The sequence below is a fragment of the Candidatus Methylomirabilota bacterium genome (assembly GCA_003104975.1).
Taxonomy (GTDB): Bacteria; Methylomirabilota; Methylomirabilia; order Methylomirabilales; family Methylomirabilaceae; genus Methylomirabilis.
The window spans coordinates 1-113,354 of sequence record PQAM01000018.1; the positions used below are offsets into that span (position 1 = coordinate 1).

The following is a 113,354-nucleotide window of genomic DNA, read 5'->3' on the forward strand; positions in this document are numbered from 1 at the left end:
CCGGACAACCCCTTCGTCGGCGCCGTGCCCGGCCGGGACGAGATCTATGCGCTGGGTCTGCGGAACCCGTGGCGGTTTGCCTTCGACCGGGCGACGGGCGAGCTGTATGTGGGGGATGTCGGGCAAGGCGCGTTCGAAGAGGTCGATCTGGTGACGCTCGGTGGCAACTACGGCTGGCGGGTGTTTGAGGGCGCGCACTGCACGAACCTCGATCCGGCCCGCTGCAGTGAGGGCGGCTTCGTGCCGCCGATCGCGGAGTATGCGCACGTCGGCGACCGCTGCTCGATCACCGGCGGCTACGTCTACCGGGGGCATGCCTCGACGCTGCCGGTGGGGAGCTATCTGTTCGGCGACTTTTGCAGCGGGGAGCTGCTGCTGCTCAGCGGGGGGGTGCAGACCGTCCTGCTCGATACCCCCCTGCTGATCTCATCCTTCGGCGAGGACGAAGCCGGGGAGTTGTATGTGGTGGATCTGACGGGGACCGTGTACCGCATGGTCAATCCGGAGGGTCCGCCGACTACCGGCCCGGATCTGGTCGGTACCTGGAGTCCGGTGAGCCAGATCTGTCGCAGGGGCAGGTGCCGGCTCATGGGTGCCGTCAGGGTCTCGAACCAGGGGAACATGATGTCTCCCGCCTCCCGCCTGCGGGTGATCCTCTCGAACGATGCGGGCTTGGATGCGGGTGACACCGTACTGCGGGAGATGATCATCAGACGGCTTCGGGTCGGACTGGGCCAGACCAGACCGGTGAATGTACTGCTTCCCATCGGGGTGAACATTTCGGGGAAATTTCTTTTTGCCGTGATCGATGCGCTAAACAATGCGCCGGAGACAGATGAGACGAACAATACACCGATGATTGGGCCGATCCCGTAGGGGTCACGACGTCATCCCCTTTCTCACAGTATCCTGCGATGACACCACGTCATCACTCCTCATTTCGAGCCGGCGCCACTTCTCCGTTGATTCGTACAGATTCTCCACCCAACGAACACCTTCTGTTTGCAGTCGGGGGGTAGGTCTACACTACATCGGGGTTCGATGAGGGCGCGGCTGTCCTCATCCATATTTACAGAGATCATGGGGCCGAAAATCGCCGCAGGGTAGATGTTCGTGCGTAAGTTGGGCTAAAGGCCGAGACGACCACTACTACATAAAAAATGAGGTGGGGATGTTCATCCCCTCCTCATGATGGCCGAGCCTGAAGAGACCGCCTACGGCGTCCACGGTGCCGAAGCCGACATCGTACATGGAGGTTGAGTTGTTGAAGGTATCGGCGACGATAAAGTGATACTCGTCATCACAGAACCAGAGACCATGCGGTTCAGGCGCCCCCCGCAAGAGCCCGATATTCGGATCGTGCCCCGCCTCAAGCAGTTCGGCGCTGACAGCCGCCGTGGCAGCCCCCCCCATATGGCTGACAAACCGGTCATCGCGGTTGTCGGCGCCCGGAGCCACCATCACATGGGCATTGGTGGCGCCTGAGCGGAACTGGCTGATCAGCGTCTTGGCGTTCGCATCCATCAACGACAGGCGATTGTCGTGCCAGTTCGTCGAGATGGCAATATCTCGCGTCGGCGTGTGACCGGGCCAGGCATTACGCGGGTTATTGCCCACATCGGGGATGCGGGTGATACCCCAGGTCGCGGTATGAATGACCTGATATGCGCCGTCGAAGTCTTTGACCGACTTGTTTTTGATCTTCGTGGTCTTCTCGCCCACCTCCTCCTGACTCTGGGTGCTGACCCATATTTCATCACCGATCCCTGGAACGGGCGGGGGCCCAAGCGGATGCTTGTGCGCCCGCGTCAGACCGGCCACGTCGTTCGGACCTTTCGGTGTACTGTCGGCAGCACAGACCTCGACCGTCATATACGGGTGGATCTTACAGATATACTTGTTACATCCCGGCGCCAGACCGGTGGTCTGACAGGAGGCGGATCACAGCAGATACAATCGTCTAAGCCGACAGCCTTTTGACCGATGCTGATATCCGGATAGAAAAACCCCGATGGGCTCTGAAGGTAGGATGGTGGGAGCGATTGGTCCGTCTGATCGAGTTCAGCGATGGAAACGACGCTTCAGTCTTTCGTAGCCTTCTCGTCCGCTGAGATAGAAGCCGACTCCGAACATTCCCCAGCTCAGCAGCAGCACGAGCAAAGCCGCGTTCAGTTTCATCGTACCGGAGAGTGGAAGAAATGGAATAACGAGATAGGCCGGATAGACGAGGAAACTTGCAGCGATCAAGATAACGCCCGCAATGAACCGAACGCGCCGATCAGCTCCGCCGGGTGTCACAAATGAGCCGTGAATAACGTTGGCGGAAGTCGCCCCTCGCCGTTATCGAGCCATGCGTCACGCGACCCGCGGTCGCACGGCCCCTCTACACCAGTAGCACGCGGAACCGCCTCGTTAGCTCTCGCTGACGCGAATCCTCAGCTCTTGACCGATTAACAGTGTCGCCTTATGTCCCAGATCGTTCCAGCGGCGAAGTTCATCAGGCGTGACATCATGAACCCTGGCGATTTCCCACAGGGTATCGCCTCTTCTTACCCGGTAACGAACATGGGCGGCGGACGCTCGGGTTGACCGACCTTTCTCGCGCTGACCGTTGGAAGCCTGCGCAACGACCCGTAACGCCAGACCCGGCTTGAGCATGGCCCGGCGGTCTAGATCATTCCACCGGCGCAGCGCGTCGAGATCAACGCCATACGTCCTGGCGATCTTGTACAGCGTATCACCACGCTTGACGACATGGACGCCGGAAGGGGAAGAGGAGGGCGTGGTCTTCTTGTTGACCGCTACGGAACGACCCCTGGACCCGCCGCGCCCTGCAGCCGCCATGGCCGCTCCGGTCGCCTTCCTTCTCTTGGCGCCTTGTCGCTTCTCTGCTGTCCTGGACGGCTTGCGATCCGTGTAACGGGGGAGCCGATCAAGGTTAGCCATCAGGATCTCCCCGGTGCCCGGCGGCAGCAGAATCTGGTGCTCAGCGGCATGCACCGGGGTGACCCCGCGCATGAGGGCCGGATTCAGATCGCGCAGCAGATCGGACGACACGCCTACCGCCTGAGCAACGGAACTCAGTTTAATGGCTCCAGGCACGGTCACCCGCTCGACCTCCCAGGGTTCCTCAACCGGTGCGACAAAACCGTACTGATCAGGATCCTTGGCAATAATCGTCGCCGCCATGAAGGCCGGAACAAACAGCTCGGTTTCTTTGGGAAGCCTCAACGACCAGAAGTCGGTCGTTCCCTGGGTTTCGATGGCTCGCTGAACCCGGTGCTCGCCGGCGTTATACGCCGCCAGCGCCAAGGGCCAGGATTGAAACATCTCGTACAGATCTTTCAGGTACGCGGCTGCCGCTCTCGTGGCCTTTTCCGGGTCCCGTCGCTCATCAAGCCAGTAGTTGACCCGCATGCCGTACCGATTCCCGGTGGCCTTGATAAACTGCCAGATCCCGGAGGCCTTGGCCCTGGAGTATGCACGGGAGTTGAAACCGCTTTCGACGTATGCCAGATTGACAAGATCTTCCGGAAGCCCCTGCTCTCGAAAGATTTCGCGCATCATCGGCAGGTACCGGCCGGAACGCTCGAGAGCTCGACTCATCACCCCCCATTTGCGGGTTTGATAGTACTCGATATACTCCTGGACCCGTTCGTTGAGTACGATCGGTACGTCAAAGTCGCTCAGATCCAGGTCGGGAAGCGACACCACTGCCCCGCTGGGAGATACCGCCGTCGGTTCGTCATCGGACACGACCAGATCAGGGGTCGCTTCCGTGTCCGCTTCGTTCTCCTCCTCCTGCTCATCGACCCGGCTATCGGCAACCGGACCCGCCGAGGCGCCGGTCAATGCCGCCTTGAGGCGCGCCGTCTCTTCGATCAGTTGCAGGCGAAGATCCTCGGGGGTCGCCGCCTGAGGGAGCATAGCCAGGATGCGTATTGATGCCTCCAGCTCCTGCCGGGCCGCCGCTCGGTCTCTCGCCGCCAGGGCCTGCATCCCCTTAGATGAATGGACCAAGCCGTTGCGGATCGCGTCGTCGTTGTTGTCGACCATTTGGAGCGTCCCGTCAAGCGTATCGCCCCGAGGTTGGATCGGCGGCGTACTCGATGGTAAGACAACCGCGGCGGTCGGTTGATGACCGATGGGGATCGGTACCGGCGGGAGTTGAGCGGCGCTATGGTTATCAATCGGATGGGTGGAGGGGCGGGCTGGAGTCGGGGCGAGAAACGATGTCCCGACTGCAATAGCGATCGCGATCCCCAGGAGCCTTCGGGAGAATCGATGGTCCATCGTGACCTCCGGTCGGGGTTGCTGGGCCAACGTCGGCTGGAAGCAGGTAACCGTGACAATCCGCTCGGTCTCAGAAGCTCCTGCCGTAACGAGCGATGTACGGTCTTATACCTTGCCTTCGACCGTTTGTCAAGCATTTCCAAGCGGGTCAGTATACATCAGGGCGCTGTTCGCAACGACTCGTCTACCCAGGCGAGGTAGTCGGGGGATCCGTCCAGAATAGGGATGGCGATCACCTCCGGCACCGTGTATGAGTGCACCCCTTTTACGACCTTAATAATAGAGGGGAGGAGTTCACTGCGGCTCTTCACCACCAGCAGCGCCTCCTTCTGGCGTTCAATCACCCCCTGCCATTGAAAAAGCGAGGAAACCCCAGTGACGATGTTGACGCAGGCCGCTAACCGAGACTCAACCAACGTCTTCCCGATCGTCTCCGCCTCCTGTGTGGAGCCCGCCGTAATAAGGACGACGATGTGTGTTGTTGCTGATCCCATCTCCCTCTCCTTTCTTGAAGAAACTATAGCGAATCGTCTATTTGTCCTTAATATTCAATATATTATGGACACATTAGCCGATTGTCGAAGATGGGTCAAGGGGTTTTCTGTAGAGCCCGTTGATACCAGGGTCGCATAATCTAACAAATTTTTGTTAAATATTCTTGACACTGATGGACTAATGTTATATCTTACTGGGTGAAAAGAGCGAGACAAACCCGGTCGCCATTCAATTAGTAACGACAATTTCTTGTAAGGAGGGTACAAGGTGGCAAAGGTTCTCGGTATCGATCTCGGAACAACGAACTCGGTGATGGCCATTATGGAGGCGGGAGACCCGGTGGTGGTCCCCAATGCCGAAGGCGGTCGACTGACCCCGTCGGTCGTGGCCTTCTCCAAGGAGGGCGAGCGGCTGGTCGGTCAGGTTGCCAAGCGGCAGGCCACTACGAACCCTGAAAATACGATCTTTTCGATCAAGCGCTTCATGGGTCGACGTTCTGAGGAGGTCGGCCAGGAGATCAAGTTGGTGCCGTACAAGGTGGTTCGGGCCGGCAATGGTGATGCGTCAGTTGAGGTAAGAGGGAAAGGCTATTCACCGCCGGAGATCTCCGCCATGATCCTCCAGAAGATGAAGACGGATGCCGAGGCCTATCTTGGGGAGAAGATTACACAGGCGGTGATCACCGTTCCGGCCTATTTTAACGACTCCCAGCGGCAGGCCACCAAGGATGCCGGTAAGATCGCCGGTCTCGAGGTGCTTCGAATTGTGAACGAGCCGACGGCGGCGGCGCTGGCCTACGGCCTGGATAAGAAGAAGGACGAAAAGATCGCCGTCTACGACCTGGGGGGCGGGACATTCGATATCTCGATCCTGGAGTTGGGCGAAGGGGTCTTTGAGGTCAAATCGACCAACGGCGATACCCACCTCGGAGGCGACGACTTCGACGAACGGATCATCTCGTGGCTGGTGGAGGAATTCAAGAAAGATCAGGGAATCGACCTGCGGAAGGACCGGATGGCGCTTCAGCGCCTGAAGGAGGCGGCGGAAAAGGCCAAGTGCGAGCTGAGTACGGTGTTGGAGACCGAGATCAATCTGCCGTTTATTACGGCCGATGCCTCCGGCCCCAAGCACCTGAGCATCAAGCTGACACGGGCGAAGCTCGAGCAGTTGGTCGAGGATCTGATCCAGCGCTCCGTAGGACCCTGTCGGCAGGCACTGAAGGATGCCGGGCTCGATCCTCGTGATATCGACGAGGTCGTCCTGGTGGGCGGCCAGACCAGGATGCCGAAGGTCCAGCAGCTTGTGCGTGAGCTCTTTGGGAAGGAGCCGCATAAGGGGGTCAATCCCGATGAGGTGGTCGCGGTGGGCGCCGCGATCCAGGCCGGCGTACTCGTGGGCGATGTCAAAGACGTGGTCCTCCTGGATGTGACGCCGCTTTCGCTGGGGATCGAGACCTTGGGCGGGGTGATGACGCGGCTGATCGAACGCAATACCACCATCCCCACCCGCAAGGGCGAAACCTTTACGACGGCGGCCGACAATCAGACCAGCGTGGAGATTCATGTCCTCCAGGGAGAGCGGCAACTGGCCCGAGACAGCCGGACGTTAGGCCGGTTCCACCTGGTGGGCATCCCGCCGGCCCCGCGCGGCATTCCGCAGGTCGAGGTGACCTTCGATATCGACGCCAACGGTATCCTCAATGTCGCCGCCAAGGACCTGGCCACCGGCAAGGAACAGAAGATTACAATTACGGCCAGCTCCGGCTTGACCAAAGATGAGATCGAGCGGATGGTCAAGGACTCCGAGCGGTGCGCCGAGGAAGACAAGAAGCGTCGTGAGGAAATCGAGGTCCGAAACCAACTCGACAGCCTCTGCTACCAGACGGAGAAGATGCTGAACGAGAATCGCGAAAAGCTCCCGATCGCCGAGCTTGGCACCCTGGAGACCGCCATCAACGCCGGCAAAGAGGCGCTGAAGGGCGAAGAGATCGGGAAGCAACGCGAGGCGCTTGATCAACTCACCAAGGCGTCTCACCGGCTGGCCGAACTGCTCTACCAGCAGGCCCAGAGCAAACAGCAGGCCGACGCCGGCGGGCAGGCTCAGGGTGAGCCGTCGCAGGGGGCGCCGGAGGGCGGCGTGGTTGATGCCGAGTTTGAGGATCTCGGCGATAAAGGCGACAAGAAATGACAGAAAGAAAGGAGGTAAAACAGATGGCGATCGTACGATGGGATCCATTCCGCGACGTCATGACGCTCCAAGAACGGATGAACCGCCTGTTCGACCAGGCGCTGTCCCGGACCCGGACGGATGACGAGGAGGGGTTGACGACCTCCATGTGGTCGCCGGCCGTGGATATCTTCGAGACCCCGGACAGCATCGTCATGAAGGCGGAGCTGCCTGGGGTGAGCCGGGATAACATCGACATCCAGGTGCAGGACAATAGCCTGATGCTGAAAGGCGAGCGGAAGTTCGAGCGCGAGGTGAAGGAGGAAAATTATCTTCGAATCGAGCGCGCATACGGGGCGTTTCACCGCGCCTTCAATCTGCCGACCGACATCCAGCAGGACAAGATCAAGGCGGTGTTCAAGGACGGCGTGCTGGAAGTGACCATGCCGAAAGCGGAAGAGGCGAAGCCCAAACAAGTCAAGATTGACGTCAAGTGACAGGCGATGACAAGGTAGCTACAAGGTTAATAGACTGAAGGCTGAAGGCGTGTGGGGGTAACGCAGCGATCACACACCGGGTCGAGCATGTATAGCTTTCAGCCTTCAGTCTACACGCCTAAGCAGTTGCCGGTACACGCATGAATAAACGGGATTACTATGAGGTCCTTGACGTCCGCAGGGGGGCCTCGGAGAAGGAGATCAAGCAGGCGTACCGGCGCCTGGCCAGGAAGTACCATCCCGACGTCAACCCCAACAACAAGGCGGCTGAGGCGAAGTTCAAGGAGATCACCGAGGCGTATGAGGTCCTGAGCGATTCGGCCAAACGGGCCCAATATGACCAATTCGGGCATCAGGTCTTCGGCGCGGGGGCCGAGGCCGGGCGGCAGCCTGGAGGGGGACCGGGCGGGTTTGACTTTAGCCGATTCGACCTCGGGGGTCCAGGCGGGATAGAGGACCTCTTTTCCGATCTGCTCGGCCGACATGGACAGGGGGTTCAGGCCGGACCGGCAAAGGGCGAGGATCTCCACTATACCGTTGATCTTCGGTTCGAGGATGCGATTCGGGGGCTGTCCACCGAAATCAGCCTTCAGCGACACGCCCCCTGTTCGTCCTGCTCAGGCACGGGCGGCAGAACAGGGGGGCAGTTTTATCCGTGCCCTGCCTGCGAAGGGAGCGGGCGCGCACGAGGGAGATTCGGGCTCTTTGGCGGACATCAGACCTGCTCAAGGTGCCGCGGGACCGGGAAGCTCCCGTCCTCCCTGTGCGACGCCTGTGGCGGCGCGGGGACGGTGCTCACAACCGAACGGATCGCCGTCAAGATCCCACCCGGTGTGGAAAACGGCTCGAATGTCAGGGCCCAGGGCAAAGGACACGCGGGACGTCTGGGGGGACCGCCCGGAGATCTGTATATCGTGACACGTGTCCGTCCTCACCCCTTTTTCGAACGAAAGGGGGACAATATCTACTGCGAGGTCCCGATCTCGGTGACAGAGGCCGCGCTGGGGGCCAAGATCGAGGTTCCAACCGTCGACGGCAAGGCCTCGATGCGCATCCCCCCCGAGACGAGCAGCGGTCAGATCTTTCGCCTCCGCGAGATGGGGGTCCCGCATCTGAAGGGGACAGGGCGGGGCGACCAGTTCGTCACCGTAAAGATCATACTACCGCGCAACCTCGATACACGGTCGCAAGAGCTGTTCCGAGAGCTGGGGCGCCTGCATCCGGAGAACCCGAGACGCGCTATTTGGAAATAACGGTGTGCACGCAGGCACGCTGAAGGGGGGATCATGGTAACGCGACGACGGCGTCGATACTCGATCAGCGTCGTGGCCGAGATGTTCGATATCCATCCGCAGACGCTGCGGGTCTATGAACGGGAAGGGCTGCTTCGACCGGCCCGCACCGAGGGGAATACGCGGGTCTATTCGCAGGACGATGTGGAACGGATCGAGCTCATCCTGCGACTGACCAAGGAACTGGGCGTCAATCTGGCTGGGGTGGAGGTGATCCTGAACATGCGCGACCGGATGGAACGGATGCAGCGGCAGATGAACGAGCTGTTGCAGGCGATGGCCCAGGAATTCGATGCCGGGATGAAACATTGGGAGGACCGCGAGGAGGAGGGTCTGGTACCGGTCAAGAGACACGGGTTACTCCGCCGGATAAATCTGTAACGGGTCACCGTTGTTCAGCCGGCTCATCCGTCGGGAAAATCGGTTGTGCGGTGTCCGGTTATCCTTGACAGGGTACCGGTGCTGTACTAGCGTATACACAGAAGGAAGAGCACTAGATCGGCGCGGACGGGCACCTGGTGCCTTGTCGCACCCGGAGAGGAGAGAAGAGCAACATGAACAATACCCTGAAGACCACGGCCCTGCTCGGGTTACTGACCGGCCTGTTGATTCTGATCGGCGGTTATTTCGGCGGAACTCGGGGGATGAGTCTGGCCTTTGTGCTGGCCTTTGTCATGAACTTCGGGGCCTACTGGTTCTCGGACCGGATCGTCCTGGCGATGTACCGCGCCCAGCCCGTCACCGAGGCGGAAGCGCCGGACCTGTACAGGATCGTCCAGGGGCTGGCGATGAGGGCCCATATGCCGATGCCCCGCGTCTATATTATTCCCAGCGAGGCCCCAAACGCGTTTGCGACCGGGCGCGACCCTGAGCACGCGGCCGTCGCCGCCACACACGGCATCATGCGCATTCTGACCGAGGAAGAACTCGAGGGGGTGATGGCGCACGAATTGGCCCATGTGCGCAATCGCGATACGCTGATCAGCACCGTCGCGGCGACACTCGCCGGTGTGATTGTGATGCTGGCCCGAATGGCGATGTGGATGCCGTTCTATGGCGGGGGCGGTCGGGATGACGACAATCGCGGAGGCGGCATGGGATTTCTGTTCCTGGCTATTCTGGCCCCCATCGCGGCAACCGTGATTCAACTGGCGATCTCGCGGTCGCGGGAGTTTCATGCCGACGAATCGGGCGCCAGGTTGACTCACAAGCCGTACGCCCTGGCCTCAGCCCTTCAGAAGCTTGAGATGGGCGCCGGCCGTATACCGATGGAGGCCAACCCGGCGACGTCGCACCTGTTTATCGTCAACCCGATTCGCGGGAACGCGCTCTTCAAGCTCTTCTCCACCCATCCGCCCATGGAGGAGCGCATTGCGCGCCTGCGGGCGCTGGTGGTCTGAGGCGGTACGAGCAGACGGTCGCACGTGAAGACCTTATCCCGAAGCGGGCCTCTGGCCCGCTTTTTTTCTCTCCTGGTAGTCGTCGTCTCGCTGGCCGCGTGCGCGTCAATCCCCGGCGGCGAGCGGACGTTGACGTTGCGTCCCGGACCTCAGCGACTACCCACATTGCGGGCCCAGGGCGACCTGGTGATCGCGACCCTTCCGGGTGCGACCGTCACCGTAGAGCCGCTCACGGCCAAGGGTCTGGACGTCTACTACGCCAGACGAGCCACCCTGCTGAACCCGTTTAACCTGTTTTCCACAAGGGCCAAGGGCCTGCTCGCCTTCGTTGTCCGCATTCACAATGTCGGACGGGAACGGATCCATTTTGATCCGGGCCAGACCGCCCTGGTGGATCAGAAGGATCGCCGCTCGACAGCGCTTGGGTATGATGAACTGTATAGCCTCTTTTCAGAACTGCATGCGTCGACCACTGCCCTGCGAGCACTGCAGGACACGGTGCTGACCAACCTGCTGGTCGTCCCCCCAAAGCTCGATCGGGAAGGTCTCCTTTTCTTCCCGGCACCCGATCCGGACGTGAAAACGGCCATCCTTGAGGTCGGCTCGTTCTACATCGGCTCGGCCGAGCAACTGCTGCTGTTCGAGTTTGAGGTCAAGCACCCGTCCTGACCTCACACCACCACTCCGCTCACGGCTCGACACCCGTGAGATGACGCGCGAAATGGTTTGACAGGTAAAGGTCGGAATGGTATTGAAAGCCGTGACAATTGCGATCCTAATTCTACCCTGAGAGGAGGAAGGTCATGCAACGGGCAATTGGGGTGCTGGGAGTCGGGTTATTGCTGATGGGAGTGTATGACGGGGCCGAGGCCGCACCGGCAAAAAGTTCCAGGGCGGTTATTGAGATGGCGACCGGGAAGATTGTGGTGGAGTTGTACGAGACTGATGCGCCGGGAACCGTCGCGAACTTCATCAAGTTGATCAAGTCGGGCTTTTACAACGGTCTCAGCTTCCACCGCGTCGAGCCCGGCTTCGTCGTGCAGGGCGGTGATCCCAACGGAAACGGAACCGGCGGCCCAGGGTACACGATCAAGGACGAGGTAAATGCCCGTAAACATGTGACTGGGGCGGTGGCCATGGCCAAGACCATGGCGCCCAACAGCGCCGGAAGCCAGTTCTATATCACCCTGGCGCCCCAGCCCATGCTCGACGGTCGATACACGGTATTCGGCCAGGTCGTGGAAGGGATGGATATCGTCGCGAAGATCAAGCGGGGCGACATCATGAAGAAGGTGACCGTTGTTGGGGCCGCCCAGTGAGCCGTCGTCGGCAAAGCTATTGACATCTACACACAAAAGATGCGATTATACGTTGTTGGAAACCTGATATGATGGCTTCCAGGATCTACAACGAAGGTTCCTAAACCGCAGATCATCTCATCGCTATTGACAAGGGGGTGTAAGGGGAATGGCGAGTGTGACGGTGAAGGAGGACGAGTCGTTTGAGGTCGCCCTCCGCCGTTTCAAAAAGCAGTGCGAAAAGGCCGGGGTACTGTCCGAACTGCGCAAGCGCGAACACTACGAGAAGCCCAGCGTCAAGCGCAAGAAAAAATCGATAGCCGCCAGGAAGAAAGCAGCGAAGCGTGTCCGCTTTGGCGTCGAGTAAGACGTGGGTGTGTTAAAGGCGCAATTGGCGGAGGATCTCAGGGCGGCCCTCAAGGGCAGCGATCGATTGAGGACGTCGGTACTGCGGCTGCTTCATGCGCTGATCAAGAACCGAGAAATAGAGAAGCGGGGAGAGTTGGACGACGCCGAGATCGTTCAGGCCGTAATCGCGTCGTGCAAAACCCGGAAAGAGGCCATCGAGCAGTACACGAAGGCGGGACGCCCTGAGCTGGCTGCCAAGGAGCAGGCCGAGCTGGCCATGTTAGAAGCCTACCTGCCCGCACCGCTCTCTCCGGAAGAACTCCGGAAAAAGGTGCAGGAAGCACTGGCCGCGGCGCAGGCCGGTTCTTTAAAGGATATGGGAAAGGTGATGGCGATTCTGATGCCCCAGATCGCAGGCCGGGCCGATGGGAAGCTTGCCAGCCAACTGGTCAAGGAGGCCCTATCACAACACTGATCGTCGCGCAATGGTTTCATCATCACGGCACGCCCGCACCGGAATGGATCGTTCAGGGGACTCGACATCGAGTCCCCTGTATGTTTCTGGCGATCCGCACATAAGGTCTCTGTGTTCGATGAATCGGATTGATCAACATACCCTTGACGTCCTGGAGTGGCCGGCCATCCAGACGCGATTGGCTGCCAGGACCGGATCGCCCCTAGGCCGGGAGTTGGCCCAGACCCTTCGCCCCCTTCCCACGCTGGAAGAGGCCGAAAACGTCCGGAACGAGGTGGCGGAGTTCCGGGTATTGTTGTCCAGGGAATCCGCGCTGCCCTTTGACCAACTGTGGGATATCAGGGAATCGGTTCGGCGATCTCGCCCCGAAGGGGCCGTCCTTGCGGCGATCGACCTCGTCCGAATCGCCACATCGTTAGAGGCGTCGACGACGATTCGTCATACCATCGCCCGCTCCAGGGCGTTGTGCCCTCAGCTTGATGCCATCGCCTCGCAACTCGACGATCATGCCGATCTGGTCGAGGCGATTCACGCGGCGATCGACGCGGCCGGAGAGGTCAAGGATACGGCCAGCCGGAAGCTCCGCCAGCTCCGTCTCCGACTCCACGAGATCCGCAACCTGATCTATGCCCGATTACAGTCGTTACTGACGACCCCTACCCTGCAGCCGTATATCGCCGAATCGCTTGTCACGCTTCGAAACGATCGCTATGTGATCCCCGTCAAACCAAACTACCGGACCGCCTTCAAGGGCGTAGTCCAGGATCGATCGGTCAGCGGCGTGACCGTCTTTCTGGAACCGCAGGAGGTGGTCGATCTCAACAACCATTTGCGACTGCTGCAGCGATCCGAAGCGGAAGAGATCCGACGGGTGCTGGCCGCGCTGACCGCGTCGCTTCGATCGCAAGCCGACACCGTACTCCTCACCATGCGGCTTACGGCCGATCTGGATGTCCGATGTGCGGGAGCCCGATTGGCCGACACGCTCGGCTGCGCCCCCGTCGCCCTGAAACCGACAGGCCCGCTGCGGTTGCGGGGGGCCAGACATCCGCTCTTGCTCGAGCAGATCGACGCGACCGGGGTCCATCACCCCATCCCGATCGACCTGCGTCTGGGCGACGGTTTTGATGCCCTGCTGATTACCGGACCGAATACCGGCGGCAAAACGGTGGCGCTGAAGACCGCCGGTCTGCTCTCGCTGATGGCGCAGGCCGGTTTGCATCTGCCGGCCTCGGCCGATTCCGAGGTCCCCTTTTTCAGCGGCGTCCTGGCGGATATCGGCGACGAGCAGAGTATCGAGCAAAGCCTCAGCACCTTCTCCTCCCATATCGGTCAGATTCGGCGCGTCCTCGACGCGGCCCAGCCCGGGACCCTGGTGTTACTCGACGAACTCGGCGCGGGTACCGACCCGGTAGAGGGGGCGTGCCTGGGCATTGCGATTCTCGAGGCGCTGCTGGAGCGAGGCGCGCTGGTTGTGGCGACGACACACCTGGACGCCATCAAGGCCTATGCCTATTCGCACCCGCGAATCGAAAACGGCTGTGTGGAGTTCGACCTTGACACGCTCAGACCGCTGTATAAATTATTAATTGGACTTTCCGGACGCAGCCACGGTCTGGCGATTGCGGCTCGGGTCGGCTTGCCGGCCGGTGTCATTCGACAGGCCGAGCGGTTGCTTGGCGAGGGGCGCGATCCCTTACGGCTGCTGTTGGATCGGCTGGAGGGCGAGCAGCAACGTCTGACCCTGGAGCGCGAGGCGCTGACCCGTCAGGCGGCCGAGACAGCCAGGGCGCACGGTGAGGCCGAGGCACAACGGGATGCGGCACGGAGCCGGGCGGAGCACCTGTACCATCTCGCATGCCAACAGACCGAGAGCGCGGTCGCCGATGCCCGGGCCGAGATCGACCGACTGCTCCGGGAGTTCAGGTCGGCGCAGTTGCGTGGGCGGTCGGTGCAGCAGGTGCGCCGGCAACTGGGCGCGCTGGAACGCGAAACCAAGGTCAGGCTCAGTGATGCCGTCGGCGCGGAGCCTGTCCTGCGCAGCGTTGATGCGGCGACGGTCCGCGACGGGCAGCAGGTGGCGATCAAGGGTCTTGGGCAACACGGGGTCGTCGTCGGCACGCCCTCGCCCGCCGGTATCGTGGAGATCCGGCTTCCGCTTGGGAAGGTTCGGGTCCCGCTGGAAGCGATCGTCGCCTGCGGCGGCGCCGATCAGGGCGAGACGAGCCGGCCGATCCGGCTGGCCAGGGCAACGGATGATGTCAAGGGCGAACTGAACCTGATCGGGTGCGATGCGGCCGAGGCGGCCCGTCGCGTCGATCAGTATGTCGGCGACGCGTTCATCGTCGGACTGCCGACTGTTCGGATCATCCACGGAAAGGGATCGGGCGTCTTGAGAAAGACCGTCACCGAGTTATTGGCGGGCCACCCCCTGGTCGAGCGCTTTCGAGTAGCCGACTATCGGGAAGGGGGAATCGGCGTCACGATTGTCGAGTTGTATCCCCATGGCGTGCCCATGGGTGGAGCGGCATGAAAAGGACACACCCACAGTGATCTCTGAGGAGGCGGTCGCCCGGGTGCTGGCGGGTACGGATATCGTGCAGCTCGTCGGCAGATACCTTCCTCTGAAGCCTTCCGGACGTTACTATAAGGCCCTCTGCCCCTTTCACAATGAAAAGACCCCATCATTTATCGTCAACCCGGAGCGTCAGATCTTCCACTGTTTCGGCTGCGGGGAGGGCGGGGATGCCATCGGGTTCCTGATGAAGCAGGAACGCTGGAGCTTCCCCGAGGCCATCCGGTCGCTGGCCGACCGGGCCGGAATCAGTCTGCCGGCACGGCTCCAGCCCCACACAGGCGGCGGGACAGGACAGAGCGAACGCGCGCGTCCCGGGCTGCTGGAGATCCACAAGAGCACAGCGGAGTTCTTTCTCGCCCAGCTTCGGCATCCGACCATCGGGGCGCCCGCTCGGGCGTATCTGAAGGGCCGGGCCATTCCGGATTCGGTGGTCGAGCAGTTCGGGCTCGGGTATGCGGCCACATCCTGGGACGGGCTCCTGCGCCACCTGGTACGGAGGGGATTCTCCAAAAAGCAGGTCGAGGAGGCTGGGCTGGCGCTGCCGCGCAAGGAGAGCGGCGGGGCGTATGATCGTTTCCGGAACCGGCTGATGATCCCGATCTGCGATCCGACCGGACAGATCATCGCCTTTGGCGGCCGCGTCCTGGACGATGCCCTGCCGAAATACCTGAACTCGCCGGAAACCCCGCTCTACAGAAAGGGGGCGCACCTGTTCGGCCTGCACCTGGCGGCGCCGGCTATTCGCGAGCGAGGGTCGGTGCTTGTGGTGGAAGGGTATTTCGACCTGATCGCGCTGCACGCCCACGGGATGCCGCATACCGTGGCCGTTTTGGGTACGGCGCTGACGGCACAACAGATCGCCCTGCTCCGCCGGCATGCGACCCGGGCCTTCCTGCTGTTCGATCCGGACCCGGCCGGGATTGCCGCCGCCAGACGGTGCGTCGAGAGCCTGCTCAACAGCGGGCTGGAGTGGCGGGTCATCCTGCTTCCGGACGGCGAAGACCCCGACAGTTGCCTGCGGAAGCGCGGTCCGTCGGCCTTTGCCGATGCGGTCGCGCAATCGAAGGATCTGATGGAGTTTCTGCTTGATCGAAAGGTCTCGGGATTCGATCTGACCAGCCCAGACGGCCAGGCCAATGCGGTCAACACCGTCCTCCCCCTCCTGGGTGCCGTCGAGAATGAGATTACACGGCAGCGGTATGCGGAAAAATTGGCACGCCGCGTGTCGCTTTCGAATGAGGCCATTGTCCGAGAGCTGAACCTCCAGGTAAGAGGTCGCAAGCGGGACGCCATGCCGCCGTCGCTGCAACCCCGGGGGCTGCCGTCCATCGAGTGGAAGCTGATCCACCTGGCGCTTCACCATCCCGGCGCGGCCCATCGTGTGCGGGAAGGCGTACGGCCGGAGGAGTTGCTGGATCGGACGCTTCGCCGGATCTTTCAATATGCGATTCTGGGGCCGGAGGCGGGTCGCGCCGCGATCCCCCTCGCCGCGATGGAACCGGAGGCCCAGCGGATGCTGACAGAGTTGCTCGCCACCGATCTCGAGGAGTATGAGGGGGAGGAGGCGATTGAGCGGGCCCTCACCGATTATCTTACGCGCCTGACGCTTAGGCGTACGCGCGAGCAAGGCGAGGAGCTCCGACGACAGATAGACGCGGCCGAACGGGCGGGTGATCATGCGGCGGTTGCGCAACTGCAGGCGCAGTTTCTGGCGCTCGGCAGAGATCGCACTCGACCTCACGCCAGGGCGGTCACGTAACAATCGGACATTACGGACAGCACATCGCTGAGAACTGATAGCTGGAGGTTAAGGGAGACAGAATGGCAAACGCGCACAAGCCAAGACGACCGTCGCAGGCGACCCGATGGAAAACGCCTCACCAGGCCTCGCGTCCTCTTCAAGCGGCCCGCAAGCGGGGGGTCCAGAGCAAACAGCCCAAGACCGAGGCGGCCCCGACGACCTCCCCGGTCAGGAATACCCGAAACGCTGCGGGCGCCAAAGACGCCAAGAAGCCGATGACGGCGGCCACCGAGGCGATGAGAGAGGGAATCAAGCCGCTGGTGTCGCTCGGGCGGAAAAAGGGCTACCTGACCTACGAAGAGGTGAATAGCTTTCTGCCGGAAGAGGTGACCTCCGGCGACCAGATCGATAAGATCCTGAATCTGTTCGATGAGATGGATATCGAGGTCGTCGATGAGGCCCAGCGCGCAAAGGCCGCCAGATCGCCTGCGCCCCAACGGGAAGAGGAAAGCGCCGAGGCGGAACCCGAGCTGATGCCGTCGACCGTCGGTCGAACCGACGACCCGGTTCGGATGTATCTGCGGGAGATGGGGAAAACCCCGCTGCTGACGCGTGAGGGAGAGATTCAGATTGCACGGCGGATCGAGGAAGGCCACAAAGAGGTTGCTGAGGCGGTCTGCCAGGCGGGGGTCGCAGTTCGGGAGATTGTCGAGATCGGAGAGCGGCTCTTGCACGGCAAGGCACGGATTTATGAGTTACTCTCGCTCAATGAGTTTGACGAGATCTCGGAGCAGAAAGAGCGCGAACTGCTGACCGAGCACACTCCGACTATCGAGGCCCTTCGGGATGAGCAGTTAACGATTGATAAGCTCCGGCGTCGATATCAGCGCGGCGTCGGGCGCCTCAGCGAACGGTGGCAGCAGAAAGCCCTGGACGAGTTGGCGCGCCGGAAGGCGGCGCAGGCCACGCTGATTCGACAGCTTCATGTGAACCAGCGCGTCATCGAACGGGTGGTGGCCCGGATTCGCAACCTCCTGGAACGGATCGAGTACGGCGAGCAGGAACTGCGGGAGGTGGCGCGGGTCCGCCGCCTGTCGATGGAGGATATCAAGGTCATTTCAGGCAACGGCCGGGGCAGAACAACCGCCATACGAGAGATTCTGCGTCGAACCGGCCTCGACCGCAAGGGGCTGGATGAATGTGAACGCGACGTGACGGCCATCCAGCGCAAGATCCGGCGGGTTGAAGAAGAGGCCGATGCCACCGGCAAGGAGCTGCGATCGCTGCTGCATGCCATCACGAACGGCGAGCGAAAGGCGCATCTGGCCAAAAAGGAGATGGTAGAGGCCAATCTCCGCCTGGTGATCAGCATCGCCAAGAAATACACCAATCGCGGCCTCCAATTCCTCGACCTGATTCAGGAAGGGAACATCGGCCTGATGCGGGCCGTCGATAAGTTTGAATACCAGCGAGGCTATAAGTTCAGCACCTACGCGACGTGGTGGGTCCGCCAGGCGATCACACGGGCCATTGCCGATCAGGCCCGGACCATCCGGATCCCCGTTCACATGATCGAGACCATCAACAAACTGACGCGCGCCTCGCGGTACCTGGTCCAGGAGTTCGGCAGGGAGCCGACACCCGAGGAGATCGCCCAGAAGATCGATCTGCCGGTCGATAAGGTCAGGAAGGTTCTGAAGATTGCACAGGAGCCGATCTCGCTGGAAACGCCCATCGGAGAGGAGGAGGGATCCCACCTGGGCGACTTCATCGAGGATAAGGCGGTCATCTCCCCCATCGACGCCGTCATCGGCATGAACCTGAGCGGTCAGACCGAGCAGGTCCTCGAAACCCTGACGGAACGGGAGCAAAAGATCCTGAAGCTCCGGTTCGGACTGGGGGATGGACGCGATCACACCCTTGAGGAGGTCGGTCAGCAGTTCGACGTCACCCGCGAGCGAATCAGGCAGATCGAGGCCAAGGCGCTCCGGAAACTCCGCCATCCCACGCGGAGCAGAAAACTGAAGAGCTTTGTAGAATCCTAGGACGGCAATCGGCGTGTCACAGTCGTCGGAATCATTGCCGATCGGGTGCCGTCCGTCGCGCGTCGTCTGCTGGGGCCCATAGCTCAGTTGGTTAGAGCCCCCGGCTCATAACCGGGTCGTCCCTGGTTCGAGTCCAGGTGGGCCCACCACATTATGTACTGGCTACTACCACTGGCCACTCATCACTGGGGTGCACCGTGCTTCAGGACTTAGAGCAGCTCATCGCACTGCAGGGGCTGGACGCGGAAATCGCCCTGCTGGAAGGGACCATTGCCACCATCCCGGGCCAGATCCGGAACATGGAGCAACAACTGATTCAGGCCAAGGCGGCCCTGGAGAAGGCGACCGCCGAGGTCGAGCAGCTTCAGAGGCTTCGCCGACAGAAAGAGCGCGATCTCGACGAGGCCGGCCGAGAGCTGAAAAGGCGCCAGGGTCGACTGTTCGAGATCAAGACCAACCAGGAATACACCGCTACTCTGAAAGAGGTCGAGGGGCTGAAACAGAAGATCTCGACGCTGGAAGAGGAGATTCTCATCGGGTTTGATGCCATCGACGGCGCGGTCGCGATCCGCAAGCAGGAGGAGGCAAAGGTCCGGGTGACCGAGGCGGAGTTCCTGAGGTACAAGCAGGCGCGGGAAGACGAACTGCGGTCACTCCAGGACCGCTTGTCGACCGTACGGAAGACCAGGCAGGGGCGGTCGAGAGGCGTCGAGGCGTCCCTACTGCAGGTGTACCTTCGGCTGCTTAAGAGCCGGGACGGCCTGGCGGTGGCGAATACCACCGGGCGCTCCTGCGAAGGATGCCACGTGAGCCTCACGCCCCAGTTGTACAACGAGGTGCGCCGCAACGAGGCGATCCGCACCTGCGAAGGATGCGGACGGATCCTCTATTGGAAGGGCTGACGCCGGGGCGGGGCGCCGAGGCGCCGGATGCCGGCCCCGAGGCACGCCGGGGGGGGTCGCGACTGGTGATTCACATCGACGGCGCGGCGCGCGGCAATCCCGGACCGGCCGGGATCGGCGTCATGCTGGACGGCGGGGCGGGACCGGTACGGACCCTCTACCGCTACATCGGCGAGACCACCAATAACGTGGCCGAATACGAAGCGCTTCTCCTGGCGTTACGGGAGGCACAAGGACTGCACCCCGCCGGCGTCAGGATTCGATCCGACTCGGAACTGCTGGTTCGACAGATTCAGGGCCGATATCGGGTCAAGAGCCCGCGCCTCGCGACGTTATACGCGCAGGCGCGTACCCTCATTCAGCAGCTCTCGACGGCCGACTGCCGGTTTTCGATCGAGCACATCGGTCGCGAGCTGAATCGTCAGGCGGACGCGCTGGCCAATCGCGCCATCGACGAAGCCCTGTCCGCGCTCCCCAACACGAGATCGCGATCATGACCGAACAGCATCGAACCGTCGCCGGATTCTTCCACGTTCAGCAGGCCGGCTGTTGCCGGGCGGCGAAGACGGCCCCGACCGTGGAGTGTATCGGATGAAGCGCGGCGCACCGGGACAGCGAAGCGCGCACACCCCCCCAGCCAGATGCGCGGAGATCCTCGAGAACAGCCTGCACGGGTTGGGTTTCGATCGGGTCATCCGTCACCTGGCGCTCCGTCGGGCCTGGGACCGGGCCGTCGCCCAGCGGATCAGGGAGCGGGCGACCGTCGAGGACTTCAGGGGCGGGTGCCTGTACCTGTGCGTTGAGGATCCCATCTGGATGCATGAACTGCACATGTTGCGCCACCAGCTCAAGACCATCCTGAATGCGGAGGTCGGCGAGCCGGTCGTCACCGAGATTGTGCTGCGGATCGGCCGCATCCGTCGGCATGCGGACCGGACATACGCCCCCCGCGGTGGGCGGACGGAGGCCCGTACGGTTCCGCCTGAGATGGAGGCAGGCATCGCGACACTGCTGAACCCCCTTCAGGATTTGCCATGGTGTGATGCCGTCCAACGACTCTTCCGACGCTGGGCCGGGAGGTCGCCGTAATATCCATGCGACACGGCTTGCGAAAATCACGCACTTCAAGTACAATCGCGGCTGATCCGCGTAACATAGCGTACATATCGTCTCAGACACAGCAGGTCTGAGGAGGGAATAATTGTGAGCCATCAGCGAACGCTTCAGAGGATCATCATCTGCGATGGGATCGGGCTGCATACCGGCCAGCCGGTCAAGATGACGCTTCGTCCCGCGCCATCGAATTCCGGTGTTGTGTTCAAGCGCACCGACCTTTCCCTTGCGCCGACCATCGAGGCCGTCCCCGCGCACATCGTCGACGTCCATCATGCAACGACGATCGGCAAGGACGGCGTCACGGTCAGGACGATCGAGCACCTGATGGCGGCGCTCGCAGGAACCGGACTGGACAACGTCCTGGTCGAGCTCGACGGTCCGGAGGTACCGGCCATGGACGGCAGCGCCGCACCGTTTGTCGAGTTGATCGGGAGGGTCGGCCTGAAGCGACAGATGACGGCCAGGACCTACCTCAAGATCAAAGAGCGGTTGGTGGTCGAGACCGATCGTTCGAGTATTCAGATTGTGCCGTCGGAACGTCTGCAGGTCATCTATACCATGCGCTTTGATCACCCGACCTTGGGGGAGCAGTCGGCCGCCTTCGACATTACCCGGGAACGATTCGCCAAAGAGATTGCGCCGTGCCGGACCTACGGCTTCCTCAAAGACATCGAAGAGCTGCATCGCCGCAACCTGGGGCTGGGCGGATCGTTCGACAACGCCATCGTCATCGGCGACAGCGGGGTCCTGAACGGCGATCTCCGCTTCAGGGACGAATTGGTCCGCCATAAGGTCCTCGACCTGTTGGGGGATCTGTATCTGCTGGGCCAGCCGGTCGTCGGAACCATTATCGCACACGGGGCGGGCCACTACCTGCACACCAGGCTTGTACGGGAGATCCAGCGTCACCTGGATCTGGAACATCTGGCCACGGCCCGCAGCGGCGTGATTGAGCGATGGGCCAGGCCGCTTCTACAGCCGGAACGGTCCCTCGAGGTCGCCCCCTCGTAATCGCGCTCCCGTACGCGATTCTTCACGTTCCGTCCCGTACCCCTCCCCTGCCGGGGGTCCGTCTCCGCCATGAGAAACCTCGAAGTCGCCAGGCTGTTTCACGAGATCGCCGACCTGCTGGAGATCAAGGACGACAACGTCTTCAAGATCCGGGCCTACCGCCGCGCGGCCATGAACCTGGAGGCCTTGACCGAGGCGATCGAGGCGGTGGCGGCCCGCGGCGGCCTGGCCGAGATCGCGGGAATCGGCAAGGACCTCGCGGCCAAGATCCGGCAGGCGCTCGAGACCGGACGTATCGATTATCTCGAGGAGTTGCGCGCGGAGATCCCCCGCGGCGTGGTCGAGCTGATGGCGATCCCGGGTGTCGGCCCCAAGACCGCCGCGCTCCTCTTTCACCGGCTTCAGGTCGATTCGGTCGAGCGGCTCGAGGCGCTCGCGCGGCAGGGCGCGCTCCTGGGTCTGCCCGGGATCAAACAGAAGACGGTCGACAATATCCTGAAGGGCATCCACGTCGTCAAGGCGGGGCGCGAGCGGATGCCGCTGGGACGGGCGCTGCCGCTGGCCCGTGAGCTGGTCCAGATCCTGGAAACGCTCCCCGATGTCAGGCAGATCAGCCTGGCCGGCAGCCTTCGGCGGATGCGCGAGACCGTCAAAGACTGTGATCTCCTGGCCACATCAACACATCCGGCCAAGGTCATGGCGGTCTTTACGTCGCTCCCACAGGTGGCCGAGGTCCTGCTTCAGGGCGACACCAAGGCGACCATCCGGCACCGCGAGGGGATCCAGGTCGATCTGCGGGTCGTCGAGCCGGACTGCTTCGGCGCGGCACTGCAGTACTTCACCGGTTCCAAGGCCCATAACATCCGGGTGCGCGAGCTGGCTGTCCGTAAGGGGCTGAAGGTCAGCGAGTACGGCGTCTTCAAAGAGGCGACCGGCCGGCGGATCGCCGGCGCCAGTGAAGAGGAGGTCTATCTGGCGGTGGGCCTGCCGTACATCCCGCCAGAGCTTCGGGAAGACGGGGGCGAAATCGAGGCGGCGCTCGACGGGCGGCTCCCCAACCTGCTGGAACTCCGCCACATTCGCGGCGATCTGCACGCCCACACCGACTGGACCGACGGCCATCACCCCTTGGAGGCGCTCATCGAAGCGGCCCAGCGGAAGGGGTACGAGTATATCATCGTCTCGGATCACTCCCACGCGGCTACCGTCGCCGGCGGCATCTCTGAGGCGCGACTGCTCGAACAGATCGGGCAGATTCGCACCCTCAGAAAGAAATACACCACGATCCGGATCCTGGCAGGGAGTGAGTGCGATATCCTGGCCGACGGCAGTCTCGATTTCCCGGACCGGGTGCTGGCCCAACTGGACATCGTGGTCTGCGCCATTCATTCCCGGTTCAAGCAGGATCGGGCCGGGATGACCGCCCGGATCGTCAAGGCGCTCAGCAATCCCTATGCCCACATCTTCGCCCATCCGACCGGCCGTCTGATCGGTGAGCGCGATCCCTACGACGTCGACCTGGAAGCGGTCATGGCGGCGGCCAGGCAGCACGGTAAGGCCCTGGAGATCAACGCCCAGCCGTCGCGCCTCGACCTGAACGACCACCATGCACGGCGCGCGAAGGAACTGGGCGTGAAACTCGCCATCAGCACCGATACCCACCTCCTGGATCAGCTCGACAACATGGCCCTCGGCGTCGCCGTCGCCCGCCGCGGGTGGATTGAGAGATCGGACGTCATCAATGCCTGGCCCGCAGACACACTCCTCGCCTGGGCCCGCAAGGATCGTCCACGCGTCGCCTAGCCGCTCCGGGCACCCCGCAATCGCCCAACCCTTCTTCTTCCACTCCCTACTGCCCCTTTACCGTCCGAATCGCCTGCACGAGTTTTACGCGGCAATGATTCCAGCCGAAACGTCGCAGTTGACGTCATGCAGGGATACAGTTACAGTAATACCCTTCACCACCCGGTCTAAGATGACAACAGAGCAGAAGAGCACCGGTGTATATTCAACACGATACGATAGCATCAGCCACGCGGCAGCCTCCGTCTCCGCCTCCCCTTCGCCCCGGGTACCCGCCGGGTGCGGAGAGGGCGCGGGTGAGGGGGCAGACAACCGCGCGGGCTGACCCAGGTCGTCCCGTATAGTAGGGGCGCTGCTTGCTGCGCCCTGTCGGGTTCACGAAGCGCGCATCAGTTAACCATGGTGGAGGCATCATGCCGCGAAACGATCAGGTCACGCGCCAGTGGCAGCTTCTCCGACAGTTAGAAGGCGCCAGAGGCGCAACAATCGAGGAACTCGCCGAATCTCTGCCTGACGATGTGCCCAAACATCCCCGCACGATACGACGGGACCTCGCCGCCCTCGAGAGCGCCGGCTTTCCCCTCCTCACCGAGCGGGTCGAGGGGCAGGTCCGCTGGAAGCTGATGGACGGCTTCCGACGTATCCCGACCCTGGCGTTTTCGCCAACTGAACTCATGGCGCTGATCTTCAGTCGCGACCTGCTCACACCCCTGGAAGGGACCGACATCAAGGCCGCTCTTGACTCCGCCCTGAATAAGGCCACCGCAGCGCTCCCGCCGCACGGTCACGCGTACGTGCGGCAGTTGCAGGGCTTCTTCTCGGTCGGACTGGGTCCGCACAAGGTCTATCGACACCACCAAGACACCATTAATCGGATCACACAGGCCATTACCCAGTTCCGCAGCCTCCAGATGCGATATTACTCCGCGTCCCGCAACGCCACAACCCGCAGAGAGGTCGATCCCTACCGCCTCTGGTATGCGGCCGGCGCCCTGTACCTGATCGCCTACTGTCGCTGGCGCCGGGAGGTACGCCTGTTCGCCGTGGACCGTATCCGGTCCCTGGCCATCACGGATCATCCATACCAAATGCCCCTGGGCTTTCATGTCGAGGCGTATGTGCAGGATGCCCTGGTGGTCATGAGCGGGAAGCCGATCACGGTCGAGCTGCTGTTCAGTAGGTCCGCGGCCCCCTGGGTGAAGGATCGGCTGTGGCACCCGAGTCAGACCCTGACGCCGCTCAAGGGAGGACGGCTGAACATGACCCTCTCGGTCGCCGACTCACCCGAACTGATCGGATGGATTCTCAGCTTCGGCGGTCAGGTGCAGGTGCTCACGCCCACAGCCCTGGCCGAACGGGTCCGCGACGAGGCCCGGCGGATTCTCAATCACAAGTGACCCCGGATGTCACAAGGGGGCGGTACACTGTGCCGGATCGTTCCGGTCGTCCAGAGGAGGATCGCTCAGGCGATCACGGTGATCGGGACCGACCGGGCACGTCCTGGTGGGGCGAGGAGAGATCAGCGTAGTGTCCCCCATACGTCCCTTTTCAGTGATCGTCATTCCGGCCAAGCCCGCATCGCGGGCGCGAGCCGGAATCCAGAACATAGCAGGATTCCTGGATTCCCGCTTTGCGGAGTGACAATACGTGGAACGTCAACTTCTTCGCCGAACTTATGACTCGGGACACCAGACGCAAAGACAATATTCCAGCTTGACGTCACAAACTGTGACCTCAAGTTCAAGTAGGAACCGGTCACAGTTTGTGACCGGTTCCGAGAAACACTGGAATCCGCGATGCCTTCCCTACGCCTTTAGTGAACACCGCGCGCTCATGGCAGTGAACGTACTGAACAGTCTCCGCACGCGGAGGATTTTATTGGGTAAGATCCCGGGGCCTGTGATCCAAGGTCAAAGAGGTAGTACGTGATGAGCGAATCGCTGGCGTCGATGGAGCGAATTCACCGGGCGATTCTTGTCTTCCGTGGACAAAAGGTCATATTGGATCGCGACTTGGCGGTCCTCTACGGGGTGCCCAAAAGCGCTCAAACAGGCGGTAAAGAGAAACCTCGGCCGATTCCCCATGGACTTTATGTTTGTCCTGACTCCGGAGGAGTTTGCCGAATGGAGGTCACAGTTTGTGACCTCCAAGGCGGACCGATGATGCCGTTCGCCCTTCTCCTTCGCCCCCGGGTACCCCTTGGGTGTGGAGACGGCGGAGTTGAAGGTGAGGACGCGAACGCGTAAGATAGCGCAGGTCATCAGGGATCGTAGGGGCGCTGCGTGCCGCGCCGTAACTGACGGCGCTTTCCCGCCGGACCCCATGTTCCAGCGCTCTGCGGAAGAGGCAAGTGTTTTGTGGTCGCAATTTGCGGCCTCAAAACCAGGACGTACTGAGCATCGAGGAGGCCGAAGCGAACCGGACGTTCACAATCACAAACTGTGATCTTGAAGCGGGTGGTGGCAGATGAGCGAGGAACTGGAAGTCCTGAAGGCAGTCACGCGGCGGCTTACCGGGACCGGCATTCCCTACATGATCACAGGATCGATGGCCGCGAACTTCTATGCCGTCCCGCGCATGACGCGCGATATCGATATCGTCGTGGACGTAGCCGAGTCCGACGTCGATCGGCTGATCGGACTCTTTCAGGACGACTTCTACGTCGACCGGGACACGGTGCAGGAGGCCGTCAGGGCGAAGGGGATGTTCAACATCATCCATAACGCCTTCGTCATCAAGGTGGATTTTGTGGTCCGGAAAGACAGCGACTACCGACGCACGGAGTTCTCGCGGCGGAAGGGTGTGTCCGTGGAGGGTTGCGATCTGTTCCTTGTCGCGCCGGAGGACCTGATCATCTCCAAACTTGATTGGGCACGGGACAGCCACTCGGAGGTCCAACTCTCAGATGTCCGGAACCTTCTGGCTCGCGTAGAAGGCCTTGACCACGCCTACCTGGTGCACTGGATCACTCGTTTAGGTCTCGAGTCACTCTATCGGGAGGTCAGCAGATGAACGATACCGCTCCGGAGATTGAGCGGAGATTTCTGACAATGCTGCTGCGGCGTTCAGGGGAAGAACGCCTGAAGATGGGCTGCTCGATGCACGCGACAGCCCAGGCGCTGGTGAAAGCCTCGGCGCTGGAAAAGGACCCACAGGCCTCGCCGGCCACGCTTCGACGAGCGCTCTTCCTTCGCTTCTACGGGCATGAATTTACTGCCGAGACGCGCGAGCGGATCCTGCGTGCCGTGGAACGGGCAGATCGCAAGGGAAGCTAGTCGACCCGTAACAATCCGCGCCGCTCAACCGTCTTCTCCGTTTTCCCTTCGTCCCCCGGGTACCCGCTGGGTGCGGAGAAGGCGAGGTTGAGGGGGGAAGCCAGCCAGATGGTGAGATGGCTCAGGTCCTCGCGTATTGTAGGGGCGCTGCTTGCTGCGCCCTGCCAGATCCACGAAGCGCCCATCGCGCGGTGACCGGGACCGGCCAGGCGAAGCCCTGATGAGGTGAGGAGAGGCCAGCGTAGTGTCTCAGACGTCCCTTTTCAGTGATCGTCATTCCGGGCTTGACCCGGAATCCAGTCGTTCAGTATTGGATTCCGGTTTTCGCGGGAATACCGCATGCGCCGCTGGGGCGCCCGTAGGGATGAAAGGTGGCGCCCTACACCCCTCACCTCAATCCTCTCCCCAGAGGGGAGAGGAGCCCTTTGTTATGAATCCCTCGCCCCCATGTGGGGGAGAGGGTGAGGGTGAGGGGGAACGGCGACTGCGCCGCCTACCATCGCAGTGATCGGAGGCGGGAGCAAAGCCTTGGCAGGGCGAGGAGGGGCGAAAAGGATGTTCGAGGCTGTGGCGCGCAGATCTCATATCTATATCCATCCAACTCGCGTTGAAATTATCGACCAATCCGATACGAACCATACGTGACTAACTATGGGAGCGTGGGCTTCAGGCTCCGGAAAGCCAGGTGACCATTGAGAACATCAATACTGAAGTGCGTCCCGGCTGAGCGCATCGCGCAGGCGATCGTACTGGTCCGGGGACAACGAGTGATGTTGGACAGGGACTTGGCGGCACTCTACGGAGTGGAAACCCGTGTGCTCAATCAGGCGGTGCGTCGGAACATAACGCGGTTCCCAGCGGATTTCATGGTCGTCCTGACCCGCGAGGAGATCCGGAACATATCACAAATTGTGACATGTTCAACTATTAAGCACGCTCGCAACGTGAGCGCGTTCACCGAGCAGGGAGTGGCGATGCTCTCAAGCGTCCTCAAGAGCGAGCACGCGATTGCGGTCAACATCGCCATCATACGGGCGTTCGTCTGACTGCGCGAGACGCTGTCCGTCCACAAAGAATTGGCCGCGAAACTGGGAGATCTGGAGCGCAAGATCGCCGGGCACGATGAGGGCATTCGCACGCTGTTTGAGGCCATCCGCGCCCTGATGACCACGCCGGACAAGCCGCGTCGCTCGATCGGCTTCCGGGTCGAGGAGGCGGCAGCGTATGAGAAACGGCGGTTACGCCGCATCGCGGTGACGAGAGATCGGGCCGACAAAGGCTTACTCAGGCAGCGGGGATGATGTGAGCGACTATTCGAAGGGATCGGCAACATCGAGGAAGTCGAATTTCCTGAAGTCCCGATCGGATGTGTACAGCGTGCGTACCCCGTGCTGCCGGAGGAGGGCCGCCAGGTGAGCGTCGGGGACGAGGTTACCGCGTACAGGGAAGTGGGCGGTCACCCCACGGTAGGTATCGAGGAACCCCTCAGCCTCAGAGAGTACACGTACGCGCGGCAGGCTGAGAAGCGACTCGACATTGCCGAGCGCTTCACTGGGCGAAAGCGGGCTGGCGAAAATACGCGGATGGGTAGTAATGCGGAGATAGGCTATGATCGTGGACCACGCGATGCAGAACAGGTCCGGATCTGCAACGCGCTGCTCCAAAAAGCGAGTGGCTTCTGCATGCTTTGGGGCGGACGTATCCGACGCGTAAAGGAAGATGTTGACGTCCACCGAATAACTCATCTCTTGTCGCGGTCCAGGACGCCGTACACCGCTTCTTTGTCGGAGAGATCAACCAGCGCACGCATGGGGTGGGAGGTCCAGTGAAGCTTGGACGGTTCGGGCGTAGGCTTCCGACGAGCCAAGGCTTCGGCCAGAAGCTGCGACACGATCTTGCCCAGGGAGCGCCCCTCCCGCGCCTGCAGCTTCTTGAGCTCTCTCAACAGTGGGGTATCGATGTCTAAGGTCGTTCGCGCCATGATGTGATGATGCTACCATCGACGACATCCAATGTCAAACAGGATACCGACCCAATGCCCTCTCCTCCGCCTTCCCTTCGCCCCCTTTGGGGAGAGAAGGCGGGGTTGAGGGGGAGACACCGGCTGCGCCGCGCATCATCGCGGGGATCGGGACCGACCGGGCACGTCCTGGTGGGGCGAGGAGAGGTCAGCGTAGTGTCGCATACGTCCTCTTTCAGTGATCGTCATTCCGGCCAAGCCCGCATCGCGGGCGCGAGCCGGAATCCAGTCGTTCGGCGCTGGATTGCCGTTTTCGCGGGAATACCGCATGCACCTTCGGCGCGCCCATGGGCATGAAAGTCCGAGGTGAGGCCTCCCGTGCCGCGATCGTCATTGCGAGCGACCAACGGGAGCGCGGCAATCGCATCGTTTTTGGGGCCGCGCAGAACGGTGAGATTGCTTCGGTCGCTGCGCTCCCTCGCAATGACCGACACGGGAGACTTTCTGGACAATGACGTTACGGGTATTATTGCACGTCAGTACCAGGCCAAACCTTGGTGGGGCGAGGAGAAGTGAAGGTGGACAATGACCTCACGGCAGCGGAGAAGGCAGAGGTGATCACAAACTGTGATCACCTCCGATCACTCAAGTTCTCCCCCGCTCTCCCCTACGCTGCCGGACAAGCCACGTCGCTACTGGCTGCGCCGACTTCGAAAGAGACCCTTCGCCCCCTTGGGGGAGAAGGTGAGGTTGAGGGGGCAGGACGCGAGAGCGTGAGATAGCCCAGGTCATCCCGTATCGTAGGGGCGCTGCTTGCCGCGCCCGGCCGAGTTTACGAAACGCGCCTCATCGCGGTGATCGGGACCGATCGGGCAGTGGTCGGATGACAAAAGGAGGTAAGTCGATGCCGAGAAAGCAGGTGTCTACTTCACAAGCTGTCTGCCTCCCCGCCGAACGCATCGAGCGATCTATTCTCATGATCCGAGGCGAAAGGGTCATGCTTGATGCGGATCTTGCCGAGCTGTACGGGGTCGAGACGCGCGTGCTCGTCCAGGCCGTCAAGCGGAATGCCGAGCGTTTCCCGCCGGACTTCGCCTTCGAATTGACCGCAGAGGAGTTCAACATCTTGAGATCACAAATTGTGATCTCAAGATGGGGCGGCCGCCGGTATCTCCCCTATGCGTTTACAGAACATGGAATCGCCATGTTATCGAGTGTACTGCACAGCCCGCGAGCCGTGCGTGCGAACATTGAGATCATGCGCGCTTTTATCCGGCTTCGTCGGATGCTTGCCTCCCATCAAGACCTTGCCAAGCGACTGGACGAGTTAGAGCAGCGATACGACGCGCAATTCAAGACCGTATTTGATGCCATCCGCGCTCTGATGACCAACTCGGATAAGCCCCGCCGCTCGATCGGCTTCCGGGTCGAGGAGATGGCGGCGATGTACGGGAGGCGACGACGTCGCGCATCATCGCGGTGATCGGGACCGACCGGGCACGTCCTGGTGGGGCGAGGAGAGGCCAGCGTAGTGTCTCAGGCGGCCCTTTTCAGTGATCGTCATTCCGGCCAAGCCCGCATCGCGGGCGCGAGCCGGAATCCAGGAGGTTGACCGATGAGTGCACGGGGTGCTCTGAGTCCGGCGCCCAGCGTTGAGCGGCGCATTCTTTCCATCCGCGGTCAACGCGTGATGCTCGATGCTGATCTGGCAGCCCTTTACGGGGTATCAACGCGGGTCCTCAACCAGGCGGTGAAACGGAACCCGGAACGCCTCCCCGAGGATTTCATGTTCCGTCTGACGGGAGCGGAGAAGGCAGAGGTGATCACAAACTGTGATCACCTCCGACCACTTAAGTTCTCCCCCGCTCTCCCCTATGCCTTTACCGAGCACGGGGCCATCATGCTGGCGAGCGTCCTCAATACACCAATCGCGGTTCAGGCCAGCGTGCAGGTCGTCCGGGCCTTCGTTCGGCTTCGGGAAATGCTGGGTAAACGATCGGCTTACCGGTGTCTTGATGTAACAGCAGCCGACACTCAACGTAGGCTGATAGTGCAGATGGGATATGGATAAAGTATTGACAAGGCTTTGGGCGAAAACTTCCACGGATGGTGATGGTCGGTGGCATCCCCTTATCCTCCACATGTTGGATGTGGCCGCCAGCGCAGATGCCATCTTAGCGCGTGAACCCCAAGCCACTCGTGAAAGAATGGCGGCAATCCTTGGGCTGGGCTGGGAGGATGCCCGCCCGTGGTTGTTGCTCGTAGTGGCTTGCCATGACTTGGGAAAGGCTTGCCCTGGGTTTCAGGCTAAGTGGCCTGAACTGCTCGCTTCAACGGGACTGCGTCTGCCACGAAGTCCGAATACCAATATCCACCATGCGTTTGTGAGCCAGATTGCCCTGGCAGCATGGTTGCAAGAACGGGGATGGCCAGATGAATTGGCGGAGTTGGTAGCCGATGCAGTGGGGTGTCATCACGGAAGTCGGGCATCAGAAAAGGAAAAAGAAAAAGCTGATGCGGAAATATATGTCGGAGGGGGGGATCGACTCGAAGCAGTGCGGACAGGCTGGACTCAGGCCCGCCGTGACCTGTTAGAGGCTTTGCTGGAGGTTTTCAAGCCCAACACAATTCTCAGCAAGCAGACACTTTCTGGCCCTGACTTCATGTTGCTGTCTGGACTGACAAGCTTTGCCGACTGGATCGGCTCGGACGAAGACTGGTTCCCCTTCGGAAGCCCCGAAGACTGCAGAGATTTGGAAGCGTGGTTTCAAAAACGCAGAACCTGTGCTGACCAGGCTATGAGTGCAATCGGGTGGGAACCGAGAACCCCGCTGACCAAAGAATCAAAGTCTTTCACGGATGTCTTTGGCTTTGCGCCGCGCCCATTGCAACAGGCTGTTGACGATGCACTCACCGAGTTGAAAAACCCCGCCATTCTCCTGCTAGAAGCGCCCATGGGTGAGGGCAAGACCGAGGCAGCATTCTTCGCTCATCTGGAATTACAGCGGAGTTTTGGGCATCGCGGTCTGTATGTAGCCCTGCCAACTAAGGCCACGGGCAATGCCATGTTCAAGCGAACCCTAAAATTCTTGAGCGATCAAGGGATGAATCGAAGGCTTGATCTACAGCTTGTGCATAGTGGTGTGCTACTGAACGACACATTTCAGGAGCTGAAAGTATCAGGCATATACGATTCCGAGAAGGGAGGCGAAGTCCGTGCCGGAGAATGGTTCACGAACAAGAAACGGGCGCTACTCTCTGAATACGGAGTGGGAACGGTGGATCAGGCCCTTCTGCCCATTCTGCCGGTGCGACACAACTTCGTTCGCCTGTGGGGCCTTGCGAATCGCGTGGTCGTCTTCGACGAGATCCACGCCTATGATGCCTATACGGGCACGCTTCTGGTTCACCTGCTGCGATGGCTCCTGACGTTGGGGTCATCGGTGGTGCTTCTCTCCGCAACCCTGCCTCCATCGATTCGCCGCAAGTTGGCGGAGATAGTTGGTTCCGCGCTACCGGAACCTGAGAAGCCCTACCCCCGCTTATCTATCTTCTGTCCTGGTGAGAAACCACGCCAGGAACATTTTCAAGCTGACCCTCAACGCCGTTTGACGGTACGGCTACAGGGACTTCAGACAGATTTGCCAGCCATGCTTGCGGCGTTGGAGGAGGGTCTTGCCGATGGTGGCATGGGGCTGGCACTCGTCAATACAGTCCAGCGCGCTCAAGACCTATACCAACTCTTCCCCGAAGGCGAGCGGCTGGAGCGTGAAGGCCAGTGTATCGGCAAACGCCTGTCCGATGGCACGGAAGTGCTTCTCTTTCATGCTCGCTTCCCAGCAGACCGACGGCAGAGACACGAGGATCAGGCCTTGGAGACTTTTGGGGAATCCACGAATCGAACCGGTCGCAAAATCCTCATCGCCACCCAAGTGGCGGAACAGAGCCTGGACTTGGATTTCGATTTGATCGCAACCGACCTCGCACCTATCGACCTCGTGCTGCAACGTGCGGGGCGCTTGTGGCGGCATGCGAGATCATCCAGACCCGTTTCCGAACCGAAGCTACTGGTTGCGGGATTGGCTGGCGAAGAACCACCCTCGTTCGGAAAACCTCTCTGGTGGGGATCGGTGTACCGTGAGGACATTGTGTTACGAACCTGGATTCTGCTTCGAGAAGGAGAGAGACAGACTTTGATACTTCCAGATGAGATCGACACCTTGGTACAAGAGGTCTATGAAGAGCAGGTGGTCGTGCCAGAGTTTCTAGAAGAGCGGATGAACAAGGCAGTGCTTGCCGAGGGAGAAGCCATATCTCATCGTCAGCGAGCAAACCAGGCAATCATCGGGTTGCCCGACGACGCATCCTGGAACGACCCAGCGAGGTTCGTGCTTTATGACGAAGACGAACCCGGCGTCCATCGAACCCTCATGGCCCAAACCAGGATTGGCGAAGACTCGGCTGTGGCGATCCCGTTATGGTTGGAAGACGGATTCGATTCTCAGAAGACGCCAAACTTCGCAATGTCCAAAGCGTGGTTTCTTCGGGGCGTCAGTCTTTCGCAGAAGTCGGTAGTCAAGAAACTGAAGGCGTCGGGGGTACCAGAGGGCTGGAAGGCATCGCCGCTCTTGCGCAATTGCTTTCCCCTAGTACTAGAAACCGATGGTCGTTGGACAGTAGACGCGTCGGTGCGACTTGATGATGACTTGGGATTGGTGTACGAGACGAAGGAGCCCAAATGAGCCAATTTAACTTGATCGATGAGAAATGGATACCCGTGCGATTCTCCGATGGAAGCCGCGACGAACTGGGTATTCGTGACACCCTCCTGCGATCAAAAGAGATCGCGGCCATCGAGGACCCATCACCCTTGGTGGTGGTGGCCCTGCACCGCTTTCTGCTCGCACTTCTGTACCGTGCTCTGGAAGGGCCGACCGACATCGAGCAGGCCAAGGCTCTGTTTAGGGACGGGCTGCCAAGCGAAAAAATCACGGCCTACTTGGAAAAGTGGCAGGATCGGTTCTGGTTGTTTGATGAGGGGTATCCCTTTTATCAAGTTTCTGCTTACGAGCCGCAAGAAAAGAAAGAATGGAAGTCATGGCCAGCAATTGCGGCTGAACATAACGCCAACAACGCAAAAGTACTTTTTGATCACATCGAGATTGCCGCCGCTGGACCGACTCCGTCGCGGATGGCAGCTCGGTGGCTTGTCGCTTGCCAGACATTCGCTCTTGGCGGAGGGAACAGCGATTTCGTCTACACGAAGACTGCGCCGTCGGCGACTGCTGCCATGGTTCTACCCTTGGGGATACACCTCCACGATACGCTGCTGGTCTCTCTTGTGCCCGAGAACAAGGAAGTGCTTGCAGATGATCGGCCCATCTGGGAGCAAGAACCGGTCCCACTTGCGTCGCTAAAAAATGGCATCGCAAGACCGGCAATGGGTGTAGTGGATTTATATACATGGTTGGCGCGGTCGATCACATTTCATCTTGATGGAAATGGTGAGACGCTGAGTGAACTGGCATTTGCCTCGGGAGTCGAATGTTCTTCAGAAGGCTACATTGACCCTATGCTTGGCTACAGGATTGACGACAAGTGGGGGAGGCTACCCATTCAATTTCGTCATCGGGGGCTTTGGCGAGACTTCGACTCCTTACTGCCCGACGATTCACATCTGGCACCCAAGGTAATCGAGCATGCGTCGGTATTGAGCCGGTCGAACCGGGACCGAATCCCACGATCGGTGTTAGTCCTCGGTCAGGCGAATAACAAGGCAAAGATCGAGTATTGGCGCATGGAGCGGTTTGCACTGCCAGAGGCGCTGACTGGGGACCGATTCATCCGAACGGAAATCCGGCAACTTCTTAAAGAAGCAGAGGACGCACAAAAATCTCTCTGGTTGGCCTGTCGCTCATACGCACGAGATATTCTAAGTCGAGGGGAACGAGAGCCTGACAAAAAAGATATTAAGGCATTTGTGGAACAGATGCCGGTGAATTCCTGGTACTGGTCCACCCTTGAATCTCGCTTTCACGACATCTTGCGCGAGTACACCCTCGAACGCGATTTCGAGGACATCCGCTGTCAGTGGTTAGAGTCCGTCAGGGGTACCCTCAAGAAAGCATGGGGCCAGCACCGCGCCTCGGTTTCGATGGGCGATGCTTGGGCGATCCGTGCCCTCGTGAAAGCCGAAGGACCGGTGTTACGCAAGCTGAAGGAACTGAACGACGAGATTGCCAAACTTGAACCGCGGAAGGAGGTCCTGTGAGTACATTCATCGAATGGCTGGAAAACCTAAACGAAAAAGACACCAAGGTGCGAGCGGTATTGAGGCGTAGTCTTGCTTTTGATCCGGGAGCATTTGTGCCCGCTTATCCCTATGTTGAACCCTTCCTGAAAGGCGAGGACAACTCCTGGCGGAGGGGAATGCTCTACCTTGTGGCCGGCCTTTGGGCTGCACACTGGTTGCAGGGCCGTCAGGGCGCACCGATGCCCATCGGGAGGGCCTGTGCGGCATACCAGGCGGCAAGCAACTCCGCCAGCACCGAACGCCGCTTCATCACGCTGCTTGATTCGGACGGTGATCAGTTGCCCCATAGGCTGCGTCAGATAATTGGGCTGCTCAAGGAATACGCCATCGACTTTGAAGCCCTGCTGCAAGGGCTGTTGTATTGGAACGACGACCGCAAACGCACTCAAAACTCCTGGGCGCGCGATTTCTACCGGCATTTGAATACCGAAACAGAAGAACAACTCACGACCCAAGAGGAGGTATCGCTGTGAAGACGCTCATCGAGATTCACGCCCTGCAGAACTTTGCCCCGTCGAACCTGAACCGTGATGACACCGGTGCGCCGAAGGACGCCCTTTTTGGTGGGACCCGCCGCGCGCGTGTGTCCAGCCAGTGTCTCAAGCGGGCGGTGCGCCAGTACTTCAAGGGATTAGTCGAGAACGGGTCGCTGGCGTCGGACGATGTCGCCCTCCGCACCAAACGCGTCCTGGATGCCATAACAAAATCCTTAGTCGAAAAGGGGCGCGCTAAAGTGGAAGCGACCGAGAAGGTACGCCAAGCACTGGCGGCCATAGAGCTTTCCGTCAAGGAGGATGGAAAGAGCGAATACCTCTTATTTTTGGGACAGCACGAAATCGCCAGCATAGCCGACATCATTGATGAGAAGTGGAATTCCATTACTGCAGCCGATACTCACCCTACAGAGGGAAAGAAGGCAGGCAAGGCGAAGAAGCAAGCCGCTCAGATCGCTGATCCAGAACTGAAGAAGGCGCTCGACAAAGTGTTCAACGGCGGCAAGGCTGTGGATGTCGCGCTCTTCGGACGCATGCTGGCCGATATGCCCGAGAAAAACCAGAACGCAGCATGTCAGGTGGCCCATGCCATCTCGACTCACTCCGTCGAGCGTGAGTTTGATTTCTATACTGCGGTGGACGACCTGAAGCCAGAAGACACCGCTGGCGCCGACATGATGGGTACGGTCGAGTTCAATGCCGCCTGTTTCTATCGCTACGCCGTGGTGGATTGGGAAACGCTGGTGGCAAATCTCCAAGGGGACAGGGAGCTGGCAGCCAGGGGACTACGGGCCTTTCTGGAAGGATTTATTGTCGCCGAACCTACCGGCAAGCAAAACACTTTTGCGGCTCATAATCCGCCCGAGTTCGTGGCTGTGTCAGTGCGTCGCAACACCGCACCCCACAATCTTGCCAACGCCTATGAAACAGCTATTCGCGCAAAGAAGGATGAGTCGCTCACCAGAAGGTCGGCAGAGGAGCTTGCCAAGAAAGCAAAGGCTCTGCGTGCTGTATACGGTGGTGAGGAGAAAACCTTTGTCATTAATCTGGCCGAGGCCACACTTGATGGATACGGTAGTCCTATGACTTCCCTGAAGGATCTCCTCGACAATAGCTTAAAAGCCGTAGCCGTAAAGGAGTAAGGTATGCCTACCTTACTGCTATGTCTGGTGGGTCCCATGCAGTCGTGGGGTACCACTAGCCGCTTTGATCAACGCGATACCGGGAAGGAGCCCAGCAAGTCCGGTGTACTCGGATTGCTGGCTGCTGCGCTGGGAATTGACCGCGAGAATTGGACCGAACTGGAACCGCTCACGCGCTTAGTAATGGGGGTCCGTCATGATCGTCCGGGTGTCCCCAGGCGCGACTATCAAACAGCGGGCTGTGCAGCATCCGATACCATCATTAAGGCGGATGGAACTCAGTCCAAAGATGGGGTCGTTTCCCAGCGTTTCTATCTTGCCGATGCAGCTTTTCTAGTGGGACTGGAATGCGAGGACCGATCTCTTCTGGAAAGGATTCACGCCGCTCTGCGCGATCCCGTCTGGCCCTTGGCGCTGGGCCGCAAATCCTACGTACCCTCCGAACCGATCTGGATTGAGAACGGTGTGCAGGATGTTCCATTGCGAGACGCCTTGACACGATGGCCGTGGATCTCCACACGGCGAAAATGGGAAGAGTCCCCCGAGAAGCTATTAGCCTCCTTCGAGTCCAAAGACGGCTCAGGCGTACTCAAAATGGACCAGCCGTTGTCGTCGTTTGCCGAACGCCGATTCGGGGCGCGTTACATGCGCTCGGAGTGGATTCCCTCCCTCATGAGGTAACCCATGTTTCTGCATAGAATCCATCTTGATCCGCGTTGTAGGGAGGCCAGACGAGACCTGTCCGATCCCTACCAGCTTCATGCCACATTGTGTCGGGCCTTCTGCCCGCCGGACCGTGAATGCCCGGAAGGTGAAATCTTGTGGAGGCTCGAGCCGGAGACCGATCCCGATGGTTGTCCCCGGATTCTTGTTCAGAGCCGAACGATCTCGGACTGGACAGGAATCGGCGTGAAGGGATGGCTGGCGAAGGCGGATCCGCCCATCGATCTGAAGAGCCGCCTCAAACTTGATTCACTCAAGATCGGTCAGCGCTTTCGTTTCAGGCTGCGGGCCAATCCTTGCGTCACCCGTAATAGCAAGCGACTAGGATTGCTACGACTAGAGGAACAAGAACAATGGATTGCGCGAAAAGGACACCTGCACGGATTTTCGCTTCCACAACTGCCTTTCTTTGATCTCACGGAAGCACAACGGGAGCGGATTGATGTACGGGTTTCCCAAGAACAGATGCTCCGGGGTACACAGCATGCTGGAAATAGTATTCGGATTTTTTCGGTACTCTACGACGGGGTTCTCTTGGTAAACGAACCAGCCAAATTCAGGAATACCCTGCAAACAGGCATCGGGCACGGCAAGGTTTTGGGATTGGGGCTCCTATCGGTGGGACCAATAGTATGAGGACACTCTGGTATCGGGTCGGCCAAGGCCTTCGGGTGCGGGCTGATGTTGGTGCGACGATTGTGATGCATACGTATGAATAATCCGCTGCTTCCGCCGCTCAAACCTATCGCGATGAAAGAACGGCTTTCGGTTCTCTACATCGAGAAGGGGCAACTCGATGTCCTGGACGGGGCATTCGTGGTGGTGGATGTTAATGGCGTACGCACTCATATCCCGGTGGGTGGTGTGGCCTGTTTGATGCTGGAGCCGGGTACGCGTGTCTCGCATGCGGCTGTGGCGCTCGCGGCGCGTGTCGGGACGCTGCTCGTCTGGATCGGTGAGGCAGGTGTGCGCCTGTACGCCTCTGGCCAGCCTGGGGGCGCGCGGTCGGATCGGCTCCTGTACCAGGCGCAGCTCGCGCTCGACCCGGACCTGCGACTCAAGGTCGTACGCAAGATGTACCACCTCCGCTTTGGAGAGGAGCCGCCCGCGCGCCGCAGCGTCGATCAACTGCGCGGTATTGAGGGGGCACGCGTGCGCGAGATGTACAAGCTCATCGCACGGAAGTACGGTGTCACGTGGAAGACGCGCAACTACGACACAGAGGAATGGGATAAGGCCGATCTACCGAACCGCTGCCTGTCCGCCGCTACCTCATGTCTGTATGGTGTGACCGAGGCGGCAGTGCTGGCTGCTGGGTACGCCCCGGCTGTCGGCTTTATCCATACCGGCAAGCCGCTGTCTTTTGTCTATGACATTGCCGATTTGTTCAAATTCGAAACCGTTGTACCCGTTGCATTTTGCACTGCTGCCGGGCGGGTGACAAACGCTGAGCAGCAAGTGCGACTCGCGTGTCGAGACTGCTTCCGCGAGACGAAGCTGCTTGGGAGGATTATCCCGACAATTGAAGAAGTTCTGGCGGCTGGTGAAATTAAGCCGCCGGAGCCGCCTGAAGACGCGGTATTGCCGGCGATTCCTAACCCGGAGACCATTGGCGATGCTGGTCATCGTGCTTGAGAATGCCCCGCCTCGCTTGAGGGGACGACTTGCTATATGGCTTCTGGAAATCCGTGCCGGGGTTTACGTAGGTGATTATTCCGCAAAAGTACGCGAATACCTCTGGCAACAGGTGCAAGTAGGAATTGAAGATGGTAACGCAGTGATGGTCTGGCGAACCAACAACGAGGCCGGGTTCGATTTCACCACTCTCGGGAAGAATCGGCGAGTCCCCGTTGAGCTCGATGGAGCAAAGCTGGTTTCGTTTTTGCCTGTTGAAGAGACTGGCGATTCCAGTGCTGTCTAGCATAATGATGTCGGGCTTCCCGATCAGGAGATCAGTCCGTAAAATTGTAGGCTGATAAATATCGGCGTGAAATCAGCGAGTTAGAGGAAGTGTGTTCCCCACGCGCGTGGGGATGAACCGTTGCGGAATCGGATCACGGACTGGGTGAACGCGTGTTCCCCACGCGCGTGGGGATGAACCGCCTATGACGTGATCGTGGCCCGCGTCAATGCGGTGTTCCCCACGCGCGTGGGGATGAACCGTGGTATGGATGTGAAAGAGACTTGCAGGTACGGTGTTCCCCACGCGCGTGGGGATGAACCGGCTGTCAAGGGATTGTGCCGGGGCGTCAAACAGTGTTCCCCACGCGCGTGGGGATGAACCGACCCCGAGCTTCGTCCACAGGACCGTCTCCTCGTGTTCCCCACGCGCGTGGGGATGAACCAGCCGCTTTCCTGCCGTGGCTCGGTGATCCGACGTGTTCCCCACGCGCGTGGGGATGAACCGGCGAAAGCCAGAGCAAAAACCTCAGCGTAAGGGTGTTCCCCACGCGCGTGGGGATGAACCGGCCACGCTCGTGCCCAATGTGATTGCCTATTCGTGTTCCCCACGCGCGTGGGGATGAACCGGGCACGATAAGCGCACTCCCACCAATGTTAAATCTGTTAGATGGCGTGACGTGAGGACGGATACACAGGTCCGTCCCTGCAAGATGTCATGACCGTCCCGCCAGGAGCACACCACTAAAAGGTTTCCACTGCGGGGTGACCGACGATCTGACATCGGACCCGGGTGGACGCACCCGAGGGCGCAATGAATTGCGCCCCTACAGATCACCCGGGCGCGGGGAGCAACACCTATATTTGGAGGAGCAGACCTTATAATTCGTCTCGCTCCTCGGGTTTCACATCCCTTACCTTGGCCATGGCGCGCTCAAATTTCCTGCGACTGCCCCGCGTGGCGCGTTCATTCAGATACTCAGCGGTCGTCAGCGCTGATAATTTCTCCGCCAGTGCCGTGGTGATCAGTTGGTTGATCGACACGTCTTCTTTCTTGGCCAATTCCCGGACACTCTTATGAAGCGAGGCCGGGAGACGCAAGCTGATCGTGCTCATGGCACACCTCCTATCGCTCGTAGAAACTCTTTGGGCGTTACCACACGAATACCAAATTGCTCTGCTCCTGCGAAATCGCGAACGTTATAAGTCACGATGACATCGCATCCAGCCGTCACGGCAAGTTCCAACACATGATCGTCTTGCGGATCCTTCAGGAATGGCCGCCAGAGGAAGTGAATAGCACGCTTACGAGCCACACGACAGATATAATCGAGGATATCATCAATGTCTGCGTGAGTCAGTCCAACTTCCCGCGCGATCCGTTTCGCCGCATCCTCCCATTCCACGATCAGCGGAACCGAGATGGTGATGTCAAACATCCCACGGTCTAGTAACATGAACAGTCGGTGGGACGCGCCCCGGCGTGAACGCAGAGCGGAGATAAACACGTTGGTATCGATAACGATCTGCCGCTTCATTTCGGTATCATATACGATACCGTTCCATCGGTCAAGATGATCGTCACCGAAGTCGGCAACGATGGCACTGCGAAGGCCACCCCTTACAGCCGCCAGCAAGTTAGCGGCACATCATCCCACACCCTTGTGCGAAAGGGAGGAAGGCTGGTGGACGGGCACAAGGGTGGATACGCAGGGCCGCCCCTATAGGAGGTAATGGCCTCCCCGGTAGGGGTAAACTGTCAAAAGGGTGTCTACCGGTGGGGTGATTGACGACCTGACATCGAACGGGGAGGGACACACCCCAGGGCGCAATGCATTGCGCCCCTACAGGTCACCCGGGCGCGGGTGAGGGGATTGACGGAGGCCTGAGCGGCCGGAATGAGAAATGGGGTAGCGGAGCGTGCGATGGTTACGAGGTTAACCAGCGGACCTTAATGACTTCCTCGACGGCTCGGAACTCCTGATCGTACGGCGGAGTTCCTCGCGATGCTCTTGCCGGAGATCACCCGTCAACGAGAAGGATCCCGTGAGAAAGCCGGTGGCAGCGGCGATCGGGTCGGTGGGGACTGGCGACAGGATCAATCGTCCCTCCTCTTCGGTCAACTGGACTTTTGCGCCCGGTTTCAAGCCGAGCTTGCGGCGAATGGCCTTCGGGACCAGCACTTGACCCTTTTGGGACAGTTGGGTAATAGGCATGGTTTTTCCTCCAATTCTAAAAAACGGTAACATAACAATATGTCGTATGCAATTATCTTTTTCGGTTCCTCTATGGCACGGGATGTCGGACGAGCATGAACCCACCCCAAGGCGCAATGAATTGCGCCCCTACAAAGCAACCGGACGCGGGCGCGTGGATTGACCCTTCGAGTGCCGCTCGTGTCCGGCGTCGGAAGTACGGTAAGGGAGGCATGGGAATCCAGCACCCCTATGATGGCCTGGATTCCGGCTCGCGCCCGCGTTGCGGGCTGGGCCGGAATGACGGCAGGAAAGAGGAGTCTCTCGGCCGGCGTCACGCCAGCGCGCTGCTAATGGCGGGAGTGCGTCCTCAGGAACTCGACGATCGCGGTCTTCCCGATCTTCCCTTGCGCTAGATCCAGAACGGTCTCGACCAGCAGCTCATTAGAGACCTTTACTTCAACCTCGTTTAGCTCAAGAAAGACCATTGCCGCAGCGGTACCGACGCGCCTGTTGCCGTCAACAAACGGGTGGTTTTGCACAATATGGAACAGGTAGGCAGCCGCCATCTCGAAAAGATCGGTATGCAGGAACTCGCCACCAAAGCTTGCCTGAGGCATGGCGACGGCTGGCTGCAACAGACCCATGTCCCGGATGCCGGCGCTGCCGCCATACCGCTCGATCATATCCCGATGGATTCCGATAACCTCATCAAGGCTCAGAAAGACGACCGACATGCGCTAATCTGCCAGGCGTTTCAGGGCCTTGCCGTAGCGTGTGTTGACCTTCTCCAGTGCGGTTCGAAATCGTATGTCTCGCTCCGGATCACGCACCGGGGTCACGATCAGACACTTGCCGTCGGTCGTCACCGATAGGGGGGTGTCGGCATTGATCTCAAGAAGGTCTAACACCCCGCGATCGATCACAAGGGCCAGGCTGTTACCATGCTTGGCCAGGTGCTTCACCATAGCGATCCCTCCTCTCATGGTGACTTGTCGTACTAACAGTGTAGTATCCCCTCTGTTCGGTGTCAACTCGGCTGGTCAACGCGCATACGCCGGGCTCCACGTCCGTCGCGCCCCGCGCGGGCGCGTGGATTGAAACGGGAGCGTAGCGGCCCTCGTGATGGAGGTCAGAGGTTGCTACTCGCCTTGGGGTTAGGATGCGGCAGACCTCAATCCTCGACGATGTCAAGGATCTCCCTGATTGATTCGGCTACCCTGGCCATCAGAGGGTTGGAGAGCCGGACTATCGGGCCTTGAATGAGGCGCCGATTGTCGATCGCCCGGAGTTGGTCGATCAACAGGTCGGAGTCACGGCGTAGCCTGCCGGAGGCGGGGACACGAATCCTGAGCGGCTCGGCGTCGGCAACCACGTTGGTGGTCAGCGGAATAATGATCGTTGATGGATGGGTGGCATCGAGGAGGGCCTGAGACTGGACGATAAGGACAGGGCGCGTTTTGCCTGGCTCAGTACCGCGTTGAGGGTCTAAATCGGCCAACCAGACCTCGCCCCTATTCGGCATCAGGATCTCGCTCGATGGCGGCGAACTCGGCGTTGATGCGCATGCTCTCCTCCCGGATCTTCCGCGAGACGTCAACGAGGCGCTTGGCGCGCAGACGCGCGCGGGTCTCGCGGTTCATCTGTTCAATGGCGTGTCGGATGTACTTGGCCCGGGATACCTTGAGGGCTTCGGCGCACCGGCTACTGGCCTCGAGGAGATCATCGGGAAGTTTGAGAGAAATCGCTCCCATGGGTCACCTATAAGATATATGGTTTCAATATCATATGAAAATATCCCATGTGGATCTACGATGCAAGTCTTTTCTCCTCGCTTCGTGAAAGGAGGCGCACCAACACCCTTGCAGTTTCCCGGGTTCGGGTCCCGACACTCGCGCCGCGGCCCGCGCGGGCGCGTGGATGGAAACGACGAGCACAGCTCGTGTCCGGCGCCAGAAGTGCGGTCAGCGGGGGGTGGGAATCCCGCACCCCGATGATGGAGGGAGGGATGCGCACCCTGGGGCGCAATGAATTGCGCCCCTGCAGATCACCCGGGCGCGGGCGCGTGGATTCCAGCAGGTCAGTGTCACGGAAATCTCTTCAACGGTTCACAGGCAGGTCTTCGACCCAACAGAGGACTCGTTCCAAGGGGGTACCGGTTAAGGCCTCTACGAGCTTACGGTCGCTGGTGACGAGTTGGGCGTCGAGAGTGATCGCCAGCGCGAGATAGATGCAGTCGTACAAGCTGTGTTGGAGTTCCAGCGCCATGTCGAATGCGGTAAGGAGTACGGGCTCATCGGCATGCAACCTTACCGGCAATCTCGACACCTCGCGCTGTAACGCGTGGGCTTCCCGGGGCGTAATCTCCCCTCGTCGGACAAGCTTACATAGAACGCTATTGAGCTCTAACTGGAAGAGTGCGGGCGCGTGCAGCACGGTCCCCGCTGCTCGCAGCCGTCGTGCGGCCTCACTGTGGACCTCAGGAATGAACCATTTCACGCCGATACTCGCATCGACCACATAGGCGCTCACCGATTGCGATCCTCTCGAATGAGCAGTGCGCTGTCACTGAATCTGCGACCGGAACGCTTGAAGCGGTTAAACATGCGATCAATGCGCTTCCACGCCGCGCCGGCATCAGGCACGGCCTCCTCCAGGATCGTCTTGGCTTCGGCTTGCAGTGAGCGTTTGTGCTGAGCCGCCCGGCTCTTGAGCCGCTCGACGACCCGATCATTCAAATTCCGGACCAAGAGTTGCGCCATACACCACCTCCCTATTGTTATGAATGAACCTCTGCTAGCACAATGATAGCGCGCAACTCGCACATGGTCAACGGGCTCTTAGTCTGTACGATGCTGTGACGTGAGGATGGACGCACAGGTCCGTTCCTGCTGGATGTCATGACCTTCCCGCCAGGAGCACACCACTAAAAGGTTTCCACTGCGGGGTGACTGACGACCTGACATCGCAGCGGGAAGGGCACGCACCTGGAGCGCAATGAATTGCGCCCCTACAGGTCACCCGGGCGCGGGCGCGTGGATTGAAAACCGGCTGCAGGCCCCTTGACGTTTGACGGCACGGCCCGCGTCCCCCTATACTGAGAGTACCCATGATTTCCATTCAACAGGTATCTAAGCGCTTCGGCGGCCGCGTCCTGTTCAAGGACGCCTCCCTGCGGATCGGCCTTGAGGACCGGGTCGCGCTGGTCGGACCCAACGGAGCGGGGAAAACCACCCTCCTGGAGATGATCGCGGGACGCATCGCCCCCGACAGCGGCGTCATTGCGATCAACAACAAGGCCGTGATCGGTTACCTGACCCAGGAGTTGGAGGCCCATCAGGGTCGGTCGGTGTTGGAGGAGGTGCTGACCGGCGGCTCGGAGGCATCCTCGATTGAGCGGCATCTCCGCCTGCTGGAGGAGGAGATCGCGACGGCCCCGCCGGAGGCGGTCGACGAACTGCTCTCCCATTACGGCGACCTCCAGACCAAGTACGAGCAGCTCGGCGGGTATGCCCTGGAGGCCCGGGCCAAAGAGATCCTTACCGGTCTCGGGTTCAAGGAAAAACATTTCTCCCGCACCCTGGATCATTTCTCCGGCGGCCAGCGGATGCGCGCATCGCTGGCCCGATTGCTGCTTTCCTCTCCTGATGCCCTGCTGCTGGACGAGCCGACGAACCATCTGGATCTGGAGTCGGTCATCTGGCTGGAGAAGTTCCTGGCCGGATACGCCGGCGCGATCCTGCTGATCTCCCACGATCGGAACTTCATGAACCGACTGGTCAACCGGGTGGTGGAGGTGGAACACCGGCAACTGATCGCCTATACCGGCAACTACGATCAGTATGTCTCCGCCAAGGCCGAGGCCAAGCAGATCCTGGAGGCGACCGCCAAGAACCAGCAGAAAAGGATCGAGGAGACCCAGGCCTTCATCGACCGGTTCCGGTATAAGGCGACCAAGGCCCGCCAGGTCCAGAGTCGGATCAAGCTGCTGGAGAAGATGGACAAGGTGGAGCTGACCCCTCAGCAAAAACGGGTCCGGTTCTCGTTTCCGGAGCCGCCACGGAGCGGGGAGACGGTGATCCGGCTGATCAACGTCGATAAGTCCTATGACGGTAACCCGGTCTACCGCGACCTGAATGTCGAACTACGCCGGGGAGAGCGCGTGGCCCTCATCGGTCCCAATGGGGCGGGGAAATCGACGCTGCTCAAGCTGCTGGCGGGCGTCCTGCCCTTCGAGCGGGGGGAGCGGGTGTTGGGCCATCACGTGACGACCGCCTATTATGCCCAGCACCAGTTGGAGCTGTTGACCCCTGCCAATACGGTCCTGGACGAGATCACCGCGGCCGCGCCCACGGAAGAGTCGTCCTTCCTGCGGGCCATTCTGGGTCGATTTCTCTTCTCCGGCGACGACGTCAAAAAGAAGGTGGCCATCCTGTCCGGCGGAGAGAAGAGCCGACTGGCCCTGGCCAAGATGTTGATCCGACCGGCTAATCTTCTCCTGTTGGACGAGCCGACCAACCACCTGGATATTCCCTCTCGCGATGTCCTGGAGGAGGCGCTGCGCGATTTTCCGGCCACAATCTGTTTCATCACGCATGACCGGCACTTTATCCGGGCCGTGGCCAACCGGATCATCGATGTGCGGGACGGCGCAGCCACGCCCTATGCCGGGGATTACGATTACTACCTCTACAAGCAGCACCTGATGGCGGAAGAGACGGCCGACCGCTCTCAACCTCAACCCGCACCGACTAAGGGGCCGGTCCAGCCGGCACAGCGGCCCGAAGTGAAGGAGGGGCCGGCGAGGGAACGAAAGACCAAGGGGCAAAAACGGGCCGAGGCCGAGACGCGAAACCGAATGCACCGGCAGTCGAGCCTGCTGCGGTCGTCGCTGTCCACAATCGAGGCGGAGGTGGCCGAGGCCGAAAAGATCCTGGAGGAGCTGTCCCATACGCTCGCCGACCCGGAGACCTACCGAAATAAGGAGCGGTTCCGCGATGCGCTGGACCGACACGCGCAGACCAAGCGGAGGGTGGCCGAATTGACGGCCGAATGGGATCGCCTCTCCGGCCAGATTGCGTGACAACGCGGGCCGTGAGCCTGAAGATCCCGGGCCGTAGAGACGTTGAGTGGCATATTTTATGCTACACTTTTTGTGTAAGACGTTGAACTCTGATTCACCGACTGCGGCTCGATCAGCGCTTTTCATCCCTACTGGAACGAAAGACCTTGACAGCGGCGCTTCGACGTCTGCAGTATAATGATATAGGGGAGCAGACCCTGTGGTTCGGGGTCCTGGAGCACATCGATGAGTACTTATCCAATCGGTACCTGTCAGTCCTGCGGGGCGCGCAAGGTGCCCGGCGCCAGCGCCTGCTGGCAATGCGGTGTCGTATTCGCAATCCTGCCGACGACGCCGGCGACGCCGGGACGTTGGGTCAAGCTGCCGTGGGCGGGGGTCCTCCCTCTGGGGCTCTTTTTCCTGCCATGGGTGATTGTGGGCCGATACGCCGGCCATCGGGTCATCTCGGTTGCCGGCCTGGAGCTGGCGCTTGGCCAGTCGCTGAGAGGCCGTCCCGTCCCGCATGAGCCGATCCTGTGGCTGATTCCCTGCGTCTCGCTTCTCTTGGCGGTCCTGCTGTTTCGAGCCTATCGACGGGCACCAGAGCCTGGGCGCTGGCTGCTGATCGCGGCCACTGCCGGGGTCGGGTTTCTGCTGCTTGCGATCAAGACGGTGCAGTGGTTATTGATCGAGCCTCCCTCCGAGGCGGTCTGGGTCATTCATTGGTTGACCAGCGAATATCTGGTCAGCATCTCGGCCTTTTTGATATCGGCGTTCACCGCCCTGCGAGCCTGGATCGACGCGAAGGGTCCGCAGCCGCTATCGTCCCCCTCTTCCCCCGAAGATACTCCACTCGACGAAGAGCAGTTTCCATAGCGCCGGTCACGGTCGAGTCTCCTGCGTCCATCCATTTCCCGACGGGTTTGCACGAGTAGGATTCTTCGCACCCAACCCGTCCGGTATGCCGGCCTGCCGTGCATGACTCGGCGCAAGCAGGCGCATAGGCGTGGATGCACCGGCCGGCATCGTGTGAGACCGATCGAACGGCTCCAGCCTGCCCTCCTTGCCGGCCTGATCCCGATATACGAGCGCATTCCTCTCGAAATCGTATTCCGGGATGTCCGGATCGTTCCATCTCGTCAGGAAGTATTGGTAGAGGGGCGTATACAGGCTCTCCGGATGGGGGACGTGCTGGAACAGGTATTCCGGCATCATCTCCACATCCATAGCGGAGGGGTAATAGCGCATCCAGATATAGTCGCCGAGAATCGCCAGCTTCAGAAACGGCGGATCCTGGTACAGCTTCAGTGTGATGGTCTTCCGGACCTCTTTCAACGTCCTGAGAAACTCAATGCTCTTGGAGATCTGCTCTCGAAGGTGCGCCTCCGTCACATCGGGGTGGAGGATGGCCCTGGCGCGCGCCCGCGCACCCTCGCTCTCGGGGTCGAGGAGCATGATCTTTGCCTCACGGCAATGGTGGAGCACGCTATGTAAGTCGCCATTCGGCTCGACGAAGGTTCTGAATCCTGTGGAGCCGATCAGCATGAGGTCGCGGCCAAGGCCCTGCCGCTCCTTCATCCGCCTGATCCGCCGTGCGGCAAAGCGCCGGCCGCTACGCGTGGCGCCTAGTAGGCCGGCACGCCTCGCGACCTGGGCGAACCGGCGATCGCGCCAGCGCCTCCCCATCACCTCCATCAGCATCATCAGCAGCACCGCCACGGTGATCTCGACCGACAGGATGAGGGTCTTCTCATCCTCAATCAAGGACCAGTAGTAGACAACGTGCGGGACCCAGGAGCGGGCGATGGTGGGGAGCGAGAGGGCGATCGCGGCGCTCGCGACGACGACGACGATGTGATAGGCCAGATGCGCCGACCGTTCGGCGACGCCGGCCACGAGCGTCGCCACACCGCCGGCGAGGTGCGCGGTAGTCCGCCTGACGACATGTGCCACTCCCGCAGTGCGTTCATCGGGGTGGTGAAGCATAAAGACCTCCTTTTTGCGTTGCTTAGCCGATAGCTGATAGGCAATAGCTGGTAGCCGGAACGGATGGAATGCCGATGGTGAGGCTACATAGCAGCAAGGCCTATGCCAGTTGCCGTCAGACCGGTTGTAAGTATCAGACGGATGGGCGTCGGAAGGAGGTCGAGCAGGTTTCGGTGGGCGCTGGAGACCGGATAGATCGCAACTGGGTATGTAACAATTACTCCGCACTCCACCTTTTCCGGCTAGGCAGGAGGAATGCGGAGGGTGTACAATCCGGGTATGAGGCGACGACAACGCACCGAGACAGGTGGGCCCTGCCATGGCGCGGGTTAGAGTCGGGACCTGCGGTTTTGCCATGGGGCAGCCGGAGTACTACAGAACCTTCCCGGTTGTCGAGATTCAACAGACCTTCTATAAACTGCCGCGCATCGCGACGGGTGCGCGATGGCGGGCCGGGGCGCCGACCGGATTCGAATTGACGATGAAGGCGTGGCAGCTTATCACACACGAGCCTTCGAGCCCCACCTATCGCCGCTTGGCCCGACCGATCCCCCACGAATCGAAAGATCACTACGGCGCCTTCCGACCGACCGAGGAGGTCGCCGCCGCCTGGACCCAGACGCGGGCATTGGCGACCGCCCTGGGCGCCTCGATCATTGTCTTTCAGTGCCCGCCGCGCTTTACCCCGACGCCCGAGCATATCGAGAACCTGCGCCGTTTCTTTACGACTATCGACCGCACCGGCTGGCACGCTGCCTGGGAGCCGCGAGGAGACTGGACGGCCGATACCATTCAGGGCCTGTGCCGCGAGTTGGATCTGGTGCACGTGGTCGATCCGCTCAAGGAGACGCCGCGTCACGGCGCGATCCGCTATTTCAGGCTGCATGGCCTGACCGGGTACCGATATGTCCATACCGATCAGGACCTCGATCGGCTGGAGGACGCATGCCGCGGCGATCTACCCACCTACTGCCTGTTCAACAATCTCTTCATGGCCGAGGATGCACTGCGATTTCAGGCGCGGCTGGGGCGGAAGGCGGAGCGGTCGCGGCTGCGCGTCGTCAGGGCGGCGCGCTAACCCCGGATGAGCACGACACCACAGGCACTGGAAGGGGTCGCGCCGACGCCTGAGCGGTTGGCGGAGGCGATCAAGGAGGAGGCGCGCCGGCTGGGATTCGAACTGGTCGGCATCGCGCCGATCGAGGACCCGCTGCACGAGCAGGCATTTGCCGACTGGCTGCAAGCGGGCTACCACGGCGAGATGGCCTACATGGCGCGCACCGAACAGGCCAGACGCCATCCGAGCAGTTGGCTGCCGTGGGCGCGTTCGGTCGTCTCTGTCGCCATGCACTATCACACCCCCTTCCCGCGCGAGACCCACGACACAGGCGCACCCAGGGGATGGATCTCGCGCTATGCGTGGGGGGACGACTATCATACGATGATGGAGAGCCGACTTGAGGCCCTGTTGGGCTTCATTCGCAGCGTCGTCGGCGGGACGGTCCAGGGCAAGGTCTACGTCGATACCGGACCGGTGCTGGAGCGGGAGGTTGCGGTCCGGGCCGGGATCGGGTGGATCGGCAAGAATACGCATCTGATCTCGCCGAAGCATGGCTCCTATTTTTTTCTAGGCGAGCTGTTTCTGGATCTCGCGCTGCCGACGGATCAGCCGATCCGGGATCGATGCGGCTCGTGCGATCTCTGTCTGAAGGCCTGTCCCACCGATGCCTTTGTCGGTCCCTATCGACTGGATGCGCGGCGCTGCATCTCGTACCTGACCATCGAGTTGAAAGGGCGCATCCCGGCCGAGATGCGGCCGCTGATCGGCGATCACATCTTTGGCTGCGACATCTGTCAGGAGGTCTGCCCCTACAATATCAACATCGGGGCCTCGAAGGAGGCCGCATTTCACCCTCGTGAGGGGCTGCATGCGCCGGAGTTGATCCCGCTGCTCGCACTCGGCGACGATCAGTTCCGATCGCAATTCAAGGGAAGTCCCATCAAGCGTTCAAAGCGACGGGGTCTGCTGCGCAACGTGGCCGTGGCGCTCGGCAATATCACGCCTCAGAAGTCTGTCCCGGCCCTGGCGACGCTCCTGTCCGATTCGGAGCCGCTGGTCCGGGGCCATGCCGCCTGGACCCTGGGACAGATCGGCACGCCCGAGGCACGGACGGCGCTGGATGGGGCACGTACCCGCGAAACCGATCCGGACGTACAGGCCGAGATCACGCAGGCGCTGATCGCCTGCGCGCTTTCACCGTAACCCTGGCCCGGATGGTCAATGCTCGCCCGCCGCGCTCCAGATAGGCCAGGAATCCCCGCCAGCGGCTTTCGGCTTTCCACTTGCCGATCAGACCCGACTCCTCCACATAGGCCATGGCGTCGATCGGGGCGCTGAAGGTCAACCGCTCGCACTCGACCTCACGATAGACCGGATCGAATCCCGCCGCCGCAAGCGCCGTGTCGACGTCCGCCTCCCCGTAGGCAAATCGGGAACTCCGGCCGGTCTCGTGCCACTGGTCTTTGTGCAGGGTTGAAAAGGCGATGCACGCGTCCGGCCGCAGCACCGCGGCCGCCCGGCGCAGGATCTCGTTCGACATACACAGATGGGCGACCACCAGGTCGATCGGTCCGAACTCGCTGTAGTCGGTCCGTTCGGCATCGCAACACACAAACGTGACGTGATTCAGGCCACGGGCGCGCGCGCGCTGCGTCGCCTGCTCGATCGCCCCGTCCGACCAGTCGACACCGATCAACCGGCCCGCCTCCTCTGCCAGGGCGAAGGTCAGTCGCCCAGTGCCGCATCCGACATCCAGCACGGTCCGTCCGCGCAGCAACTCTTCCCGTATCAGGCGCACAAACGCCTCACTGAGAAGGCCGTGTCTCGCCTCGCGCCCCTCGCCTGGCCGATAGACGCGCTCGATGCGCTGCTCGTTCCATTCGCTCATACGCACCCCTTCCTGGATTCTGTGGTATGTCAGTATCCCAAAACTGTAAGGCTTTGGGAAGGGGCGACACGGCGGCCGGCGGCGCACCCTTGACAGGCCCACAACAAGGGTATATATATATAGTAATATTTGCAGATGCAATAATATGCAATTACGTGACGATCGGACAACCATGAGACAGCAACTGAGCAACTTCAAGGCGGATTTCTTTAAGGCGTTGGCGCATCCGCTGAGGATCTCGATCCTGGACGCGTTGCGGACCGGAGAGTTCACGGTGAACGAGATCAGCCGGCAATTCTCGATCGAGCCGGCCAACGCCTCGCAGCAGCTTGCGGTTCTCCGCAATAAGGGGATTGTGGTGGCCCGTAAGGAGGGGTCGAGCGTCTACTATTCCGTCGGCGACCCGTCGCTCTTCAAGCTGCTTGATGCCGCACGAGAAATCTTCAACAACCATCTGATCGGCGTCCGCGGGATGCTTGAGGAGATCCGACTCGAGCAGACGCAGACACCCAAGCGCCGCTGAGCCGGACACGGACATCGGCGCAGTGAGGTCATCGGAGAACGCGGGTTGAGATGCTGGCACTCGTGAGAAAGATCTGGACAACCCCGGTGGTGACGGAGCCGCTGGGACGGACCGATGACGACGGACAGATCGAGACCGTAGCGCGGCAGATTAACGAGCGCGCGCGGCGCCTCTTCGGACGCTCGCTTCACATCCGCCAGGTGGATGCGGGCTCGTGCAACGGATGCGAACTGGAAATCGGCGCATTGAATAATCCCTACTATGACCTGGAGCGCTTTGGGATGCATTTCGTCGCCTCGCCGCGCCACGCGGATTGTCTGCTGGTCACGGGGCCGGTGACGCGTAATATGGCCGATCCCCTCAAGCGCACCTATGACGCTACCCCGGATCCGAAGATCGTCGTCGCCGTCGGCGACTGCGCCAGGGACTGCGGGATCTTTGCGGGCGGCTATGGGGTCGTCGGACCGGTATCGGCTGTGGTGCCGGTCGATGTCGTGGTCGGCGGCTGCCCGCCGCCCCCGTCGCACATCCTGGCCGGGATCCTGACGGCGCTCGAAAGCCGAGGATAGGCGCGTCGGTATGGTCGATCTACAGATGGCTCGATAGTGTGACGATGGCGCCTGGTGAGACGGTGACCGTGAACCTGCTGCTCCTCGCCCTCGGCGGCTTCGGCGCCGGCGCAGCGGGGGCGCTCCTGGCAGCGCGCGAGCCGGCTATCTCGCGATGGGTGGGGCATGCGGGCGCGCTGATCGGCGCCATGGCTGCCTGTGCATTGGGCGTGGCGGGCCTGGCCGGCGGGACGCTGAACGTCGTGATCCCGGCGCTGCTGCCCATTGGAGGGTTCTCGCTCGGGATGGATCGCCTCAGCGCATTCTTTGTCCTGGTCATTGCGACGGCGGCGATCCCGTCCGCCGTCTACGCCGTCGCCTATACCCACAGCTACGAGGGTCGATCGTCGCTGGCGGGGATGGGGCTCGGCTTGAACACCTTTCTCGCAGCAATGGTGCTCGTCGTGCTGGCCCGCAACGCACTGACCTTCCTGGTCATGTGGGAGGCGATGTCGCTGGCATCCTATTTCCTCGTCATGACCGAGGCGGAGAACCGAGAGACGGAGCAGGCGGGCTGGCTCTATCTGGTCACGACGCATGCGGGCTTTGCCTGTCTGCTGATCGGGTTCCTCCTGATGGCGCACGGAACCGGGACGATGGTCCTTGGCGAATGGCGCGCCGCATCGACGGCAGTGGACGGTCCGACGCGTGACGCGATCTTCATCCTGCTCGCGCTCGGCTTTGGGACCAAGGCGGGCGTGGTCCCGCTGCATATCTGGCTCCCAAAGGCCCACCCGGCAGCCCCCAGTCACGTCTCTGCCCTGATGTCGGGGGTGATGATTAAACTCGGCGTCTACGGACTGATTCGGATAGGGTTCGACTGGCTCGGGGTCGGCGCGTCCTGGTGGGGCGGGACGGTTTTGGTCGTTGCGGCCCTGAGCGCGGTACTCGGTGTGCTGTATGCGTTGGTCGAACAGGATCTCAAGGGCCTGCTCGCCTATTCCAGTGTCGAAAATATCGGCATTATCCTGATCGGGGTGGGGGCCGGGATGCTGTTTCGAAGCTATCGCCTCGATGCCCTGGCCTCGCTGGCGCTGATCGCGGGCCTGTATCACGCGCTCAATCACGCTATATTCAAGCCCCTCCTCTTCATGGGCGCCGGCGCCGTGATCCATGCGACCGGCACCAGAAACATGGAGGAGATGGGCGGGCTCATCAAGCGGATGCCGCAGACCGCCGCCTGTTTTCTCGCCGGATCGATCGCCATTGCGGCGCTGCCGCCGTTCAACGGCTTTGTCAGCGAGTGGCTGATGTTTCAGTCGCTCCTGCTCAGTTTCGAGATTCCGATCACCGGGGTCAATCTGCTCTTTGCGTTGTCGATCGCCGCACTTGCGCTGACCGGCGGGCTGGCGGCCGCCTGTTTCGTCAAGGCCTTCGGCATCTCGTTTCTGGCGCTCCCGCGCAGCCCGGCGGCCGAACAGGCGCATGAGGCGCCGCGGATGATGCGCGCGCCGATGGCGCTCGCAGCCATGGCCTGTCTTGCGCTGGGGGTGGCGCCGGTCGGTCTGTTGGGGCTGCTCAATGCGACGGTGGCCGACCTGATCGGAACCCCTGCGGATATGCGCTTCAACTGGAACGGCATTGTCGCCAATGATGCGTTCGCGATCGTATCGCCGCTGTGGATTGCCGTCGCGCTGGTCTCGTTGCCGGCGCTGGTCCTGATGACGATGCGCATCATCGGGTCAGGCGGGGGGTCGCGCACATACGAGACCTGGGGGTGCGGGCGCGCGCTGCAGACCGCACGCTTTGAATATACCGGGGCGGCGTTCGCCAATCCCTTCAAGCGGGTCTTCGCGCCCCTGTACCGTCCGGTGCGGGAGCTGGACATTCGGTTTCACCCGGAATCCCGAATGTTCGTTGAGACGATCACCTACCGCGATCAGATACGCTCGATCTTCGAAGAGGCGCTGTATGGCCCGATCGTCAGGCTGGTGCAGCGCGGCGCGCAGCGGGCGCGCATCGTGCAGTCGGGCAACGTCCATCTCTACCTGGTGTATATCTTCGCGGCGCTGGTGGCGCTGCTGGCATTGGCGGGGTAGGCGACCGATGCCGACACAGATCCTGATCGAGGCGATGCAGTTGCTGATCGTGGGCCTCGGCGCGCCGCTGCTGACGGGATTGGTTCGGCGGGTGAAGGCGCGGCTGCAAGGGCGGCGCGGGGCCGGTGTGCTGCAGCCGTATGCCGATCTGCGGAAGCTGTTGGCGAAAGAGCCGGTCGTATCCGAGACGACCTCGTGGCTCTTCCGGTTTACGCCGTACCTGCTGGCAGCGACGATGCTGCTCTCGGCGCTGCTCGTTCCGCTGCTCACCACCCAGACGCCGCTCCGTTTTCTCGGCAATATCATCGTACTGATGTACCTCTTCCTGCTCGGCACCTTCTTTCTGGCGCTGGCGGGGCTGGACGCCGGCAGTGCGTTCGGCGGGATGGGGTCCAGTCGTGAGACGGCCGTTGCCGCCCTGGCCGAGCCGACCGTGATGATCGCGATCTTCGCAATGGCCTTTCGTACCGGGAGTACGAGTCTTGATGAGATTGTCCGACGCGGCGCGTCCGATTCGCTGCTGCTGCTGACCCCCGGGCACCTGCTCGCGTTTCTGGCCTTCTTTATCGTCGCGCTCGCAGAGACCGGCCGATTGCCGGTGGACAATCCCGCGACGCACCTGGAGCTGACGATGATTCATGAGGCGATGGTGCTGGAGTATTCGGGGCGGTATCTGATGCTGATCGAATGGGCCGCCGGCATGAAACTGCTCATCTTCCTGGCGCTGTTGTCGAATCTGTTCTTTCCGTGGGGGATTGCCTCGACCGTGACGCCGCCCGCGCTCGCTGTCGCCTGTATCGCGCTGATCGTCAAGATCGGCGCGCTGGCGATCGGGATCGCGGCGCTCGAAACCTCAGTGGCCAAGTTGCGGCTGTTCCGGTTGCCGGCGTTGTTGAGCAGCTCGTTTGCGCTGGCCCTGCTGGCCGTCATCTCGTTTTTGTTCGTGAAATAGGTGGGGTCGGTGGCGTCCGAACTCTTTCCGAAGCTGATTACGTTGCTCGCCTTCACGACCCTGGGGACGGCCTTTCTGCTGATTGTGGGCCGGGACCTGGCGGGTCAGGTCCGGCTCCTCGCGGCGCAATCGCTGACCCTGGCGATTGCCGCGGCGGTTGTGGCCGCATTCACGAGCAGTGCGGAGTTGGCCGGCGTGGCCGCGGTGCTCGGATTCTTGAAGGTATTCGTCATCCCGCGTGTCCTGAATCGCGCGGTCACAAAGATCGGCTTGCAGCCGGCCGCGCTGCCGTATCTGGGGACCCCGGCGACACTGGTCGTGTGCGGCGGCCTGGTCACGATCGCATTCTATGTGATGGCCCCCGTCGCCGCGGCCAACCCGCTTCCCACGGCAGAGGCGATTCCGATCGCCTTCGCCGGCGTATTTATCGGCTTTTTTGTGATGGTGAACCGCCGGCGCGCCCTCACGCAGATCCTCGGCTTTCTGATGCTCGAGAACAGCATCTTTCTGCTCGTACTGCTGACCACGTATGGGGTCCCGTTCATTGTGGAGATGGGGGTCTTTCTGGACGTGTTGGTAGCGGTCTTGATTATGGAGGTCTTCGTCTATCGCATCAAAGAGAACTTTGATTCGATTGAAGTCGACCGGCTGGGGAGACTGCGGGGATGAGCCTGATCGCGCTGCTGCTGATACCGCTGATCGGATCGGCCCTGATCATGCTGGTGCGTTCGCGGGTGTGGTTCGAGTCCGTCCACACCGTCGCCGCCCTTGTCGGACTGGCCGCCGGTCTTATGACGGCGGCGCGGGTGTGGCAGGGCGAGGTACCGACGGCGATCGGCGGGCTGCTTCGCGCCGACGGGCTCTCAGCGTTGATGGTCGTGGTGATCACCCTGCTGGGGGCGATCGCCGCCCTGTACGGGCTCGGATACATCCGGACCGAATATGACGATACCCGCCTGTCCAGCGTACGCAGTTTCTTCGGGCTCTTTCACCTGTTTATCTTTACCATGCTGCTGGCGGTGACGACGGATAACCTCGGTATCATGTGGGTGGCTATTGAAGGGACGACCCTGGCGACCGCCTTTCTGGTCAACCTGCACGATACGCCCCGGTCGTTGGAGGCGGCCTATAAGTACCTCATCCTCTCCTCGGTGGGGATCGCCCTCGCCTTCATCGGCACGGCGCTGTTGTATTACGCCGGCGCATCCCGCGCAGGCGAGATTGCGGTGAACTGGACCTCGCTGAAGGACGCAGCGTCATCGCTGAATCCCCAGGTGGTCCGACTGGCGTTCGCCTTTATCGTCGTCGGTTACGGGACCAAGGCGGGCCTGGCGCCGATGCATACGTGGCTACCGGACGCCCACAGTGAGGCGCCAGCCCCGATCAGCGCGCTGATGTCGGGCGTCCTGCTTAATGTGGGGCTGTACGCCCTGATGCGTTTCAAGGTGGTGGTGGATATCGCGGTCGGCGCGCACTTTGCCGGCCGCTGGCTGTTGGGCATCGGGTTGCTGTCGCTGGCGGTCGCGGCGGTTTTTCTGATCGTCCCGCGCAACTACAAACGGATGCTGGCCTATTCGAGCGTCGAACATATCGGCGTCATCTGCATGGGATTGGGATTCGGCGGTTACTGGGGCGTCCTGGGCGCACTTCTGCACGTCATCAATCATGCGCTGTCGAAGTCATTGCTGTTTCTCTTGTCGGGCAACATCCTGCTGAAATATCAGACGACCGATATCCGACGGGTACGTGGGCTGTTACGGGCCTCGCCCCTGACGGCCTGCGCGTTTGCCGCCGGCACGTTTGCGCTGCTGGGCCTCCCTCCATTCGGGCCGTTTATGAGCGAGTTTCTGATCTTTCGCGCAGGCGTCGAGAACGGCTCCGTATGGGTGGTAATCCTGGGGGTGGCGCTGCTCGCGGTCATATTTGCCGGCATGCTCGGCAGCGTTAATCGGATGCTGTACGGTGAGCCCCCGGAGAAGATGGAGCCCGGCGATGTACTGACGTGGTCGTTGGCGCCGCTGGTCGTCAACTTTGCCTTATTGCTTGTGCTCGGACTGACCTTTCCGGATACGATCGCTGCGGCCCTGGAACAGGCGCTCCGGGTGCTCGGGGTGTCTCATGCGTGATCTGTACGGCGTCGCCCGGCAGCTTCGCGCGACGGGCCTGACGCAGGTCGATCCGTACGCGCACCCGCCGCGGGAGGTGCGTGTCGGCATCGAGCGGGAAAGGCTGCCTGCGTTTGCCGAGTATGTGCGCGATCGGTTCGAGGCGACACCCGAACTGATCGTCGCCGAAGACACCCGAACGGAGCGTGGTGCCTTTACGCTACGCTACCTGTTTGAATTCGGGCGAGCTGATCTGTTCGTCGTGGTATCGATGGCGGTCCCGGAGGAGGATCGTCGATTCCCGTCGCTTGCCACCCGCTGGTATCTGGCCGGCCGATTTGAGCGCGAGATCCACGATCTGTTCGGTCTTATCCCGACCGGTCATCCCGATCTTCGGCGACTGCCGCTGCACCAGTTCTGGCCCGCCGCGTATCATCCCCTGCTGCAGGATGCGCCGTCGCCGCCCGTCTTCGCGGACGACGGCACGCCCTTTCCATTTCACCGCGTGGAGGGTGAGGGGATCCATGAGGTCACCGTCGGTCCGGTACACGCGGGGATTATTGAACCGGGCCACTTCCGATTCAGCGTCGAAGGGGAGACCATCGTCAATCTCGAGACCCGACTCTATTTCGTCCACAAGGGGATCGAGCGTCTGTTTGAGTCGGTCCCGCTGAGACGCGCGGTAGAGCTGGCCGAACGGATTTCCGGCGACAGCAGCGTGGCGCACGCGCTGGCGTTCTGCCAGGCGCTTGAATCGGCGGCGGACCTGCAGATCCCGCCGCGCGCGGCCTGGCTGCGCGTCATCCTGCTGGAACTGGAACGACTTTATAATCACGTCGCGGATGTCGGCGCGATCTGCACGGATACGGGCTTTGCGGTCGCCAATGCCCACGCGATGCGGCTGCGCGAAGATCTGCTCCGCCTGAACGTCCGACTGGTCGGCCATCGCTTGCTGCGCGGGGCGCTGATGGCGGGCGGCGTCGCGTGCGACGTGACGGCCGAACAGATCGCAGACGCACGCGAGACGGTCCGACACACGGTCAGCGACTTCGACGAGGTCGTCGAGATCGCATTGCACAATAACCTGGTACTGGACCGGCTGCATGGGACGGGACGTCTGTCGACACAGACCGCGCGCGAACTACAGGTCGTCGGGCCGGCGGCGCGCGCCAGCGGTATTGATCGGGATGCCCGACGGGATCATCCCTTTGCGGCCTATGCGGACCTGCCGCCGCGCGTGCCGGTATACAGTGAGGGCGATGTCTGGGCACGACTGATGGTGCGGGTCGACGAGGCGCGAGAGGCTGCCCGTCTGATCATGCGGGCCCTGGACGGGCTCCCTGAGGGGACGATCGCGGTACCGCTGTCGGCGCTGCCGGGCGGCGCGAGCGGGTTCGGTCTGGTTGAGGGGTGGCGCGGACCCATATGGCACTGGCTGGTCGCCGGCGAGGGCAATCGGCTGGCGCGCGTGAAGGTCAAAGACCCGTCCTTCGCCAACTGGCCGGCGCTGCATTACGCAATTCTCAAGAACATCGTGCCCGATTTCCCGCTTGTCAATAAGAGCTTCAATCTGTCGTACGCAGGAAACGATCTGTAGGATCGTCTCCCTCGTCCCCCTGTCGTAGCGCCTTCAGCTTTACAAGCCCCCGTATTTCCGATAAGCTAGGCTGTTATTGTCGTGCCCTGTAATGTAATGCAGAGCGCAAGGAGGAGCCGACGGTGAAGGGGTTGCTCGACAATCTCGACCTGAGGGCGAAACTGCTCGTGATGATGTTCTCGCTCCTGCTGCTGACGCTTGCCTCGCTCTTCGTCCTGTACTGGTATGCGGAGCTGGCGCTGATCGAGCAGGTCGAGAAGCACACAACCGATCTGTCCACCGCCATTCAGATCAGTGTGGAGCGTCTGACCTCGCAGGAACGGACCGACGAGGCGCGGCTGCAGGATTACGTGAGCCGCCTGCAACGAAAAGGGGTCAACGAGATCTCGATCGTCAGCAATGAGCAGGAGGTCATCGCCAGCAGCAATCCGAAACGGGTGGGCGCCACGATCGACCCCAGTCGTCGGGATCTGTTTATCACCGCCCGGCTGGGAGAGGTGCTCGCCAACGAAAAGGGCCAAAAGACCTACAACCTGCTCGTCCCGATTGTGGTGGGGAATCAGCGGATGGGCTATGCGCTGATCAGCATGGTGCTGGATGATTTTGCCCAGCTCTCGCAACTGAACTTCATCAAGCGGCTCGTCGCCACCGTGCTGGTCTTCGGCTTCGGCATCGGCGCCTCGCTCATTCTGTCCTGGAAGTATACCAGGCCGATCGATCGGGTGGTTCAGGCGGCGCGCCGGGTCGCCCAAGGCGATCTTGAGGAGACGTTGCCGGTCGAGCGCCACGATGAAATCGGCGAGCTGACGGTCAGCTTCAACGACATGGTGCGCAAGCTCCGAGCCAACAAGGAGCTGGAGCAGCGCCTGCACCAGGCCGAGCGCCTTTCCAGCATCGGCCAGTTGGCCTCCGGCATTGCACACGAGATCCGGAATCCCTTGAACTTCATCAATCTGAGCATCGATCACCTGCAGAGTCGGTTTTCGCCGACCGATCTCGGCTCACGAGAGGAATTTACCCATCTGGTGTCGAGGGTGAAAAGCGAGATTCACCGCTTGAATACGATGATTACCAACTTTCTCACCTACGGCAAACCGCTCAAGCTTCAGCCGCGCCCGTGCGACCTGACCTCGTTGCTTCATGATGTCGTGAAGATGGCCGGCGGCCGGGCTGTCGAGCAGGGGATTGAGATCGATTGTGGCGCGCTGGACACGCTGTTGATGGCATCGGTAGACGGGGAACAGATCCGGACCTGCCTTGTCAATGTGCTGGTCAATGCCTTCCAGGCCATGCCTCGGGGCGGGAAGCTGACAATTACCGCGAGGCGGGTGACGGAGGCCGGAAGCCGAGGCTACCTCGAGATCTGCTTCCGGGATACCGGACACGGGATCGCCGCAGAAGACCTGCCGAGGGTGTTCGAGCCGTACTTCACGACGAAGGAGGTCGGGATCGGATTGGGATTGGCCCTGACGAAGAAGATCGTCGAGGAGCACGGCGGAACGATCGTGCTGGACAGTATTCGTGACCAGGGCACCACGGTGAGTATTCGGTTGCCGGCGGAGGAAAAGAGCTGATGGGGGACGGGCGGATCCTGGTGGTCGATGACGAGGGACCTCAGCGGGAGATCCTTCGGACCATTCTATCGACTGAAGGCTACGCGGTCGAGACGGCGCCCGGGGGAACGGAGGCCCTGCGGCGCTGTCAGGAGAGTCCGTTTGACCTGGTGTTGACCGATCTTCGAATGCCGGGAACCGACGGCCTGGCGCTTGTAGAGCGGCTGATCCGCGACGACCCCCCCACCCTGGTCATCCTGATGACCGCCTACGGCTCTCTGGACTCGGTCGAGCAGGCGCTCAAGAAGGGCGCGTTCGACTATCTGACCAAGCCGCTGGAACGGGAGGAGTTGCTGCTGACGGTGAAACGGGCCTTTGAGCGCATCCAGTTGGGTCGGGAGAATCGGTTGTTGCGACAGCAGGTGGAGGAGCGCTTTCGGATCGAGGGGATCGTGGGCAGCCACTTTCGCATGCAGGAGATTTTCGAGAAGATTCGAAGGGTCTCGAACAGCAATTCGACCGTCCTCCTCGTCGGCGAGAGCGGAACCGGCAAGGAGCTGATCGCCAGGACCATCCATCGACAGAGCCCGCGCAGAGATCACCCCTTTATCGCCGTCAACTGCGCAGCCATCCCGGAGAGTCTGCTGGAAAGTGAGATCTTCGGCCACGAGCGGGGCGCGTTCACCGGGGCGGTGGACCGTCGGGCCGGCTGCTTTGAACTGGCACACGGCGGGACCATCTTCCTGGACGAGGTTGCTGAAATGCAACTGCCGATCCAGGCGAAATTCCTGCGCGTCCTGCAGGGAGAGACATTCAGAAGGCTGGGGGGGAAACAGGAGATCGATGTCGACGTGCGCGTCATCGCTGCTACTAATCGAGACCCGGTCGAGGCGGTGAAGGACGGGCTGCTTCGGGAGGATCTGTTCTATCGACTGAACGTGGTCTCCATCGTGATCCCGCCCCTGCGCGAGCGAAGCACCGACATCCCCCAACTGGTCGAGTATTTCATCAAGAAGCACAGCGACATTGCGGGAAAGCCGATCCGGGGGATCAGTACCGGGGCGATGCGCCTCCTCATGAACTACCACTGGCCCGGCAATGTCCGGCAACTGGAGGCGGTGATCGAGCGGGCGATCCTGCTCTCTGAAGGACCTGAGATCACGCATTACGATCTCCCCATCGAGGTTCGATTCTTCGACCTCCCGGTTCTACCGGCCCCAACGAGCGCGCCCGGCGGCAAGTTTACGATCGAGATCCCGGAACAGGGAATCTCCTTTGAGGCGCTGGAGCGCGACCTGATTCTGCAGGCGATGGAGAGGTCCGACTGGGTGATCACCAAGGCGGCGCGTCTCTTGGGGCTCAGTTACCGGACACTGCAGTATCGTTTGGAAAAATTTCAGATCAAGCGGGACCCGAAAACCGCTCCTCTCGCGTCCGAGAGCGGATCAACCAGGCAGTTCTAACGACAGAAAGGGGGAATGTGAGTGGGAAGCGTGGTCAAGAAGCGCCGACAAAAGATGAGTAAACATAAGCACAAGAAGCTGCTGAAGCGGACCAGGCACCAGCGTCGGAAGAAGTAGAACCGGACATTAAACGTTCGAGCGGTTCGGTCGTTCTAAGGAATAGATTCGGGATGACGTGCTCTGCAAGAGTGCCGTTGCTGGGCCGGACCGGTCGGACGGGGGATGATTCCTGGTGAGAGACAAAGGCCTTGCGCGAGGCAGATTTCGAACTGATCGATCGATTCTTGCAGGGCGATGGGACGGCATTCGACGAACTGGTCCGGAGGCGCCAGCGGGAAGTATATAATTTGGCCTACCGAATGACCAGACATGCGGAAGATGCACGGGACATTTCGCAGGAGGCCTTCTTGCAGGTGTACCGAAACTTGAATCGATTTGATCGCCGCTCCAGTCTCTCGACGTGGCTGTATCGGATCGTCGTGAATCTCTGCCTCAATCATTTGAGTCGGGGCTCTCGGAAGCTCTATACGACGGGCGACCAGCATCCCGATCCGACCGATGCGTCGGAGGGGTCGCTCGCGCTCCTGGAGGACAGAGAGCGGAACGATGCACTGGCCCGTGCCATCGAGACGTTGCCGCCGCAACAGCGGGCGAGCCTGACGTTACGGGTGCATCATCACCTTGCGCACCGGGAGATCGCCGAAATTCTGGGGGTCTCTGAGGCAACGGCCAAGGTGCACTATTTTCACGCTGTGCAGGCGCTGCGGCGCAAGCTGGCGGACTGGCGCGAAGTCCCGTAAGGGAAAAAGGACGGCTATCGTCATGCGATGCGAGGATGTCGAGTGTACGCTGCTCGGGTTGATCGAGGGTGAGTTGCCGGCGGTGCAGCGCACTGAGGTGCTCGGCCATCTTGACGGCTGTACGGCGTGTACCGCCGACCTCTCCGCCTATCGCGCTCTCCTGGCGCGCGTCGAGGTCGACTCGGTCCCCGAGCCGTCGCCACGCTACTGGGAAGAGTTTCTACCTTCTCTGAAGCGGCGTATCCGGCAAGAGGCATACGAACGCACGCCGACACCCGGTAGCCGGTGGACCCATGCGGGATCATGGTTGACCTTCAGGCCGCGCCTGATAGCCGGTCTGGCGGTCGCGGCGGTGTCACTTTTTGTGGTGGTCAGACTCCCGGGCCTTCTACCTGGAGGGGTGTCCTTTCAGAGGACACCGGTTGCGACCGAAAAGGTCGCAGGGGAGCACGGTAAACGATACACAGGGGCGATGGCGCCTCATCCAAATGGCGGGAATCAACAGTCCGGCGAACCGCTTATGGTAGCGGGAGAGGTCGTCGACGAGCCGTCGGTCCTGGTGGCGGCGCTGCAGCGGCTTGGCTGGGCGGATGAGGTTGGGGATCAACTTGAGACGGCCTGGATCCTACGGCCGGAATCCGACCCGGCAGACTCGTTCGCCTCGCTGGATGAAAAGGAGCGGCAGCTTCTGCTGGAACACCTGAACCAGCTTCAATGGTCGGAATCATGACACAGTCACAGGGATACCGTTCGGTCCGATCGTGGTCGGTCCCGCTGGTCGTTGTTGGGCTGCTCCGGCTGGCGGGTCCGTCCCCCGACGCCACGGCGCAGCCGTTTGCGCCCGGTCCGCCACGGTCGCCCGATGCCCCAGAGGGACGGCGCCTAATTGAGACCATCAAGATTTGGAAGATGACCGAGGCGCTCAATCTGGATGAAGGCCAGGCTGCCAAGCTGTTCCCGAAATTGGCCCAATTGGAGGCATCGCGCCGCGAATTCTTCAGGCGTCAGCGCATACTTCGAAATGAGTTGGCAGAGCTGTTAAAGCAGCACCCCCCGCAGGATGAAGAGATCAAGGCAAGACTTGACCAGTTGGATCGCGCTGAGGCCGATTTCAGGGGACGCGAACAGGCCATCAAGGGAGGGCTGCGGTCTATCTTGAGTCCGGAGCAACAGGCTCGTTTCGCGCTGTTCGAAGATCGATTCGACACCGAGATGCGCCGTACCATCCAGGACCTTCGACAGCGGCGTCGGCGCTTGCCGCCTGCCGCCGGCCAAGGCGTCGAGTCGCCGGTCAAGGGGCAATCCCCGGTCCCCCTGGAAGGCGATCAGCCGAGCCGGTAACGATGACATCCGATCGTTGCAGCGAAGGCCTCATGTAGATCTGTCGACCGCTGCCCCGTTCGGGTTTCGTCGTCCTGGTCCCAGATTTTCTGGTGTTGAAGTCGCTTCGACTGCGGCCCTTCAATCTGCGTTCACTATCATCGTGCACTCCGATCCTGATCCCTTCATTCCCCATACGGAAAGTCTCGCCCTGGCGGAGGCCCTGCGTCATAAGGGGGAGGTCCGCCTGGCGATTCTTCGTCTCTTTCGGCATGTGGAGCCCGAGATTCCCGGCCTGACGTCCGACACTACGCTGAAGCTCCATCTCCCCGAGGGCTGGAAGATCTATCGGCTGATATTTGAGCCGCTGCGTCAGCGGCGGTGAGGCGAACGCCTCGGGCCTGTAGGACATACCCCGTCAACGACCTCCTCACAGTCTGACATAAGAATCAGACGCCTGCCGATACCGCTTTCCTCCGTGAGGCGCCATTGTGTTTGCGAGGAACGATGGTGATCCCAATAGCCCAGGTTGTTCACGGGGGGTCGTAAGATGCGCTTGCTTCGGGATGTTCCAATTCGGACAAAGCTGGCGCGCATTACCCAGCTCGCCCTGGCCGCGGCGTTAGGAACGGGTACCGTGATCCTGCTGGCGGTGGAATTCCAGATGTACCGGTCGGCCATGACGACAGAGATGCGCAGCATGGCCGACGTCATCGGAACGAACAGCCGGGCGGCGCTGGCCTTCCGGGATCGCGCCGCCGGCGAGCGGACCCTGGCGGCCTTGGGCGCCGACCCGCGGATTATGGCCGCGCGCCTCTACACGCAGGAGGGGCGGGTTTTCGCCACCTACCGTCGCAGTGACGTCAATCCGGATCTGATTCCCGCTGCCGCTCCCGCCGATGGCCTATCCCTTCGGGCGAGGAGCCTGACCCTTGTCCAGCCGATTCGCCTGGATGCCGAGCGGATCGGCACGATCTGGCTCCAGTTCGGTATGGCCACCTTATACAATTTCCTCCTGAAGCATGCGCTCATTGTGATTGCGGTGCTGGGATTCGCCTCGCTGGCGGCCTTGGCCCTTTCATCTCGACTCCAGGGGATGATCGCGGGACCGGTCGCCCATCTCGCACAGATGGTCAAGGTCGTGACGGAGAGATACGACTACTCGGCTCGGGCGATCAAATCCGGTCAGGACGAACTGGGCCTGCTCACCGACGGATTCAACGAGATGCTGGCCCGGATCCAGGAGCGGGACGCCGCGCTCCAGCAAGCGCGTGAGGAGCTCGAAGAGCGGGTCGCCCTCCGCACACACGAGCTCCAACTCGAGATCGTCGAGCGGAGGCGGGCGGAAGAGACGCTCAGAAAACTCTCCAGCGCCGTCGAGCAGACAGCCGACAGCGTGCTGATCACCGATCGAGAAGGCGTCATCGAGTACGTCAACCCCGCCTTTGAGCGACTTACCGGCTACTCGCGGGATGAGGCGGTCGGCCGGACGCCACGGCTCCTGAAGTCGGGCCTGCACGATCAGCAGTTTTATGAGCGGCTCTGGACGACGATTCTTTCCGGCAAGCCCTTCCGCGCCGTGTTCATCAACCGGAAGAAGGATGGAACTCTCTATTATGACGACAAGACCCTCACCCCGCTCACCAACAGTCAAGGCCAGATTACTCATTTCCTTTCTGCCGGGCGTGACATCACCGAGCGCATGCAGGCAGAGGAGGCGTTGCGACGCTCGCGGGAACAGCTTCGCGCGCTGGCCGCCCATCTGGAATCGGTGCGTGAGGATGAGCGGACCAGAATCGCCCGCGAGATCCACGACGAACTGGGGCAGATGTTGACGGGCCTGAAGTTCGACCTCTCTTCGGTGGCGGCCAGACTTCCTCACAACCAGGCAGCCTTGTTGGAAAGGATGCAGGCGATGGAGCAGCTCATCGGGGCCACGATCCAATCCGTGCAGCGGATCTCCACGGAGTTGCGGCCAGGTATCCTTGATCGCCTGGGACTGGTGGCAGCCATGAAATGGCAGACCCGGGAGTTCCAGACCCGGACCGGGATACGGTGTCAACTGGACGTCGGTCTGGACGGGTATGAGCCGGACCGCGAGACGTCGACGACGCTCTTCCGGATTCTCCAGGAAGCCCTGACCAATGTCGTCCGGCATGCGGGCGCGACGGCCGTCAATATCAGCCTCATACTGGACCAGGACCGCCTCATCCTGGCTGTCGTCGATAACGGCCGCGGCATTACGGAACAAGAGATGACCGACAGCAACGCACTCGGGCTGCTGGGCATGCGAGAACGCGCCCTGCTCTTCGGAGGCGAGGTAACCATTACGGGGAGTCCCAAAGGCGGTACCACCGTCATGGTGACGATTCCGCTCCAACAGCCGACGTCTCTGAAATCACTCGACACTGAACCCGTTCGGGCTGAGCCCTTGGACACCGTTCGTCCTGAGCCTGTCGAAGGAACGAACGGTGCTCAGGCCAGGCCTGTCGAAGCCCGACACACACACCCTTCGACAAGCTCAGGGTGAACGGAATGTGTAAACGAATTTACGAATCGTTGTACTGTTACATGAGGGTGCGGTACAGATGGTTAAGACCATAGCGGAAGCACGGCTATGATACGGGTCGTCATCGCAGATGATCACGCCGTGGTACGTAAGGGATTGGTCTACATCCTGAGCGACGAACACGATATGACGGTGGTGGGCGAGGCGAGCAATGCCCAGGAGCTGCTCGCGACGGTCCGGAACCGGCGTTGTGATGTCGTGATCCTGGATATCTCCATGCCGGGGAGGAGTGGACTCGATGCCTTACAGGAATTAAAACAGGAACACCCCCACCTGCCTGTTCTGGTGTTGACCATGTATCCCGAGGACCAGTTTGCGGTGCAGGCCGTGAAAAAGGGCGCTGCGGCCTATATGACCAAGGAGAGCGCCACCCGAGAGGAGCTGATCAGGGCCATTCGGAAGGTTGTGAGCGGGGGGCGATATATAAGCCCGAGCCTGGCCGAGCAACTCGCCTCTCACGTTGCAAACGAGACCGAGAAGCCGCCCCATGAGGCGCTGTCCAACCGTGAGTATCAGGTGCTGTGCAGGATGGCTGCCGGGAAAACAATTACGGAGATCGCCGCCGACCTGTCGCTCAGCGTCAATACCATCAGTACATATCGGGCCAGAATCCTTGAGAAGATGTCGATGAAGACCACCGCCGACCTCATCGCCTACGCCATCCACCACCGGCTGCTGGACTAAAAAGCAGGGTATAGGGTTTAGGGGGTAGGGTTTAGGGTTTCAAAAACCTATACCTTGCAGCCCCATACCTTCTACCTGACACCTTCCACCCTGTTTTCACCTCTTCCATGTCTTTCAGACCCTATACCCTACACCCTATACCCTCGACCCTGTCTTTTATGCCTCGCACGCATCCCCTTTGTAGGACGAACTCCGACAATGCGGGGGATAAAAGTTTGACACAACAATCACAGTTTCGTCGATTTCCCCTCAGCCAGCGAAGGACCATGCTGTGGGTGAAGGCTGAAGCAGACCCATAGGATCGAATGCCACAATGCATGACAGCACCATGCGACCAGAAAAATGGGGGGGAACAGCCATGTATTTACCATGGAACGCATCGAAGGCTCGGCTGCGAGAAGCAGAGCATGCCCGAAAGAACCGGATAGAGATCGTTAAGGCCTACTCCATCGGCCAGATCACCAGACGGGACCTCATCAAGTGGGGCCTCATCACGGCGGGGGGCCTGCTGATCCCGACGCACGGGCTGAGCCCCTTTGCCACGAGCGCCTACGCCGAGGTCCCGACGGGCTTGCCGCCAAGCCCGCTGGGGGCGGCCACCCCCTTCTCGCAACCCATGCCACGGTTCGATGTCCTGCCGCGCAACCCTGTCTCCGTCCTGGACCCCGTCCCCACGCGGTTGGCGAACACCACCCTGCAGCGCCTGGACCCCGCGCTGGTGGCGTCGTATCCCACGACTGGGGTCCCGAGCATCGACAACTTCGGCCCGATCGAGGGACGCCCTCCGGGGGAGCTCTGGGCGCACCAGCGGTGGGAGGAGTTCCTCCCTGCGGTGAGCATCGAGGTCACGCAGGAGGGGGCCAAGGTCAACACCGTGTACAATCCTGGGGTGCCGGCACACCTCAACTCCGGCATCGATCCCACAGCCGGCTTTCGGCCGGCCTTCCACCCGACTCTGCCCGACCAGAACGCCCTGGCGCTGTGGACCTTCAACGGGACGCTGCCGCCCAAGCTGGCGCTCGCCCGCTACTATGAGCCGATCCTCCTCCGCCACCACAACAAGCTCCCGGCCGACGTGACCCAGAACGGGGGCTTCGGGCGGCACACCATCAGCACCCACAAGCACAACGCGCACCACGGTGCGGAGAATGACGGCTTCACCGGGGCCTTCTTCTACCCCGGCCAGTTCTACGACTACCACTGGCCACTCCTCTGTGCCGGGTACGACACCATCAATACGGACGCCACCGATCCCCGCTGCGGCACCCCTGATGACAACGGCGGCATCGTGACGCACGCGGGCGACTGGCACGAGACCATGAGCACCCACTGGTTCCACGACCACATGTTCAGCTTCACGGCCCAGAACGTCTACAAGGGCAACGCCGGCATGGCGAATCTGTACAGCGCCCTGGATCGAGGCAACGAGGCGATCAACGACGGGGTCAACCTCCGACTCCCCAGCGGCACCGACAAGCCCTGGGGGAACCTCGACTATGATGTCAACCTCCTGCTCGCGGATAAGGCCTGGGACGCCGACGGGCAGCTCCAGTTCGATATTTTTGAGTTCGACGGGTTCATCGGGGATGTGATGACGGTCAACCTCGTCTACAGGCCGTTCTTTGAGGTGGAGCGGCGCAAGTACCGCTTCCGCATCCTGAACGGCGCCGTCTCCCGCTTCTTCAAGGTGGCCCTCGCCGACGCCGCGGGGCAGGCGGCGCCCATGATCCAGATCGCCAACGACGGGAATCTCTTGCCCCACCCGGTGACCCTCACGGAGCTCGACGAGCTGGGGATCGCCGAGCGCTACGACATCGTCGTCGACTTCTCCAGATTCAAGGTAGGGGAGAAGGTCTGGATGGTAAACCTCACCGAGCACAGCAACGGGTTGAAGCCGGCGAAGGACCTCCGGCTGGCCGACGCCCTGTCGGGGAAATCTAAGGATCCCTGTGTCGGCAAGTTCCTGGAGTTCCGGATCGTGCGGAATCCGGCGAGGCCCGATCAGAGCCAGGTACCGGCCACCCTGATCCCGAACCCCGACCTGTCCAACGAGCCCGTCGTGCGGGAGCGGACCTTCGAGTTCGGGAAGGGGGCGAAAATCAGCTTCAGCCCCTCGGGCTCGGCCGACGACGACGACTTCTGGGGGGTCAAGACGGATGGCGGGCCGGTGCTCGGGGCGGACTGGGGCCGGATTTCGGCCGCGCCCAAGAACGGCCAGGTCGAGGTGTGGCACCTGGTCAACGGCGGGGGTGGCTGGGACCACCCGGTCCATATCCACTTCGAAGAGGGGCAGATCCTTGCCCGGAACGGGAAGGCCGGCAATGTCCCGGCTTGGGAGCGGGGCCGCAAGGATGTCTATCGGCTCCGCCCTAGCGGCAGCGTCACCGTCAAGCTCCGGTTCCGGGAGTTCTTTGGGACGTTCATGGAGCACTGCCACAACACCCAGCACGAGGACCACGCCATGCTGCTGCGATGGGATTCGCAGACCGGACAGCTCCAGCCGCTGCCGACGCCGATCCCGTCACCGCAGGGCGTGAACTTCATCGACTCGAACACGACCGATGTCCCGACCGCCTTCTGAGACAGGAGAAATGACCATGTGGCAGCCCATCGGAGGGAGGCTCGTGGCCCTTGCTGCCCTGTTCCTGGCCACGGCGATCGTCGGCCTCAGTCCTGCCGTGGCCGACCCACAGGGCTCCCGTTGGGGAGCGGACTACTTCCCCAATGTCCCCCTGGTCACCCAGGACGGGCAGACGGTCCACTTCTACGAAGACCTGCTCAAGGGCAAGGCCGTGGCGATCAACCTCATCTACACCCACTGCAAGGATGCCTGCCCACTGGAGACCGCCCGGTTGGTCCAGGTGCAGCGGCTTTTGGGCGACCGGGTGGGCAGGGAGATCTTCTTTTACTCGATCAGCATCGACCCCGCACGGGATACGCCCGCGGTGCTCAAGGCCTACACGAAGAAGTTTCATGTCGGTCCCGGCTGGCTCTTCCTTACCGGCAAGAAGGCGGACATCGACCTGCTGAGCAAGAAGCTGGGACTCTCGTCCCGTACCGATGCCGACAGTCCGGACGGCCACCAGACGAGCCTCATGCTCGGCCACGAGCCGACCGGCCAATGGATGCGGCACTCAGCGGAGGACAACTCGCGGTTCCTCGCCGTGGCAATCGAGAATCTCCTGGGCAAATCCCGGCAGCCGAGGAAGAGTTACGCGGAGGCGCGCCCGCTCACGGTCGATGAGGGGCAGCACCTTTTCCAGATGCGGTGCGCCGCCTGCCACAGCATCGGCAAGGGGGACGGCGTCGGTCCGGACCTCTTGGGCGTGACCCGCCGTCGCGACCGGACCTGGCTCACTCGGATGATCGCCACACCGGACACGCTGCTGGCCGAAGGCGATCCCCTCGCCACGACCCTCTTCAACACGTACAAGCAGGTGCGGATGCCCAACCTCGGGCTGACCGAGGCCCAAGTGGGGCTGCTGATCGAGTATCTGGAGGCTCAGGGTGCCACACGCCAACGACCAGAGTCACGGGATTCCGTCATTGCCCAATGACGCTCCGCCGCACAGCACGCGGCAACGTCCGACCAAACGTCGCATCGACACCCACTACCAGATCCGCTGGAATACCTTAGAATGCTGTGATACACTGTGCGTGCATCCGGCACAGGCGGCACCTCTATTGTATTCGGTCCTCAGTGCAGCACCCGAGCGCCAGGAGCCTACCTCAGCAGATGCGCGTTTTGGAGCTGCCCATAGCATTCCGTCAAAAGCCGATCGTTGATAATGTGCGTCAAGCTCTAATGCTCACTCGTCGGGTTTCTGCGACAGGAGGAGGTAGATGGCACAAAAGTACGGACCGCCCTTAGGACTGATTGTTCTTACAATAGTCTTCGCGCTGCTGGCCATAGAACCGGAGGCGTGGGCCCGAGCAGGTGGTGGTCGTAGCTTCGGCAGCCGTGGTTTCCGCAGCTACTCTAGCCCAAGCCGTAACTACTACAGCCCAAGACCGCCGGCTCAATCGCAGACCGAGCCGAGGAATCCCTATGCGGCCCCGATGTCGCCATCACTATCCGGAGGCGGATTCATGCGGGGCCTGGCGGGAGGCATGCTGGGCGGGTTGCTCGGCGGGATGCTGTTCCGAAGTCTGGGCTTTGCGGGTTACGGCGGTATGGGCGGAGGGTTCGGCTTGATGGACATGGTGATCCTGGGCACCATCGGCTTGGTCATTTACTGGGTGGTCAGACGGCGGCCGCAACCGGCGCCGACCGAGGGACCATATCAGCGTCGGTCGGTCGGCCAGCCGGGCGTTGCGTGGGATGAACGTGAGCCGGAACGCTACCAGGGCGCGGCGTCACAGGCAACGATGACGCAAGAGGCGGATCTGGACCAGGGATTGGCCCACATCCGACAGATGGACCACGGTTTTGAGGAAGAACGCTTCCGGGAGGCCTGCACCGATCTTTTTTTCAAGGTCCAGGCGGCCTGGGCCAATCGTGATCTTGAGCCGGTCCGCGCGATCCTCACGTCCGAGATGTATGCGCAACTCGGCGCCGATGTGATGCGACTGAAGCATGAACGACGGATCAACCGCCTGGAAAACATTGCGGTCCGCTCCGTCGAATTGACGGAGGCCTGGCAGGAGCAGGGACAGGATTACGTCACCGTGCGGTTCCTGGCCAATCTGCTTGATTACACCGTCGACGAAACGACGGGGCAGGTTGTGGAAGGCAGCCGTACGGACCCGGTGAAGTTCGAAGAGTACTGGACGGTCACGCGTCCGGTCGGCCCGAATGCGTGGCGCCTTACAGCCATCAATCAGGCTGTGCAGGGGGGCAAGTAAGCAATCGCCTCACATTTTACAGAACAGCCCCTGCGAGTAACCTCGCAGGGGCTTTTGCTATACGTACAACAAGCGAACATTACAGTCTGGTGACGTTCGCAGCCTGCTTTCCCTTTGGGCCATCGACAACTTCAAACTCAACCGCCTGCCCCTCGGCCAGCGTCCGAAAGCCTGAGCCCTGGATAGCGGAATAATGGACAAAGACGTCGTCTCCATCCGTTCGCTCGATAAAGCCATACCCCTTGCTGTCATTGAACCACTTGACCTTACCGGTTAACCGCACTTCCCTCATCCCTCCTTTGTCATTCTCATGGCTCTGCGGGGTCGCCAATCGTCATATGCGACAACGCCCCCCATGTCCGAACCGATGATGGTTTCTCCCAACGCGCACAACCCACCGGCTGCACCAGCGCACCGCGCGACAGCGGGTCCACCGAACCATCTGCGGCCTGCCATGGGAACCGTACCCGAAAACGCCGACATGTAACCATACTCAACGGGGCGTGTCAATACGCCAAATGACGTATGCCGAAACTAAGGCGACGACATCGAGAGGATCAACGCGTGTCGGTCACGGTTGCGGCATCCTCGCGCTCTTTCGACGAATGGATGCAAAGAGGCTTCGCGCGAACGCCGTAGTCAGGAGCAGCTCTTTGAAGCAGGTCACCGCAAGCCCGGAAAATTGGATTTGCCAGAATCGGAGCCCGCTCAGGTGTTCTCGTGTTCTCCCCCAAAACCTCCTGAGATCCTGGCGAGAACAGACAATACGATTGCTCAAGGCATCATACCGGGCATAGAGCCGATCCAGTCGTGATGGGGGCTGCCCCTGGATTTCGGAGTAGACCTCTTGCCATTCTCGGACCTTTATCCCCTGCCAGGTGTCGCGATGGAGCGCATACAGGTGCTCAAGCCATTTCTTGGCCGGCCCCTCCCCCCACATCCATGAGCGATGGAGCGCCTGGATCTTGCTCTGGAGATCCCCCCACCTCTCGAGGAAGGTATTCAGATCGTGGCGGCTGAGCAACATCTTGGAGGGAAGTTCCTCAAATGGATCGAGCAGGGCCCGAACCTTCGCCGGCAACGCCGTCTTGGCGTCACTGTAGGCCTTTTGCCACTCGGGAATCCTCAGGGTCTGCCAGATCTCGCCTTGAATCCGTTGCGCCTCATCAAAAAACCGGATTTCCCGCTCGCTCCGCGGACGGGTCTGGAGCCAGATCTCTTCCATCTCTTTGATGAAGCGGGCCCACGCCACAAACAGGCGACATACCTCTTTCGTGCGTTTCCAGAGATGGACCGGTATCGGATCGATCGCATATCCCGGTCGCCTTGCCAATCGATCCTTCAGGCGGAAAAAACCCGCCACCATCGGATGCTGCTTCTCAATCAAGGCAGCGTTCTTGTACCACAGATATACATTGATGAGGTTCCAGTACATCCACGGATTGTGGCGCCACCGCGCCAGGATATTGACCATATTCTCTTTGCTGTAAAATGCCCGCCAGGCCCCTTGATACGCGGCGGTCCACTCCTCGGCAGTCATGTGGGGGTGTGTGGTCGTGGCGTGGAACGAATCCCGCTTGTTCAGATCGGGATCCATCCACTCTCCGCGCGCCCTCATCTCCCGATGATCCTCTGAACCCGGCAGCGGCGTCAGCATAAAGAAGGAGGCCTGATCCGGCTGAATGACCTCCGTCAGGTATTGAATATCCCGACCGACCTGCTCCTTGGTATCGAAGGGGAGGCCGATGATATAGGCGGCGTGGACGACGACGCCGGCTTCGTGCCACTCGTGAATGGCGTTAACATACTCCTCGACCTTATTCTGCCCCTTCCCCTGCGACTTGAGGTTCTCCGGATTGACGCTCTCCAGGCCGACAAACACCTGGCTGCAGCCGGCCTCGGCAGCGAGACGCACGAAGTCCTTCGGTTTGCGGGCCAAGTCCACCTGCATCATGAAGGTGATGTTGATCCCTTCGCCGCGCAGCGTAATGATCGCCTCAAAGGTCTCGCGCCACAGCTTCTTGCGTGCAAAATTGTCGTCCGTCAGGAAGTAGAAATTGATGCCGCGTTCCCGGTAATTTCGCCGAATGAGTTCGGCGATCGCCTCCGGAGAGCGCTCCCGCATCATCCGACCCTGTACATTGATAATGGTGCAGAAGGAGCAGGAAAACGGACAGCCGCGCGAGGTCTCCACGGTCCCAAAGTTGGGCCTGGCAAAATGCTTCATCGTTTTGGGGCTCGTGACGGGGAGCGGGGCGTCTGCAATGTCAACCAGGTTCTTGAGATCGTCGGCAAAGGAGTAGAGCGGCTTCAATTGCCCGTTCAGGACATCGGTCAGTATCTCGCCCCAGTGTCCTTCAACCTCGCCGGCAACGACCACGATCGACTGCCGATACAGTTCCTGAATATCCGGATCCTGGTCGCCGAGCATATTGACGGTGCCGCTGGTATGGAATCCCCCGACAATGACGTCAATCCCGTGCGCGCGAAACTGCTTGCCGAAATCGAGCGCTCGCGGAAACTGAGGGGTTTGGACCCCGACCAGACAGACCACCAGCTTGGTGTCGGATTGACGGCTCCATCTCATGATTTGCCTGACCGGAACCTTTTGCGCCACCTCATCGAAGGTGTCGAGTCGAATGGCAATATCACCCAGGACGCCGCGCCTTTCGACGTCTTCGGTCAGGCCGCGCAGTACGCTGAGGGTATTGCTGGGCAGGACGCCCTTCCAGAAACGGATGACGTAACCGTCATCATCGTACTGTGAGGGTTTGATAAAGACGATTCGAAGGGTCCTGTACTGACGAGCTTGGGGTGGGAGCAGCGCCTGCAGCGATTCCGAATATTCGCGCATAGATTCCTTCGTGGCTGGCGATGCGCGTGAATCAAGCGTTGCTCTCTCCGCGCCTCACGTTCGTCGCCACCATGCTTCCGAGTACGTACAGATCACGCCAACACCGACGCGGCGTGTCAGCCTACCTCAGACTGCTCATTCCTGTCAACGAAAAAAGCGAGCGCGATCAGATCGCCAGAACCCCGGCGCCGCTGAACCGGCTGTCTTTCAGGAGGTGAAGCGCGTTGTTGGCCTCTTCGAGCGGGAAGGTACGAACCTCGGTCCGGATCGGAATCTCGGCTGCAAGGCGCAAGAGATCCACAACATCCCGCCGGGTGCTGTTGGCGATGCTCCGAATGGTCCGCTCCTGGTACAGCAGGGTGTAGTCAAGTTCCGGGATTCGGCTCATTGTGATGCCGGCCGTGGCGATCGTCCCGCCCTTTCTGAGGACCCGAAGCGCATCCGGTACCAGCCGCCCGACCGGCGCAAAGATCACCGCAGCATCAAGCCGCCCGGGCGGATGATCCTCGGCCCGGCCCACCCAGTGGGCGCCCAGTTCGCGGGCCAGCGTACGGTGCGCCTCGCTTCGCGTAAAGACCCACACCTCACACCCCCAATGGACGGCCACCTGGATGGCAATGTGCGCCGAGCCGCCGAACCCATACAGCCCGAGTCGCCCGCCCGGCTTGATCCCGCTCAATCGAAGGGCGCGGAAGCCGATCACCCCTGCGCAGAGTAAGGGCGCGGCGTGGACCGTCGGGATGTCGGGCGGGAGCGGATACGCAAATGCCTCGTGCACGACCATGAACTCCGCATACCCGCCGTTCACATGGTAGCCGGTAAAGCGGGCGGCGTCGCAGAGGTTTTCCTGATCATTCCGGCAGAAGGCGCACCGGCCACAGGTGGAGTACAGCCAGGGCACCCCCAGCCGATCACCCACCCGGAAGCGCGACGCGCCCTCGCCGACCCGATCGACCACGCCGACAACCTGGTGGCCGGGCACGATAGGAAGCGTGGGGAGCGACAGGTCGCCTTCGATGATATGCAGGTCGGTTCGGCACAGACCGCAGGCCTCAACCTTAAGACGGAGTTCACCCGGACCGGGGACCGGCATCGGCAACTCGACCGGCTGGAGCGGATGTTCTTCGACAGGCCGCGCATGGGTCAGGTACAGCGCGCGCATCTACGCCTCCACCACTACCCGGTTACTCAACAAGCGACAGGAAGGCGAGAGACCGGAGTCGTTTGCCGAAAAAGTGGGCGATGCACGCTCTTAAGACCTCTTGGAGATTCGTCGCGTGAGGAGGGGCGAGCGGCAGCGCCAACGATCGCTTCAGGTTGTCGTGCAAACTCTCTCGAAGAAATCCCAATGATCCTAACCAGATCGAGATGCCGTCCGGCGCCCGGGGCAGGCACCCGGGGCAGACCAGGCCGCCGCGGGTCGGGCTGATGGCGGGTTCGGCGCCGGTCCCCAGCGCAGACCGGCATACCAGGCAACGATACAACTCCAGCAGGTAGCCGACGATCCTGAGGAGGCGAATCTCGAACGCCCTGAGCAGGCGCGGGTCGTCATGTAACACAAGGAGCGTCAGGGCATCGCGCAGCAGGAGAAAGATCTCCTCATTCACCTCCCCATCCTCGACTGATGCGCCCGCCAACTCCACAAGGTAGGCCCCACGGCTCAGCCTCCCCAGATCGGCCTTGAGTGCGGCGAACGAGTCGACGACGGAGAACTCATTGATCTTATGAAGGGTCCGGTTGGGCGACTCAAAGAAGACAAGCTGGCCGAGCGTGAACAGCTCGAGGGTCCCGCCGTATCGGCTGCGAAGCCGCCTGGCCCCCTTCGCTACCGCCCGGACCTTGCCCAGCCTTCGCGTGAAGAACGGGATGATGCGATCGGCCTCGCCAAGATTGTATCCACCGATCACAATCGCTTCGGTTGTGTGCAGGGGCATGTGTCGAGTCCCGGGTGTCGGGCAACGGGTTGGGGGTTTCGACGCTCGCAACTCGAAACCCACAACGTTATTGTTGCAGGTAGCCGAGCCGCCTCAGCGCCTCGTCGTCTTTCTGCCAATCGCTGCGAACCTTGACCCACAGCTTCAAAAAGACCTGGGTGCCGAGCAGCCTCTCGATCTCCGGTCTGGCCGACTCCCCGATCCGCTTCAACATCGTTCCCCCATGCCCGATAATGATCGCCTTCTGCGAGTCCTTCTCGACGTAAATGGTGGCCTCGACGTCGGTCAGCGCCCGCCCCTCCCGCGCCCGGACCTTTTCGACCAATACGGCTACTGCGTACGGAACCTCCTGATAGACGGAGCGGAATATCCGCTCGCGGATCAGTTCGGCAATGACAAACCGCTCCGGCTGGTCGGTCACCTGCTCGGGGGGATAGAGCGGGGGTCCCTCCCGAAGATAATGGACCAGCAGCGACTCCAGGAGCGGCACGTTGTCGCCTGCCGTGGCGGAGATCGGCACAATCTCGGCAAATGGCAGCAGAGATCTGAAGCGGTCGATCGTAGGGAGCAGGCTTTCTTTCCCGACGAGATCGACCTTATTGATGGCGAGCAGAATCGGCGACCCGACCCGCTTCAGCATCTCGAGAATCAGTTTGTCGCCCTGAGAAAGCGGATCGGGGGCCTCTACGATCCAGAGGATCAGATCCGCCCCCTCCAGGCTGTTGGTAGCGGTTTTAACCATCAATCGGTGAAAGTAACCGCCGGACTTGTCGATCCCCGGCGTATCCAGGAAGATCAGTTGCGCGCCGGGCAGATTCTTGATCCCCAGGACCTTGGTTCTGGTCGTCTGCGGCCTGGGAGAGACAATCGACACCCTCTGCCCCAACAGCCGGTTCATCAGGGTCGATTTGCCCACATTGGGGCGGCCGATAATGGCGATGAAACCGGACTTGAAACTGGTCATACCTGTGTCACCGTTGAGAAGCGTTTTTGGAGTCTTGGGTGAAGGGTGCGGGGTGTAGGGTGTGGCGCGACTCGACGCCCGACGCCCGACGCCGCGTGGGGCGCGGCAAAAGCGCAGTGACAATACTCCCTGCCAGTCCAATGGCGGTGGCTGCCAGCATGGCCGACCGCGCCGAAAGCGGGCTCGCGACGAGGGCCTGAAACAGCGGGGGCGCAAGGATGACGGTGCCGACGACAGCCGCAACCGATGCGGCGACCAGGACCGCGCCGGCGGCAATATCCTTTGCCCGTCCGGCGATCGTGTGCATACCGGGCGATACCAGGTCCACACTCAACTCTATCGCCGTATTCAGCAGCTCCGCGATGATCACCAACGCGATGATTATCAGCAGGAGCACGAGGTCGATATACGACAACTGCAGCAGCAGCCCAAACAGCGCAATGAAGGCGGCGATCACGAGATGCGTGCGCAGGTGCCGTTGCGTGGCGATCGCATCCTCCAGCCCTTTCAACGCACAGCGAAACGGATGTATTGAACCCACAATGCCTACCTGCCCTCAGCCTCAATGAATGGGAGGCCGTATCGCCGTTCAAGGCGCTTCATGCGCCTCGCCTCCGACGGCGTCTGATGATCATAACCAAGAAGATGGAGGATCCCGTGGATCAGCAGCGCAACCAGCTCGTCTCGAAGGGAGCGACCCGAGGCCCTGGCCTGTCGCTCGGCCGTCTCGGTCGAGATCACGACATCCCCAAGCAGATCCGGCGACAACGATGCAAACGATCCCTCGCGCATGGGGAACGAGAGGACGTCCGTCGGGCCGGTCTTCCCTCGATAGTACCGATTCAGGCGGGCCATGGTTCGGTCGCCTACCAGCACCAGCCCGCACTCGGCCTCGTCACACCCTGCCTGGACGAGAGTGCGCTGTCCGACCCTTTTTAGAAAGCTCGTGTCGAGCCTGATCTTCCTTTGTCGGTTTGTGACCTGTATCAACGTTGGCGCCCCGCCTGCCCGCGGACTCCTCAAAGTCAAACCCCGGATACTCCACCCGTCGATGGTAGATCCCGCACAGGATCCGGACAAAGCTCTCCTCAATCAGACGAAGCTCGCTGAAGGTCAGCTCGCATTCACGGAGCTGCCCATCGACAACAATGGCATTGACGATCTTCGCGACCAGCGCCTGAAACCGGCCGGGTGTCGGTTCGGTCAGGGTTCGCGATGCCGCCTCTACGGCGTCGGCCAGCATCAGGATGGCCGCCTCCTTGGTCTGGGGTTTGGGTCCCGGATATCGAAATCGCTCCTCATGAACCTCGCCCTGGTCGCTGTCCTCCAGATCCTTGGCCCTCTGGTAAAAGAAGAACGTCAGCCTGGTGCCGTGGTGCTGCGGGATCATCTCCAGCACTGCCGGCGGCAGGCCGTAGGTCCGGCCCAACTCTATGCCCGCCTTGACGTGCGAGACGATGATCAGGTTGCTGAGATTCGGCCCAAGCTTGTCATGCCGACTCTTCACATTCGGCTGATTTTCAACAAAGTATGACGGTTTGGTAATCTTGCCGATGTCATGATAGTACGCGCCTACCCGGCACAGCATCGCATTCGCGCCGATCGCCTCTGCGGCCGCCTCGGTCAGCGTCCCCACCATCACGCTATGATGATACGTACCCGGCGCCTTCAGGATCATCTCTTTCAGGAGCGGATGGTTCAGGTTGCACAGTTCCACCAATCGAAAATCGGTGGCGACCTCGAACAGATATTCAAAGAGGGGGAGCAGGCCCAGCGAGAGCATCGCGACCAGCAGGCCGCCGATCAGGCCGCACAGCAGGTGAAAGCCGAGCCGCTCCGTCGACCCGGACAGTAGCGACCATGCCAGAACCGAGTACAGGTTGGCCAACCCGACCGCCACCCCCGCCTTCAGGAAGATGGTTCGATCCTTTCGACCGACGAGGGCAAAGATCGCTACCAGGTTGCTGACAAGGCTGTACAGAAAGAAGCGAAACCCGTCGGCCGTGAGCAGCGAGGCAAGAATGTTGATGGCGAGGGCGCCCGCAAAGGCCAGGCGACTGTTGAAGAGAATCGCCAGAAGCAGACCCCCAATGGCGACAGGAATCGTGTATTCGAGGGCGCTCGCCGGCACAGTGGGGAGCGTCTGATGAACGGAGGGAAGAAAGAGGACAAATAAGCGGGTGACGGCGACCGTCAAGAGGATGACTGAGGTCAGCAGGAGCAGAGATTTCGGTTGTCGCAGCGGCTTAGGTTGGAGCGTCCAGATGTACAGGTAGAGGCTGCCTAACAGGAAGCCGACCAGCAGGCAGATCCCGAGGAGCGTGAGGATCCCCGGCGGAAGCACCGGCGAAGACGCAACGACCAACACGATCGCGACGACCGCCAGACCGCAGAGCGCATAGAGTGCGCCCGGATGGGCCTCAAGACGTCCCGTCGCCCAATGAAACCACGCGGACACCACGCGCGGCACGCTCAACAGTCGGCCCGCAGCCGGCGACGGCGCGCTGATCACGGTACTGCTGCCGTTCCTATAGGGCGCCATCGGGCGCCTTCCTATCGCCCCTCGGCCGGTACTGTCGAGGCCTGATATGCATCGTACGCCCTGACGATCTGCTGTACCAACTCATGTCGCACAACGTCCTCCTCGCCAAAATAGGCGAATCTGATCCCCTCGATTCCCTTCAGGATGCGCTGCACCTCGATCAGACCGGACAGTCGGCCGCTCGGCAGATCGACCTGGGTGATGTCGCCGGTGATGACGGTCTTTGAACCGAAGCCGAGGCGCGTCAGAAACATCTTCATCTGCTCCGAGGTCGTGTTCTGCGCCTCGTCCAGGATGATAAAGGAATCGTTCAGCGTCCGGCCTCGCATGAAGGCCAGCGGTGCGATCTCGATGGTGCCCATCTCGATCAGACGGGTGACGCGCTCCAGTTCGATCATATCGTACAGCGCATCGTACAGGGGTCGAAGGTAGGGATTAATCTTTTCGTAGAGGGTGCCCGGTAGAAACCCCAACTTTTCCCCCGCCTCTACGGCGGGTCTCGTCAGGATAATCCGGTTGACCTCGTGCTTCAACAGGGCCGATACGGCCATCGCCATAGCGAGATAGGTCTTGCCGGTCCCGGCCGGCCCGATGGCAAAGACAATGTCGTGATGGCGGATCGCCTCGATATACCGTCGCTGACCGGGACCCTTCGGCCGGACCGACCGCTTCTTTGACGAAACCTCGATGACCTCACCCTGGATCCGCCTGAACTCCTCCTCTTCTTTCTTCACAAACAGTCGCAGCGCCAGCTTGACGTCCTGTGGCGTCACCCGCTCACCGCGTGTCAATTGCGAGATCAACTCCGAGACAACCTGCTCTGCCACCGCCACATTCGACGCCTCGCCGTGGATACTCACGAGGCCGTCACGCGCGACCAGCTTGACCTGCAATGCCTCTTCGATAAGCCTCCTGACCTCGTCCTTGCGGCCGAATAGTTGCCGGATCTCTTCCCCGACGGGCAGAGAGACCTTCGTGTCCGGTCGAACCTGCTCCCCCGTCATCTCCCCGCTTCGCTGCTCATTATTCAGCAATCAGTCGTCAGCCATCAGCAGCCGGCTATGAGCTGGAGGCTGCTCCCGTGTCCTGCATTCAGCATATTCCCGTCTCGGCCGGCTGTCAACGCTGCCCTCTTTGCCCCTGTCATTGCGAGCGACCGAAGGGAGCACGGCAATCTCACCGTCGTTACCCCGAAAGACCGTGAGATTGCTTCGGCTTCGCCTCGCAACGACACCAGTGGCTTCACTGATAGCTGAAAGCTGTCTTGTCAGTCCAGATCCAGCTTGATCCGCAGCTCCCTGAGTTGCCGTGCGTCGACAGGCGCGGGGGCCTGCGTCATCAGGTCCTGCGCCTTTTGGGTCTTGGGGAAGGCGATCACGTCCCGGATTGAGGTGGTCCCTGCCAGGAGCGCAATGATCCGGTCCAGGCCGAACGCGAGCCCGCCGTGGGGCGGGGCGCCGTATTCAAGCGCGTCCATGAGGAACCCGAACTTGGCCCTCGCCTCATCCGCTCCGAGCCCCAGCGCGGCAAACATCCGGCTCTGGACGTCCCGGCGGTGGATCCTGATGCTGCCGCCCCCCAGTTCCTGTCCGTTGACCACCAGGTCATAGGCCTTGGCGCGGATGCGTCCGGGGTCGGTGTCGAAGAGCGGGAGGTCCTCGTCCAGCGGCGCCGTAAAGGGGTGGTGCATCGCCTGCCATCGCCCCTGTTCCGGATCGTAGTCAAGGAGCGGGAAGTCGACCACCCAGGTTACCGCCAGCGCGCCCTCGTCGATCAGCTTCAGCTCGCGACCCAGCTTGACCCGCAGGCGCCCCAGCGATTCGGCCGCCGTCTTCGCCTGATCGGCAACCAGCAACAGCAGATCCCCCTCCTCCCCTTTCAGCCGCTCAGCCAGACGTTCGAGGACGATCGATCCGAGGAATTTAGCCAGGGGCGACTGGAGTCCATCTGCGGCCACCTTGAACCAGGCCAGGCCCTTGGCGCCAAACCCCTTGGCGTAATCAACGAGCCCGTCGATCTGCGTTCGAGAGAATGCGCCGCACCCTTTGGCGTTGATCCCCTTGACGACGCCGCCCCGGGCAATCGACTCGGCGAATGCCTTTACCTCAACCCCGCGCAAGATATCGGTCAGATCGGCCAGCTCCATCCCGAACCGGGTGTCGGGCGCATCGAGACCGAATCGGTCCATCGCCTCAGCATACGTCAGTCTGGGAAAGGGTCTGGGCGGGACGGGTTTACCGGCCGCCTCAAAGAGCGCCGCCACCAGCCCTTCCGTCACCTCGAGCACCTCGTCCCGATTCATAAACGACATCTCGAGGTCGATCTGGGTAAACTCTGCCTGCCGGTCGGCCCGCTGATCCTCATCTCGAAAACACCGGACGATCTGATAGTATCGATCGAGTCCTGCGACCATAAGGAGCTGCTTGAAGAGCTGGGGCGACTGCGGCAGGGCGTAAAACTCACCGGGGTTCAGCCGACTGGGGACCAGATAGTCCCTGGCCCCTTCCGGTGTGCTTCGGGTCAGCATAGGGGTCTCCACCTCCACAAACCCGTGTCGGTCCAGATAACCGCGGACGGCCTGACACGCCTTGTGGCGCAGACGCAGATTGCGCAGCATCGAGGGGCGACGGAGGTCCAGATATCGATAGGTCAGCCGGATCTCTTCAGCAACATCGGTCTGCTCCTCAATCGGAAAGACCGGCGGCTTGGCCTCATTCAGAATCTGCGCCTGTTCCACCACCACCTCAATGGTTCCGGTGGGCAACAGGGTATTCTCAGTTCCCGACGGGCGAGGCTGGACCCGGCCGCTGATCGCCACGACGAACTCGGTGCGCATCCGTCGGGCAATCTCATGGGCCTCCGGATGGAACTCGGGATTGAAGACCGTCTGAATGATCCCTTCGCGGTCTCGAAGATCGATGAAGATAAGGCCGCCGTGGTCGCGCCGCCGATGCACCCACCCCATCAGGACGACAACCCTCCCCACATCGTGCGGTCGCAACAGACCACAGTACTCGGTTCGTTTGAGGCCACCCATGCCCCTGATCACACCCCCTCCAGCCCTATCAGGCGTTCAACAATCTGATCCAGCGCGACGGCGGTCTGGTCCGCCTTCACCATATCCCGCAGCGTCGCCTGGCCTCGCTTCAACTCCTCATCGCCCACAATCACACAGTACCGGACCCGCTCCTTATTGGCCTGGCGCATCTGCCCCTTGAGACTGCGCATCTCAAGATCCATCAGGCCGCGCGCGCCGCGGCGACGCAGCTCTTGCAGAAGCCCCATCCCGGTCCGCCGCGCTTCCGGTCCCAGGGTCGCGACATAGACCCCCCGCAGGGCACTCGCCTCCCCGATCAGCGGAAGCGACGCGATGACCCGCTCCAACCCCACCGCAAAGCCCATCGCCGGGGTCGTGGGCCCGCCCATCGATTCGATCAGACCGTCATAGCGCCCGCCGCCGGCCAGTGCGTTTTGCGCGCCAAGCCGAGGATTGATCAGTTCGAAGGCCGTCTTTGTGTAATATTCAAGGCCGCGAACCAATCGCTCATCGATGATATAGGGGATCTTCAGCAGATCCAGCAAATGCCGAACCTCGGCGAAATGCGCCGCACAGGCGTCGCACAGGCTCTCGAGCGGTTTCGGCGCGTCCGCAACCAGACGCTGGCAGCCCGCCTGCTTACAGTCCATGATCCGGAGCGGATTGCGCTTCAATCGTCCCTGGCAATCCGTACAAAGCTCCGACGATCGATCCGCCATATAGTGCGCGAGGCGATCGCGAATCGCGGGCCGGCAGACGGCGTCACCGATGGAGTTCAGGCGAAGCTGCAGATCGGGGATCCCAAACGCCTCCACGATCAGCGCCCACAACAGGTCGATCACCTCCGCATCCACCGCCGGCTGGTCGGAGCCGATCGCCTCGACGCCGATCTGGTGAAACTGCCGGTAGCGTCCCGATTGCGGCCGTTCCCGACGAAACATCGGACCGAGGTAATAGACCTTTACGAGGGGGGACTGGGCGGCCATTTGATGTTCAAGGTAGGCTCGGACGACCGGCGCGGTCCCCTCAGGTCGAAGCGTAAGACTGACGTCACCCTGGTCGGTGAAGGTGTACATCTCCTTTTCGACGATGTCGGTTCCCTCACCGATGCCACGGATGAACAGTTCCGTCCGTTCGAAGGCCGGGGTCCGGATTTCCGCGTAGCCGTACCGCTGCAGGAGCGAACGCGTGGCCGCCTCTATGCGCTGCCATGTTGCGGACTCATTCGGCAAGAGGTCCGGCGCCCCCCGCACACCCTTGAACTTCATCATCGCAGCTATCAGCTTTCAGCCATCAGCAATCAGCTTCCGGCAATTGCTGTAGGGGCGGGGCTTGCCCTGCCCAAAGGGGCGCAGCAAGCAGCGCCCCTACATCGCTGACGGCTGATGGCTGGCCGACCAAAGACATGCTCAATGCGGGCCTACGAGACCGCCTTCCGGTCAAAACGGTGAGTTGATTCAATGAAGCGGACGGTCGCCGATCTCGAGCGCATGACGAGGGAATGGGTCTGCGCGCCCCCGCCGAAGAAGCGGACCCCCTTCAAGAGATCCCCATCGGTGACCCCGGTCGCGGCGCACATAATGTCGATCTCTCCGCCTCCCGTCAGATCGGCGATCGTAAATACCCGGTCCAGATCGCGGATCCCCATTCTCAGCGCCTGCTCTGCCTCTTCCTCCGTCAGCGGTTTCAGTCGACCCTGCATGTCGCCACCGATACACTGCAGCGCCGTCGCCGCCAACGCGCCCTCTCGCGCCCCCCCGACCCCCATCAGAACGTCGACGCCCGTTCCCTCAAACGCCACCGCCATCGTCGCGGAGAGATCGCCGTCCTGAATCAGCTTGATGCGCGCGCCGATCCCGCGGACCTGTCGCACCAGATCGGCATGGCGCGGTCGGTCAAGGATGACCACCGTCACATCCTCAACCGAACGGTTCATCGCTTCGGCGATGGCGCGAAGATTCTTCTCCGGGGGGGCGGTGATATCAATCACCCCGGCCGCCTTGGGTCCGACGGCGATCTTTTCCATATGGGCGTCGGGCACCTGATGCAACGACCCCTTCTCGGCGGCAGCAATGACAGAAATAGCATTCGGGCGGCCATGTGCCACAATCGCGCCGCTTTCCACGGCATCAAGTGCGATATCGACTTCTGGGCTGTTGCCCTGGCCGAGCACCTCGCCGACGTAGAGGGTCGGGGCCTTCCCGTGCTCGCCCTTGCCGATGACAATCGAGCCCTTGAAGCTCACATGGTCGAAGGCGTGGCGCATCGCGTCGATCGCCGCCTGCTCCGCCGCGCTCGGGTTGCCCAATCCCATCCAGCGAGCCGACGAGATGGCGGCCATCTCGGTGGCTCGCACCAACTCCAGCGCCAGATTCCGGTCCATCGTTCCTTTTTTCTCAGTCGGTCTGAAACTGCAGGCGGCTCGGGCCCGCCCATCCCCACTCACCCCCGAAAACCGACAGAAGTATAGGAAATACGGGGATTCCAGTCAAGCCCAACTTCTGTGATCCGACAGAGGCAGGAGGCTAACGCGGGCGTCCCAGCAGGTCGCTGAGCGCGGTACGCAGGAGGTCTGCCGAGGCGCCGGCGACCCGGATCGTTTTTACGCGGGCATGCTCGCCGACGGCGATTTGCAGGCGAGAGACCGGCAGGTCGAGCGCCTTTGACAACAGGCGGAGACAGGCCTCGTTAGCTCGTCCTTCTACCGGAGGCGCGGTGACCCGGAGCCGCAAGATACCGTCGACCTCGCCGACAATCGCTTCGCGAGAGGCCTTCGGCTGAAGCTGAATACGAAAGGAGGCGGTCGTGCCCGCCTGCCGAACCAGAACCATTAACGAAGGTTCCACGCAATCTCTTGAAGCGAAGGCACAAGCCACCGCTGGATAAACTGGAGCGCCAGGATGGCGATAATGGGGGAAATATCTATGCCTAATCGCCACATCGGAATCATCTGCTGAATCGGCCGCAGTACCGGGTCGGTGACGCGAGCGAGGAACTGGACGATCGGATTCCAAGGATCCGGATTGACCCATGAGAGCAGCGCCCGGATGATAAACAGCCACGTGTACACCCATAATACGGTATTCAGAATGGACGCGAACGCGTCGATGAAGTACGCAAGAAACGGCATGACAATTATCTCCTGCCCAGTTCCCGGGATCGGATCGTGGCCGCCTCAACCGCCTCCATCAGGATCCCACGCAATCCGCCGCGCTCCAGGGCATACAGCCCGGCAATAGTCGTTCCGCCCGGAGAGGTCACCATATCCTTTAACGCTGCCGGATGACGCCCACTCTCAAGCACCATCTTGGCGGCGCCCAGGACGGTCTGGGCAGCCAGCAGCCCGGCGACATCCCGCGCAAGCCCCACTTTCACACCGGCGTCGGTCAGCGCTTCAATACACAGAAATACGTAGGCGGGACCGCTGGCGCTGAGTCCCGTCACGGCATCCAGATGCTTTTCCTCTACGACGACCGCTTTTCCGACCGCCGCAAAAATTGCTTCTGCAATCTGCACGTCCTCGGCTGTGGCGTGCTCGCCCTTCGTGATGCCGGCGGCGCCGGCCAGCACCATAACCGGGGCATTGGGCATGGCGCGAACGATCCGCGCCCCGGCAGGCAGCCGCTCGCCGATAAAGGCGATGGTGATGCCTGCGGCGATCGAGATGACCGTCTTCGTCTGATCCACTGAAGCGGCGATCCCATGTAGCGCCGCCTCCATGTCCTGGGGTTTGACGGCCAGGATCAGGATCGACGCCTTCAGGCCGACATCGCGGCCTCCAGCCACGGTCTGAATGCCGTAGCGGAGATGGATCTGCTCTCGTTTCGCCTCGGCGATATCCGACGCAATGATCTGGTCGGCGGTCACCAGCCTGGCTTCGAGCAGGCCGCGGATCATCGCCTCGGCCATATTGCCGGCCCCAATGAACCCGATCGTCCGCCCGTGCAGCATGCTGTGCTCCTGACGTCTCATAGAATAGACCTGTCGTCTTATAGCGTCAAACCTGAGGCGAGTCAAGGGGATTCGGACACCCAAAACCTATTGACTTTTCATAGGATTCCGGTTAGGTTGAGCCCGGCAGTCGGACTTACGCGCCGGGGCAGCGAGAGACACATCATGACGTACGCCTATTTCAAGGGACAGATCGTTCCGTTAGATCAGGCCAAGGTCAGCATCCAGAACAATACGTTCCAGTATGGGACTGGGATCTTCGAGGGGATCCGGGCCTACTGGAATCTGGATGAACGGCAGCTCTACGTCTTTCGCTTGGCGGAACACTACCTCCGGCTGCTCAGGAACTGCCGGGTCCTGAAGCTGAATATCGGCAAGGATGTCAAAGAGCTGTCGGAGATCACCCTCGAACTGCTCAGGCGCAACCGTCCGGAAACCGACACTTACATCCGGCCGATTGCCTATGTCGATTCGGATGGGATCGGTCCCAAGTTCATCGGGTATCCGAGCAGCATTGCCATGTACACGCTGCCGCTTGGCGACTACATCAACGTCTCCAGCGGGATCAAGGTGGGCTTTTCTTCCTGGCGACGGATTCACGACAATACGATCCCGGCACGGTGTAAGGTCACCGGCGGGTATGTCAACTCCGCCCTGGCCAAAACGGAGGCCCTCGAACATGGCTACGATGAGGCGATCTTCCTCACTGAAGAGGGCTGTATCTCTGAAGGCTCGGCGGAGAATATCTTCCTCATCAGGGACGGCAAGTTAATTACGCCCGCCCTATCGGAGGATATCCTGGAAGGGATTACGCGAGAAACGGTCATCCAACTGGCTCGAGAGGAATTGGGGATCGAGACAATTGAGCGGCCTATCGGCAGGACAGAGCTGTATGTCGCCGACGAGGCGTTCCTCTGCGGGACCGGCGCCCAGGTGTCGCCCATCATTGAAGTAGACAAACGGCTGCTGGGTAGCGGCCGGATAGGGCCCATCACGGAGAAGATTCAAGCCCTCTATTTCGACGTGGTGAAGGGTAAAGAGAAGCGGTACGCGCACTGGTTGACGCCGGTCTACTAAATACAGGGGATAGGGGTTAGGGTCTAGGGTTCAGCAAGATTTCCCCGACCGCTGACGGAAGTAGTCGATGGTCAGCGCCAGTCCTTCAGCAATCTGCAACGTCGGCTCCCAGCCTAGTTTCATTCTTGCCAGATCAATATCCGGTTGACGAACACGAGGGTCGTCCATCGGCAACGGACGGAACTCAATAACGGATGGGCCGCCAACCGCCCCCAGAACCATATGGGCAAGGTCGAGCACCGTAAACTCTTTGGGGTTGCCGATGTTCACCGGGTTCACCTCGTCCGACATCAGCAGACGATACAGTCCCTCAACCAAATCGGTGACGTAGCAGAAGCTTCGCGTCTGAGAACCGTCCCCGTACACCGTCAAGGGCTCGCCGCGAAGTGCCTGATTGATGAAGTTCGAGACCACCCGGCCGTCGTTCGGTCGCATCCGCGGTCCATACGTGTTGAAGATCCTGGCAATCCGCGTATCAAGTCCGTGATATCGGTGATAGGCCATGGTCATCGCCTCGGCAAATCGCTTTGCCTCGTCGTACACCCCACGGGGGCCGACCGGATTGACGTTACCCCAGTATTCCTCCCGCTGGGGATGGATCACCGGATCACCATAGACCTCTGAGGTCGAGGCAAGGAGAAGTCGCGCGCCCTTGGCCTTCGCCAATCCCAGCGCCTTATGGGTACCGAGAGATCCCACCTTCAACGTCTGGATCGGCAGGCGCTGATAATCCACAGGGCTGGCCGGAGAGGCGAAATGGAGGACGTAGTCCAGCGGGCCTTCGACATACAGGTACTCGGTGACATCCAGTCTGACAAAACGGAAGGCGTCGTGTCCGATCAGATGGGCGACGTTGTCCATTGAACCGGTGATCAGGTTGTCAAGGCAGATGACCTGATGCCCCTCCTCGATCAATCGATCGCAGAGGTGGGAACCAAGGAATCCGGCGCCTCCGGTAATCAGTGTGCGAGGCATGATGAGAGTCCCGAGCGTAGAGTGCTGAGTGTCGAGTTCATGGCCTGCCAGATTCCTCTCCTTCGAACGTCTCTCCAACTCGACACCTGGCACTTGAGACTTGACACTGTTTTCATCGTCCCATCCCGAGGTATTCGAATCCCATCGCCGTCATCTGTTGTCGATCGAACAGATTGCGCCCATCCAGCAGTATGGGTCGCCGCATCAGGCCTCTCACCCGAGTCAGGTCAAGGTCGGCAAACTCTTTCCACTCTGTCGCCACCACCAACGCATCGGCGCCGGTAGCCGCCTCATACGGATCCTGGCAATAGGTGAGTGTGGGAAGTTGGCGCCGCACCCGTTCCATCGCCTTCGGGTCGTAGGCCTTGACGACCGCACCCTCCGCCAGAAGCCGATTGATCAGGGCCAGTGCGGGGGAGTACCGCACATCGTCCGTCTCCGGCTTGAACGCGAGCCCCCATACGCCGACAGTCTTATCCTTGAGGATCCAGAGCTGATCCTTAAGTTTCCTGACAGCTTGTGAGATCCTGGATTGATTAATCCGGTCAATCTCTCGAAGCAGACCAAAATCGTACCCATATTTCTCCGCAATCTTGACAAACGCCTGCAGATCCTTCGGAAAGCAGAACCCCCCAAAGCCGAGTCCTGCCTTTAAAAAGCTGCGCCCGATCCGTCGATCAAGCCCCATCCCCTGCGCCACCAGCTCGACATCGGCGCCGACCAGCTCGCACAGATCCGCCACGCTGTTGATGAAGGAGATCTTTGTGGCCAGAAATGAGTTCGAGGCGTGTTTGATCAATTCGGCGCTCGTGATGTCGGTCACCAGAAACGGAACGGGCCCCGTCTCAGCGCACCTGCTGTGAATCGGACACGTGAAGGTGCGGTTCACAATCGGCTCATACAGCTCCCGCAACAGCCGCTCTGCCCGGGGGTGCTCGACGCCCACTACGATCCTGTCGGGATGCAGGAAATCCTCGACGGCGGAGCCTTCCCGAAGGAACTCGGGATTGGAGGCGACGTCGAACCGTATCTCCTTATCCCCCTTATACACCTGGAGCGTCTTCTCGATCCACATGCCCGTTTGTACGGGTACCGTGCTCTTCTCGACTACCAGCTTGTGACCGGACGCCAGCTCGCCGATCCGGCGCGCCACCTGCTCGACCGACGAGAGATCGGCATCCCCGTCTTCCAGCGGCGGCGTCCCCACACAGATAAAGATAACCGTTGCCGCCCCGATCCCTTCCTGCAGGTCGGTGGTGAAGAAGAGCCGACCCGCCTGCCGGTTCCGCACAATCAGGTGATCAAGACCGGGCTCAAAGATGGGCATCTGCCCGTGTTGCAGGCCCGCAATCTTGTCGACGTCGTCATCCACGCAGACGACTCGGTGACCTACCTCTGCGAAACAGGCCCCGGTCACAAGGCCGACGTATCCGGTTCCGACAATACAAATGTCCACTAGGAACGCCCCCCGCCCAGCTTTCTGACGTCCTGAGCCCGTCCCTTTGGACACACAAGGACGCCGTTATGGGATGCGACCACAATGATCTCCGACAGTCCGATCACGGCGACCGGCAGCCCGGCGGAGACGACCACCGAGCGGCTGGTATCCACCAGTTGCGTCTGACCCACAGTCACGTTACCGCTATCGTCTACAGGTTGTACCCGAGCCAATGCATCCCACGCCCCCAGATCATCCCAGGCGAAATCGGCCCTGACCATCACAATCCCGCTCTCTATCCGCTCCAACACGCCGTAGTCTACCGACTGCCGTTGAAAGGCGCTGTACTCGCGGGCCAGCGTCTCCCGCACCCCCCACGCCTCGCGAATGCGGCACAGGCCGGCCCACAGGTCGGGCATATACCGGGCAATCAGACTCTGGATGGCGCGATTATGCCAGAGGAAGATGCCGCTGTTCCAGTAGTGCAACCCGCCTGTGACCAGGCGCTCGGCCGTAGGCCGATCGGGTTTCTCAAGGAATCGACGAATATAGAACGCATCGGAGATTGCGGACAGCGACTCCCCGACCTCCAGATATCCGTATCCGGTCTCCGGTCTGGCAGGAGGGACTCCGATCATCACGACCCGGTCCGGATGCGACGCGAGCAGCCCACAAGCCCGCCGCAAGGTCGCTATAAATGTCTCATCGTCCGACACATAGTGATCGGCCGGCAGGGCGATCATCAGAGCGTCCGGGTCGAGCCGCTCAAGCAGCAATGAGGCCAACCCGATCGCGGCCGCGGTGTCTCTGCCCTGCGGTTCGAGCACAAGATTGGCTGCGGGAAGTTCCGGGAGCTGCGACCGCACCAGCTCGGCATGCGTCTGGCCGACCACGACGGCGATCTGGGACCACGGCAGCAGTCGCCGCATCCGTCGGACCGTCGCCTGCAACAACGACTCGCTTCCGACCAGGCGAAGAAAGGCCTTGGGCCGGACATCTGTGCTGATCGGCCAGAAGCGCTCGCCCCTGCCGCCGGCAAGCACTACCGCGTAGACGGATGGAACGCTCCGGTCACTCTCCGTCGCCTCGCCCATAATCATCCTGGAATCGGACAATATCGTCCTCGCCAAGGTAGCGGCCGTTTTGAATTTCAATGATGACAAGGGGCTCCGGCCCCGGGTTCTCGATCCGGTGAGCGACCCCTGCCGGCACAAATGTCGATTCCTGGGCACCGATGATCGAGGCGCGCTCGCCAATAACGATTTTCGCTGTACCGGCCACGATCACCCAATGTTCACTGCGATGAGTGTGGCACTGCAGACTCAACCGATGGCCCGGATTGACCTCAATCCGTTTCACCTTGTACCCGTTCCCCTCCTCAAGGACCGTCCAGCCGCCCCAGGGGCGTATTCCGGTCAGCGCTGTAGGCATATCCTCTTTCCCTGCGGTGCAGCGGCACACCCGCAATGAACAACAACCGATCGCGGGGCAACGGTTGTTGCGGGCCGGTCACTACTGAGCGGGCTCTACCGCGGGCCGTATCACCATCGTGACGTTACGGTAAGGCACACGAAAGATCTCCATAGGTTCTGCGGTAATGCTCCCGGTACTGACCCCCTTTGACGCGGGTCCACCAGGTCGTATGGTGCTGATACCAACGGACCGTCTCCTCAAGCCCGGTCTCAAAAGGAATTCGGGGCTTCCAACCCTGGGTCCGCTCAATCTTGGCGGTATCAAGGGCATACCGCCGATCGTGGCCAAGGCGGTCTTTCACGCGCGTAATCAACGCCTCAGGTTTGCCAAGCGCGCTCAGGATGAGCCGCGCCACATCGATGTTGGGCCGCTCGCAGTGACCGCCGATATTGTAGATCTCTCCGGCAACCCCGCGCCTGAGAACCAGGGCCAGCGCCTCACAATGGTCCTGTACGTGTATCCAATCGCGGACGTGAAGGCCGTCGCCATACAATGGGAGCGGCTCATCGGCAAGGGCGTTGGTGATAAACAGCGGGATAAACTTTTCCGGAAACTGGTGGGGGCCATAGTTATTGGAGCTCCGAGTGATGATGACCGGCAACCCGTAGGTGCGAAAGTAGGCCGAGGCCAGAAGGTCCGCCGCCGCCTTACTGGCCGCATAGGGACTGTTGGGATGCAGAGGGCTCTCTTCGGTAAAGTAACCGGATGGTCCCAAGGAACCGTACACCTCGTCGGTAGACACCTGCAGCATTCTGGGGATACTGTGCCGGCGACACGCCTCCAGCAGGGTGTGCGTCCCGACCGCATTGGTCTCCGTAAACGCCCTCGCATCCTGGATACTTCGATCCACGTGCGATTCCGCTGCCAGGTTGATCAGCGCATCAAACCCTTGCCCTGCCAGTTCGTCCACCAATCGGTCATCGCAGATACTCCCCCTGACAAACCGGTATCGCGGATCGTCCTCAACGTCGGCCAGGTTTTCAAGATTGCCCGCATAGGTCAGCTTGTCGAGATTGACGATACGACAGGCCGTATCCGTCGCCAGCAGATGGCGTACGAGGTTCGACCCGATAAACCCGGCCCCGCCGGTCACGAGGATTCGCACGGTCAACCCAGCCTTACCGCCCAATCGTACGGAATATCCGGACTATCGGGGGGAATTCGAAATTCATCAGGCTCTTGATAGTTGTAGAGCTCGGTCGGAAAATTCACGATCGCCGACATCCGATCACCTACCGCCTTGTACCCGTGGATCACCAGGGGTGGGATCTTTACCAGCATCGGGTTCTGCTCGCCGATGAAGAACTCGTTGATGCGGCCTTTCGTGGGCGAGTCGTCGCGGGCATCAAACAAGACGACCTTGGACATGCCCAGGACGCCGACAAAGTGGTCGGTCTGTTTCTTGTGATAATGCCATCCCTTCACCACGCCCGGATAGGCGGCCGTAATATAGGCCTGTCCGAATCGCTCAAACTCTTCCCAGTCGCTGCGCAACATCTCTGTCAGGAATCCCCGCTCATCGGGGACCCTGCGCAACTGCCTGGTCTTAACGCCGTCAATAAGGTTCATCCGTCCCCACGCCCTGCACCCAACACCCTACACCCTGTTTTTCTGTCTCTTACTTCGCGTACCCTCAGACCAACCCCACCTGGCTGCTGTCCCCCAGCATCAGGCGGTAGGCCTTCGGTTTCCCATCGGACCGGAAGACCTCAACGTTTTTTCCGATAAGACTATCCTCCAATCGCCCATCGATATCCGTAATCCGACACTGGTCAAGAATGATGCTGTGTTCGATCTCGCTATTGCGAACGAGCGTATCGTGGTAGATCGACGTGAACGGTCCGATGTAGGAGCTGATAATCTGACAGCGCTTACCGATGATGACGGGGCCTCGTATCGTGCTGGCGGTGACGTTGGCCCCCTCCTCGACGATGACCTTGCCGATCAGGTTGGAGGCGCCATCAACATCCCCTTCCACCCGAGGGGTAATCGCCTCCAGCATGATCCGATTGGCCTCGAGCATATCCTCCAGTTTCCCGGTATCTTTCCACCAGCCGCTGATCACGTGAGGATGGACCCGGTATCCGTTATCGATCAGAAACTGAATGGCATCGGTAATTTCCAACTCGCCGCGGTATGAGGGGTGAATTGCGTTGACCGCCCGGAAGATCGTGCGATCGAACATATAGACGCCGACCAGCGCCAGGTCGCTCTTGGGGTGTGCCGGCTTCTCCTCCAGGGAGATGATCCGCCCATGTTGCAATTCCGCCACGCCGAACCGCTGCGGGTCGCGAACCTTCGCCAGGAGGATGTGCGAGTTGGCACCTAACCGCGTAAACTCTTCAACTAACGAACAGATTCCATCCTTGACGAGGTTATCCCCCAGATACATCACGAACGGGTCAATCCCCAGAAACGGTTCGGCGATCTTGACCGCATGGGCCAGCCCGAGCGGCGCCTCTTGTTCGATGTAGGTCACGTCGAGGCCCCATGGCGCCCCATCCCCCACCGCGCCCCGAATCTCCTGCCTGGTGTCGCCCACCACGATCCCAACCTGCTGGATCTTCGCCTCCGCCATGGCTTCCAGCGCGTAGAACAGGATCGGTTTATTGGCGACAGGAACGAGTTGTTTGGCGCTCGTATGGGTAATCGGACGCAGGCGGGTCCCTTTGCCTCCGCTCAAGATCAAAGCCTTCACAGCATGTCCTTACTGAAGCTCGGCACTATTCCGATCTATGGGCCAATGCGCAGCTCGATCTGCAGATGTCGACGTCCCAACCGGCAAGCAGATGTCATGGGTGGTGTAAGTTGAAAGGAATTGTACGGAAGGATCCTCGGGTTGTCAAATTCGAAATCGCCTGCCGACTCAGCCGTTACCTGTGCTTGCCGGGTACAGCACAAACCGCGACGGCGCCGGACAGGACACCCCCCCTTCGTCCTGATCCGGACGACGGTCTATCCGGCAATAACTTTCCCTTGACGGCGCTGAAGGAGGACGGCTAAAGTTCTATTCATGAAGTTTCAACGCAAGTTGCTGCTCGGTTTCGCGCTCATGGTGCTCCCGGTGCTCCTGATCGGCGCGCAGGCCGTCTGGAACAACCGGGAGGAACGAGCAGCCCTCAGCGCGCTCGGCGAAAGCATGGCCCGAACCCGGACCTATGCCGAACTCGAAACAGTCCTGTTCCGCCAGAGCCGTCAAGTCTGGGGATTTCTGACCGGAATCGACCCTGAGGCGCAGGCGGAGTTCTTTCGACTGGAAACGGACATCGCGGAACGGCTTCGCCGGTGGAGGCTGACGCTCGCGCCTGATGAAGCGGATCTCGCCACCGGCGTTGAGCAGCTTCACGCCCAGATGTTCGACGTCGGCAGGCGTATCATCTCCCTGTACCAGGCCGGGCAGCACAAGGCCGCGCTCACCTTGGCCAACACGGAGTTGAAGGGCCGCCTGCTCCCTGCCCTCAGCGCAAAGAATAAGGAGGTGTACGGCGCGGCCCGCGCCCACAGCCTGCAGCGGGCCTATACCAGGCTCGAGGAGATCCTGCGGGCCGAACAGAACCTGCTGCTGCTGATCCTCCTGCTGTCCCTGGTCCTGGGGATCGCCGCCTCGATCCTCATCTCCAGAGGGCTGGCGCGTCCGATCCACCAGCTCAAGGCGGCGATGGAGGTGGTGGGGGCCGGTCATCTCGATCACGAGATCGCCGTCCGCTCAAGAGATGAGATCGGCGAGTTGGCCCGGACGTTCGCCGGGATGACCGAGAACCTGAAGCGTTCCCATGAGGCGATGGCCCGCCTCAATCACGAATTGGAGGCCAAGATCAAGAAACTGGAAGAGACCCAGGCGCAACTCATTCAATCGGAGAAATTAGCCTCGATCGGCGAGATGTCCGCCGCGGTGGCCCACGGTCTGCGCAACCCCCTGGCGAGTCTGCGCGCGGCGGCCCAAGTGACTCTTCGTCATGTGGCCGACAACTCGGTGGCACAAGCACATCTCAAGATGGTGATCGCCGAGGTAGACCGCCTGGATCGCCGGATCACCCACCTGCTTGCGTTCTCTCGACCCGGACGTTTCCGTCCCCTGTCGGAACAGCCGTCCAGGCTGATTGACGGCGTATTGCCCACCGTTGCCGGATCGATCAAGGATCACGGTATCCGACTTGAGCGTAACCTGCCGAGCCATCTCCCGGACGTCTACGTCGATCCGATCCAGGTAGAGCAGGCGCTTGGCGAGATCATCTCCAACGCCCTGGACGCGATGCCTGAGGGCGGGTCGCTCACGATTCGCGGACGCTACCAACCCGCACACGACAACGCGGGATCGGTCGTCGTTGAGATCACCGACACCGGCGGCGGGATCGCCCCACAGATTCTTCCGTCGGTCTGCGATCCATTTTTCACGACACGGGCAGAAGGCACCGGTCTTGGCCTCGCCATCGCGAAACGGTATGTGGCGCAGAATGGCGGACAGTTGGATATCGCCAGCAGGCCTGGCGTCGGAACCACGGTGAGCATTACGTTGCCCGTCTCATCGGGCGACCGGGACAGTACGATATGAACCCCTCGACGCTGTTGATCGTCGACGACGAGCGCACCCTCGCCCGCTCGATTAAACTGTTCATGACCGAGCAGGGGTACGAGACCGAGGTCGCCGACAACGCCGATGCCGCGCTTGAGCTCTTGGACCGCCTCCGCCCCGACCTGATCTTCCTCGACGTCTGCCTGCCGGGTCAAAACGGTATGGAGCTGTTGCGCAGAATCAAAGAGTTCGACCGGAATATTGCCGTCATTATGATGACCGCGTACGGTTCCATCGAAGGGGCGGTGGAGGCGGTCAAGCTGGGGGCGTTCGACTACATCAAAAAACCGGTCGATCTGGACGAGTTGAAGCTGCTGGCCGACCGGGCGTGCGCAAGCGCGCGGCTGCAACAGGAGCTCTCCTACTATCGGGAACGGGAGACGCGCGAGATTCCCTTCATGGGGATTATCGGCAAATGCGACGCGATCCGCGAGATCATCGCCAGGGTTACGCAGATCGCCGCGCTGGAGGACTCGCCCCCGATTCTCATTGCCGGAGAGACGGGAACCGGAAAAGGGTTGGTGGCGCGCACCCTGCACCGTCACAGCCGGCGGGCGTCGCGCGCCTTCATCGAGGTCAACTGCACGGCGCTCCCCGCTACGCTGATGGAGGCGGAACTGTTCGGGTACGAACGCGGGGCATTTACTGATGCGAAGGAATCGAAGATGGGGCTCTTCGAGGCCGCCGATGAGGGCTTCCTCTACCTGGACGAGGTGGGGGATCTCGAACTCCCTCTCCAGGGGAAGCTGCTTCGCGCCGTCGAGGAGCGGGTCATCCGCCGGGTCGGGGGGTTGCGGGATCGACGGGTGGACGTCACCATCGTCGCCGCCACCCATCGGGATCTCGACACCGAGGTCAAGGCCACCCGATTCAGGAAGGACCTCTACTATCGGCTGGCCGTCATCACCATCGATCTGCCGCCGTTGCGCGAGCGCGGCGAGGATATCCTGCTGCTCGCCGGCCATTTCCTGGATACGTTCAATGCGAAGTACGGGAAGACGATCCTCGCCATCGACGACCGGGCCGCCCGCACCCTCATGGACTATCCCTGGCCCGGCAATATCCGGGAACTGAGCCATGTCATCGAGCGGGCCGTCCTGTGGAGTCATGGTGATCGGCTGTCGGTCGACCAACTCTCCCTGACCCCCCACTCGCCGCCGAACAGGCCGGCAGATCCGACACCGGCGACGAGTCTGACGTATGGCGCGCTTTCGCCGGAGGGAATCGACCTGGCGGCGTGGGAACGCTCGCTGGTCGAGCAGGCGTTACGAGCCAGCGGCGGCAATCAGACAAAGGCGGCCAGGCTGCTTGGCCTCAGCCGAGACACCCTCCGCTATCGACTGAAGAAGTTCGGCCTCTCCAGGCCCTGAGTCGTCATCGGGCGGTCGATCACGAGAGGATTTGTGGCAGGCACACCGACTCCGCCAAAAAGGAAAAAGACCATGGATACCGACGTCCTTATCATGGGGGGTCTCACCATCCTGGTCGCCGTGTTGGCCTTTACCAAAGGCAGGGATCTGCCGCTGCGGGGCCTGCAGACCGGATTAGGGCTGCTCCGGGAGGTCTGGCTGCCGCTGCTGTTCGGCTTCTGTCTGGCCGGCCTCTTTGAGGTAGTCGTCCCCAGAGAGTTACTGGTCAAATGGATGGGCGCGGAGTCGGGCGTCAAGGGCATCCTCATCGGGTGGCTGGTGGGCCTGCTGATGCCGGGCGGACCGTACGTCGTTTTCCCTCTGACCGCATCGCTGTTGAGGGACGGCATCGGGGTCGGGCCATTACTCACTTTCATCACCGCAAAGTTGCTTCTCTCGCCGATCCGATTGTTCACGTGGGAGATTCCCTTCCTCGGGTGGGCCTTTGTCACGGCCAGAACGGTTCCGAGTCTGCTCCTCCCCCCGATCGTCGGCCTCATCGGCCAGCGCCTGTACTCCCTGTTTCCACGATTGTAACCTCTCAATGGGCTGTGAGGCTTAATGGGAGGGAATTCGACCGCTTAGCCATTCAGCGTCTCAGCTCTCGGTGGTAAGAATGCCAGGATAAGCTCCTTACATGCACGAAGGCCACCCGACTCTTGCACTAGGAGCCCCATCTGGATTAAAGCCCTCACATCGCGGGACAGAGTTTTAGTTGTCTTACGGGCATAGGCAGCCGCCATACGCGGGCTGACCTCAGGAAGCTTTGAGAAAGGAAGTGGTGTGGCACTTTGTGAAAGGTCCAGAACGAGGTGCCGACGTCGCGCATCGCTGGGACTTTTCTTTTCAGTGAACGCCTCATGTACATAATTGCGCCAAGCTACATCCAACTGCTGAACCCTGATGTCTTGCAACTGGGACTGAAGCCCATCCAACAGACCCTGCGTTGCATAGGGTACAAATGGCAATACGTCGCCGTTGGAGCAGCTCGCTTGATCGAGTTGACGATAATACTCGGTCCGAGTTTGATTATAGTAATTGCTAAGAAGGTGGGCGGCCGGGGCAGGTACGCCGGAAGCGATCAAGATCTGAAACTCAACTAGCCGCGCGGTTCGGCCGTTTCCATCCCCGAATGGGTGAATCCACGCCAGATAGAGGTGTGCCAACACGGCCTTGAGAATCGCATACACGATCACCATCTCCGGCTGTGGATTAAAGGTCTCACTATTAAGCCACTCGCAGAGGCGATCCAGCAGGTATTCGCACTCCTGCGCCGGAGGGGCTTGATAACGCCCAACGCCAACCGCATGCCGCCTGATCTCGCCAGGCACCACCTCATCGTCTAACTTCAGCTTATCCAAGACAATCCGATTCAGCTTCTTGACCATACCAGAGGTCAGGGCAGGGGCTCTGCCCACCTTTATATCTGATAGTATAAGGTTACATCCAGCAACCACGTTATCTATCTCCTGCGCGAGGTATTCGCGCGAGGGTGGAAGCTTAAGCGTACCCTGCAAGTGTCGCAGAACCTCCTCTTCAGAGAGCGTGTTGCCTTCGATAGCGGTGGTCCCAAGGACGCCCTTGGCCAAATACAATTGGTAAAGTTTCTTTGCTGTATCCGGACGCAAAGGAACGCCCGCAATATGCTCGCACTTGGATTGGCATTCCCCCAGCATAATCCACAAACGACTTGGAGCGCGGCTGAGGTCAACTGAAAATGTCAACCAAGGATGTGTCTGCTTCCATGTCCTCATTCGTGTCCCTTATTCATCGTTATTTTACAACTTGATATAGTGATTGTGTCCGTTATGGTATCTACTTGCATGTCCATATTATTGTAGAAGCCCATAAATGTCAATGCAGGGGTACCCGAAGTAAATGTGGACGCTTCCGAGAGAAGAGGGCTTGACACCCAAGAATCACCTGCCTAGGATAGCCCCAACAGAAGGGGACACCAGGAGGGGCGCGAATGCCACCAAAAGGGCGAGCGGCAGCAAAGAAAGGCCAGAATTCGAAAGATCCCCAAGCGTATGACCACAAGAAGGGGAAGGAACAGCTCCTCCTGCGACTCGATGTCGGGCTGCAGGCGCAGTTCAGGCAGAAGAAGCCGCCTGCACACTATCGCTACAATCCCAGCTTCGATCCGTCTCTGTCATGGGATGTGAGCGCCGACCGCGAGCGGGCCGAAGCCATTCGATCTGCGATCGAGGAGCTTACCGGGGTTGATGTGAGAAATGGCGAGCGTGGGTGAGGTGGCGAGAATCACGCCAGAGGAGCCGTTTGAGCAACCGGTGAGGCTACCGATCGAGGACGTCCTCGATCTGCACACCTTTGCGCCGAAGGAGATCGCCTCGGTTGTCGAAGAGTATCTGGCACAGTGCCGTCAGATGGGAATATCCGAGGTGCGGCTGATTCACGGGAAGGGCACAGGGACCCAGCGAGCGATCGTCAGGCGGCTCCTGAAAAACCATCCTGATGTCCTGTCGTTTGCCGATGCGCCGTCAGAGGCCGGGGGATGGGGAGCCACTATTGTTCGGCTCAGGTAGGGGCGTCATGTATTGCGCCCTCGCTGTCCTGTCTAACGAAGGTTCTCGCAGAAGTGCGAGAAGAGAATCCGAGCCCGCCGATTGAGGTCGTCGATCCCGGCCGGCAGTCGCTCGAGAATCGCCTCCGGCCGGATATAGTCTTTGACGCCGTCCAACTCCCGCGCAAACGTACGGACCCAGCCTGAGACCATCAACGACGTCACCTCCAAATGAAACAGCAGGCCGTAGACGTGGCGGCCGAGGGAGAAGGCCTGGCACTCATAGAGTGCTGATCTGGCAAGATTGACGGCTCCGGGCGGCGTATCGAAATATTCACCATGCCACTCGAACACCTCGATCGATTCCGGAAAGAGGCTGAACAGCCGATCATGGCGCGCCGCGTTGGTGAACTGGACCGGGTACCAGCCGATCTCCTTGCGCGGCCCCCGGCGGACCGTCGCGCCGGCTGCCTTGGCGATAAGCTGTGAGCCAAGACAGATGCCTAGCGTGGGAAAATTGAGCGCCAGCGCCTCCTTCAGGAGCCGATCCTCCGCCCGCAACCACGGGTAGTCCGCCTCGTCGTTGACACTCATGGGCCCGCCCATGACCAGCAGCCCGGAATACGGCGACAGGTTAGCCGGCGCCTGCTCACCCTCATACAACCTTACCGTCTCCGTGGGGCGCTGCTGCGCCTGAAGGACATCAAGAAAGATGCCCGGGGTCTCACACCCGATGTGCTGCAACACCAGAAGCGGTTTCATTTGCGTCCTCCGATTCAGATGTACCATGCGCCGTCATCTTACCGTAACCCTTCGAGGATCGCCAGAGCATTGATATGGCACAGGCGCTTGGCGTGCCGGCGAAAATCGATTGTCGATGACACGGATCATGTTAGGATGGGGCACAACAGGAGACCAAGAAATGATAGTACGTGAGGACAGTACGAGCGGACGACAACCGGTACGGGGCGCCCTTATCCATTACCACGAGATCGCCCTCAAGGGGAAAAACCGGCGCTTCTTTCTGAAGCAGCTTGAGGCCAATCTTCTGGCAGCCACTCGCGACCTTGACTGCGGTCCGCTCCTACGACCCACCGGTCGGCTGTTCCTGACGCTGCGCGAGGAGAGTTCGTGGGAGGTTGTACGGCAGCGACTAAGCCGCATCTTTGGTATCGCGAATTTCGCCTACGCCTTTATGATGACACCCAATCTGGAGTTGCTCGCGCAGCGGATCGAGGCCGAGATCTCCGGTCGTACGTTCCGCAGCTTTCGCGTGGCGGCGCGACGCGCCTTCAAAACCTTTCCGCAGACCTCTCAGCAGATCAACGAGATGATCGGGGCGAGGGTGCAGCGCGTATGTGATGCGCGCGTCGACTTGACCAACCCGGAACTCACCATCGCCATCGAGGTCCTTCCCAATGAGGCGTTTGTCCACTTCGACAAGCTTCCCGGTCCGGGGGGCTTACCGGTAGGGACCGGCGGAACGCTCGCGTGTCTGCTGTCGGGCGGGATCGATTCTCCGGTGGCGGCGTACCGGATGATGAAGCGGGGCTGCCGGATCGTCTTTGTCCACTTTCACAGCCAGCCGTTCGCCGACCGTACCTCACAAGACAAGGCGATCGAGCTGGTGCGGCTGCTCACCCGGTACCAGTTCACCTCGCGCCTCTATCTGGTGCCCTTCGGCGAGATCCAGCAGGAGGTCGTGGCTCGCGTTACGGGGCGCCTGAGGGTCCTTCTGTATCGACGGCTCATGCTGCGGATCGCCGAACGGATCGGCCGCAAGGAGGGCGCCCAAGCGCTGGTGACCGGTGAAAGCCTTGGCCAGGTATCGTCACAGACCATTGAAAACATCGCGGCCATCGGACAGATCTCGACCCTGCCGATTTTACGGCCGTTGATCGGCATGGATAAGGACGAGATCACACAGCAGGCGCAACAGATCGGCAGCTACGATGTCTCTATTATCCCCGATCAGGACTGCTGCTCAATGTTTCTCCCGCGACAGGTCGCCACGCATGCAACTCACCACGAGCTCGAATTCGCCGAGCGTGCCCTTGACCTGGATCGGCTTACGGCGCAGGGTCAGGCCGCTGCCTACACCATTGAGCTGTCGTTTCCTGGTCGGTAGGGGTACGTTGCAACGTGCCCCTACTTCTTCGGCTGGTACTTCGGAACGGCCAGCGAACGGATATAGGCGACGATATCCTTGATCTCCTTGTCGTTCATCATGCTGCCGTAGCCGGTCATCAGCGGGCTCAACTTCTCGGCTGCGCTGCCGTTCTTAATGACATTGGTCAGTTGTGCGTCGGTCCTGCCGTTCATATACTTGCCGTCGGCAAAGTTTCGCGGCTTGGGATTCAAAGAGGCGGCCGCTAACCCGTCCCCCTTACCAGCCGGACCGTGACACGGCACACAAAAGGTCATGAACTTCTCGGGGGCCTTCAGTTCAGTACCCGCAGCCCCGGCCGCCCAGGCCCCTGTGGAGCTGGCAACCAACGCGGTTAGCGCCATCACGTGAAGGGTCACTTTTCTCGCCATCGATGCCTCCTGTGAACTCGGTTCTGTCTGATCTGTATGCTGTATCACCAACTGCCTGTTAGATGTTGCACGCCGCCTTATCCCCTGTCAAGGGAAAGTTGACGTATTTAACCGGATACTACTCCTTGCGAGGATCCGCAACTTACGGTATATGGTGGGGGCGAGCGACACCGACCGGAGAAGCCATATAAGGAGAGTGATCGATGAGACGAGTGAGGGTGCGGGTGCCGGCCTCAACGGCCAATCTGGGTCCGGGGTTCGACACACTGGGAATGGCGTTGGGCCTGTATAACGAGGTGGAGCTCAGCAATGAGGGTGAGGGGCTTCAGCTTCAGGTGGAAGGAGAGGGGAGGGTCGAGCTGGAGCGGGCGGGCGAACGCAATCTGTCGGTACGAGCGGCGCAGGACACGCTGCGAGATTTGGGCTATCAGCCGTCCGGGTTACGGATTCGGCAGATCAACAGGATTCCGCTGGGCCGCGGCCTTGGCAGTAGCGCCGCTGCCTGCCTCGCCGGGATCGCCGCTGCCGGCCGACTGGCCGACGCCCGGCTTTCGACGGATGAGCTCCTCGCCAGGGCGCTGCCGTTCGAAGGACACCCCGACAACGTGACGCCGGCTGTACTGGGGGGGCTGACGGCATCTGCCGTCGTCGCAGGCCGCATCGTAGCCGCCACGGTCCCCGTCCCCACCTATTTGAAGGCCGTGGTCGTCATCCCGGAGCTTATACTCCCGACGAAGCGCGCGCGGGAGGTCCTTCCCCGACAGGTCCCGTTCGCCGACGCCGTCTTCAACCTGACTCGCCTGGCCCTCCTGCTCACCGGTCTCGCTACCGATCGCCCAGAACTGCTCGCGCCGGGAACCGAAGACCGCCTCCACCAACCCTACCGGGCCTCACTGCTCCCCGGGATGGACGCGATTCTGGAAGAGGGGCGACAGGCGGGCGCGCTGGCTACCTGTTTAAGCGGCGCAGGCTCCTCGCTCCTTGCGCTGGTCAACACAGACGGCGAGCGGATCGGGCAACGCATGAGCGAACGCTGGCGGCGCGAGTTCGGGATCGAAAACCGCGCGCTGCCTCTCGAGATCGACCGTCAGGGCCTCACTTACCTGGAGTAGATGTTGTGGGCTCTACGGCTTGTTGCGGGCTCTGGGCGGGCTCGATACCGATCACCCTGACGTCGAAGGTGAGGGTCTTGCCGGCCAAGGGATGATTGGTGTTCAGGACGATGGTCTTCTCCTTGATCTCTTTCACGAAGGCGTGGCGCGTCTGTCCGTTCTGGCCTTGGGCGACAAGATGCGCCCCAATGGTATGGAATTTCTCCGGAATGCGTTCTTTGGGGACCTCAACGAATGCCTCCGGCCTGATCGGACCGTAGGCCTCCTCGGACGGGACGACCACATGCTTTGTATCGCCGACATGAAGGCCACCCAGCGCCTTTTCCAATCCCGGAATGATCTGTCCCTGTCCATGAGTGTAGACCAGGGGGTCGCCTCCCTCATTCGTATCCAGGGCTGTCCCCTTTTCATCGGTCAGTCTGTACTCAAGCTGCACGGTGGAGCCGTTATCGATCACAAGCCCGGTCTTGGCCTGGGCCGGCGCGGTTGCCTTAGTCTCAGCCATAGCAATCCCTGCCGTCATAGCAAGGACCATGATCGAGCCGGCCGAAAGAAACGATGCGTATCGGGTTGTCTGCATGCTACCTCCTCCAGGTCTATTAGGCTACCAATGAAACCGCTCACGCGCGTGCCTGTCGCACACGATGGCCATGGGCACATATTGACAGATGGTACGCCTCGCACGCCTGTGGTGCAACCACAAAGTCTGCCCACCTCGACACAGGAACCTGTTTGACGAATCGTTGACTTTGCGATACACTCTCGTCGTTTGTGAGGTGATTGATTTACGCCGTTTCAGCGTGACTTGATGTGTCACATCCGGTGAAACGGCCTCAGCAGGTCCGCAGGCGGTTTCCCTTCGGGCTCTGACCTTTTTACGCCTCCCCCACTGGTTTCGAGTGTAAGGCAGGTGATCTGCGTTTGTGGCGCCTACTACCGGTACGACGCAGTCGATAACCGCATCAAAAGGCATGATGACACAGCAGCGTACGGATCTGAGGAATCTGGCCATCATTGCGCATGTCGACCACGGCAAGACAACGCTTGTGGACGCCATGCTGAAGCAGAGCCGCATCTTCCGAGATAATCAGGCGGTGATGACACGGGTCATGGACTCCAACCCGCTCGAGCGGGAGCGCGGCATCACGATCCTGGCCAAGAACACCGCCGTGACCTTTGGGGGCGTAAAGATCAATATCGTGGATACCCCCGGGCATGCCGACTTTGGGGGTGAGGTCGAGCGGGTACTGAATATGGTGGACGGGGTGCTGTTGTTGGTGGATGCCGTGGAGGGGCCGATGCCGCAGACCCGGTTCGTGCTGCGCAAGGCCCTGGCGCTTCAGCACCGGGTCGTCGTCGTGGTCAACAAGATCGACCGGGCCAATGCCAGGACCGACTATGCCGTCAACGCGACCTTTGATCTGTTTATCGATCTCGGCGCCACCGAGGAGCAGGCGGATTTCCCGATCGTCTATACCGACGCTCTCCGAGGACAGGCCGGCTATGCGCCGACCGCCATGGCGTCTGACCTGCGACCGCTGTTCGACACCATCCTTACGTCTTTACCGCCTCCTGTGGTTGAGCCGGATGGCCCTACGCAGATGCTGGCGAATCTCCTGGCCTACGATGATTATAAAGGCCGGATCGCCATCGGTCGCCTGTACGCCGGCTCCCTGCGCCGAGCCCAGGAGGTCATCCGGATCGCGAAGGATGGGAGCTTCCACCCCGGTAAGGTGGCTCAGGTCTTTGTCCATCAGGGGCTGGACCGCATCGAGGTCGAGGAGGCCATGGCCGGTGAGATCGTTGCGGTAACGGGGCTTGAAGAGATAGGAATCGGGGAAACCATCGCCGATAAGGACAACCCGCTGGCGCTTCCTCCGATCCGGGTCGACGAGCCGACGGTCCAGATGACCTTCAGCGTCAACACCAGCCCCTTTGCGGGACGCGAGGGGCGTTGGAGCTCGAGTCGCAGCCTGCGCGAGCGCCTGTTCAAGGAACTGGAGCACAATGTCAGCTTGAGAGTGAACGATACCGACAGCCCCGACACCTTTCTGGTGGCCGGACGTGGCGAGCTACACCTGGTCGTCCTGATTGAGACGATGCGGCGCGAGGGGTATGAACTTCAGGTGTCGAGACCCGAGGTTATCTTTCAGACCGACCCGCAGACCGGGCAGCGGCTGGAGCCGTTCGAACAGGTCAGTATCGAGGTCCCGGAGGAGCAGGCCGGGTTGGTGATGGAAATGCTGGGCGGGCGGCGAGGGCGGTTGATGGATATGCGGACGGGCGATCAGGGGCTGGTCCACTACGAGTTCATCGTTCCGACGCGGGGGTTGCTGGGATTTCGGCAGGCATTCCTGACCGCGACGCGCGGGACCGGGCAACTGCACAGTCTGTTCGCCGGCTACGAACCGATGGTCGGGGAGATCCGCGGGCGCGACCGCGGGTCGCTGGTCGCCTGGGAGGCGGGGCTGGCCACGTCCTATGGCCTGGCGAATGCGGAGGGAAGCGGAATCCTGTTCTTCGGACCGGGAACCGAGGTCTATGAAGGAATGGTCGTCGGTGAGGCGGCCAAGGAGCGGGATCTGGAGGTCAATGTCGCCAAGCGGAAGCACCTGACGAATATCCGGTCGTCGACCTCCGATATCGCCGTGCGCCTGACCCCCCCCAGACAGATGAGTCTCGACAACTGCGTCGAGTATCTGGCGGAAGACGAGTTGCTGGAGGTCACGCCGAAGAGCCTGCGCCTTCGCAAGAAGGTGCTGGACCGGCACGAGCGGAAGCGGGTTCGGATCGCGGGACGATGACGCGCTGACGCCGCCCGGCGCTATGCCTCCGGCTCGAGGGGCGGCTCTTCGGCGGCCGGCAGCTCTTCTTCCGGTTCGCTTTCCCCGACAGGTGTCGTACTCTCTTTCCGTTCCAGTTTTTTTCGAAGTTTCTCTTCTTGCTTGGCCTTTCGTGCGGCCTCCTTCCGTCGCTTCTCCCCTCGGTACGGTTGGAATTTTCCCGCCATTCACCGCTCCTTTCTGCAATTGTTTCTTTCTCTGACGCAGCCGTGTCGCGGCCATGAAAGCTACGCACAGCCTACGCCCTCAGAATAATGCTGTCAAGGGCCTTGAGGAACGCGCAGCAGCCCGTCTTGACAGGCTCCAGTGGCTGTGACATGTTGTAACTGCCATGCAGGCGATCGACCGACTTCAAGAAAAGGTGAAGGATCTTCCGGACGTACCGGGCGTCTACCTGTTCCGTGATAGGCGAGGCCATGTGCTGTATATCGGCAAGGCGCTCTCGCTGAGGAAGCGTGTCGGCTCCTACTTTACAGAAGCCGCGGACGCCCCAGATCGGCCTCTGATCCGACCCATGGCGGAGCAGATTGCCGACCTGGAGTTCATCATCACGGCGAACGAACTGGAGGCCCTCATCCTCGAAAGCAACCTGATCAAGAGCCACAAGCCGCGCTACAACATTCTGCTCAAAGACGATAAACATTACCCCTTCCTCAAGCTCGACCTGAACGACCCGTTTCCCTGGGTACAGGTGGTCCGTCGCATCAAGGATGATGGCGCACTCTATTGGGGGCCGTATGTCCCGGCTACTGCCATGTGGGACGTCCTCGCCCTTGTCAACAAAACGATCCCGCTCCGCAAGTGCCGGTCCATCAAGGGTCGGCGACTGTGTCTCGAATACCACCTGGGCCGTTGCCTGGGTCCCTGTGAAGGCCTCATCAGCCAGCAGGCGTACGGAGAGCTGGTGGATCAGGCGCGTCTGCTGTTGGACGGTAAGGATCAGGAGCTGGCGAGGCGCCTCGAGGCACGGATGCAGCAGGCGGCCGAGGCGCTTGAATATGAGCGGGCCGCCAAATATCGTGATCAACTCGCGTCGCTCCGCCAGGTATTTGAGCGTCAGCGGGTCATTTCGCCAAGGGAAGAAGACCAGGATGTCTTCGGCCTCGCGGCGGAGGGCGGGGAGGCTCAGGTCCAGCTTTTCCTGATCCGGCGAGGCCGGCTGATCGGTCGCGAGACCTTTACCTTTGAGCTGAAGGCCGAGACGGTGGGCGAATTGCTGTCCGCGCTGCTTAAGCAGTTCTACCTCCGCACACGGGATATCCCGCGTGAGATTCTGCTGTCTCACCCTGTGGAAGACGCACCGCTGATTGCGGCCTGGCTGTCGTCGCGGGCCAATCGTCAAATCGAGCTGGTGGTCCCGCAGCGCGGCCGTAAGGCGCGGTTGATCCAACTGGCGCTGACCAACGCGCAGGAGGCTTTGGCGCTGTCACTGCGATCCTCCCAGAGTCGCGAGCAGGCGTTGAAAGAACTACAGGCGGCGCTGGATCTCCCCGCGCCGCCGAGACGGATTGAGGCCTACGACGTCTCCAATATCTCGGGAACATTGGCGGTCGGGTCCCAGGTGGTCTGGGAGGACGGCCGGCCAAAGAAATCCGCTTACAAACGCTACAAGATCAAGACGGTTGATGGGCCGGACGACTTCGCCATGCTGGCCGAGGTGGTGCGGCGGCGGTTGCACAAGGTCGAGGAGATGCCGCCTCCGGACCTCATGCTGCTTGATGGCGGCCGCGGCCAGCTTAACGCCGCGCTCGGCGTCGCACAGGAACTGGGGCTGTACGCGGTGCCGATGGTAAGCTTGGCCAAGGAGGAGGAGTTGGTCTTTCGGCCGGGCAAGGCGACGCCGATTGCACTCCCGGAGCGGTCACGCGCCAGACAACTGCTGCAACAGATTCGCGACGAGTCGCATCGGTTTGCCATCACCTATCATCGGGCGCTACGAGGGAAGTCGGCCATTCGCTCGCTGCTGGACGACGTCCCCGGGATCGGCGCCAAGCGGCGGCGGGCGTTGCTCACCCGATTCGGGAGCCTCCGCCGCCTGCGTGAGGCCAGTATCGATGAGCTGCGACACGCGGCCGGCATCTCTGAGTCGCTCGCCACGACTATTCATGATGTCGTCGGCGCCATCAGCGCGTGAGGCACCGAAACGTTGATCAACATCGGCGTTCCGTCATTGCGAGCGACCGAAGGGAGCGCGGCAATCTAATCGTTTTGCTTTCCCTGATACCGAAGAACGGTGAGATTGCTTCGCCTTCGGCTCGCAATGACACGCCAAATGAGGGGTCGGAGAGCTAACGTCGAGAATTTAAATCGAAAGGAGCATACGTTGCGGGAAGTTGTGAGCACCGAAAAGGCGCCCAGGGCAATCGGACCCTACGAGCAGGCCATTAAATGTAACGGCCTGCTCTTCACATCCGGCCAGATCGCGCTGGACCCAACCACCGGCACACTGATTGACGGCGACGTCACGGCCCAGACCCGCCAGGCCCTGGAAAACCTCAAGGCTGTCCTGGAGGCTGGGGGCAGCTCCCTCGAGCACGTGATCAAGGCCACGGTCTACCTGACCGATCTGAACAACTTCGCCAAGATGAACGAGGTCTACGCCGAATACCTGGGAAAGGTCAAACCGGCTCGCTCGACGGTCGGCGTCGCCACCCTCCCCCGAGGCGCCAGTGTCGAGATTGATTTGGTGGCGACGACACAATAGGTGTCCATTGCGGACGCGGCCCGCAATGACCTGCAACCGACTTGTATATTCTCGATCTAAAGACAGAGTGAAACTTAAGGATACCGAGGTGCAATCGCCCCCTGAAGGACTTCGTCGGCGAAGTGTGCCGCCGAACGCTGGTTTAGTGAAGGGAAATTGCCGGGAAGATAATCCCCGTGGTCCGAATCTCTGCCGTCCGGACTTTGCAGATGATAGATCTCATCCGGAATAGCATGCTCACCGGCGGGTTTTGGACCGTGGTAACCGAGCGCCAACCCGACCTCATCCTTCCAGAGGAAGATAAAGGCTTGTAAGAGATCGCCGGCCGAATACGCACCCTTCAATACCTTATCCCTGCGCGAGGCCAGCACGGCCGTGCGCTGGGCCAAAGCTACCGCCTTCCGGTACTCCTCGGGATCGGCCAAACTGAAATCGTCGATGGCCGCAGCCATCAAGCAAACCTGTCGAAGGCTGTTCCGCTCACGGGTCGACGGGCTCACCATGACCGGAACGAAGGCACCCATAACCTCCATTACTTATGCAAGACTCAATAAGAATTGAGTGAGATGAATCACCGAATTGCTCCACGCCTATTGGTTGTGCGCCTTGTCAGTCCGTTTTCGATGAACCATAGTAATAAAGGTAGTCCAAGTTTTCGGTTTGTATACCGGAAGTTCTTCTGACCGAGTTGTCAGGAGACGTGAAGTAACCGCGGCTGTTCGCGTAATTCGGCCAAGTGGGGTTGGTTTGAAGAGGACCTGCTAACACTCTCCGCCGACGAAAGCGGCGAATGACAAAAAAGAGAGGAAAGAGCGATGAAACGCAGCGCAGCACTTACAGTCATCATGGCATTGGCGCTGGGGGCGCTCCTGAGTCTCGGATCTCCAGTGCTGGCAGAAGCTCAGGTTTTTCCCCTGTTCTTCGAGGGGGGGGTCGGGGTTATCCCCGTCTCAAGTGGCGTAGGTCAGGAGCCGACCGCTGATATCGTGAACCGGAATATTGTCCGCGGCGTCCAGCCCGCCGGCCAGATCTGGGTGATCACCGATCTTAGCGCCGACGTGGAGGCCGACGGACGGATCCGGGTCGACGGACAGGGGTTGCTGCTGGGTGGGGGCAATAACATTGGGAGGAACGCTAACGCGAGTGTGTTTGCAACGCTGATTTGCGAAACAGTAGCCCCGTTTACGGAGCGGAACACAGACGCTGCCGGTGTACCGCTGGAAGCCAACGGCGATTTTCGGATCGACGATATGCTGACGCCGTGGCCACCGGAGGATTGCGCCAGCCCGACACTCCTCATCCGCAATGCGAGCAACCGGGGCTGGTTCGCAGCCGGTATTCCCGAAGCCCCGGACATGTAATCGTCCTGGCGCGTCCGATGGGTGCCGAAGGGGCCTCGGCGCCCATCGGACTTTCTCATTTGTCTGTCATTACGAGCACCTGAAGGCTGGGCGGCTCGAAGGCCCCTCCTCGCAGGACTGTAGCCTCGGCTGCTTTGACCGCCTCGGCGGTCGGCAGCATCTGCGTCTCACCGTCCACGGAGCAGGGACCGGCCATGACCACGACTGCCGGTCCGTCGATCTCCAGATCGCCCACCCGGACGATGCTTTTGTCGCCCTCGATCCTTCGCTGCCAGTGTTGGCGCGCCCAGGAGGATCACAGAACGCGTCGTTGGCGCTTAGAAGAGCGCTCCGAGAGCCGCCCCGACCACCCGGAAGGGGAAGGCAATGATCGAGCCAATCGTCCTAAAGGCATTAGTGAGAATGCCATCAGATTCCTTCTCCTTTTCCGTTGTTGTGGTGGTGGTAGTCGTGATCTCCTCAGTCTGCCGGGGCGCTGGAGCGTCGGATGGTGCAGCGGCGGCAGGCGTCTCGGGGACGATTGCGCGGTGCGTCTCGGTCCTGACCGTTGTGGTCTTTACCGTACTCGCACACCCCATTGCGATCCACATCATCAACAACGCCGGGGTCACCCAACGGACCCCCTGGCGATTTATCCAATTGGCCATGGCTACCTCCTTACTGCGGGCGTTCCGTAAGAACCGACCCGAGGGCTGTCGCAGCCCTGGCCGGCAATCTAGTCCTGGTGGGCCGGCCCCTGCTTCCACCGTGCGAAGACCACGCCCGTTTCACCTTTTCAATATGGTATACGATTCATAGGAGGTCAACTATGTATTCAGCAAATGCCCTATTTGTAAGGGCGTTCCTTGGATTGGGAGGTGCGCTTTAGATCCGGCGGCCGACAGCGAGGGCGATGGGGCGCAACTCGTCCATGAGCTGTTGGAACGTGGTGAGTTTCAGCGATTGCCGCCCGTCCGACTGGGCGGTTTCCGGGGTGGGGTGGACCTCGATAAGCAAGCCGTCGGCCCCGCAGGCCACAGAGGCTTTGTCCATTGGCGCCACATACTCCCAGTGGCCGGTCCCGTGGCTGGGGTCTGGAACCAACTGGATGGCTTTAGTAAAATGGAGCAGGTCTGCTAAGTGTCTACCGTCGGTCGAACCCACCCGCTCCACGGTGGGCGAAGGTACGCCTCCACGCAACGGCAGCATCGAAATCGACCGGATAGCAACGAATGAAAAAGCAAGGGCTTCCCCCACTCTCCAGGGGACAGTGCACTTTCGTCTTTTACGTCTCAATAAGACCAGCCGGTTTCAGATGAATCGATTTGCACAGGATTTAGTTGGACAGTCTGACGATTCTGCTTGCACTGACAGGTCCGTTGGTGTAAATAAGCCAATCAAGAGGAGGGATACCAATGACAAAGAAAAAGGCAAAACGCGTCGTCGTCAAGCCTCTCGAGGCCGTTGGCTGGCTCGGCACTTCCGGGTATCAGACAATTGTAGCTCGTGAGGTAATCGTGGCTGGCCCAACCGCAAAACACCCGGGGAAGG

Annotated in this window: 118 protein-coding genes, 1 tRNA gene, 3 pseudogenes and 1 CRISPR repeat array (1 of these 123 running past the window's edge); of the genes and pseudogenes, 72 read left to right on the forward strand and 50 right to left on the reverse strand. The window is 60.9% G+C overall.

The window, feature by feature from the left end; translation table 11 throughout:
• Positions 1-876: hypothetical protein (locus C3F12_12820; GenBank protein PWB42797.1), on the forward strand; the 876-nt coding region annotated here is incomplete at its 5' end.
• Between the two features lie 273 nt (positions 877-1,149).
• Here the strand turns inward: C3F12_12820 and C3F12_12825 are convergent.
• The 4 genes from C3F12_12825 to C3F12_12840 form a co-directional block, all read right to left on the reverse strand.
• Positions 1,150-1,872: a hypothetical protein gene (locus C3F12_12825; protein PWB42798.1), complete on the reverse strand. Its 723-nt coding sequence runs from the start codon at positions 1,870-1,872 to the stop codon at positions 1,150-1,152.
• A gap of 189 nt (positions 1,873-2,061) precedes the next feature.
• On the reverse strand, positions 2,062-2,298 hold the full coding sequence (locus tag C3F12_12830; GenBank protein ID PWB42799.1) for a hypothetical protein: 237 nt from the start codon (positions 2,296-2,298) through the stop codon (positions 2,062-2,064).
• A 114-nt stretch (positions 2,299-2,412) separates the two neighbouring features.
• Positions 2,413-4,293 carry a hypothetical protein gene (locus C3F12_12835; protein PWB42800.1) on the reverse strand — a complete coding sequence of 627 codons (1,881 nt, stop codon included), beginning with the start codon at positions 4,291-4,293 and terminating at the stop codon, positions 2,413-2,415.
• 158 nt (positions 4,294-4,451) lie between these two features.
• Positions 4,452-4,787, reverse strand: coding sequence for a cytochrome C biogenesis protein CcdA (locus tag C3F12_12840; GenBank protein ID PWB42801.1), 336 nt, complete (start codon positions 4,785-4,787; stop codon positions 4,452-4,454).
• A 268-nt stretch (positions 4,788-5,055) separates the two neighbouring features.
• On the opposite strand from C3F12_12840, the gene C3F12_12845 reads away from it, so the two are divergent.
• From C3F12_12845 to C3F12_12935, 19 genes are all read left to right on the forward strand, one after another.
• Complete coding sequence (locus C3F12_12845; protein PWB42802.1) at positions 5,056-6,975, forward strand: molecular chaperone DnaK; 1,920 nt, start codon at positions 5,056-5,058, stop codon at positions 6,973-6,975.
• A gap of 23 nt (positions 6,976-6,998) precedes the next feature.
• Positions 6,999-7,451, forward strand: coding sequence for a molecular chaperone (locus C3F12_12850; GenBank protein PWB42803.1), 453 nt, complete (start codon positions 6,999-7,001; stop codon positions 7,449-7,451).
• Between the two features lie 140 nt (positions 7,452-7,591).
• Complete coding sequence (dnaJ, locus tag C3F12_12855) at positions 7,592-8,704, forward strand: molecular chaperone DnaJ (GenBank protein ID PWB42804.1); 1,113 nt, start codon at positions 7,592-7,594, stop codon at positions 8,702-8,704.
• A 33-nt stretch (positions 8,705-8,737) separates the two neighbouring features.
• Positions 8,738-9,124, forward strand: a complete 387-nt coding sequence (locus C3F12_12860) for a MerR family transcriptional regulator (protein PWB42805.1) — start codon at positions 8,738-8,740, stop codon at positions 9,122-9,124.
• 173 nt (positions 9,125-9,297) lie between these two features.
• Complete coding sequence (locus C3F12_12865; protein PWB42806.1) at positions 9,298-10,143, forward strand: zinc metalloprotease HtpX; 846 nt, start codon at positions 9,298-9,300, stop codon at positions 10,141-10,143.
• A 24-nt stretch (positions 10,144-10,167) separates the two neighbouring features.
• Complete coding sequence (locus C3F12_12870; GenBank protein PWB42807.1) at positions 10,168-10,812, forward strand: hypothetical protein; 645 nt, start codon at positions 10,168-10,170, stop codon at positions 10,810-10,812.
• A gap of 134 nt (positions 10,813-10,946) precedes the next feature.
• Positions 10,947-11,462 (forward strand): peptidylprolyl isomerase, encoded by a 516-nt coding sequence (locus C3F12_12875; protein PWB42808.1) that lies wholly within the window; start codon positions 10,947-10,949, stop codon positions 11,460-11,462.
• 148 nt (positions 11,463-11,610) lie between these two features.
• Positions 11,611-11,808 (forward strand): 30S ribosomal protein S21, encoded by a 198-nt coding sequence (locus C3F12_12880; GenBank protein ID PWB42809.1) that lies wholly within the window; start codon positions 11,611-11,613, stop codon positions 11,806-11,808.
• Positions 11,809-11,811: 3 nt separating this feature from the next.
• Positions 11,812-12,264, forward strand: coding sequence for a glutamyl-tRNA amidotransferase (locus C3F12_12885; protein ID PWB42810.1), 453 nt, complete (start codon positions 11,812-11,814; stop codon positions 12,262-12,264).
• Positions 12,215-14,797 (forward strand): hypothetical protein, encoded by a 2,583-nt coding sequence (locus C3F12_12890; protein PWB42811.1) that lies wholly within the window; start codon positions 12,215-12,217, stop codon positions 14,795-14,797. Before C3F12_12885 ends, C3F12_12890 begins: the two co-directional genes overlap by 50 nt.
• Positions 14,769-16,601 carry a DNA primase gene (locus C3F12_12895; GenBank protein ID PWB42812.1) on the forward strand — a complete coding sequence of 611 codons (1,833 nt, stop codon included), beginning with the start codon at positions 14,769-14,771 and terminating at the stop codon, positions 16,599-16,601. Before C3F12_12890 ends, C3F12_12895 begins: the two co-directional genes overlap by 29 nt.
• A 62-nt stretch (positions 16,602-16,663) precedes the next feature.
• Positions 16,664-18,628 (forward strand): RNA polymerase sigma factor RpoD, encoded by a 1,965-nt coding sequence (locus C3F12_12900; GenBank protein PWB42813.1) that lies wholly within the window; start codon positions 16,664-16,666, stop codon positions 18,626-18,628.
• 72 nt (positions 18,629-18,700) lie between these two features.
• Positions 18,701-18,777 (forward strand) — tRNA-Met (locus tag C3F12_12905).
• 48 nt (positions 18,778-18,825) lie between these two features.
• On the forward strand, positions 18,826-19,530 hold the full coding sequence (locus C3F12_12910) for a hypothetical protein (GenBank protein PWB42814.1): 705 nt from the start codon (positions 18,826-18,828) through the stop codon (positions 19,528-19,530).
• Complete coding sequence (locus C3F12_12915) at positions 19,500-20,027, forward strand: hypothetical protein (protein PWB42815.1); 528 nt, start codon at positions 19,500-19,502, stop codon at positions 20,025-20,027. The genes C3F12_12910 and C3F12_12915 overlap by 31 nt, the downstream gene beginning before the upstream one ends.
• A 94-nt stretch (positions 20,028-20,121) precedes the next feature.
• Positions 20,122-20,619 (forward strand): hypothetical protein, encoded by a 498-nt coding sequence (locus C3F12_12920; GenBank protein ID PWB42816.1) that lies wholly within the window; start codon positions 20,122-20,124, stop codon positions 20,617-20,619.
• Between the two features lie 108 nt (positions 20,620-20,727).
• Positions 20,728-21,657 carry a UDP-3-O-[3-hydroxymyristoyl] N-acetylglucosamine deacetylase gene (locus tag C3F12_12925; GenBank protein ID PWB42817.1) on the forward strand — a complete coding sequence of 310 codons (930 nt, stop codon included), beginning with the start codon at positions 20,728-20,730 and terminating at the stop codon, positions 21,655-21,657.
• 69 nt (positions 21,658-21,726) lie between these two features.
• On the forward strand, positions 21,727-23,460 hold the full coding sequence (locus C3F12_12930) for a DNA polymerase/3'-5' exonuclease PolX (protein PWB42818.1): 1,734 nt from the start codon (positions 21,727-21,729) through the stop codon (positions 23,458-23,460).
• 413 nt (positions 23,461-23,873) lie between these two features.
• Positions 23,874-24,857 (forward strand): transcriptional regulator, encoded by a 984-nt coding sequence (locus C3F12_12935; protein PWB42819.1) that lies wholly within the window; start codon positions 23,874-23,876, stop codon positions 24,855-24,857.
• Positions 24,858-24,866: 9 nt separating this feature from the next.
• Here the strand turns inward: C3F12_12935 and C3F12_12940 are convergent, their stop codons facing one another.
• Positions 24,867-25,067, reverse strand: coding sequence for a hypothetical protein (locus tag C3F12_12940; protein ID PWB42820.1), 201 nt, complete (start codon positions 25,065-25,067; stop codon positions 24,867-24,869).
• A gap of 321 nt (positions 25,068-25,388) precedes the next feature.
• Between C3F12_12940 and C3F12_12945 the strand changes: the two are divergent.
• The 3 genes and pseudogenes from C3F12_12945 to C3F12_12955 all read left to right on the forward strand — a co-directional run bounded on the left by C3F12_12945 (position 25,389) and on the right by C3F12_12955 (position 26,735).
• Positions 25,389-25,623 (forward strand): annotated as a pseudogene (locus C3F12_12945) (hypothetical protein).
• Between the two features lie 303 nt (positions 25,624-25,926).
• Positions 25,927-26,472 carry a hypothetical protein gene (locus tag C3F12_12950; protein PWB42821.1) on the forward strand — a complete coding sequence of 182 codons (546 nt, stop codon included), beginning with the start codon at positions 25,927-25,929 and terminating at the stop codon, positions 26,470-26,472.
• The gene (locus C3F12_12955) at positions 26,469-26,735 is read left to right on the forward strand and encodes a hypothetical protein (GenBank protein PWB42822.1); all 267 of its coding nucleotides are present in this window, start codon (positions 26,469-26,471) and stop codon (positions 26,733-26,735) included. Before C3F12_12950 ends, C3F12_12955 begins: the two co-directional genes overlap by 4 nt.
• On the opposite strand, the gene C3F12_12960 is transcribed toward C3F12_12955, so the two are convergent.
• Positions 26,732-26,920 (reverse strand): hypothetical protein, encoded by a 189-nt coding sequence (locus C3F12_12960; GenBank protein PWB42823.1) that lies wholly within the window; start codon positions 26,918-26,920, stop codon positions 26,732-26,734. The genes C3F12_12955 and C3F12_12960 overlap by 4 nt on opposite strands.
• A gap of 585 nt (positions 26,921-27,505) precedes the next feature.
• Between C3F12_12960 and C3F12_12965 the strand changes: the two genes are divergently transcribed.
• Both C3F12_12965 and C3F12_12970 read left to right on the forward strand, forming a co-directional pair.
• On the forward strand, positions 27,506-27,781 hold the full coding sequence (locus tag C3F12_12965) for a hypothetical protein (protein ID PWB42824.1): 276 nt from the start codon (positions 27,506-27,508) through the stop codon (positions 27,779-27,781).
• Between the two features lie 30 nt (positions 27,782-27,811).
• Positions 27,812-28,036 carry a hypothetical protein gene (locus C3F12_12970; protein ID PWB42825.1) on the forward strand — a complete coding sequence of 75 codons (225 nt, stop codon included), beginning with the start codon at positions 27,812-27,814 and terminating at the stop codon, positions 28,034-28,036.
• A gap of 9 nt (positions 28,037-28,045) precedes the next feature.
• Here C3F12_12970 and C3F12_12975 read toward each other — a convergent pair whose 3' ends face one another.
• Together C3F12_12975 and C3F12_12980 are read right to left on the reverse strand one after the other, a co-directional pair.
• Positions 28,046-28,480 (reverse strand): VapC toxin family PIN domain ribonuclease, encoded by a 435-nt coding sequence (locus C3F12_12975; protein PWB42826.1) that lies wholly within the window; start codon positions 28,478-28,480, stop codon positions 28,046-28,048.
• Positions 28,477-28,716, reverse strand: coding sequence for an antitoxin (locus tag C3F12_12980; protein PWB42827.1), 240 nt, complete (start codon positions 28,714-28,716; stop codon positions 28,477-28,479). Before C3F12_12980 ends, C3F12_12975 begins: the two co-directional genes overlap by 4 nt.
• Positions 28,717-29,273: 557 nt before the next feature.
• Between C3F12_12980 and C3F12_12985 the strand changes: the two genes are divergently transcribed.
• The 11 genes from C3F12_12985 to C3F12_13035 all read left to right on the forward strand — a co-directional run bounded on the left by C3F12_12985 (position 29,274) and on the right by C3F12_13035 (position 39,288).
• A complete protein-coding gene (locus C3F12_12985) occupies positions 29,274-29,477 on the forward strand; it encodes a hypothetical protein (protein PWB42828.1) in 204 nt (67 codons plus the stop codon).
• A 122-nt stretch (positions 29,478-29,599) separates the two neighbouring features.
• The gene (locus tag C3F12_12990) at positions 29,600-30,178 is read left to right on the forward strand and encodes a DNA-binding protein (protein PWB42829.1); all 579 of its coding nucleotides are present in this window, start codon (positions 29,600-29,602) and stop codon (positions 30,176-30,178) included.
• A 132-nt stretch (positions 30,179-30,310) separates the two neighbouring features.
• On the forward strand, positions 30,311-30,766 hold the full coding sequence (locus C3F12_12995; GenBank protein ID PWB42830.1) for a hypothetical protein: 456 nt from the start codon (positions 30,311-30,313) through the stop codon (positions 30,764-30,766).
• A complete protein-coding gene (locus C3F12_13000; protein PWB42831.1) occupies positions 30,759-33,437 on the forward strand; it encodes a CRISPR-associated helicase/endonuclease Cas3 in 2,679 nt (892 codons plus the stop codon). Before C3F12_12995 ends, C3F12_13000 begins: the two co-directional genes overlap by 8 nt.
• Positions 33,434-34,966: a type I-E CRISPR-associated protein Cse1/CasA gene (casA, locus tag C3F12_13005; protein ID PWB42832.1), complete on the forward strand. Its 1,533-nt coding sequence runs from the start codon at positions 33,434-33,436 to the stop codon at positions 34,964-34,966. The genes C3F12_13000 and casA overlap by 4 nt, the downstream gene beginning before the upstream one ends.
• Complete coding sequence (gene casB / locus C3F12_13010; GenBank protein ID PWB42833.1) at positions 34,963-35,481, forward strand: type I-E CRISPR-associated protein Cse2/CasB; 519 nt, start codon at positions 34,963-34,965, stop codon at positions 35,479-35,481. The genes casA and casB overlap by 4 nt, the downstream gene beginning before the upstream one ends.
• Positions 35,478-36,644, forward strand: coding sequence for a type I-E CRISPR-associated protein Cas7/Cse4/CasC (gene cas7e / locus C3F12_13015; protein PWB42834.1), 1,167 nt, complete (start codon positions 35,478-35,480; stop codon positions 36,642-36,644). Before casB ends, cas7e begins: the two co-directional genes overlap by 4 nt.
• A gap of 3 nt (positions 36,645-36,647) precedes the next feature.
• Complete coding sequence (cas5e, locus tag C3F12_13020; GenBank protein PWB42835.1) at positions 36,648-37,325, forward strand: type I-E CRISPR-associated protein Cas5/CasD; 678 nt, start codon at positions 36,648-36,650, stop codon at positions 37,323-37,325.
• A gap of 3 nt (positions 37,326-37,328) precedes the next feature.
• The gene (gene cas6e / locus C3F12_13025) at positions 37,329-38,003 is read left to right on the forward strand and encodes a type I-E CRISPR-associated protein Cas6/Cse3/CasE (GenBank protein ID PWB42836.1); all 675 of its coding nucleotides are present in this window, start codon (positions 37,329-37,331) and stop codon (positions 38,001-38,003) included.
• A gap of 114 nt (positions 38,004-38,117) precedes the next feature.
• The gene (locus C3F12_13030; protein ID PWB43026.1) at positions 38,118-39,002 is read left to right on the forward strand and encodes a subtype I-E CRISPR-associated endonuclease Cas1; all 885 of its coding nucleotides are present in this window, start codon (positions 38,118-38,120) and stop codon (positions 39,000-39,002) included.
• Positions 38,983-39,288 carry a type I-E CRISPR-associated endoribonuclease Cas2 gene (locus C3F12_13035; GenBank protein ID PWB42837.1) on the forward strand — a complete coding sequence of 102 codons (306 nt, stop codon included), beginning with the start codon at positions 38,983-38,985 and terminating at the stop codon, positions 39,286-39,288. Before C3F12_13030 ends, C3F12_13035 begins: the two co-directional genes overlap by 20 nt.
• Before the next feature lie 91 nt (positions 39,289-39,379).
• Positions 39,380-39,896: direct repeats of the CRISPR family, unit length 29 nt; unit sequence GTGTTCCCCACGCGCGTGGGGATGAACCG.
• A gap of 249 nt (positions 39,897-40,145) precedes the next feature.
• Here the strand turns inward: C3F12_13035 and C3F12_13040 are convergent.
• The 9 genes from C3F12_13040 to C3F12_13080 all read right to left on the reverse strand — a co-directional run bounded on the left by C3F12_13040 (position 40,146) and on the right by C3F12_13080 (position 44,223).
• Entirely contained in the window at positions 40,146-40,382 is a 237-nt protein-coding gene (locus C3F12_13040) for a toxin-antitoxin system HicB family antitoxin (GenBank protein PWB42838.1), read from the reverse strand.
• Positions 40,379-40,804 (reverse strand): DNA-binding protein, encoded by a 426-nt coding sequence (locus C3F12_13045; protein PWB43027.1) that lies wholly within the window; start codon positions 40,802-40,804, stop codon positions 40,379-40,381. Before C3F12_13045 ends, C3F12_13040 begins: the two co-directional genes overlap by 4 nt.
• A gap of 399 nt (positions 40,805-41,203) precedes the next feature.
• Positions 41,204-41,482, reverse strand: coding sequence for an AbrB family transcriptional regulator (locus tag C3F12_13050; protein ID PWB42839.1), 279 nt, complete (start codon positions 41,480-41,482; stop codon positions 41,204-41,206).
• Positions 41,483-41,811: 329 nt separating this feature from the next.
• On the reverse strand, positions 41,812-42,198 hold the full coding sequence (locus C3F12_13055; protein PWB42840.1) for a type II toxin-antitoxin system death-on-curing family toxin: 387 nt from the start codon (positions 42,196-42,198) through the stop codon (positions 41,812-41,814).
• 3 nt (positions 42,199-42,201) lie between these two features.
• Positions 42,202-42,429, reverse strand: a complete 228-nt coding sequence (locus C3F12_13060) for an AbrB family transcriptional regulator (GenBank protein ID PWB42841.1) — start codon at positions 42,427-42,429, stop codon at positions 42,202-42,204.
• A 206-nt stretch (positions 42,430-42,635) separates the two neighbouring features.
• Positions 42,636-42,986 carry a type II toxin-antitoxin system PemK/MazF family toxin gene (locus tag C3F12_13065; GenBank protein ID PWB42842.1) on the reverse strand — a complete coding sequence of 117 codons (351 nt, stop codon included), beginning with the start codon at positions 42,984-42,986 and terminating at the stop codon, positions 42,636-42,638.
• A complete protein-coding gene (locus tag C3F12_13070) occupies positions 42,976-43,215 on the reverse strand; it encodes a CopG family transcriptional regulator (GenBank protein PWB42843.1) in 240 nt (79 codons plus the stop codon). Before C3F12_13070 ends, C3F12_13065 begins: the two co-directional genes overlap by 11 nt.
• A 346-nt stretch (positions 43,216-43,561) precedes the next feature.
• The gene (locus C3F12_13075) at positions 43,562-43,993 is read right to left on the reverse strand and encodes a PIN domain nuclease (protein ID PWB42844.1); all 432 of its coding nucleotides are present in this window, start codon (positions 43,991-43,993) and stop codon (positions 43,562-43,564) included.
• Positions 43,990-44,223: a hypothetical protein gene (locus C3F12_13080; protein ID PWB42845.1), complete on the reverse strand. Its 234-nt coding sequence runs from the start codon at positions 44,221-44,223 to the stop codon at positions 43,990-43,992. The genes C3F12_13075 and C3F12_13080 overlap by 4 nt, the downstream gene beginning before the upstream one ends.
• A gap of 347 nt (positions 44,224-44,570) precedes the next feature.
• Between C3F12_13080 and C3F12_13085 the strand changes: the two genes are divergently transcribed.
• Both C3F12_13085 and C3F12_13090 read left to right on the forward strand, forming a co-directional pair.
• A complete protein-coding gene (locus C3F12_13085) occupies positions 44,571-46,544 on the forward strand; it encodes an ABC transporter ATP-binding protein (protein ID PWB42846.1) in 1,974 nt (657 codons plus the stop codon).
• A gap of 225 nt (positions 46,545-46,769) precedes the next feature.
• Entirely contained in the window at positions 46,770-47,399 is a 630-nt protein-coding gene (locus C3F12_13090) for a hypothetical protein (protein ID PWB42847.1), read from the forward strand.
• A gap of 6 nt (positions 47,400-47,405) precedes the next feature.
• Here the strand turns inward: C3F12_13090 and C3F12_13095 are convergent, their stop codons facing one another.
• The gene (locus C3F12_13095; GenBank protein PWB42848.1) at positions 47,406-48,509 is read right to left on the reverse strand and encodes a hypothetical protein; all 1,104 of its coding nucleotides are present in this window, start codon (positions 48,507-48,509) and stop codon (positions 47,406-47,408) included.
• Between the two features lie 319 nt (positions 48,510-48,828).
• Between C3F12_13095 and C3F12_13100 the strand changes: the two genes are divergently transcribed.
• Positions 48,829-49,587: a hypothetical protein gene (locus C3F12_13100; protein ID PWB42849.1), complete on the forward strand. Its 759-nt coding sequence runs from the start codon at positions 48,829-48,831 to the stop codon at positions 49,585-49,587.
• Positions 49,588-49,593: 6 nt separating this feature from the next.
• On the forward strand, positions 49,594-50,772 hold the full coding sequence (queG, locus tag C3F12_13105; protein ID PWB42850.1) for a tRNA epoxyqueuosine(34) reductase QueG: 1,179 nt from the start codon (positions 49,594-49,596) through the stop codon (positions 50,770-50,772).
• Here the strand turns inward: queG and C3F12_13110 are convergent.
• Positions 50,735-51,631, reverse strand: a complete 897-nt coding sequence (locus C3F12_13110; GenBank protein ID PWB42851.1) for a hypothetical protein — start codon at positions 51,629-51,631, stop codon at positions 50,735-50,737. The genes queG and C3F12_13110 overlap by 38 nt on opposite strands.
• On the opposite strand from C3F12_13110, the gene C3F12_13115 reads away from it, so the two are divergent.
• The 19 genes from C3F12_13115 to C3F12_13205 all read left to right on the forward strand — a co-directional run bounded on the left by C3F12_13115 (position 51,630) and on the right by C3F12_13205 (position 72,515).
• Positions 51,630-51,980: a transcriptional regulator gene (locus tag C3F12_13115; protein ID PWB42852.1), complete on the forward strand. Its 351-nt coding sequence runs from the start codon at positions 51,630-51,632 to the stop codon at positions 51,978-51,980. The two genes, C3F12_13110 and C3F12_13115, sit on opposite strands and share 2 nt — an antisense overlap.
• 50 nt (positions 51,981-52,030) lie before the next feature.
• Positions 52,031-52,549 (forward strand): hydrogenase, encoded by a 519-nt coding sequence (locus C3F12_13120; GenBank protein ID PWB42853.1) that lies wholly within the window; start codon positions 52,031-52,033, stop codon positions 52,547-52,549.
• Positions 52,550-52,593: 44 nt separating this feature from the next.
• On the forward strand, positions 52,594-54,627 hold the full coding sequence (locus C3F12_13125; GenBank protein PWB42854.1) for a hydrogenase 4 subunit B: 2,034 nt from the start codon (positions 52,594-52,596) through the stop codon (positions 54,625-54,627).
• 7 nt (positions 54,628-54,634) lie between these two features.
• Positions 54,635-55,579 carry a formate hydrogenlyase gene (locus tag C3F12_13130; protein ID PWB42855.1) on the forward strand — a complete coding sequence of 315 codons (945 nt, stop codon included), beginning with the start codon at positions 54,635-54,637 and terminating at the stop codon, positions 55,577-55,579.
• Between the two features lie 9 nt (positions 55,580-55,588).
• Entirely contained in the window at positions 55,589-56,248 is a 660-nt protein-coding gene (locus C3F12_13135) for a hydrogenase (GenBank protein ID PWB42856.1), read from the forward strand.
• Positions 56,245-57,705 (forward strand): hydrogenase, encoded by a 1,461-nt coding sequence (locus tag C3F12_13140; GenBank protein PWB42857.1) that lies wholly within the window; start codon positions 56,245-56,247, stop codon positions 57,703-57,705. Before C3F12_13135 ends, C3F12_13140 begins: the two co-directional genes overlap by 4 nt.
• Positions 57,698-59,281, forward strand: coding sequence for a hydrogenase large subunit (locus C3F12_13145; protein ID PWB42858.1), 1,584 nt, complete (start codon positions 57,698-57,700; stop codon positions 59,279-59,281). Before C3F12_13140 ends, C3F12_13145 begins: the two co-directional genes overlap by 8 nt.
• A gap of 122 nt (positions 59,282-59,403) precedes the next feature.
• A complete protein-coding gene (locus tag C3F12_13150; protein ID PWB42859.1) occupies positions 59,404-60,855 on the forward strand; it encodes a two-component sensor histidine kinase in 1,452 nt (483 codons plus the stop codon).
• Complete coding sequence (locus C3F12_13155; GenBank protein ID PWB42860.1) at positions 60,855-62,297, forward strand: DNA-binding response regulator; 1,443 nt, start codon at positions 60,855-60,857, stop codon at positions 62,295-62,297. The genes C3F12_13150 and C3F12_13155 overlap by 1 nt, the downstream gene beginning before the upstream one ends.
• A gap of 21 nt (positions 62,298-62,318) precedes the next feature.
• Positions 62,319-62,414, forward strand: coding sequence for an AURKAIP1/COX24 domain-containing protein (locus tag C3F12_13160; GenBank protein ID PWB42861.1), 96 nt, complete (start codon positions 62,319-62,321; stop codon positions 62,412-62,414).
• 131 nt (positions 62,415-62,545) lie between these two features.
• Positions 62,546-63,097, forward strand: a complete 552-nt coding sequence (locus tag C3F12_13165) for an RNA polymerase subunit sigma-24 (protein PWB42862.1) — start codon at positions 62,546-62,548, stop codon at positions 63,095-63,097.
• A 22-nt stretch (positions 63,098-63,119) separates the two neighbouring features.
• The gene (locus C3F12_13170) at positions 63,120-63,827 is read left to right on the forward strand and encodes a hypothetical protein (GenBank protein PWB42863.1); all 708 of its coding nucleotides are present in this window, start codon (positions 63,120-63,122) and stop codon (positions 63,825-63,827) included.
• On the forward strand, positions 63,812-64,438 hold the full coding sequence (locus C3F12_13175; GenBank protein PWB42864.1) for a hypothetical protein: 627 nt from the start codon (positions 63,812-63,814) through the stop codon (positions 64,436-64,438). The genes C3F12_13170 and C3F12_13175 overlap by 16 nt, the downstream gene beginning before the upstream one ends.
• A gap of 16 nt (positions 64,439-64,454) precedes the next feature.
• Entirely contained in the window at positions 64,455-64,802 is a 348-nt protein-coding gene (locus tag C3F12_13180; protein PWB42865.1) for a hypothetical protein, read from the forward strand.
• 165 nt (positions 64,803-64,967) lie between these two features.
• The gene (locus tag C3F12_13185; GenBank protein ID PWB42866.1) at positions 64,968-66,947 is read left to right on the forward strand and encodes a hypothetical protein; all 1,980 of its coding nucleotides are present in this window, start codon (positions 64,968-64,970) and stop codon (positions 66,945-66,947) included.
• Between the two features lie 87 nt (positions 66,948-67,034).
• Positions 67,035-67,670, forward strand: a complete 636-nt coding sequence (locus tag C3F12_13190) for a DNA-binding response regulator (protein ID PWB42867.1) — start codon at positions 67,035-67,037, stop codon at positions 67,668-67,670.
• Between the two features lie 313 nt (positions 67,671-67,983).
• Complete coding sequence (locus C3F12_13195) at positions 67,984-70,251, forward strand: copper oxidase (GenBank protein ID PWB42868.1); 2,268 nt, start codon at positions 67,984-67,986, stop codon at positions 70,249-70,251.
• Positions 70,232-71,227 carry an electron transporter SenC gene (locus C3F12_13200; protein PWB42869.1) on the forward strand — a complete coding sequence of 332 codons (996 nt, stop codon included), beginning with the start codon at positions 70,232-70,234 and terminating at the stop codon, positions 71,225-71,227. The genes C3F12_13195 and C3F12_13200 overlap by 20 nt, the downstream gene beginning before the upstream one ends.
• A gap of 286 nt (positions 71,228-71,513) precedes the next feature.
• A complete protein-coding gene (locus C3F12_13205) occupies positions 71,514-72,515 on the forward strand; it encodes a Tim44 domain-containing protein (protein ID PWB42870.1) in 1,002 nt (333 codons plus the stop codon).
• A gap of 79 nt (positions 72,516-72,594) precedes the next feature.
• Here C3F12_13205 and C3F12_13210 read toward each other — a convergent pair whose 3' ends face one another.
• The 15 genes from C3F12_13210 to proC all read right to left on the reverse strand — a co-directional run bounded on the left by C3F12_13210 (position 72,595) and on the right by proC (position 87,797).
• Positions 72,595-72,807 (reverse strand): cold-shock protein, encoded by a 213-nt coding sequence (locus tag C3F12_13210; GenBank protein PWB42871.1) that lies wholly within the window; start codon positions 72,805-72,807, stop codon positions 72,595-72,597.
• A gap of 279 nt (positions 72,808-73,086) precedes the next feature.
• Complete coding sequence (locus tag C3F12_13215) at positions 73,087-75,369, reverse strand: radical SAM protein (GenBank protein PWB42872.1); 2,283 nt, start codon at positions 75,367-75,369, stop codon at positions 73,087-73,089.
• A gap of 166 nt (positions 75,370-75,535) precedes the next feature.
• Complete coding sequence (locus tag C3F12_13220) at positions 75,536-76,531, reverse strand: alcohol dehydrogenase (GenBank protein PWB42873.1); 996 nt, start codon at positions 76,529-76,531, stop codon at positions 75,536-75,538.
• Positions 76,532-76,553: 22 nt separating this feature from the next.
• Positions 76,554-77,303: a DNA repair protein RecO gene (gene recO / locus C3F12_13225; GenBank protein ID PWB42874.1), complete on the reverse strand. Its 750-nt coding sequence runs from the start codon at positions 77,301-77,303 to the stop codon at positions 76,554-76,556.
• Between the two features lie 67 nt (positions 77,304-77,370).
• The gene (locus C3F12_13230) at positions 77,371-78,267 is read right to left on the reverse strand and encodes a GTPase Era (protein PWB42875.1); all 897 of its coding nucleotides are present in this window, start codon (positions 78,265-78,267) and stop codon (positions 77,371-77,373) included.
• Between the two features lie 7 nt (positions 78,268-78,274).
• Positions 78,275-78,811, reverse strand: coding sequence for a hypothetical protein (locus tag C3F12_13235; protein PWB42876.1), 537 nt, complete (start codon positions 78,809-78,811; stop codon positions 78,275-78,277).
• A gap of 2 nt (positions 78,812-78,813) precedes the next feature.
• Positions 78,814-79,227 carry an rRNA maturation RNase YbeY gene (ybeY, locus tag C3F12_13240; GenBank protein ID PWB43028.1) on the reverse strand — a complete coding sequence of 138 codons (414 nt, stop codon included), beginning with the start codon at positions 79,225-79,227 and terminating at the stop codon, positions 78,814-78,816.
• A complete protein-coding gene (locus C3F12_13245; GenBank protein PWB42877.1) occupies positions 79,163-80,809 on the reverse strand; it encodes a hypothetical protein in 1,647 nt (548 codons plus the stop codon). The genes ybeY and C3F12_13245 overlap by 65 nt, the downstream gene beginning before the upstream one ends.
• Positions 80,810-80,820: 11 nt before the next feature.
• Complete coding sequence (locus tag C3F12_13250; protein PWB43029.1) at positions 80,821-81,774, reverse strand: hypothetical protein; 954 nt, start codon at positions 81,772-81,774, stop codon at positions 80,821-80,823.
• 302 nt (positions 81,775-82,076) lie between these two features.
• On the reverse strand, positions 82,077-83,858 hold the full coding sequence (locus tag C3F12_13255; GenBank protein ID PWB42878.1) for an aspartate--tRNA ligase: 1,782 nt from the start codon (positions 83,856-83,858) through the stop codon (positions 82,077-82,079).
• Positions 83,855-85,114, reverse strand: a complete 1,260-nt coding sequence (locus C3F12_13260) for a histidine--tRNA ligase (GenBank protein PWB43030.1) — start codon at positions 85,112-85,114, stop codon at positions 83,855-83,857. The genes C3F12_13255 and C3F12_13260 overlap by 4 nt, the downstream gene beginning before the upstream one ends.
• A gap of 152 nt (positions 85,115-85,266) precedes the next feature.
• Complete coding sequence (gene glpX, locus C3F12_13265; GenBank protein ID PWB42879.1) at positions 85,267-86,229, reverse strand: fructose-bisphosphatase class II; 963 nt, start codon at positions 86,227-86,229, stop codon at positions 85,267-85,269.
• 142 nt (positions 86,230-86,371) lie between these two features.
• Positions 86,372-86,677, reverse strand: a complete 306-nt coding sequence (locus C3F12_13270; GenBank protein ID PWB42880.1) for a hypothetical protein — start codon at positions 86,675-86,677, stop codon at positions 86,372-86,374.
• Positions 86,677-86,976, reverse strand: a complete 300-nt coding sequence (locus tag C3F12_13275; protein ID PWB42881.1) for a hypothetical protein — start codon at positions 86,974-86,976, stop codon at positions 86,677-86,679. The genes C3F12_13270 and C3F12_13275 overlap by 1 nt, the downstream gene beginning before the upstream one ends.
• 5 nt (positions 86,977-86,981) lie before the next feature.
• On the reverse strand, positions 86,982-87,797 hold the full coding sequence (gene proC, locus C3F12_13280; protein ID PWB42882.1) for a pyrroline-5-carboxylate reductase: 816 nt from the start codon (positions 87,795-87,797) through the stop codon (positions 86,982-86,984).
• Between the two features lie 165 nt (positions 87,798-87,962).
• On the opposite strand from proC, the gene C3F12_13285 reads away from it, so the two are divergent.
• Entirely contained in the window at positions 87,963-88,874 is a 912-nt protein-coding gene (locus C3F12_13285; protein ID PWB42883.1) for a branched chain amino acid aminotransferase, read from the forward strand.
• A gap of 30 nt (positions 88,875-88,904) precedes the next feature.
• Here the strand turns inward: C3F12_13285 and C3F12_13290 are convergent, their stop codons facing one another.
• From C3F12_13290 to C3F12_13320, 7 genes are all read right to left on the reverse strand, one after another.
• Positions 88,905-89,849 (reverse strand): NAD-dependent dehydratase, encoded by a 945-nt coding sequence (locus C3F12_13290; GenBank protein ID PWB43031.1) that lies wholly within the window; start codon positions 89,847-89,849, stop codon positions 88,905-88,907.
• A 112-nt stretch (positions 89,850-89,961) separates the two neighbouring features.
• The gene (locus C3F12_13295) at positions 89,962-91,305 is read right to left on the reverse strand and encodes a UDP-glucose 6-dehydrogenase (protein ID PWB42884.1); all 1,344 of its coding nucleotides are present in this window, start codon (positions 91,303-91,305) and stop codon (positions 89,962-89,964) included.
• On the reverse strand, positions 91,305-92,387 hold the full coding sequence (locus C3F12_13300; GenBank protein ID PWB42885.1) for a mannose-1-phosphate guanylyltransferase: 1,083 nt from the start codon (positions 92,385-92,387) through the stop codon (positions 91,305-91,307). Before C3F12_13300 ends, C3F12_13295 begins: the two co-directional genes overlap by 1 nt.
• A complete protein-coding gene (locus C3F12_13305; GenBank protein ID PWB42886.1) occupies positions 92,359-92,718 on the reverse strand; it encodes a mannose-6-phosphate isomerase in 360 nt (119 codons plus the stop codon). Before C3F12_13305 ends, C3F12_13300 begins: the two co-directional genes overlap by 29 nt.
• A gap of 124 nt (positions 92,719-92,842) precedes the next feature.
• Entirely contained in the window at positions 92,843-93,865 is a 1,023-nt protein-coding gene (gene rfbB, locus C3F12_13310) for a dTDP-glucose 4,6-dehydratase (GenBank protein PWB42887.1), read from the reverse strand.
• A 2-nt stretch (positions 93,866-93,867) separates the two neighbouring features.
• Positions 93,868-94,329 carry a dTDP-4-dehydrorhamnose 3,5-epimerase gene (locus C3F12_13315; protein ID PWB42888.1) on the reverse strand — a complete coding sequence of 154 codons (462 nt, stop codon included), beginning with the start codon at positions 94,327-94,329 and terminating at the stop codon, positions 93,868-93,870.
• 64 nt (positions 94,330-94,393) lie between these two features.
• Positions 94,394-95,458 carry a glucose-1-phosphate thymidylyltransferase gene (locus C3F12_13320; GenBank protein PWB42889.1) on the reverse strand — a complete coding sequence of 355 codons (1,065 nt, stop codon included), beginning with the start codon at positions 95,456-95,458 and terminating at the stop codon, positions 94,394-94,396.
• Between the two features lie 315 nt (positions 95,459-95,773).
• Here C3F12_13320 and C3F12_13325 point away from each other — a divergent pair, with 315 nt between their 5' ends.
• From C3F12_13325 to C3F12_13335, 3 genes are all read left to right on the forward strand, one after another.
• Positions 95,774-97,312, forward strand: coding sequence for a hypothetical protein (locus C3F12_13325; GenBank protein PWB42890.1), 1,539 nt, complete (start codon positions 95,774-95,776; stop codon positions 97,310-97,312).
• The gene (locus C3F12_13330) at positions 97,309-98,703 is read left to right on the forward strand and encodes a hypothetical protein (GenBank protein ID PWB42891.1); all 1,395 of its coding nucleotides are present in this window, start codon (positions 97,309-97,311) and stop codon (positions 98,701-98,703) included. Before C3F12_13325 ends, C3F12_13330 begins: the two co-directional genes overlap by 4 nt.
• A gap of 72 nt (positions 98,704-98,775) precedes the next feature.
• Positions 98,776-99,279 (forward strand): hypothetical protein, encoded by a 504-nt coding sequence (locus C3F12_13335; protein ID PWB42892.1) that lies wholly within the window; start codon positions 98,776-98,778, stop codon positions 99,277-99,279.
• A 44-nt stretch (positions 99,280-99,323) separates the two neighbouring features.
• On the opposite strand, the gene C3F12_13340 is transcribed toward C3F12_13335, so the two are convergent.
• On the reverse strand, positions 99,324-100,496 hold the full coding sequence (locus tag C3F12_13340) for a hypothetical protein (protein PWB42893.1): 1,173 nt from the start codon (positions 100,494-100,496) through the stop codon (positions 99,324-99,326).
• 215 nt (positions 100,497-100,711) lie between these two features.
• Between C3F12_13340 and C3F12_13345 the strand changes: the two genes are divergently transcribed.
• Together C3F12_13345 and C3F12_13350 are read left to right on the forward strand one after the other, a co-directional pair.
• Positions 100,712-100,993: a hypothetical protein gene (locus tag C3F12_13345; GenBank protein PWB42894.1), complete on the forward strand. Its 282-nt coding sequence runs from the start codon at positions 100,712-100,714 to the stop codon at positions 100,991-100,993.
• Between the two features lie 10 nt (positions 100,994-101,003).
• Positions 101,004-101,288 carry a DNA mismatch repair protein MutS gene (locus tag C3F12_13350; protein PWB43032.1) on the forward strand — a complete coding sequence of 95 codons (285 nt, stop codon included), beginning with the start codon at positions 101,004-101,006 and terminating at the stop codon, positions 101,286-101,288.
• A 32-nt stretch (positions 101,289-101,320) separates the two neighbouring features.
• On the opposite strand, the gene C3F12_13355 is transcribed toward C3F12_13350, so the two are convergent.
• On the reverse strand, positions 101,321-102,055 hold the full coding sequence (locus C3F12_13355) for a hypothetical protein (protein ID PWB42895.1): 735 nt from the start codon (positions 102,053-102,055) through the stop codon (positions 101,321-101,323).
• An 88-nt stretch (positions 102,056-102,143) separates the two neighbouring features.
• Between C3F12_13355 and thiI the strand changes: the two genes are divergently transcribed.
• Complete coding sequence (gene thiI / locus C3F12_13360) at positions 102,144-103,394, forward strand: tRNA 4-thiouridine(8) synthase ThiI (protein PWB42896.1); 1,251 nt, start codon at positions 102,144-102,146, stop codon at positions 103,392-103,394.
• 20 nt (positions 103,395-103,414) lie between these two features.
• Here the strand turns inward: thiI and C3F12_13365 are convergent, their stop codons facing one another.
• Positions 103,415-103,804: a cytochrome C class I gene (locus C3F12_13365; GenBank protein ID PWB42897.1), complete on the reverse strand. Its 390-nt coding sequence runs from the start codon at positions 103,802-103,804 to the stop codon at positions 103,415-103,417.
• A 218-nt stretch (positions 103,805-104,022) separates the two neighbouring features.
• Here C3F12_13365 and C3F12_13370 point away from each other — a divergent pair, with 218 nt between their 5' ends.
• Complete coding sequence (locus tag C3F12_13370) at positions 104,023-104,916, forward strand: homoserine kinase (GenBank protein ID PWB43033.1); 894 nt, start codon at positions 104,023-104,025, stop codon at positions 104,914-104,916.
• Here the strand turns inward: C3F12_13370 and C3F12_13375 are convergent.
• Positions 104,900-105,496 (reverse strand): peptidylprolyl isomerase, encoded by a 597-nt coding sequence (locus C3F12_13375; GenBank protein ID PWB42898.1) that lies wholly within the window; start codon positions 105,494-105,496, stop codon positions 104,900-104,902. The genes C3F12_13370 and C3F12_13375 overlap by 17 nt on opposite strands.
• Before the next feature lie 394 nt (positions 105,497-105,890).
• On the opposite strand from C3F12_13375, the gene typA reads away from it, so the two are divergent.
• Positions 105,891-107,720, forward strand: a complete 1,830-nt coding sequence (typA, locus tag C3F12_13380; protein ID PWB43034.1) for a translational GTPase TypA — start codon at positions 105,891-105,893, stop codon at positions 107,718-107,720.
• A gap of 20 nt (positions 107,721-107,740) precedes the next feature.
• Here the strand turns inward: typA and C3F12_13385 are convergent, their stop codons facing one another.
• Entirely contained in the window at positions 107,741-107,926 is a 186-nt protein-coding gene (locus C3F12_13385) for a hypothetical protein (GenBank protein PWB42899.1), read from the reverse strand.
• A 164-nt stretch (positions 107,927-108,090) separates the two neighbouring features.
• Between C3F12_13385 and C3F12_13390 the strand changes: the two genes are divergently transcribed.
• On the forward strand, positions 108,091-109,893 hold the full coding sequence (locus C3F12_13390) for an excinuclease ABC subunit C (GenBank protein ID PWB42900.1): 1,803 nt from the start codon (positions 108,091-108,093) through the stop codon (positions 109,891-109,893).
• Positions 109,894-110,082: 189 nt separating this feature from the next.
• The gene (locus tag C3F12_13395) at positions 110,083-110,463 is read left to right on the forward strand and encodes a reactive intermediate/imine deaminase (GenBank protein ID PWB42901.1); all 381 of its coding nucleotides are present in this window, start codon (positions 110,083-110,085) and stop codon (positions 110,461-110,463) included.
• Between the two features lie 74 nt (positions 110,464-110,537).
• Here C3F12_13395 and C3F12_13400 read toward each other — a convergent pair whose 3' ends face one another.
• On the reverse strand, positions 110,538-110,987 hold the full coding sequence (locus tag C3F12_13400; protein ID PWB42902.1) for a hypothetical protein: 450 nt from the start codon (positions 110,985-110,987) through the stop codon (positions 110,538-110,540).
• Between the two features lie 291 nt (positions 110,988-111,278).
• Between C3F12_13400 and C3F12_13405 the strand changes: the two genes are divergently transcribed.
• Positions 111,279-111,824 carry a hypothetical protein gene (locus tag C3F12_13405; GenBank protein ID PWB42903.1) on the forward strand — a complete coding sequence of 182 codons (546 nt, stop codon included), beginning with the start codon at positions 111,279-111,281 and terminating at the stop codon, positions 111,822-111,824.
• Between the two features lie 91 nt (positions 111,825-111,915).
• On the opposite strand, the pseudogene C3F12_13410 reads toward C3F12_13405, so the two are convergent.
• The 3 genes and pseudogenes from C3F12_13410 to C3F12_13420 all read right to left on the reverse strand — a co-directional run bounded on the left by C3F12_13410 (position 111,916) and on the right by C3F12_13420 (position 112,907).
• Positions 111,916-112,086 (reverse strand): annotated as a pseudogene (locus C3F12_13410) (3-deoxy-7-phosphoheptulonate synthase).
• Between the two features lie 55 nt (positions 112,087-112,141).
• Positions 112,142-112,471 (reverse strand): hypothetical protein, encoded by a 330-nt coding sequence (locus tag C3F12_13415; protein ID PWB42904.1) that lies wholly within the window; start codon positions 112,469-112,471, stop codon positions 112,142-112,144.
• Positions 112,472-112,688: 217 nt separating this feature from the next.
• Positions 112,689-112,907 (reverse strand): annotated as a pseudogene (locus tag C3F12_13420) (3-deoxy-7-phosphoheptulonate synthase).
• Between the two features lie 311 nt (positions 112,908-113,218).
• Here C3F12_13420 and C3F12_13425 point away from each other — a divergent pair.
• Positions 113,219-113,354: the 5' portion of a hypothetical protein gene (locus C3F12_13425; GenBank protein PWB42905.1), read on the forward strand. 62 nt of this gene lie beyond the right edge of the window; the window shows 136 of its 198 coding nt (coding positions 1-136); it begins with the start codon at positions 113,219-113,221; its stop codon lies off the right edge, out of view.

What these genes read in the sequence shown, in the direction of transcription:
- C3F12_13050 (PWB42839.1), bottom strand. Translation starts at nt 41,482, where the DNA reads ATGCCTATTACCCAACTGTCCCAAAAGGGTCAAGTGCTGGTCCCGAAG.
- proC (PWB42882.1), bottom strand. Translation starts at nt 87,797, where the DNA reads ATGCTGCACGGGCGGACGATCGGGTTCATTGGGGCCGGCAATATGGCC.
- C3F12_13145 (PWB42858.1), top strand. Translation starts at nt 57,698, where the DNA reads ATGCGTGATCTGTACGGCGTCGCCCGGCAGCTTCGCGCGACGGGCCTG.
- C3F12_13230 (PWB42875.1), bottom strand. Translation starts at nt 78,267, where the DNA reads ATGACCAGTTTCAAGTCCGGTTTCATCGCCATTATCGGCCGCCCCAAT.
- C3F12_12940 (PWB42820.1), bottom strand. Translation starts at nt 25,067, where the DNA reads ATGTTCTGGATTCCGGCTCGCGCCCGCGATGCGGGCTTGGCCGGAATG.
- C3F12_13335 (PWB42892.1), top strand. Translation starts at nt 98,776, where the DNA reads ATGGATACCGACGTCCTTATCATGGGGGGTCTCACCATCCTGGTCGCC.
- C3F12_13130 (PWB42855.1), top strand. Translation starts at nt 54,635, where the DNA reads ATGCCGACACAGATCCTGATCGAGGCGATGCAGTTGCTGATCGTGGGC.
- C3F12_13170 (PWB42863.1), top strand. Translation starts at nt 63,120, where the DNA reads ATGCGATGCGAGGATGTCGAGTGTACGCTGCTCGGGTTGATCGAGGGT.
- C3F12_13390 (PWB42900.1), top strand. Translation starts at nt 108,091, where the DNA reads ATGCAGGCGATCGACCGACTTCAAGAAAAGGTGAAGGATCTTCCGGAC.
- C3F12_13325 (PWB42890.1), top strand. Translation starts at nt 95,774, where the DNA reads ATGAAGTTTCAACGCAAGTTGCTGCTCGGTTTCGCGCTCATGGTGCTC.
- C3F12_13215 (PWB42872.1), bottom strand. Translation starts at nt 75,369, where the DNA reads ATGCGCGAATATTCGGAATCGCTGCAGGCGCTGCTCCCACCCCAAGCT.
- C3F12_12960 (PWB42823.1), bottom strand. Translation starts at nt 26,920, where the DNA reads ATGGGCGCTTCGTGGATCTGGCAGGGCGCAGCAAGCAGCGCCCCTACA.
- C3F12_12865 (PWB42806.1), top strand. Translation starts at nt 9,298, where the DNA reads ATGAACAATACCCTGAAGACCACGGCCCTGCTCGGGTTACTGACCGGC.
- C3F12_12930 (PWB42818.1), top strand. Translation starts at nt 21,727, where the DNA reads ATGAGAAACCTCGAAGTCGCCAGGCTGTTTCACGAGATCGCCGACCTG.
- C3F12_12935 (PWB42819.1), top strand. Translation starts at nt 23,874, where the DNA reads ATGCCGCGAAACGATCAGGTCACGCGCCAGTGGCAGCTTCTCCGACAG.
- C3F12_13120 (PWB42853.1), top strand. Translation starts at nt 52,031, where the DNA reads ATGCTGGCACTCGTGAGAAAGATCTGGACAACCCCGGTGGTGACGGAG.
- C3F12_13060 (PWB42841.1), bottom strand. Translation starts at nt 42,429, where the DNA reads ATGGTGAAGCACCTGGCCAAGCATGGTAACAGCCTGGCCCTTGTGATC.
- C3F12_13055 (PWB42840.1), bottom strand. Translation starts at nt 42,198, where the DNA reads ATGTCGGTCGTCTTTCTGAGCCTTGATGAGGTTATCGGAATCCATCGG.
- C3F12_13000 (PWB42831.1), top strand. Translation starts at nt 30,759, where the DNA reads ATGGATAAAGTATTGACAAGGCTTTGGGCGAAAACTTCCACGGATGGT.
- C3F12_13110 (PWB42851.1), bottom strand. Translation starts at nt 51,631, where the DNA reads ATGGTTGTCCGATCGTCACGTAATTGCATATTATTGCATCTGCAAATA.
- glpX (PWB42879.1), bottom strand. Translation starts at nt 86,229, where the DNA reads ATGGACCGGAATCTGGCGCTGGAGTTGGTGCGAGCCACCGAGATGGCC.
- C3F12_13385 (PWB42899.1), bottom strand. Translation starts at nt 107,926, where the DNA reads ATGGCGGGAAAATTCCAACCGTACCGAGGGGAGAAGCGACGGAAGGAG.
- C3F12_13140 (PWB42857.1), top strand. Translation starts at nt 56,245, where the DNA reads ATGAGCCTGATCGCGCTGCTGCTGATACCGCTGATCGGATCGGCCCTG.
- C3F12_12840 (PWB42801.1), bottom strand. Translation starts at nt 4,787, where the DNA reads ATGGGATCAGCAACAACACACATCGTCGTCCTTATTACGGCGGGCTCC.
- C3F12_13100 (PWB42849.1), top strand. Translation starts at nt 48,829, where the DNA reads ATGGCGCGGGTTAGAGTCGGGACCTGCGGTTTTGCCATGGGGCAGCCG.
- C3F12_13095 (PWB42848.1), bottom strand. Translation starts at nt 48,509, where the DNA reads ATGCTTCACCACCCCGATGAACGCACTGCGGGAGTGGCACATGTCGTC.
- C3F12_13085 (PWB42846.1), top strand. Translation starts at nt 44,571, where the DNA reads ATGATTTCCATTCAACAGGTATCTAAGCGCTTCGGCGGCCGCGTCCTG.
- C3F12_13195 (PWB42868.1), top strand. Translation starts at nt 67,984, where the DNA reads ATGCATGACAGCACCATGCGACCAGAAAAATGGGGGGGAACAGCCATG.
- C3F12_13315 (PWB42888.1), bottom strand. Translation starts at nt 94,329, where the DNA reads ATGAACCTTATTGACGGCGTTAAGACCAGGCAGTTGCGCAGGGTCCCC.
- queG (PWB42850.1), top strand. Translation starts at nt 49,594, where the DNA reads ATGAGCACGACACCACAGGCACTGGAAGGGGTCGCGCCGACGCCTGAG.
- C3F12_13245 (PWB42877.1), bottom strand. Translation starts at nt 80,809, where the DNA reads ATGGCGCCCTATAGGAACGGCAGCAGTACCGTGATCAGCGCGCCGTCG.
- cas6e (PWB42836.1), top strand. Translation starts at nt 37,329, where the DNA reads ATGTTTCTGCATAGAATCCATCTTGATCCGCGTTGTAGGGAGGCCAGA.
- C3F12_13175 (PWB42864.1), top strand. Translation starts at nt 63,812, where the DNA reads ATGGTCGGAATCATGACACAGTCACAGGGATACCGTTCGGTCCGATCG.
- C3F12_13080 (PWB42845.1), bottom strand. Translation starts at nt 44,223, where the DNA reads ATGGCGCAACTCTTGGTCCGGAATTTGAATGATCGGGTCGTCGAGCGG.
- C3F12_13340 (PWB42893.1), bottom strand. Translation starts at nt 100,496, where the DNA reads ATGAGGACATGGAAGCAGACACATCCTTGGTTGACATTTTCAGTTGAC.
- C3F12_13090 (PWB42847.1), top strand. Translation starts at nt 46,770, where the DNA reads ATGAGTACTTATCCAATCGGTACCTGTCAGTCCTGCGGGGCGCGCAAG.
- C3F12_13125 (PWB42854.1), top strand. Translation starts at nt 52,594, where the DNA reads ATGGCGCCTGGTGAGACGGTGACCGTGAACCTGCTGCTCCTCGCCCTC.
- C3F12_12880 (PWB42809.1), top strand. Translation starts at nt 11,611, where the DNA reads ATGGCGAGTGTGACGGTGAAGGAGGACGAGTCGTTTGAGGTCGCCCTC.
- C3F12_13365 (PWB42897.1), bottom strand. Translation starts at nt 103,804, where the DNA reads ATGGCGAGAAAAGTGACCCTTCACGTGATGGCGCTAACCGCGTTGGTT.
- C3F12_12995 (PWB42830.1), top strand. Translation starts at nt 30,311, where the DNA reads ATGAGTGCACGGGGTGCTCTGAGTCCGGCGCCCAGCGTTGAGCGGCGC.
- C3F12_13305 (PWB42886.1), bottom strand. Translation starts at nt 92,718, where the DNA reads ATGCCTACAGCGCTGACCGGAATACGCCCCTGGGGCGGCTGGACGGTC.
- C3F12_13070 (PWB42843.1), bottom strand. Translation starts at nt 43,215, where the DNA reads ATGGGAGCGATTTCTCTCAAACTTCCCGATGATCTCCTCGAGGCCAGT.
- C3F12_12915 (PWB42815.1), top strand. Translation starts at nt 19,500, where the DNA reads ATGCGGACGGATCCTCTATTGGAAGGGCTGACGCCGGGGCGGGGCGCC.
- C3F12_13115 (PWB42852.1), top strand. Translation starts at nt 51,630, where the DNA reads ATGAGACAGCAACTGAGCAACTTCAAGGCGGATTTCTTTAAGGCGTTG.
- casA (PWB42832.1), top strand. Translation starts at nt 33,434, where the DNA reads ATGAGCCAATTTAACTTGATCGATGAGAAATGGATACCCGTGCGATTC.
- C3F12_12950 (PWB42821.1), top strand. Translation starts at nt 25,927, where the DNA reads ATGAGCGAGGAACTGGAAGTCCTGAAGGCAGTCACGCGGCGGCTTACC.
- cas5e (PWB42835.1), top strand. Translation starts at nt 36,648, where the DNA reads ATGCCTACCTTACTGCTATGTCTGGTGGGTCCCATGCAGTCGTGGGGT.
- C3F12_13285 (PWB42883.1), top strand. Translation starts at nt 87,963, where the DNA reads ATGACGTACGCCTATTTCAAGGGACAGATCGTTCCGTTAGATCAGGCC.
- C3F12_13300 (PWB42885.1), bottom strand. Translation starts at nt 92,387, where the DNA reads ATGATTATGGGCGAGGCGACGGAGAGTGACCGGAGCGTTCCATCCGTC.
- C3F12_12825 (PWB42798.1), bottom strand. Translation starts at nt 1,872, where the DNA reads ATGACGGTCGAGGTCTGTGCTGCCGACAGTACACCGAAAGGTCCGAAC.
- C3F12_13275 (PWB42881.1), bottom strand. Translation starts at nt 86,976, where the DNA reads ATGCCGTTTCTTGCGTACTTCATCGACGCGTTCGCGTCCATTCTGAAT.
- recO (PWB42874.1), bottom strand. Translation starts at nt 77,303, where the DNA reads ATGCCCCTGCACACAACCGAAGCGATTGTGATCGGTGGATACAATCTT.
- C3F12_12955 (PWB42822.1), top strand. Translation starts at nt 26,469, where the DNA reads ATGAACGATACCGCTCCGGAGATTGAGCGGAGATTTCTGACAATGCTG.
- C3F12_12890 (PWB42811.1), top strand. Translation starts at nt 12,215, where the DNA reads ATGGGAAGCTTGCCAGCCAACTGGTCAAGGAGGCCCTATCACAACACT.
- dnaJ (PWB42804.1), top strand. Translation starts at nt 7,592, where the DNA reads ATGAATAAACGGGATTACTATGAGGTCCTTGACGTCCGCAGGGGGGCC.
- C3F12_12975 (PWB42826.1), bottom strand. Translation starts at nt 28,480, where the DNA reads ATGAGTTATTCGGTGGACGTCAACATCTTCCTTTACGCGTCGGATACG.
- C3F12_13210 (PWB42871.1), bottom strand. Translation starts at nt 72,807, where the DNA reads ATGAGGGAAGTGCGGTTAACCGGTAAGGTCAAGTGGTTCAATGACAGC.
- C3F12_13035 (PWB42837.1), top strand. Translation starts at nt 38,983, where the DNA reads ATGCTGGTCATCGTGCTTGAGAATGCCCCGCCTCGCTTGAGGGGACGA.
- C3F12_13345 (PWB42894.1), top strand. Translation starts at nt 100,712, where the DNA reads ATGCCACCAAAAGGGCGAGCGGCAGCAAAGAAAGGCCAGAATTCGAAA.
- C3F12_12990 (PWB42829.1), top strand. Translation starts at nt 29,600, where the DNA reads ATGCCGAGAAAGCAGGTGTCTACTTCACAAGCTGTCTGCCTCCCCGCC.
- C3F12_13220 (PWB42873.1), bottom strand. Translation starts at nt 76,531, where the DNA reads ATGCGCGCGCTGTACCTGACCCATGCGCGGCCTGTCGAAGAACATCCG.
- C3F12_12920 (PWB42816.1), top strand. Translation starts at nt 20,122, where the DNA reads ATGAAGCGCGGCGCACCGGGACAGCGAAGCGCGCACACCCCCCCAGCC.
- C3F12_13065 (PWB42842.1), bottom strand. Translation starts at nt 42,986, where the DNA reads ATGCCGAATAGGGGCGAGGTCTGGTTGGCCGATTTAGACCCTCAACGC.
- typA (PWB43034.1), top strand. Translation starts at nt 105,891, where the DNA reads ATGACACAGCAGCGTACGGATCTGAGGAATCTGGCCATCATTGCGCAT.
- C3F12_13200 (PWB42869.1), top strand. Translation starts at nt 70,232, where the DNA reads ATGTCCCGACCGCCTTCTGAGACAGGAGAAATGACCATGTGGCAGCCC.
- C3F12_13290 (PWB43031.1), bottom strand. Translation starts at nt 89,849, where the DNA reads ATGCCTCGCACACTGATTACCGGAGGCGCCGGATTCCTTGGTTCCCAC.
- C3F12_13355 (PWB42895.1), bottom strand. Translation starts at nt 102,055, where the DNA reads ATGGTACATCTGAATCGGAGGACGCAAATGAAACCGCTTCTGGTGTTG.
- C3F12_13330 (PWB42891.1), top strand. Translation starts at nt 97,309, where the DNA reads ATGAACCCCTCGACGCTGTTGATCGTCGACGACGAGCGCACCCTCGCC.
- C3F12_13190 (PWB42867.1), top strand. Translation starts at nt 67,035, where the DNA reads ATGATACGGGTCGTCATCGCAGATGATCACGCCGTGGTACGTAAGGGA.
- C3F12_13270 (PWB42880.1), bottom strand. Translation starts at nt 86,677, where the DNA reads ATGGTTCTGGTTCGGCAGGCGGGCACGACCGCCTCCTTTCGTATTCAG.
- C3F12_13205 (PWB42870.1), top strand. Translation starts at nt 71,514, where the DNA reads ATGGCACAAAAGTACGGACCGCCCTTAGGACTGATTGTTCTTACAATA.
- C3F12_12835 (PWB42800.1), bottom strand. Translation starts at nt 4,293, where the DNA reads ATGGACCATCGATTCTCCCGAAGGCTCCTGGGGATCGCGATCGCTATT.
- C3F12_12860 (PWB42805.1), top strand. Translation starts at nt 8,738, where the DNA reads ATGGTAACGCGACGACGGCGTCGATACTCGATCAGCGTCGTGGCCGAG.
- C3F12_13405 (PWB42903.1), top strand. Translation starts at nt 111,279, where the DNA reads ATGAAACGCAGCGCAGCACTTACAGTCATCATGGCATTGGCGCTGGGG.
- thiI (PWB42896.1), top strand. Translation starts at nt 102,144, where the DNA reads ATGACACGGATCATGTTAGGATGGGGCACAACAGGAGACCAAGAAATG.
- C3F12_13185 (PWB42866.1), top strand. Translation starts at nt 64,968, where the DNA reads ATGCGCTTGCTTCGGGATGTTCCAATTCGGACAAAGCTGGCGCGCATT.
- C3F12_13155 (PWB42860.1), top strand. Translation starts at nt 60,855, where the DNA reads ATGGGGGACGGGCGGATCCTGGTGGTCGATGACGAGGGACCTCAGCGG.
- C3F12_12895 (PWB42812.1), top strand. Translation starts at nt 14,769, where the DNA reads ATGGCGTGCCCATGGGTGGAGCGGCATGAAAAGGACACACCCACAGTG.
- C3F12_13400 (PWB42902.1), bottom strand. Translation starts at nt 110,987, where the DNA reads ATGGGTGCCTTCGTTCCGGTCATGGTGAGCCCGTCGACCCGTGAGCGG.
- C3F12_13045 (PWB43027.1), bottom strand. Translation starts at nt 40,804, where the DNA reads ATGAAGCGGCAGATCGTTATCGATACCAACGTGTTTATCTCCGCTCTG.
- C3F12_12875 (PWB42808.1), top strand. Translation starts at nt 10,947, where the DNA reads ATGCAACGGGCAATTGGGGTGCTGGGAGTCGGGTTATTGCTGATGGGA.
- C3F12_13375 (PWB42898.1), bottom strand. Translation starts at nt 105,496, where the DNA reads ATGCAGACAACCCGATACGCATCGTTTCTTTCGGCCGGCTCGATCATG.
- C3F12_13040 (PWB42838.1), bottom strand. Translation starts at nt 40,382, where the DNA reads ATGAGCACGATCAGCTTGCGTCTCCCGGCCTCGCTTCATAAGAGTGTC.
- C3F12_12965 (PWB42824.1), top strand. Translation starts at nt 27,506, where the DNA reads ATGTTGGACAGGGACTTGGCGGCACTCTACGGAGTGGAAACCCGTGTG.
- C3F12_13260 (PWB43030.1), bottom strand. Translation starts at nt 85,114, where the DNA reads ATGAAGTTCAAGGGTGTGCGGGGGGCGCCGGACCTCTTGCCGAATGAG.
- C3F12_13030 (PWB43026.1), top strand. Translation starts at nt 38,118, where the DNA reads ATGAAAGAACGGCTTTCGGTTCTCTACATCGAGAAGGGGCAACTCGAT.
- C3F12_12980 (PWB42827.1), bottom strand. Translation starts at nt 28,716, where the DNA reads ATGGCGCGAACGACCTTAGACATCGATACCCCACTGTTGAGAGAGCTC.
- C3F12_13415 (PWB42904.1), bottom strand. Translation starts at nt 112,471, where the DNA reads ATGGCCAATTGGATAAATCGCCAGGGGGTCCGTTGGGTGACCCCGGCG.
- C3F12_12900 (PWB42813.1), top strand. Translation starts at nt 16,664, where the DNA reads ATGGCAAACGCGCACAAGCCAAGACGACCGTCGCAGGCGACCCGATGG.
- C3F12_12850 (PWB42803.1), top strand. Translation starts at nt 6,999, where the DNA reads ATGGCGATCGTACGATGGGATCCATTCCGCGACGTCATGACGCTCCAA.